The organism is Modestobacter italicus (assembly GCF_019799965.1).
In the GTDB taxonomy this organism is placed as follows: domain Bacteria; phylum Actinomycetota; class Actinomycetes; order Mycobacteriales; family Geodermatophilaceae; genus Modestobacter; species Modestobacter italicus_A.
On sequence record NZ_JABGCJ010000006.1, the window covers coordinates 1 to 114508 of the forward strand.

The 114508-nt window shown below is 75.1% G+C and carries 102 protein-coding genes (1 of these 102 cut by a window edge); 53 read left to right on the plus strand and 49 right to left on the minus strand.

Annotation, left to right across the window (positions count from 1 at the left end; genetic code table 11):
• The 4 genes from HLA93_RS15120 to HLA93_RS15135 form a co-directional block, all read left to right on the plus strand.
• Nucleotides 1-390: sigma factor-like helix-turn-helix DNA-binding protein (locus HLA93_RS15120; RefSeq protein WP_281425387.1), on the plus strand; the 390-nt coding region annotated here is incomplete at its 5' end.
• Between the two features lie 475 nt (nucleotides 391-865).
• Complete coding sequence (locus HLA93_RS15125; protein ID WP_222195253.1) at nucleotides 866-1081, plus strand: DUF7455 domain-containing protein; 216 nt, start codon at nucleotides 866-868, stop codon at nucleotides 1079-1081.
• Nucleotides 1082-1227: 146 nt separating this feature from the next.
• Nucleotides 1228-3621 (plus strand): VanW family protein, encoded by a 2394-nt coding sequence (locus tag HLA93_RS15130; RefSeq protein WP_222195254.1) that lies wholly within the window; start codon nucleotides 1228-1230, stop codon nucleotides 3619-3621.
• A 77-nt stretch (nucleotides 3622-3698) separates the two neighbouring features.
• Nucleotides 3699-4790: a YihY/virulence factor BrkB family protein gene (locus HLA93_RS15135; RefSeq protein ID WP_222195255.1), complete on the plus strand. Its 1092-nt coding sequence runs from the start codon at nucleotides 3699-3701 to the stop codon at nucleotides 4788-4790.
• 28 nt (nucleotides 4791-4818) lie between these two features.
• Here HLA93_RS15135 and HLA93_RS15140 read toward each other — a convergent pair whose 3' ends face one another.
• The 4 genes from HLA93_RS15140 to HLA93_RS15155 form a co-directional block, all read right to left on the minus strand.
• Nucleotides 4819-5046, minus strand: a complete 228-nt coding sequence (locus tag HLA93_RS15140) for a DUF3039 domain-containing protein (RefSeq protein ID WP_222195256.1) — start codon at nucleotides 5044-5046, stop codon at nucleotides 4819-4821.
• 159 nt (nucleotides 5047-5205) lie between these two features.
• Nucleotides 5206-5550, minus strand: coding sequence for a DUF3099 domain-containing protein (locus HLA93_RS15145; RefSeq protein WP_222195257.1), 345 nt, complete (start codon nucleotides 5548-5550; stop codon nucleotides 5206-5208).
• A gap of 146 nt (nucleotides 5551-5696) precedes the next feature.
• Nucleotides 5697-6296 carry an HhH-GPD-type base excision DNA repair protein gene (locus tag HLA93_RS15150; protein WP_222195258.1) on the minus strand — a complete coding sequence of 200 codons (600 nt, stop codon included), beginning with the start codon at nucleotides 6294-6296 and terminating at the stop codon, nucleotides 5697-5699.
• A gap of 39 nt (nucleotides 6297-6335) precedes the next feature.
• Nucleotides 6336-7292: a DUF808 domain-containing protein gene (locus HLA93_RS15155; protein ID WP_222195259.1), complete on the minus strand. Its 957-nt coding sequence runs from the start codon at nucleotides 7290-7292 to the stop codon at nucleotides 6336-6338.
• Between the two features lie 166 nt (nucleotides 7293-7458).
• On the opposite strand from HLA93_RS15155, the gene dtd reads away from it, so the two are divergent.
• Both dtd and sigB read left to right on the plus strand, forming a co-directional pair.
• Entirely contained in the window at nucleotides 7459-7890 is a 432-nt protein-coding gene (dtd, locus tag HLA93_RS15160; protein WP_222195260.1) for a D-aminoacyl-tRNA deacylase, read from the plus strand.
• Between the two features lie 258 nt (nucleotides 7891-8148).
• Nucleotides 8149-9132: an RNA polymerase sigma factor SigB gene (sigB, locus tag HLA93_RS15165; RefSeq protein ID WP_222195261.1), complete on the plus strand. Its 984-nt coding sequence runs from the start codon at nucleotides 8149-8151 to the stop codon at nucleotides 9130-9132.
• Between the two features lie 252 nt (nucleotides 9133-9384).
• Here sigB and HLA93_RS15170 read toward each other — a convergent pair whose 3' ends face one another.
• A complete protein-coding gene (locus HLA93_RS15170; protein ID WP_308128159.1) occupies nucleotides 9385-12057 on the minus strand; it encodes a bifunctional acetate--CoA ligase family protein/GNAT family N-acetyltransferase in 2673 nt (890 codons plus the stop codon).
• Between the two features lie 84 nt (nucleotides 12058-12141).
• Entirely contained in the window at nucleotides 12142-13326 is a 1185-nt protein-coding gene (locus tag HLA93_RS15175; RefSeq protein WP_222195263.1) for an acetoin utilization protein AcuC, read from the minus strand.
• 202 nt (nucleotides 13327-13528) lie between these two features.
• Here HLA93_RS15175 and HLA93_RS15180 point away from each other — a divergent pair, with 202 nt between their 5' ends.
• Both HLA93_RS15180 and HLA93_RS21825 read left to right on the plus strand, forming a co-directional pair.
• Nucleotides 13529-14248 carry a metal-dependent transcriptional regulator gene (locus HLA93_RS15180; protein ID WP_222195264.1) on the plus strand — a complete coding sequence of 240 codons (720 nt, stop codon included), beginning with the start codon at nucleotides 13529-13531 and terminating at the stop codon, nucleotides 14246-14248.
• A gap of 159 nt (nucleotides 14249-14407) precedes the next feature.
• Nucleotides 14408-16498, plus strand: a complete 2091-nt coding sequence (locus HLA93_RS21825; RefSeq protein WP_222195265.1) for a S9 family peptidase — start codon at nucleotides 14408-14410, stop codon at nucleotides 16496-16498.
• A gap of 67 nt (nucleotides 16499-16565) precedes the next feature.
• Here the strand turns inward: HLA93_RS21825 and HLA93_RS15190 are convergent, their stop codons facing one another.
• A complete protein-coding gene (locus HLA93_RS15190) occupies nucleotides 16566-17639 on the minus strand; it encodes a DUF4192 domain-containing protein (RefSeq protein WP_222195266.1) in 1074 nt (357 codons plus the stop codon).
• A gap of 144 nt (nucleotides 17640-17783) precedes the next feature.
• Complete coding sequence (locus tag HLA93_RS15195; RefSeq protein WP_222195267.1) at nucleotides 17784-18077, minus strand: Dabb family protein; 294 nt, start codon at nucleotides 18075-18077, stop codon at nucleotides 17784-17786.
• Nucleotides 18078-18141: 64 nt separating this feature from the next.
• Between HLA93_RS15195 and HLA93_RS15200 the strand changes: the two genes are divergently transcribed.
• The 5 genes from HLA93_RS15200 to HLA93_RS15220 all read left to right on the plus strand — a co-directional run bounded on the left by HLA93_RS15200 (nucleotide 18142) and on the right by HLA93_RS15220 (nucleotide 23147).
• Nucleotides 18142-19416 (plus strand): glycosyltransferase family 4 protein, encoded by a 1275-nt coding sequence (locus HLA93_RS15200; protein ID WP_222195268.1) that lies wholly within the window; start codon nucleotides 18142-18144, stop codon nucleotides 19414-19416.
• A complete protein-coding gene (locus HLA93_RS15205; RefSeq protein WP_222195269.1) occupies nucleotides 19410-20174 on the plus strand; it encodes a class I SAM-dependent methyltransferase in 765 nt (254 codons plus the stop codon). The genes HLA93_RS15200 and HLA93_RS15205 overlap by 7 nt, the downstream gene beginning before the upstream one ends.
• Nucleotides 20167-21231 (plus strand): prenyltransferase, encoded by a 1065-nt coding sequence (locus HLA93_RS15210; RefSeq protein ID WP_308128160.1) that lies wholly within the window; start codon nucleotides 20167-20169, stop codon nucleotides 21229-21231. The genes HLA93_RS15205 and HLA93_RS15210 overlap by 8 nt, the downstream gene beginning before the upstream one ends.
• 102 nt (nucleotides 21232-21333) lie before the next feature.
• Entirely contained in the window at nucleotides 21334-22191 is an 858-nt protein-coding gene (locus tag HLA93_RS15215) for a glycosyltransferase family 2 protein (protein WP_308128161.1), read from the plus strand.
• Nucleotides 22188-23147, plus strand: a complete 960-nt coding sequence (locus tag HLA93_RS15220) for a glycosyltransferase family 2 protein (protein ID WP_308128162.1) — start codon at nucleotides 22188-22190, stop codon at nucleotides 23145-23147. The genes HLA93_RS15215 and HLA93_RS15220 overlap by 4 nt, the downstream gene beginning before the upstream one ends.
• 84 nt (nucleotides 23148-23231) lie before the next feature.
• On the opposite strand, the gene pip is transcribed toward HLA93_RS15220, so the two are convergent.
• From pip to HLA93_RS15245, 5 genes are all read right to left on the minus strand, one after another.
• Entirely contained in the window at nucleotides 23232-24176 is a 945-nt protein-coding gene (gene pip / locus HLA93_RS15225) for a prolyl aminopeptidase (RefSeq protein WP_222195271.1), read from the minus strand.
• Entirely contained in the window at nucleotides 24176-24508 is a 333-nt protein-coding gene (locus HLA93_RS15230; protein ID WP_222195272.1) for a TraR/DksA family transcriptional regulator, read from the minus strand. Before HLA93_RS15230 ends, pip begins: the two co-directional genes overlap by 1 nt.
• A 31-nt stretch (nucleotides 24509-24539) precedes the next feature.
• Nucleotides 24540-25160, minus strand: a complete 621-nt coding sequence (locus tag HLA93_RS15235; RefSeq protein ID WP_222195273.1) for a class I SAM-dependent methyltransferase — start codon at nucleotides 25158-25160, stop codon at nucleotides 24540-24542.
• On the minus strand, nucleotides 25157-26545 hold the full coding sequence (locus HLA93_RS15240; RefSeq protein ID WP_222195274.1) for a YibE/F family protein: 1389 nt from the start codon (nucleotides 26543-26545) through the stop codon (nucleotides 25157-25159). Before HLA93_RS15240 ends, HLA93_RS15235 begins: the two co-directional genes overlap by 4 nt.
• Nucleotides 26546-26617: 72 nt before the next feature.
• Nucleotides 26618-27742 (minus strand): amidohydrolase family protein, encoded by a 1125-nt coding sequence (locus tag HLA93_RS15245; protein ID WP_222195275.1) that lies wholly within the window; start codon nucleotides 27740-27742, stop codon nucleotides 26618-26620.
• Nucleotides 27743-27842: 100 nt separating this feature from the next.
• Between HLA93_RS15245 and HLA93_RS15250 the strand changes: the two genes are divergently transcribed.
• On the plus strand, nucleotides 27843-28730 hold the full coding sequence (locus HLA93_RS15250) for an oxidoreductase (RefSeq protein ID WP_222195276.1): 888 nt from the start codon (nucleotides 27843-27845) through the stop codon (nucleotides 28728-28730).
• On the opposite strand, the gene HLA93_RS15255 is transcribed toward HLA93_RS15250, so the two are convergent.
• Complete coding sequence (locus tag HLA93_RS15255) at nucleotides 28715-29911, minus strand: MFS transporter (RefSeq protein WP_246626800.1); 1197 nt, start codon at nucleotides 29909-29911, stop codon at nucleotides 28715-28717. The genes HLA93_RS15250 and HLA93_RS15255 overlap by 16 nt on opposite strands.
• A 24-nt stretch (nucleotides 29912-29935) precedes the next feature.
• Between HLA93_RS15255 and HLA93_RS15260 the strand changes: the two genes are divergently transcribed.
• The 8 genes from HLA93_RS15260 to HLA93_RS15295 all read left to right on the plus strand — a co-directional run bounded on the left by HLA93_RS15260 (nucleotide 29936) and on the right by HLA93_RS15295 (nucleotide 36035).
• Nucleotides 29936-30541: a TetR/AcrR family transcriptional regulator gene (locus tag HLA93_RS15260; RefSeq protein WP_222195278.1), complete on the plus strand. Its 606-nt coding sequence runs from the start codon at nucleotides 29936-29938 to the stop codon at nucleotides 30539-30541.
• Between the two features lie 202 nt (nucleotides 30542-30743).
• Complete coding sequence (locus HLA93_RS15265; protein WP_222195279.1) at nucleotides 30744-31301, plus strand: dihydrofolate reductase family protein; 558 nt, start codon at nucleotides 30744-30746, stop codon at nucleotides 31299-31301.
• A gap of 83 nt (nucleotides 31302-31384) precedes the next feature.
• Nucleotides 31385-32362: a YihY/virulence factor BrkB family protein gene (locus HLA93_RS15270; protein WP_308128163.1), complete on the plus strand. Its 978-nt coding sequence runs from the start codon at nucleotides 31385-31387 to the stop codon at nucleotides 32360-32362.
• Between the two features lie 29 nt (nucleotides 32363-32391).
• Entirely contained in the window at nucleotides 32392-33765 is a 1374-nt protein-coding gene (locus HLA93_RS15275; RefSeq protein ID WP_222195281.1) for a glutamine synthetase family protein, read from the plus strand.
• 179 nt (nucleotides 33766-33944) lie between these two features.
• Entirely contained in the window at nucleotides 33945-34430 is a 486-nt protein-coding gene (locus HLA93_RS15280) for an Hsp20/alpha crystallin family protein (RefSeq protein ID WP_246626801.1), read from the plus strand.
• Nucleotides 34431-34578: 148 nt separating this feature from the next.
• On the plus strand, nucleotides 34579-34923 hold the full coding sequence (locus tag HLA93_RS15285; protein WP_222195282.1) for a helix-turn-helix domain-containing protein: 345 nt from the start codon (nucleotides 34579-34581) through the stop codon (nucleotides 34921-34923).
• Between the two features lie 20 nt (nucleotides 34924-34943).
• Nucleotides 34944-35447, plus strand: a complete 504-nt coding sequence (locus HLA93_RS21085; RefSeq protein WP_222195283.1) for a GNAT family N-acetyltransferase — start codon at nucleotides 34944-34946, stop codon at nucleotides 35445-35447.
• 75 nt (nucleotides 35448-35522) lie between these two features.
• Nucleotides 35523-36035: a hypothetical protein gene (locus tag HLA93_RS15295; RefSeq protein ID WP_222195284.1), complete on the plus strand. Its 513-nt coding sequence runs from the start codon at nucleotides 35523-35525 to the stop codon at nucleotides 36033-36035.
• Between the two features lie 88 nt (nucleotides 36036-36123).
• Here the strand turns inward: HLA93_RS15295 and HLA93_RS15300 are convergent, their stop codons facing one another.
• Genes HLA93_RS15300 through HLA93_RS15310 form a run of 3 tightly spaced genes read right to left on the minus strand, consistent with a single transcriptional unit; the run spans nucleotide 36124 to nucleotide 38419 of the window.
• Entirely contained in the window at nucleotides 36124-37062 is a 939-nt protein-coding gene (locus HLA93_RS15300) for a quinone oxidoreductase family protein (protein ID WP_222195285.1), read from the minus strand.
• Between the two features lie 47 nt (nucleotides 37063-37109).
• Entirely contained in the window at nucleotides 37110-38051 is a 942-nt protein-coding gene (locus tag HLA93_RS15305; protein WP_222195286.1) for a M56 family metallopeptidase, read from the minus strand.
• Nucleotides 38052-38053: 2 nt separating this feature from the next.
• A complete protein-coding gene (locus HLA93_RS15310) occupies nucleotides 38054-38419 on the minus strand; it encodes a BlaI/MecI/CopY family transcriptional regulator (protein ID WP_222195287.1) in 366 nt (121 codons plus the stop codon).
• 115 nt (nucleotides 38420-38534) lie between these two features.
• Between HLA93_RS15310 and HLA93_RS15315 the strand changes: the two genes are divergently transcribed.
• The 7 genes from HLA93_RS15315 to HLA93_RS15345 all read left to right on the plus strand — a co-directional run bounded on the left by HLA93_RS15315 (nucleotide 38535) and on the right by HLA93_RS15345 (nucleotide 49159).
• The gene (locus tag HLA93_RS15315; RefSeq protein ID WP_222195288.1) at nucleotides 38535-40118 is read left to right on the plus strand and encodes a cytochrome ubiquinol oxidase subunit I; all 1584 of its coding nucleotides are present in this window, start codon (nucleotides 38535-38537) and stop codon (nucleotides 40116-40118) included.
• Between the two features lie 25 nt (nucleotides 40119-40143).
• On the plus strand, nucleotides 40144-41163 hold the full coding sequence (gene cydB / locus HLA93_RS15320; protein WP_222195289.1) for a cytochrome d ubiquinol oxidase subunit II: 1020 nt from the start codon (nucleotides 40144-40146) through the stop codon (nucleotides 41161-41163).
• The gene (gene cydC / locus HLA93_RS15325; protein WP_222195290.1) at nucleotides 41160-44633 is read left to right on the plus strand and encodes a thiol reductant ABC exporter subunit CydC; all 3474 of its coding nucleotides are present in this window, start codon (nucleotides 41160-41162) and stop codon (nucleotides 44631-44633) included. Before cydB ends, cydC begins: the two co-directional genes overlap by 4 nt.
• Before the next feature lie 128 nt (nucleotides 44634-44761).
• Nucleotides 44762-45934, plus strand: coding sequence for an HD domain-containing phosphohydrolase (locus tag HLA93_RS15330; protein ID WP_222195291.1), 1173 nt, complete (start codon nucleotides 44762-44764; stop codon nucleotides 45932-45934).
• The gene (locus HLA93_RS15335) at nucleotides 45931-47913 is read left to right on the plus strand and encodes a PAS domain-containing sensor histidine kinase (RefSeq protein WP_222195292.1); all 1983 of its coding nucleotides are present in this window, start codon (nucleotides 45931-45933) and stop codon (nucleotides 47911-47913) included. The genes HLA93_RS15330 and HLA93_RS15335 overlap by 4 nt, the downstream gene beginning before the upstream one ends.
• 103 nt (nucleotides 47914-48016) lie before the next feature.
• On the plus strand, nucleotides 48017-48754 hold the full coding sequence (locus HLA93_RS15340; protein ID WP_222195293.1) for an ANTAR domain-containing protein: 738 nt from the start codon (nucleotides 48017-48019) through the stop codon (nucleotides 48752-48754).
• Nucleotides 48755-48784: 30 nt separating this feature from the next.
• The gene (locus HLA93_RS15345; RefSeq protein WP_222195294.1) at nucleotides 48785-49159 is read left to right on the plus strand and encodes a DUF1801 domain-containing protein; all 375 of its coding nucleotides are present in this window, start codon (nucleotides 48785-48787) and stop codon (nucleotides 49157-49159) included.
• 18 nt (nucleotides 49160-49177) lie between these two features.
• On the opposite strand, the gene HLA93_RS15350 is transcribed toward HLA93_RS15345, so the two are convergent.
• Complete coding sequence (locus tag HLA93_RS15350; protein WP_222195295.1) at nucleotides 49178-49777, minus strand: TetR/AcrR family transcriptional regulator; 600 nt, start codon at nucleotides 49775-49777, stop codon at nucleotides 49178-49180.
• 109 nt (nucleotides 49778-49886) lie between these two features.
• On the opposite strand from HLA93_RS15350, the gene HLA93_RS15355 reads away from it, so the two are divergent.
• Nucleotides 49887-51413, plus strand: coding sequence for an MFS transporter (locus HLA93_RS15355; protein WP_222195296.1), 1527 nt, complete (start codon nucleotides 49887-49889; stop codon nucleotides 51411-51413).
• A 4-nt stretch (nucleotides 51414-51417) separates the two neighbouring features.
• On the opposite strand, the gene HLA93_RS15360 is transcribed toward HLA93_RS15355, so the two are convergent.
• Nucleotides 51418-52071 (minus strand): hypothetical protein, encoded by a 654-nt coding sequence (locus HLA93_RS15360; protein ID WP_308128164.1) that lies wholly within the window; start codon nucleotides 52069-52071, stop codon nucleotides 51418-51420.
• 37 nt (nucleotides 52072-52108) lie between these two features.
• On the opposite strand from HLA93_RS15360, the gene HLA93_RS15365 reads away from it, so the two are divergent.
• A complete protein-coding gene (locus tag HLA93_RS15365; protein WP_222195297.1) occupies nucleotides 52109-52378 on the plus strand; it encodes a hypothetical protein in 270 nt (89 codons plus the stop codon).
• Nucleotides 52379-52405: 27 nt separating this feature from the next.
• Here HLA93_RS15365 and eutC read toward each other — a convergent pair whose 3' ends face one another.
• The 4 genes from eutC to HLA93_RS15385 all read right to left on the minus strand — a co-directional run bounded on the left by eutC (nucleotide 52406) and on the right by HLA93_RS15385 (nucleotide 57599).
• A complete protein-coding gene (gene eutC / locus HLA93_RS15370) occupies nucleotides 52406-53233 on the minus strand; it encodes an ethanolamine ammonia-lyase subunit EutC (RefSeq protein ID WP_222195298.1) in 828 nt (275 codons plus the stop codon).
• Nucleotides 53230-54639, minus strand: a complete 1410-nt coding sequence (locus tag HLA93_RS15375) for an ethanolamine ammonia-lyase subunit EutB (RefSeq protein WP_222195299.1) — start codon at nucleotides 54637-54639, stop codon at nucleotides 53230-53232. Before HLA93_RS15375 ends, eutC begins: the two co-directional genes overlap by 4 nt.
• On the minus strand, nucleotides 54636-56099 hold the full coding sequence (eat, locus tag HLA93_RS15380) for an ethanolamine permease (RefSeq protein ID WP_222195300.1): 1464 nt from the start codon (nucleotides 56097-56099) through the stop codon (nucleotides 54636-54638). Before eat ends, HLA93_RS15375 begins: the two co-directional genes overlap by 4 nt.
• Before the next feature lie 138 nt (nucleotides 56100-56237).
• Complete coding sequence (locus tag HLA93_RS15385; RefSeq protein ID WP_246626802.1) at nucleotides 56238-57599, minus strand: MFS transporter; 1362 nt, start codon at nucleotides 57597-57599, stop codon at nucleotides 56238-56240.
• Nucleotides 57600-57826: 227 nt separating this feature from the next.
• Here HLA93_RS15385 and HLA93_RS15390 point away from each other — a divergent pair, with 227 nt between their 5' ends.
• Nucleotides 57827-58786, plus strand: coding sequence for a hypothetical protein (locus HLA93_RS15390; protein WP_222195301.1), 960 nt, complete (start codon nucleotides 57827-57829; stop codon nucleotides 58784-58786).
• A gap of 66 nt (nucleotides 58787-58852) precedes the next feature.
• On the opposite strand, the gene HLA93_RS15395 is transcribed toward HLA93_RS15390, so the two are convergent.
• From HLA93_RS15395 to HLA93_RS15420, 6 genes are all read right to left on the minus strand, one after another.
• Complete coding sequence (locus HLA93_RS15395) at nucleotides 58853-59455, minus strand: TIGR03086 family metal-binding protein (RefSeq protein ID WP_308128165.1); 603 nt, start codon at nucleotides 59453-59455, stop codon at nucleotides 58853-58855.
• Nucleotides 59456-59498: 43 nt separating this feature from the next.
• Nucleotides 59499-59900 carry a hypothetical protein gene (locus tag HLA93_RS15400; protein WP_222195302.1) on the minus strand — a complete coding sequence of 134 codons (402 nt, stop codon included), beginning with the start codon at nucleotides 59898-59900 and terminating at the stop codon, nucleotides 59499-59501.
• 4 nt (nucleotides 59901-59904) lie between these two features.
• Nucleotides 59905-60060 (minus strand): hypothetical protein, encoded by a 156-nt coding sequence (locus tag HLA93_RS15405; RefSeq protein ID WP_222195526.1) that lies wholly within the window; start codon nucleotides 60058-60060, stop codon nucleotides 59905-59907.
• Nucleotides 60061-60080: 20 nt separating this feature from the next.
• Complete coding sequence (locus tag HLA93_RS15410; protein ID WP_222195303.1) at nucleotides 60081-61076, minus strand: siderophore-interacting protein; 996 nt, start codon at nucleotides 61074-61076, stop codon at nucleotides 60081-60083.
• A gap of 112 nt (nucleotides 61077-61188) precedes the next feature.
• Nucleotides 61189-61722 (minus strand): very short patch repair endonuclease, encoded by a 534-nt coding sequence (locus HLA93_RS15415; protein WP_222195304.1) that lies wholly within the window; start codon nucleotides 61720-61722, stop codon nucleotides 61189-61191.
• Nucleotides 61719-65162: a TM0106 family RecB-like putative nuclease gene (locus tag HLA93_RS15420; protein WP_222195305.1), complete on the minus strand. Its 3444-nt coding sequence runs from the start codon at nucleotides 65160-65162 to the stop codon at nucleotides 61719-61721. Before HLA93_RS15420 ends, HLA93_RS15415 begins: the two co-directional genes overlap by 4 nt.
• Nucleotides 65163-65308: 146 nt before the next feature.
• Here HLA93_RS15420 and HLA93_RS15425 point away from each other — a divergent pair, with 146 nt between their 5' ends.
• Complete coding sequence (locus HLA93_RS15425) at nucleotides 65309-66319, plus strand: LacI family DNA-binding transcriptional regulator (protein WP_222195306.1); 1011 nt, start codon at nucleotides 65309-65311, stop codon at nucleotides 66317-66319.
• Nucleotides 66320-66362: 43 nt separating this feature from the next.
• Here HLA93_RS15425 and HLA93_RS15430 read toward each other — a convergent pair whose 3' ends face one another.
• From HLA93_RS15430 to HLA93_RS15440, 3 genes are all read right to left on the minus strand, one after another.
• Nucleotides 66363-67388, minus strand: a complete 1026-nt coding sequence (locus HLA93_RS15430; RefSeq protein WP_222195307.1) for an iron-siderophore ABC transporter substrate-binding protein — start codon at nucleotides 67386-67388, stop codon at nucleotides 66363-66365.
• 90 nt (nucleotides 67389-67478) lie between these two features.
• On the minus strand, nucleotides 67479-68696 hold the full coding sequence (locus HLA93_RS15435; RefSeq protein WP_222195308.1) for an acetyl-CoA C-acetyltransferase: 1218 nt from the start codon (nucleotides 68694-68696) through the stop codon (nucleotides 67479-67481).
• A gap of 110 nt (nucleotides 68697-68806) precedes the next feature.
• A complete protein-coding gene (locus HLA93_RS15440; protein WP_222195309.1) occupies nucleotides 68807-69592 on the minus strand; it encodes an SDR family NAD(P)-dependent oxidoreductase in 786 nt (261 codons plus the stop codon).
• A gap of 138 nt (nucleotides 69593-69730) precedes the next feature.
• Between HLA93_RS15440 and HLA93_RS15445 the strand changes: the two genes are divergently transcribed.
• From HLA93_RS15445 to HLA93_RS15465, 5 genes are all read left to right on the plus strand, one after another.
• Nucleotides 69731-69934: a hypothetical protein gene (locus tag HLA93_RS15445; RefSeq protein WP_246626803.1), complete on the plus strand. Its 204-nt coding sequence runs from the start codon at nucleotides 69731-69733 to the stop codon at nucleotides 69932-69934.
• Between the two features lie 45 nt (nucleotides 69935-69979).
• The gene (locus tag HLA93_RS15450) at nucleotides 69980-71224 is read left to right on the plus strand and encodes an MFS transporter (protein WP_222195310.1); all 1245 of its coding nucleotides are present in this window, start codon (nucleotides 69980-69982) and stop codon (nucleotides 71222-71224) included.
• Between the two features lie 103 nt (nucleotides 71225-71327).
• The gene (locus HLA93_RS15455; protein ID WP_222195311.1) at nucleotides 71328-72989 is read left to right on the plus strand and encodes an FAD-dependent oxidoreductase; all 1662 of its coding nucleotides are present in this window, start codon (nucleotides 71328-71330) and stop codon (nucleotides 72987-72989) included.
• Nucleotide 72990: 1 nt separating this feature from the next.
• Nucleotides 72991-74403, plus strand: a complete 1413-nt coding sequence (locus HLA93_RS15460) for an ATP-binding protein (protein ID WP_222195312.1) — start codon at nucleotides 72991-72993, stop codon at nucleotides 74401-74403.
• 12 nt (nucleotides 74404-74415) lie between these two features.
• Entirely contained in the window at nucleotides 74416-74709 is a 294-nt protein-coding gene (locus HLA93_RS15465) for a UBP-type zinc finger domain-containing protein (RefSeq protein ID WP_222195313.1), read from the plus strand.
• Here the strand turns inward: HLA93_RS15465 and larA are convergent.
• Complete coding sequence (gene larA, locus HLA93_RS15470) at nucleotides 74699-75988, minus strand: nickel-dependent lactate racemase (RefSeq protein ID WP_246626804.1); 1290 nt, start codon at nucleotides 75986-75988, stop codon at nucleotides 74699-74701. The two genes, HLA93_RS15465 and larA, sit on opposite strands and share 11 nt — an antisense overlap.
• An 83-nt stretch (nucleotides 75989-76071) precedes the next feature.
• Between larA and HLA93_RS15475 the strand changes: the two genes are divergently transcribed.
• The 3 genes from HLA93_RS15475 (at nucleotide 76072) to HLA93_RS15485 (ending at nucleotide 77807) form a co-directional block, all read left to right on the plus strand.
• Nucleotides 76072-76560 (plus strand): GNAT family N-acetyltransferase, encoded by a 489-nt coding sequence (locus HLA93_RS15475; RefSeq protein ID WP_222195314.1) that lies wholly within the window; start codon nucleotides 76072-76074, stop codon nucleotides 76558-76560.
• A 121-nt stretch (nucleotides 76561-76681) separates the two neighbouring features.
• Nucleotides 76682-77377 carry a hypothetical protein gene (locus tag HLA93_RS15480; RefSeq protein ID WP_222195315.1) on the plus strand — a complete coding sequence of 232 codons (696 nt, stop codon included), beginning with the start codon at nucleotides 76682-76684 and terminating at the stop codon, nucleotides 77375-77377.
• A gap of 55 nt (nucleotides 77378-77432) precedes the next feature.
• On the plus strand, nucleotides 77433-77807 hold the full coding sequence (locus tag HLA93_RS15485) for a PaaI family thioesterase (protein ID WP_222195316.1): 375 nt from the start codon (nucleotides 77433-77435) through the stop codon (nucleotides 77805-77807).
• A gap of 73 nt (nucleotides 77808-77880) precedes the next feature.
• Here HLA93_RS15485 and HLA93_RS15490 read toward each other — a convergent pair whose 3' ends face one another.
• Together HLA93_RS15490 and HLA93_RS15495 are read right to left on the minus strand one after the other, a co-directional pair.
• Nucleotides 77881-78339, minus strand: a complete 459-nt coding sequence (locus HLA93_RS15490; RefSeq protein ID WP_222195317.1) for a hypothetical protein — start codon at nucleotides 78337-78339, stop codon at nucleotides 77881-77883.
• Nucleotides 78340-78478: 139 nt separating this feature from the next.
• Entirely contained in the window at nucleotides 78479-79462 is a 984-nt protein-coding gene (locus HLA93_RS15495) for a ferritin-like domain-containing protein (RefSeq protein ID WP_222195318.1), read from the minus strand.
• A 206-nt stretch (nucleotides 79463-79668) separates the two neighbouring features.
• Here HLA93_RS15495 and HLA93_RS15500 point away from each other — a divergent pair, with 206 nt between their 5' ends.
• From HLA93_RS15500 to HLA93_RS15520, 5 genes are all read left to right on the plus strand, one after another.
• Nucleotides 79669-80466, plus strand: coding sequence for a TetR/AcrR family transcriptional regulator C-terminal domain-containing protein (locus HLA93_RS15500; RefSeq protein ID WP_222195319.1), 798 nt, complete (start codon nucleotides 79669-79671; stop codon nucleotides 80464-80466).
• 216 nt (nucleotides 80467-80682) lie between these two features.
• Nucleotides 80683-81483 carry a DUF2382 domain-containing protein gene (locus HLA93_RS15505; protein WP_222195320.1) on the plus strand — a complete coding sequence of 267 codons (801 nt, stop codon included), beginning with the start codon at nucleotides 80683-80685 and terminating at the stop codon, nucleotides 81481-81483.
• A 199-nt stretch (nucleotides 81484-81682) separates the two neighbouring features.
• Nucleotides 81683-82354, plus strand: coding sequence for a hypothetical protein (locus tag HLA93_RS15510; protein WP_222195321.1), 672 nt, complete (start codon nucleotides 81683-81685; stop codon nucleotides 82352-82354).
• 170 nt (nucleotides 82355-82524) lie between these two features.
• Nucleotides 82525-82764, plus strand: a complete 240-nt coding sequence (locus HLA93_RS15515) for a hypothetical protein (RefSeq protein ID WP_222195322.1) — start codon at nucleotides 82525-82527, stop codon at nucleotides 82762-82764.
• Between the two features lie 125 nt (nucleotides 82765-82889).
• Entirely contained in the window at nucleotides 82890-89201 is a 6312-nt protein-coding gene (locus tag HLA93_RS15520; protein ID WP_281425388.1) for a DUF3320 domain-containing protein, read from the plus strand.
• 13 nt (nucleotides 89202-89214) lie between these two features.
• On the opposite strand, the gene HLA93_RS15525 is transcribed toward HLA93_RS15520, so the two are convergent.
• Complete coding sequence (locus tag HLA93_RS15525) at nucleotides 89215-89826, minus strand: HD domain-containing protein (protein WP_222195323.1); 612 nt, start codon at nucleotides 89824-89826, stop codon at nucleotides 89215-89217.
• A gap of 88 nt (nucleotides 89827-89914) precedes the next feature.
• Entirely contained in the window at nucleotides 89915-90799 is an 885-nt protein-coding gene (locus tag HLA93_RS15530) for an NmrA/HSCARG family protein (RefSeq protein WP_222195324.1), read from the minus strand.
• Nucleotides 90800-90891: 92 nt separating this feature from the next.
• Here HLA93_RS15530 and HLA93_RS15535 point away from each other — a divergent pair, with 92 nt between their 5' ends.
• Nucleotides 90892-91350 (plus strand): MarR family winged helix-turn-helix transcriptional regulator, encoded by a 459-nt coding sequence (locus HLA93_RS15535; protein WP_222195325.1) that lies wholly within the window; start codon nucleotides 90892-90894, stop codon nucleotides 91348-91350.
• 33 nt (nucleotides 91351-91383) lie between these two features.
• On the opposite strand, the gene HLA93_RS15540 is transcribed toward HLA93_RS15535, so the two are convergent.
• From HLA93_RS15540 to HLA93_RS15550, 3 genes are all read right to left on the minus strand, one after another.
• Nucleotides 91384-91542 (minus strand): hypothetical protein, encoded by a 159-nt coding sequence (locus HLA93_RS15540; protein WP_222195326.1) that lies wholly within the window; start codon nucleotides 91540-91542, stop codon nucleotides 91384-91386.
• A gap of 94 nt (nucleotides 91543-91636) precedes the next feature.
• Nucleotides 91637-92257 (minus strand): hypothetical protein, encoded by a 621-nt coding sequence (locus HLA93_RS15545; protein ID WP_222195327.1) that lies wholly within the window; start codon nucleotides 92255-92257, stop codon nucleotides 91637-91639.
• Nucleotides 92258-92292: 35 nt separating this feature from the next.
• Nucleotides 92293-93261 (minus strand): TIGR03557 family F420-dependent LLM class oxidoreductase, encoded by a 969-nt coding sequence (locus HLA93_RS15550; protein WP_222195328.1) that lies wholly within the window; start codon nucleotides 93259-93261, stop codon nucleotides 92293-92295.
• A gap of 108 nt (nucleotides 93262-93369) precedes the next feature.
• Here HLA93_RS15550 and HLA93_RS15555 point away from each other — a divergent pair, with 108 nt between their 5' ends.
• Nucleotides 93370-94269, plus strand: coding sequence for an SMP-30/gluconolactonase/LRE family protein (locus HLA93_RS15555; RefSeq protein ID WP_222195329.1), 900 nt, complete (start codon nucleotides 93370-93372; stop codon nucleotides 94267-94269).
• A gap of 37 nt (nucleotides 94270-94306) precedes the next feature.
• Here the strand turns inward: HLA93_RS15555 and HLA93_RS15560 are convergent, their stop codons facing one another.
• Entirely contained in the window at nucleotides 94307-94780 is a 474-nt protein-coding gene (locus tag HLA93_RS15560; protein ID WP_308128166.1) for an NUDIX domain-containing protein, read from the minus strand.
• A 157-nt stretch (nucleotides 94781-94937) separates the two neighbouring features.
• Between HLA93_RS15560 and HLA93_RS15565 the strand changes: the two genes are divergently transcribed.
• Nucleotides 94938-96101 (plus strand): RtcB family protein, encoded by a 1164-nt coding sequence (locus tag HLA93_RS15565; protein ID WP_222195331.1) that lies wholly within the window; start codon nucleotides 94938-94940, stop codon nucleotides 96099-96101.
• On the opposite strand, the gene HLA93_RS15570 is transcribed toward HLA93_RS15565, so the two are convergent.
• Nucleotides 96098-96853 (minus strand): biosynthetic peptidoglycan transglycosylase, encoded by a 756-nt coding sequence (locus HLA93_RS15570; protein ID WP_222195332.1) that lies wholly within the window; start codon nucleotides 96851-96853, stop codon nucleotides 96098-96100. The two genes, HLA93_RS15565 and HLA93_RS15570, sit on opposite strands and share 4 nt — an antisense overlap.
• 150 nt (nucleotides 96854-97003) lie before the next feature.
• Nucleotides 97004-98983, minus strand: a complete 1980-nt coding sequence (locus tag HLA93_RS15575; RefSeq protein WP_222195333.1) for a metallophosphoesterase family protein — start codon at nucleotides 98981-98983, stop codon at nucleotides 97004-97006.
• 197 nt (nucleotides 98984-99180) lie between these two features.
• On the opposite strand from HLA93_RS15575, the gene HLA93_RS15580 reads away from it, so the two are divergent.
• Nucleotides 99181-100017, plus strand: a complete 837-nt coding sequence (locus HLA93_RS15580; protein WP_222195334.1) for a hypothetical protein — start codon at nucleotides 99181-99183, stop codon at nucleotides 100015-100017.
• 59 nt (nucleotides 100018-100076) lie between these two features.
• Here HLA93_RS15580 and HLA93_RS15585 read toward each other — a convergent pair whose 3' ends face one another.
• Together HLA93_RS15585 and HLA93_RS15590 are read right to left on the minus strand one after the other, a co-directional pair.
• Complete coding sequence (locus HLA93_RS15585) at nucleotides 100077-101189, minus strand: DUF3048 domain-containing protein (RefSeq protein ID WP_308128167.1); 1113 nt, start codon at nucleotides 101187-101189, stop codon at nucleotides 100077-100079.
• Nucleotides 101190-101340: 151 nt separating this feature from the next.
• A complete protein-coding gene (locus tag HLA93_RS15590; RefSeq protein WP_222195335.1) occupies nucleotides 101341-101823 on the minus strand; it encodes a hypothetical protein in 483 nt (160 codons plus the stop codon).
• 409 nt (nucleotides 101824-102232) lie between these two features.
• Between HLA93_RS15590 and HLA93_RS15595 the strand changes: the two genes are divergently transcribed.
• On the plus strand, nucleotides 102233-103825 hold the full coding sequence (locus HLA93_RS15595; protein ID WP_222195336.1) for a M28 family metallopeptidase: 1593 nt from the start codon (nucleotides 102233-102235) through the stop codon (nucleotides 103823-103825).
• Between the two features lie 69 nt (nucleotides 103826-103894).
• Here HLA93_RS15595 and HLA93_RS15600 read toward each other — a convergent pair whose 3' ends face one another.
• Nucleotides 103895-104665 carry an SDR family oxidoreductase gene (locus tag HLA93_RS15600; protein WP_222195337.1) on the minus strand — a complete coding sequence of 257 codons (771 nt, stop codon included), beginning with the start codon at nucleotides 104663-104665 and terminating at the stop codon, nucleotides 103895-103897.
• Between the two features lie 58 nt (nucleotides 104666-104723).
• Between HLA93_RS15600 and sigJ the strand changes: the two genes are divergently transcribed.
• On the plus strand, nucleotides 104724-105575 hold the full coding sequence (sigJ, locus tag HLA93_RS15605; RefSeq protein ID WP_222195338.1) for an RNA polymerase sigma factor SigJ: 852 nt from the start codon (nucleotides 104724-104726) through the stop codon (nucleotides 105573-105575).
• Nucleotides 105576-105648: 73 nt separating this feature from the next.
• Complete coding sequence (locus tag HLA93_RS15610; RefSeq protein WP_222195339.1) at nucleotides 105649-111423, plus strand: AAA domain-containing protein; 5775 nt, start codon at nucleotides 105649-105651, stop codon at nucleotides 111421-111423.
• A gap of 64 nt (nucleotides 111424-111487) precedes the next feature.
• Here the strand turns inward: HLA93_RS15610 and HLA93_RS15615 are convergent, their stop codons facing one another.
• The 3 genes from HLA93_RS15615 to HLA93_RS15625 all read right to left on the minus strand — a co-directional run.
• Nucleotides 111488-112693 carry an HNH endonuclease signature motif containing protein gene (locus HLA93_RS15615; RefSeq protein ID WP_222195340.1) on the minus strand — a complete coding sequence of 402 codons (1206 nt, stop codon included), beginning with the start codon at nucleotides 112691-112693 and terminating at the stop codon, nucleotides 111488-111490.
• A gap of 239 nt (nucleotides 112694-112932) precedes the next feature.
• Nucleotides 112933-113721 (minus strand): MBL fold metallo-hydrolase, encoded by a 789-nt coding sequence (locus HLA93_RS15620; RefSeq protein ID WP_222195341.1) that lies wholly within the window; start codon nucleotides 113719-113721, stop codon nucleotides 112933-112935.
• Nucleotides 113718-114508 carry the 3' portion of an alpha/beta hydrolase gene (locus HLA93_RS15625; RefSeq protein ID WP_222195342.1) on the minus strand. Its footprint extends 46 nt past the window's final position, so the window shows 791 of its 837 coding nt (coding positions 47-837); its start codon lies off the right edge, out of view — the gene reads right to left on this strand; it ends in the stop codon at nucleotides 113718-113720. The genes HLA93_RS15620 and HLA93_RS15625 overlap by 4 nt, the downstream gene beginning before the upstream one ends.

Consider the following 114508-nt stretch of genomic DNA (forward strand, 5'->3'; position numbering starts at 1 on the left):
GCCAAGGAGATGGACATCACCCCGGAGAAGGTGCTGGAGATCCAGCAGTACGCCCGGGAGCCGATCAGCCTCGACCAGACCATCGGCGACGAGGGCGACAGCCAGCTCGGTGACTTCATCGAGGACTCCGAGGCGGTCGTGGCCGTCGACGCGGTCAGCTTCACCCTCATGCAGGACCAGCTGACCAGCGTCCTGCAGACCCTCTCCGAGCGGGAGGCCGGCGTCGTCCGACTGCGCTTCGGCCTCACCGACGGCCAGCCCCGCACCCTCGACGAGATCGGCCAGGTCTACGGGGTCACCCGCGAGCGGATCCGGCAGATCGAGTCCAAGACCATGTCCAAGCTCCGCCACCCCAGCCGCTCCCAGGTGCTGCGCGACTACCTCGACTGAGGAACACCCCCCTCGCACGCTCAGGGCGGGCCCCTGGAGGGGGCCGGGCGAAGCCCTCTGGTCTGCAGGGGGGGCCGGACACACCGGCGGCCGGCGACCTGTGGGTCGCCGGCCGCCGGTGTGTCCGGCTCCTGGGGGACGGGGACGCTCCCAACGGGTGACCGGTCGGTGTACGACGGCACGTGGCGGGTAGACGGCGTAGCGTGGGCGTCGTCAGAACAGCAGCGGACCCACAGCTGGCCTGAGCCAGTGACCGAGATCCACCAGTACGTGCACCATCCGGACCCAGTTCCGAACCAGCGACGTCCCCTGCTGACCCGTTCCACCAGCACCGCCCGTGTCACGGACTCATCTCGATCGGTGAGTCGGTGCACAGTAGGTGCCGGAGCGGGAACACGAGGGGCCATCCTGGCGCTGTGCAGGAGGCCGATCCGCAGCCGCGGGTCCGTGCGGTAGAGAGCGAGTGATGAGCCAGATGACCCAGACGCTGACGACGACCCCGCCCACCGAAGACCTCGTCGTTCCCTTCCACTGCGACCGCTGCGGTGCTCTGGCCAAGGTGCGCGTGGTCCTCCCGAGTGGGAGCGACCTCGTCTTCTGTGGACACCACGCACGTGAGTACGAGGACAAGCTCCGCGACATCGCGGCCGACTTCATTGAGACCGACGGCGAGGCGCGCGTCTCCCACTGAAGAGGGCAACTATCGTCGCGCCAGCGATGAAGCCCTCACCCGACGAAGCCGCCGGCACCCCGGACCCGCACCACGGGCACGGGGGGCCGGCGGCTTCGTCGTCCTCGGGACCAGACCTCGGTCCCCGCCGACCCGGAGAGCGACCGATGCCGCAGGAACCCCGCGACGACACCGTCCGCCTCGAGCCGGACGGCACCGTCGGCGCGGCCCGCACCGGCCGCCCGCCGGCAGTCCCCCCGGCCGCCCGGCCGTCCACCGAACAGCCCACCGGCGCGGCTCTCCCCGCGGCTCCGGAGGCCGCTCAGGGGGACGAGGGCCAGGTCGCCGGCCCGACGGCGACCACGTCGTCTCCCGCCGAGCCGTCCGACACCCAGGTCATCCCGCCGGTGTCCGACGGGGCCACCGCCGTCGGCGGTCCGGTGCCGGCCGCGCCCGTCGTGGCGGCGCGCGACACGGACGAGACCGCGACGATCAGCGGTCCGCCTCCCGCGGCCCCGCGCGATGCCGACGAGACCGCGACCATCTCCGGACCGCCTCCCGCGGCCCCGCGCGATGCCGACGAGACCGCGACCATCTCCGGACCGCCTCCCGCTGCGGGTCGCGACGCTGACCAGACCGCGCTGATCGCCGACCGGGTCCCGGCCGACGAGCCCACAAGCCGGCCCGGCGACGACACCGGCACTCCCCCACCTCCGTCCGGTCCCCCCGGCGACGAGCGCCCCTGGTGGCGCCGCCGGGCGGTGGCCGTCCCGGCAGCCGCCGTGCTCACCCTGGGCGTCCTCTACGGCGTCGACCTGCTGATCGCCGGTGACGACGTACCGCGCGGCACCGTGGTGGCCGGCGTGGACGTCGGCGGACTGTCCCCCGCGGCCGCCAGCGAGCGGCTGGAGAGCGACCTCGCGCCCCGCATCGCCGCCGACCACCCGCTGGTCGCCGCCGACGTGCAGGGCGTGCTGCACCCGGCCAGCGCCGGGATCTCCCTCGACGTCCCGGCCACCGTGGACGTCGCCGACGACCAGCCGCTCAACCCCTGGACCCGGCTGACCACGCTCGTCGGTGACCGCGAGGTCGAGCCGGTGCTGGCGGCCGACGACACCGCCCTGGCGGCGCAGGTCGAACAGTTCGCCACCACGGTCGACCGGGCGCCGGTCGACGCCTCGATCACCCTCGACGGGACGACGCCACAGCTGGTCGAGCCGGCCGAGGGACGCGAGCTCGACCGGGACGCGGCGGCCGAGACCATCACTGCCGCCCTCGCCGCCGGTGGCGACCCCGAGACGCCCATCGAGCTCCCCGTCGAGGTGACCGAGCCCCGGGTCGAGACCGCCGAGGCCGAACGGGTGCTGGAGGAGACGGTCACCCCGGCGCTCGCCGCACCGGTCACCGTCGTCGGCGCGGACGGCGCGGACTCCGTCGAGCTGCCCGTCACCGCCATCGCGGCGTCCCTGACCTTCACCCCGCAGGACGACGGCAGCCTCGCCGTCGCCGTGGACCCGGCCGCACTGCAGGCCTCGACGGGCGAGGAGTTCGCCGCGTTCGGGTCCCCCGCCCAGGACGCGAGCTTCGAGGTGTCCGGGGAGACGATCACCGTCGTGCCCTCGGTCGACGGCCAGGGGATCGACCCGGCCGACCTCGCCGCCGAGCTGCTGCCGGTGCTCGACGACCCGGCACCCCGCTCGGTCACCGCCGCCCTCGGCCCGGTGCCGGCCGAGTTCACCACCGAACAGGCCGAGGCGCTGGGCATCCGTGAGCAGGTCAGCTCCTTCAGCACCAACTTCACCAACGCCGCGAGTGGCACGAACATCCGGGTGGTCGCCGCCGAGGTCGACGGCGCGCTGGTCCGGCCAGGTGAGACGTTCAGCCTGAACGGCTACACCGGCCCGCGTGGCACGGCGCAGGGCTACGTGCCGGCCGCGGTGATCAGCGGGGGCGAGCTGTCCCAGGCCGTCGGTGGTGGCATCAGCCAGTTCGCGACCACGATGTTCAACGCGGTCTTCTTCGCCGGCCTCGAGGACGTCTACCACAAGCCGCACAGCTTCTACATCAGCCGCTACCCCGCCGGTCGTGAGGCGACGGTCTACGAGGGCCAGATCGACCTGCAGTGGCGCAACGACACCGAGACCGGCATCTACGTGCAGACCGAGTGGGTGCCGGGCACGCTCACCGTCACCTTCTGGGGCACCCGCTACTACGACATCGAGTCGATCAGCAGCGAGCGCCGCAACATCCGGCAGCCGGCGGTCCAGGAGAAGGTCGACGACGGCAACTGCACCCCGCAGTCGGGCTCGCTGGGCTTCGACATCACCGTCACCCGGGTCTTCCAGGACCTGACCAGTGGCGCGGAGATCCGTCGCGAGTCCTTCGACACCCGTTACGCGGCCGAGGCGATCATCCGCTGTGTCCCGCCGGCGGCGCCGACCGACCCTGCGGCGGTCCCCCCGGCGACCGGGGCGCCGGCACCGTCCACCCCGGCTGGCCGCCGCCCCGGCGCGCGCGCCGGGAACGCCGTCCGGGGCCGGACCGGCCGGCGACGCAGCTGACCCCTGCTCACTCCGGTGGGTGGGGCCCCGGCGCCCGGGCGGGCACCACGGACGGCGGGGCCGTGCAGACTGGTGCCGTGGCCTCCGTCGTCCCCAACAGCTCCGCGGCGCGCGCCGCCGAGCTGACGGCCGCGACCGGCCGACCTGCGGCGGAGGCCTCGACCACCGGTTCAGCGGCGCCCACCGGGTCGACGGCACTCGGCCGGCACGGGCGGGGGCGGTTGGACAGGCTGCCCACGCCGGTGCGGGTGCCGCTCCAGGTGCTCGGGCGGACGCTGGCGAAGGCGTGGCAGGACCGGATCCTCGGGCTGTCCGCCGAAGCCGCGTTCTGGCAGGTCCTCTCGGTCCCCCCGCTGCTCATCGGGCTCCTGGGCTCGCTGGGCTACCTCGGCTCATGGATCGGCCGGGACGCCGTGGCCCAGATCGAGGAGCAACTGGTCAACGCCTCGGCGGAGGCGCTCACCCCGACCGTCGTGCAGTCACTGGTGCAGCCCACCCTGAACGAGATCCTCGCCCCGGGCCGACTCGACATCGTCAGCCTGGGCTTCCTGGTCTCGCTGTGGGCCGGCTCCTCGGCCACCGCGACGTTCCTCAACACCACCGTGATCGCCTACGACCAGCGGGACGTCCGAGGCCCGATCCGGACCCGGCTGATGGCGCTGTGGCTGTTCGTCGTCGGGCTGGTGATGGCCGTGCTCACCCTGCCGCTGCTGGTGCTGGGCCGGGGCACCCTGGTCGAGCTGCTGCCCGAACGCTGGCAGGACACCGCGACCCTGCTGGTCAACGCGGTGTACTGGCCGGTGGTCGTCCTCGCCCTGGTCCTCGCCCTCACGAGCTTCTACCACGTGATCCTGCCGCGCCGGCTGCCCTGGCACCGGCACCTGCTGGGCGGGGTCTTCGCGATCTGCTTCTTCATCGTCGCCGCCGTCGTGCTGCGCGGCTACGTCGCGGGCGTGCTCACCACCGCACTGCCCTACGGCGCGCTGGCGGCGCCGATCGCCGCCCTGCTGTACTGCTTCCTGCTGGGCATGTCGATCCTGCTGGGCGCCGAGCTGAACGCCACGGTGGAGGCCCGCTGGCCGGCCCAGCAGCGCCGGCACGACCGCCGCCGGCAACGCCGCCGGGCGGCCAAGATCGAGCTCGAGGCGGAGAAGCTCGGGTTGCGGTGACGCGGCGGCCGGCCGGGCGCGCCTCCCGCTACTTCTTGAGCTGGTTGTAGACCTCCTTGCAGGCCGGGCACACCGGGCTGCCGGGCTTGGGGCTCTTGGTCACCGGGAAGACCTCGCCGCAGAGCGCCTCGACCATGGTGCCCATGACGGCGCTCTCGGCGATCTGGTTCTTCTTCACGTAGTGGAAGACCTCGTTGGCGTTGCCGGTGTCGGCGTCGCGGACGTCCGGGCGCTCGAGGATGTCGGCGCTGCTCATGGGCTGCTCCCTCAGGTCTCGGGTTCGGGCCGGGATCCGGTCCGTGACGGGCTGCCGTCCATGATGGCAGGGCGCCGAAGCCCTCCTCCGGAACTCGGTCCGTCTTCTCCCCCGAGGTGACCGACGCGCTCGCCGTGGGCCGGCCCGGAACCGGCTGACTCACATGTCGATGACGCGGGCCCTGCTGCTGCCGGACTCGAGGATCCGGTCCGGTGCCGGCGGCCGGTAGCGGTTCGGGTCGATCTTCTTCTTCGGCGGCCGGTCGTTGGCCATCACCACCGCCACCCAGGGCAGCACGGTGCCCAGGACGGCGAAGACGGCCATCAACCAGATCGAGTACTGGTAGGTGAGCGCGGCGAGCACGAGGCTGACGCCACGGATCAGCATGGTGATCGCGTAGCGCTTCTTGCGGGCCGCGTGCTGGTCGACCCGGCTGGGCTCGGCCTCGGTGATGAGCAGCGGCTCGTTGCTGTCATGCCGGCTGACGGACTGGCTGGAGGCCACGGATGCCCTTCCCTGGACTGGCCGGGGGAAGGGCGGCGGTGGTCGGCTGGGTGGTTCGACCGGCCCCGGAGCCCCCGGCTCCTGGACCCCATGGTGCCACTCGATCGTGCGCCATGCAGCGGTCCGAGTGGTCGCTGCCGAGCTCCTCAGCCGGCCGGCGTCCTCGCGGCGCGGGCCTCCTTGGCGGCCTGCTTCGCCGCCTGCTTGGTGGCGCGCACCTCGGCCAGGGACACCGGGTCGGTGATGTCGGCGACGGACCGGCGGGCCCCCTCCTGCCCGTAGTCCCCGGCTGCTTCCCGCCAGCCCGGCGGGGTGACGCCGTACTGCTTGCCCAGCAGCGCCAGGAAGATCGTCGCCTTCTGCGCGCCGAAGCCGGGCAGCTCCCGCAGCCGGCGCAGCAGGGTGGCGCCGTCGGGGGCGTCGGCCCAGACCGCGTCGGCCCGGCCGTCGTACCGCTCCACGAGCGTCCGGGCCAGTTCCTGGGTGCGGGCGGCCATCGACCCGGGGTACCGGTGCACCGCCGGCGGCCCCTGGAAGTGCCGGGCCAGCTCCGCCGGGTCGCACTCGGCGAGCTGGACCGCGGACAGCGTCTCGACGCCCAGCCGGTCGGCCAGCAGCCGCGGCCCGGCGAACGCACGCTCCATCGGGAACTGCTGGTCCAGCAGCATGCCGATCAGCAGCGCCAGCGGGTCACGGCTGAGCAGCTCGTCGGCGGCGTCGTCCTGGGAGATGTGGAGGCTCGGCACGCGGCAGATCCTGCCGCACCCGCCCGCGGGCCCGTGCGGTCAGTGCGCCTCGGCGCCGCTCGCCTCGTCCGCCTTGCGCCGGTGCAGGGTCAGGCTCAGCACCGTGACGACGATCGCGCCGACGATCAGCCCGAGCAGCGCGCTGCCCAGCGTGTTGACCACCCAGCCCACGACCGAGCCCAGCGCACCGGTGGCGTCGGCCGCGGCCTCCTCCAGGTGGTGCACCGCCTCGTAGAGCACGTGCAGGCCCAGCTCGTCGGTGCCCACCAGCAGGATGTGGCCGCCGACCCAGAGCATCGCCGCGGTGCCGACCACGGTGAGCGCGCTGAGCAGCTTCGGCATCCCCTTGACCAGCCCGCGCCCGAACCGGGCCACGCCCGCGCTGGGCCGCTGGGCGAGGTGCAGCCCGACGTCGTCCATCTTCACGATCAGGCCGACGACGCCGTAGACCAGCACGGTGATCCCCAGCGCGACGATCGCCAGGATGATCGCCCGGGACCAGAAGCCCTGGTCGACCACCTCGTTGAGCGAGATGACCATGATCTCGGCGGACAGGATGAAGTCGGTCCGCACCGCCCCGGACACGATGGTCTTCTCGTCCGGCAGCGCGTCCTCCACCGACGCGTGGGCCTCGCCGTGGGGCTTCACCCGGTGCCAGATCTTCTCCGCGCCCTCGTAGCAGAGGTAGGCGCCACCGACCATGAGGATCGGGGTGAGGAGGAAGGGCAGGAACTGGCTGAGCAGCAGCACCGCCGGCAGGATGATCAGCAGCTTGTTGCGCAGCGAGCCGAGGGCGATCTTGCGGATGATCGGCAGCTCGCGGTCGGCGTTCAGCCCGTGCACGTACTGCGGGGTGACCGCGGTGTCGTCGACCACCACCCCGGCGGCCTTGATGCTGGCACGCCCGGCTGCGGCTCCGATGTCGTCGATCGAGGCAGCGGCGGCGCGCGCCAGCACCGCCACGTCGTCGAGGAGAGCTACCAGTCCACCCGCCACGGGAGGTTCCTTCCGATCGGTCCGCACTCGCGTGCTGTCGCAGCACATCGTGGTCGATCCGGCGGTGCCGCGCGCGGGCGCCGCACCCGTCGGGGTCACCGGCGTCCCCCGGGCGTGCCGGAGGGCCCCGTCCGGCCGGTGTGCCGGGTCGGCGAGGATCAGCGGCGTGCGTGCGGTGGTGACCCGGGTCAGCGAGGCGTCGGTGACCGTGGACGGCGAGGTGGTCGGTGCGATCGGCACTGGTCTGCTGGCCCTCGTCGGGGTCGGCCGGGACGACGACGAGGGCCGCGCCCGCGCGCTCGGGAAGAAGCTGCACGAGCTGCGCGTCTTCCCCACCGACGACGGCGCCCGCTCGGTCGGTGACCTCGGCCTGGCGGTGCTGGTGGTCAGCCAGTTCACCCTCTACGCCGACACCCGCAAGGGCCGCCGTCCGTCCTGGGCCGATGCCGCGCCCGGGGAGCTGGCCCAGCCGCTGGTCGACGAGGTGGTCGCCGAACTGCGCCGGCGGGGCACCGAGGTCGGCACCGGCCGGTTCGGCGCCCGGATGTCGGTGGCCTCGGTGAACGAGGGGCCGATGACCCTGCAGTTGGAGGTCTAGCCGCGGGAGGTGTGGGTACCACACCGTTGTCACTCGCTTCCGGAGCGCACGCAGTGTTGGCGACCTGGACGTTGCCTGTGAGTTGTCGCGCCCCGGAACACGCACCCCGGCAGGTCCGTTGCACACGATGTACCACACGGACAGAACGACCGGAGAGCCACCCGGCTGATCCCGGACGCCGCTCTGACCTCCACCGGGGTGCACCGCCAGCCATGACGGCGACGCATCCGGACCCCGAAGCAAGGACGAAGACTCATCGTGACCGTGCTGCAGTCCTCCCCCACCGACACCCTCGAGGTGCGCTCCCCGCGCCGCGCCCCGGACACCAGTGGCCTGGTGTCGACGGACCTGGTGCGCGTCTACCTCAACACCATCGGCAAGACCGCGCTGCTGACCGCCGAGCAGGAGGTCGAGCTGGCCAAGCGGATCGAGGCTGGCCTCTACGCCGACCGGCTGCTGTCCGAGAAGAAGCTGACCCCGGCGGTCCAGCGCGACTACAAGCTGCTCGCCGCGGACGGCAAGGCGGCCAAGGCCCACCTCCTCGAAGCGAACCTGCGCCTGGTCGTCTCGGTGGCCAAGCGCTACACCGGCCACGGCATGACGTTCCTGGACCTCATCCAGGAGGGCAACGTCGGCCTGATCCGCGCCGTGGAGAAGTTCGACTACACCAAGGGCTTCAAGTTCTCGACCTACGCCACCTGGTGGATCCGGCAGGCGATCACCCGGGCGATGGCCGACTCCGGCCGGACGATCCGGCTGCCCGTCCACCTGGCCGAGCAGGTCAACAAGGTGGTGCGCACCCGCCGGCGGATCCACCAGGAGCTTGAGCGCGAGCCCACCGCCGAGGAGCTGGGCCTCGAGCTCGACATGACGCCCGAGCGGATCACCGAGCTGCTCGAGTACTCACGCGACCTGGTCTCCCTCGACCAGACCGTCGGTGCCGACGAGGAGTCCCGCCTCGGTGACTTCATCGAGGACGCCGACGCCGCGGTCGCCGAGGACGCCGTCGCCTTCCAGATGATGAAGGGCGACGTGCGCAACGTCCTGGAGACCCTGGAGGAGCGGGAGCGCGACGTCGTGATCATGCGGTTCGGTCTCGACGGCGGCCAGCCCCGCACGCTGGAGCAGATCGGCAAGCGCTTCGGCCTCTCCCGCGAGCGGGTGCGGCAGATCGAGCGCGAGACGATGACGAAGCTGCGCGCCCCGCAGCGCGCCGACGCCCTCCGGGACTACTTGGGATGAGGTCCTGACGGACCTCACCGCGGCCAAGTGGCGTGCCCCGGTTGCGGTGAGCCGTTCCCCGCGTTCCCGGCGGGAGCCTGCGGCCCCGCGCCGGGTCCACGGACCGGCCTGACGGCCGGGGGTCCGTACCCGTCCCCGGCACGGTTCGCCCCCGGCTCGGTTCGCCCCCGGCTCGGTTCGTCCCCGGTCCGGTTCGTTGCCGGCCTGGTCTGCGACGGAGCCCCTGCCCTGGTGGGCGGGGGCTCTGTCGTGTCAGGTGCCGGGGCGGAACATGCGCCGGGGGCCGGAGTCGATGCGGGCGGTGGGCGGGCCGACCCGGATGACCGCGCCGGCCACGACCAGGCTGCGGCCGCCGTGCCAGGCGTCGGCCGGGCCGACGATCACCGGCTCCAGGGTCAGCCCGAGCACCTCGGGGACGTCGTCGCCGAGCCGGGCGACCCGGAGCAGCAGGTCCTCCAGGGCAGCGGTGTCGACCGGCGCGCTGCCGCGGTAGCCGTTGAGCAGCGGCCAGGCGCGGGGCTCCCGGACCAGCTCGTGCGCGTCCAGGTCGGTCAGCGGCAGGGTGCGGTAGGCGCGGTCACCGAGCAGGTCGGTGGCCACCCCGCCGACGCCGAAGCTGACCAGCGCACCGAAGGACGGGTCGTCGACGATCTCGACCACCGTGGCCACCCCGGGCGCCGCCTGTTCCTGCACGATCACCGGGTCACCGGCCGGGATCGCCGCGAACGCCGTCCGGACGTCCTCGGCGTCGGTCAGGTCGAAGCGCATCCCCCCGAGGTCCCGCCGGTCACGCAGCCACGGCGCGGTGGACTTCAGCACCACCGGGTAGCCGATCTCCTCGGCGGCGGCGACCGCGGCCTCGGCGTCCTCGACCCGGCGGGTGCCGAGCATCGGCACGCCGTAGGCGCCCAGCAGCGCCATCGTCTCCTCGTCGGTGAGCTCCCGGCCCGCCGGGGACGCCGCCAGCGCACCCGCGACCACCTGCTGCGCGGCGGGCTCGTCGATCCCCTCCAGCTCGGGCACCACGCCCAGCGGACGACGGCGCCAGCGGGCGTACTCGCTGACCTTCGCCAGCGCGATCACCGCGCGCTCGGGGGTGGAGAACGAGGGCACCGACCCGCGGGCGGGCATGCCGTGCTCGTCGCCGATCGCCAGCTCGTCCGGGATGCCCTCGGTGGACAGGAAGTTGGCCACCAGGGGCTTGTGCGACCCGGCCGAGACGTCCCGCAGCACCTCGCCGAAGGGCTGCTCCCCGCGGAGCAACGGCGGCAGGAACACCGCGACCACGCTGTCCACCCCCTCGTCGTCCAGGGCGGCCTGCAGCGCCGCCCGGAAGTCCTCCGGGGTGCCCTCGGTGCCGATGTCGACCGGGCGGTCGTGGGCCAGCGCCAGCCCCTGTTCCAGGACGGCGTCGGCGACCAGCACGCCCATGGCGGTCGAGTTGCCGACCACGGCGACCCGGTCGCCGGCGGGCAGCGGCTGGTGGGCCAGCAGGGTGCCCACGTCGAAGAGCTGGGCCAGGGTCTCCACCCGGATGACCCCGGCGGAGGCGAACAGTGCCGCGACCGACTGCTCGGGGACGGCGACGCTGGTGCCGGCCAGGCCGGCGGTCATGCCGACGTGCCGGCCGCTCTTCACCGCGACCACCGGCTTGGTGCGGCCGATCCCGCGGGCCAGCCGGGCGAACTTGCGCGGGTTGCCGAAGCTCTCCAGGTGCAGCAGCACCACCTCGGTGCCCGGGTCGCTGGCCCAGTACTGCAGCAGGTCGTTGCCGCTGACGTCGGCCCGGTTGCCTGCGGAGACGAAGCTGGACAGCCCGATGCCCCGCGCGCGGGCGCGTTCCAGCAGCGCGACGCCGAGCGCACCGGACTGGGCGAAGAAACCGACCCGGCCGCGGCCGGGGACGTCCGGGGCGAGGCTGGCGTTCAGCCGCACCGCGGGGTCGGTGTTGACGATGCCCAGGCAGTTGGGGCCGACCACCCGCATCCCCGACGCCCGCGCGGAGGCGACCAGCGCCCGCTCGGCGGCCCGCCCCTCCGGCCCGGTCTCCCCGAACCCACCGGAGATCACCACCAGGCCGCGGACGTTCTTGCGCCGGCAGGCCTCCACGACCGCCGGCACCTCGTCGGCGGGCACCGCCAGCACGGCGAGGTCGACGTCGTCGGGGATCGCCTCGATGTCGGCGTAGGCCGGCACCCCGCGGACGTGCCGCACCGCGGGGTTGACCGGGTAGAGCGGGCCGTCGAAGCCGTACTCGAGCAGGTCGTGCAGCACCGCGTGGCCGACCTTCGCCGGGTCGTTGCTGGCTCCCACGATCGCCACCGACCCGGGGTTGAGCAGCCGGCCGATCGACCGGGACTCGCTGCGCTGCTCCCGCTCGTGCGCCACCGCCAGCGACTGCTCGGTGGGCGCGATGGGGAACGTCAGGTGCACCACGCCGTCCTCGTAGGACCGCTTGGCCGAGTACCCGGCGTCGATGAAGACCCGCACCATGGCGCTGTTCTGGCTGAGCACCTCCGCCACGAACCGGCTGATCCCCCGCTCGCGGGCCGCGGCGGCCAGGTGCTCCAGCAGCACCGAGCCCAGGCCCCGCCGCTGGTGGGCGTCCTCGATGAGGAAGGCCACCTCGGCGTCGTCGGTGCCGGGGTACCGGTCGTAGCGGCCGACCCCGATGAGCCGGTCGCCGAGCAGCACGACGAAGGCCACCCGGGCGTCGTGGTCGACGTGGGTGAACCGGTGCAGGTCCTTGTCCGACAGGCGGCGCATCGGCCCGAAGAACCGGTAGTAGCGGGTCTGGTCGGAGCTGCGTTCCATCAGCCCGACGATCCCGTCGGCGTCCTCGGGGGTGATCGGGCGCAGGTGCACGGTGCCGCCGTCGGCGGCGACCACGTCGGCCTCCCAGTGCGGCGGCGCAATCGGGCTCACGGGTGCGTCCTCGGTCATGGGTTCTCCCGGCCACCTCGTAGGGGCCCGCCACGAGCTCGCGAGTGGTGGGGGGCGAGGTGGTCCTTAATCACGGGGGTCGTCCGGGTCGAGTCCGAAGTAGGGGAACGAGGCGGTGCGGGTGCGCAGGATCGCCCGGTCGACCCGGTTCTCGGTGAAGGGGTCCCAGCGCTGGAAGCCGACGTAGCCGCCCTCGGTCATGCTCACCGGCGGTGGGGTGCGCAGCCCGCGGCCGCGGACGTCGTCCTGCCAGCTCTGCGGGATGTCGGTGGTCCCGGGCAGCCGGTCACCGCTGGCCTCGGCGATCAGGTGGGTCCAGGCGCGCGGCACGCACCGCACCACCCCGTAGCCGCCACCGCCCAGGGCCACCCAGCGGCCCTCGCAGACCTCGTGCGCCAGGTCGTGCACCGCCCGGTAGGAGGCGCGCTGGCCGTCGACGGTGAGCCCGAGGTCGGCCATCGGGTCCTCGTGGTGGGCGTCGCAACCGCACTGGGTGACGAGGATCTGTGGGGCGAAGGCTCGCACCACACTGGGCACGACCGCGTGGAAGGCGCGCAGCCAGCCGGAGTCGTCGGTGCCGTTGGGCAGCGCCAGGTTGACCGCGCTGCCCAGCGCCTTCTGCGGGTCACCGGTCTCCTCGGGGAAGCCGGTTCCCGGGAAGAGGGTGAGCGGGGTCTGGTGGACGCTGACGGTGAGCACCCGCGGGTCGTCGTAGAAGGCGGCCTGGACGCCGTCCCCGTGGTGCACGTCGAGGTCGACGTAGGCGATCCGCTCCCAGCCCTGGGCCAGCAGCCAGGCGATGGCGACCGCGGCGTCGTTGAACACGCAGAAGCCCGAGGCCGCGTCGCGCATGGCGTGGTGCAGGCCGCCCGAGATGTTCACCGCGTGCTGCGCCCGCCCGCTGGAGACCCGTTCGGCGGCGAGCACGCTGCCTCCGGTGATCAGGGCCGCGGCGTCGTACATGCCGGGGAAGACCGGGTTGTCGGGCGTGCCGAGACCGTGTCCCACCCCGTAGGGGTCCTCCGGTGCGCGGCGCACGGCCTCGAGGTACCCGGGGTCGTGGACCAGGGTCAGCAGGTCCTCGCCGGCCTGGGTGGGGCTGACCACCTCGAGCCGGGGCCGGTCCAGCACGCCCAGGGACCCGGCCAGCCGCATGGTCAGGTCCAGCCGCACCGGGTGCATGGGGTGGTCACCGCCCATGGTGTAGCCCAGCAGCGCGTCGTCCCAGACGACGGTCACGGCGTCGCTCACGACCCCGCTCCCCGGTGGTCCGGGTGCGGGCACGGTGCTGCGGTGCTCCTCGTCGAGCAGGCGAGCTCCCTCACCGCGCCGACGCTACCGGTGCCGGCGGCCGCGTGCGTCGGCGCGACGCGGCGGGCGGCTGCGCCGCTCGCGTGCCCCGTGGACTGGCCCCCGCCTCGTAGGATCGGGGCCACCTGACGGAGGAGTGGACGTGAACGACCTCATCGACACCACGGAGATGTACCTCCGGACGATCTTCGAGCTGGAGGAGGAGGGCATCGTCCCGCTCCGGGCCCGGATCGCCGAGCGACTGCACCAGAGCGGCCCGACCGTGAGCCAGACCGTGGCCCGGATGGAGCGGGACGGGCTGCTGACTGTGCAGGGCGACCGGCACCTGCAGCTCTCCGACGAGGGCCGCGAGCTGGCCACCGCGGTCATGCGCAAGCACCGGCTGGCCGAGTGCCTGCTGGTGGACGTCATCGGCCTGGACTACGCCGACGTCCACGAGGAGGCGTGCCGCTGGGAGCACGTGATGAGCGAGGCGGTGGAGCGCAAGCTGCTCAGCCTGCTGGGCAACCCGACGGTCTCGCCGTTCGGCAACCCGATCCCCGGCCTCGACGCACTCGGCGGCGACACCTCCGCGGTGCTCGATGCGCTCACCCTGCTCTCCACGACGGCGACGCCGGAGGGCACCCCGGTGGTGATCCGGCGGATCAGCGAGCAGCTGCAGGAGGACGCCGCGCTGCTGCGCACCCTGGCCGACCTGGGGGTCCGGCCGGGGTCGACGGTGACCGCCTCGCTGGCCAACGGCACCGTGCTCGTCGACGGGGAGGCGCTGCAGCCCGGCGTGGCCCAGCACGTGTTCGTGAGCGCCGTCGAGGAGGAGCTCACGCCGGTCGAGGCCGCCGAGGCGACCGCCGGCGTCAGCTAGACCGCACCTGCTCGACCCGGTACGCCGAGAGCCGCGACCCCGCCGGGGCGCGGCTCTCGGCGTACCGGGGGCCGGCCGGCTCACTCGTTCGCACGGCTCACGACCTCCGTCACTAGGCTCGCCGGGGACACCGCCGCGACGCGCAGAGAGAAGGCACCGGTGAGCGACTCCCCAGCTCCCTCCGAGCAGCCCGAGGACACCCCGCCGACCCCGTTCCACCGGCTCGCGGACTTCGTCGCGCTGCCCCGGCTGGGTGGACTGGCCCTCTCCCCCGACGGCACCCGGCTGGTCACCTCGGTGGCGACGCTGGACCCGGCGGGCACCCGGTGGCAGTCGGCGCTGTGGGAGGTCGACCCCGCCGGGCAGCGCCCGGCCCGGCGGCTGACCCGGGGCGCGGCGGGTGAGTCCGCCCCGCAGTTCTCCCCCACCGGTGACCTGCTGTTCACCTCGGCCCGCCCCGACCCCGACGCCGGCAAGGACGCCGGGGAGCCCAAGGCCGCGCTGTGGGCCCTCTCGCCGGCCGGCGGCGAGGCCCGTCTGGTGCTGCAGCGCCCCGGTGGCATCTCCGGCGTGAGCGTGGCCGCCGAGACCGGGGACGTCGTGGTGGTGGCCCCGACGATGCCGGGCGCCGAGGACGCCGACGCCGACACCGCCCGCCGCACGGCCCGCAAGGACGCCGGGGTCACGGCGCTGCTGCACGAGAGCTACCCGGTGCGCTACTGGGACCACGACCTCGGCCCGGCCGTGCCGCACGTGTTCTGGATCGGTCAGCTGCCCACCGAGCCGGTGCCCGGCACGGCTCCGACCGCGCCCGAGTGGCGCGACCTCACCCCGGACGCCGGTGCGCCGCTGGGGGCGGGCGAGGACGTGGCCCTCTCCCCCGACGGCCGGCTGGTGGTGCGCAGCGAGGACGTCCCGGACGGCCCGGCCGGACGACGCTCCCGCCTGGTGCTCACCGAGGTGTCCTCCGGGCGGACCCGCCCGCTGGTCGACGACCCGCTGGCGGACGTGTCCGGGGCGCGCTTCTCCCCCGACTCCCGTCAGGTGGTCTGCGTCCGCCAGACCGCCACGACCTACGACGACCCGCCGGAGTACACGCTGCTGCTGGTCGACCTGGACGACGACCAGCCGGCCGGCGTCCGTGAGCTGACCCCTGACTTCGACCGCTGGCCCAGCGCACCGCAGTTCGCCGCGGACGGCACGGCCGTCTACTTCCTGGCCGACGACGACGGCCGGCACGCCGTCTTCAGGGTCGCCGTGGACGGTGGCGCACCGGTACGGCTGACCGACCAGGGCGCCTACAGCGACCTGCAGGTGGCCCGGGACGGCAGCGCGCTCTACGCCCTGCGGTCGGGGTACGACACCCCGCCGGTGCCGGTGCGGCTCGACCCGACGGCCACCGGCCAGGACCCGGCCCCGCTGCCGAACCCGGGCACGATCACCTCGTTCCCCGGGACGTTGCGCGAGCTGGACGCCACCGCCGCCGACGGAACCCGGGTGCAGTCCTGGCTCGTGCTGCCCGAGGGGGCCAGCGCGGACACCCCGGCCCCGCTGGTGCTCTGGATCCACGGCGGGCCGCTGATGAGCTGGAGCTCCTGGTCGTGGCGGTGGACGCCGTGGGTGCTCGCCGCCCGCGGGTACGCCGTGCTGCTGCCCAACCCGGCGCTGTCCCAGGGGTTCGGCCAGGACTTCGTCCGCCGCGGCTGGGGCGAGTGGGGCGATGCCCCCTACACCGACCTGATGGCCGCTGTGGACGCCGCCGAGGCCCTGCCGGAGATCGACCAGACGCGCACCGCGGCGATGGGCGGATCGTTCGGTGGCTACATGGCCAACTGGGTGGCCACCCAGACCGATCGGTTCAAGGCGATCGTCACCCACGCCAGCCTGTGGCACCTCGACGGCTTCGTCGGGTCGACCGACTCCTCGTACTACTGGGAGAAGGAGTTCGGCGACCCACTCACCGAGCCCAAGCGGTACGAGCAGAACTCCCCGCACCGCTTCGCCGACGCGATCCGCACGCCGATGCTGGTCATCCACGGCGACAAGGACTACCGGGTGCCGATCGGTGAGGGCCTGCGACTCTGGTACGACCTGCAGAAGCGCGGCGTGCCGTCGAAGTTCCTGTACTTCCCCGACGAGAACCACTGGGTGCTCACGCCGGGCAACGCCGCGGTCTGGTACGAGACGGTGATCGCCTTCCTCGCCGAGTACGTGCTCGGGGAGGAGTGGCAGCGCCCCGAGCTGCTCTGACCCGAGCTGCCCTGACGCGAGCTGCTCGGACCCGGGCGGGGCGCCGGCACCACCGCCGGCGCCCCGGTCACCGGCGCACACCGCCCGGGTCGCCGGCCCGCCGCATCAGCCGGCGCACCTCCTTGGGCGGCATGCCGGCGTGCAGCGCCGTCCGCAGCAGCCCGGCGAGGGTGTAGCCGGGCTCGCTGTCCAGCGCTCGCTGCAGTGCCAGGGCGGCCAGGGCACCGTTCCCACCCACCCAGGCGGTGACCGCCAGCAGGGTGGCCGGCGCTGCGTCCAGCGGTGCCGGTGCTCGTCGGACCAGCTCCGTCCAGACCACCTCCGCAGCCGCTGCCTGTGGGCCGACCGTGAGCGACAGCGCCCGGTCGCGGACGTCGAGGTCGCGCAGCCCCCAGGCCAGCCGGGCGACCTGGCGGTCGGACAGGCACTCCACCGAGCCGGGCCGGCAGGCCGCGACCGCCGCCAGCACGGCGTCCCAGCCCTCGTCGGCGACGGCGTCCCAACCGAGCTGCGCCGTCCGGTGGGCCAGCTCGTCGCCCACCTGTTCGCAGGCCTGTGCCATCCCCGCCGCGGCCAGGAAGCCGACCGGGGCGATCCGCCGGGCGAACGCCTCGCGGTCGTCCTCCACGACCTGACCGGACAGCGCGGCGGCCGCCGCAAGCCGGCTGGTGCCGCTGGGCAGCGAGGTGCCCGCCTCCGGTGCGCAACAGGCCGCTGGGCAGTCGTAGTCCCACCACCGGCCCCGGCGGACCAACAGCGCGTTGCGCACCGGCAACTCCTGCTCGTGCAACGCCGACACGGCCTCGCGCACCAGCTCGCGGTGCGGCAGGACCGGCACCGCCGGGCCGGGTGGGATCGGCGCCGAGCAGCCGTCGGCGTCCTCGGACACCACGGCCAGCAGGGCCGCCACCGGCCGGTCGGTGCGCAGGGCCCGCACCACCTCCCGGACCACCGCGGCCCGGTGCTCCTCCGGTGGCAGGTCGACCCGGACGGTCAGCCCGAGGGTGACCGGGGTCGTGTCCCGCAGGCTGACCAGCACGAGCGACTCACGGGGGCGGAAACCGATGAGGTGCGGCAGTGCGGCAGCGACCTCACCGGGGTCGGAGAGGCGGACGGTGTGCTCGGGCAGGGAGTCGGACATGGCCACGACCCTGCGGGCCGCGCCGCCCGGCGGGCCGCCGCGCGACGGGGTTGTGGACAGCACCACCGGCTGTGGACGCCGGGCCGCAGGAGGTCAGCGGACCCGTCGAACCTCCCCGTCGTGCGACAGCAGCGGGCAGATCCCTCAGACCTCGTACTGGACGGCGGACCGGCTGGCCAGGTGCGGCTTGACGTGCTCGGCGATCACCGCGAGGTGCCGTGCGTCGCCGGCGTAGGCCCGGAACGCCTCGACGTCGGGGAAGTCGGCGACCAGGGCGGTGTCGGCGTTCCCGTCGACGAGGCCGGCGTCGGGGCCGACCGCGAACGCCGTCATCCCGCCCACCTCCTCGGGGAGCCGCCGCAGGGCGGCCAGCGTGGCCTCGCGGGTCTGCGGGGAGGTGTCCTCGGTCCAGGTGAACAGCACGACGTGGCGCAGCATGACCGCACCCTGCCAGGCCGGTCCGGCCACCGGCCAGCGGAGGCGCCCTCGTTACAGTCCGGGCATGGGACGGTCGTTGCGGGTCGCACTGCTGTCCTACCGCAGCAAGCCGCACAGCGGCGGGCAGGGCGTGTACGTCCGGGCGCTCTCCCGGGAGCTGCGCGAGCTCGGGCACCGCGTCGAGGTGCTCAGCGGTCAGCCCTACCCGGAGCTGGACGACGGCACGCCGCTGACCCGGGTGCCCAGCCTCGACCTGTACCGGGAGCCCGACCCCTTCCGGACGCCACGGCTGCGGGAGTTCTCCAGCCTGGTGGACGTCGCGGAGTTCGCCACGATGTGCACCGCCGGCTTCCCCGAGCCGCTGACCTTCAGCCTGCGGGCCGCCCGGCTGCTCGGCCGCCGGGCAGGCCAGTTCGACCTGGTGCACGACAACCAGTCCCTCGGCTACGGCCTCCTGCAGCTGCGGCGCGCGGGCCTGCCGACGGTCGCGACGGTGCACCACCCGGTGGCCATCGACCGGGACCTCGAGCTCGCCGCGGCACCCGGACTGCGGCGCCGGCTCACGCTGCGCCGCTGGTACGCGTTCACCGGGATGCAGGCCCGGGTCGCCCAGCGGCTGGACGGGATCACCACCGTCTCGGAGAGCTCCCGCCGCGACATCGGCCGGCACATGGGCGTGCCGGCCGGGCAGGTCCAGGTCATCCCGGTCGGGATCGACCCGTCGGTCTTCCGGCCGCCGGCCGACCCCGCGGCCCGGGAGAGCGCCCGCATCGTGGTCACCACCAGCGCGGACGTGCCGCTCAAGGGGCTGGTGCACCTGCTGGAGGCGGTCGCCAAGCTGCGCACCGAACGGGACGTGCAGCTGACCGTGATCGGCAGCGCGCGCCCCGGCGGGCCGGCGGCCACGGCGATGGACCGGCTCGGCCTGGGGGACGCCGTGCGGTTCACCGGACCGGTCGCGCAGGAGGAGCTGGTGCGGCTGCTGCAGACGGCCACCGTGGCCGCTGTCCCCTCGCTGTACGAGGGCTTCTCCCTCCCGGCGGTGGAGGCGATGGCCTGCGCCACCCCGCTGGTGACCACCGACGCGGGTGCGCTCCCGGAGGTGGTCGGCTCGCACGCCGGCGTGCAGGTGCCGGCCGGCGACGTCGGCCGCCTGGGCGAGGCCCTGCGGCTGGTGCTCGACCACCCCTCGCTGCAGGAGCAGCTGGGCCGCGCCGGGCGCACCCGGGTGCTGGGCAGCTACACCTGGCGCCGCACCGCCGAACGGACGGCGGACTGGTACGCCGACGTCCTGGACCGGCAGACGGCCGGCGCGACCGGAGGGCAGCGCGGGTGCTGACCGTCGACTACGACCTGCTGGACGTGCGACCCGGCATGCGGGTGCTCGACCTGGGCTGCGGCGAGGGCCGGCACGCCTTCGAGGCCTACCGTCGCGGCGCCTCGGTGCTCGCCGTCGACTGGGGGCAGCACGAGGTGGCCACCACCGCCGAGTGGCTGGGCGCGATCGCCGCGGCCGGTGAGGCCCCGGCCGGCGCCTCCGCCGCGGTGGCCCGCGGCGACCTGCGCGCGCTGCCGGTGCCCGACGCCAGCGTCGACCGGGTGATCGCCTCGGAGGTGCTGGAGCACATCGTCGACGACCGCACCGCGATCGCCGAGATCGCCCGGGTGCTGCGGCCGGGTGGCCGGGTCGCGGTCACGGTCCCCCGCTACGGCCCGGAGCGGATCTGCTGGGGCCTGTCGGACGCCTACCACGCCAATGAGGGCGGCCACATCCGCATCTACCGCGGCGACCAGCTGTGGGAGCGGCTGGCCGCGGCCGGGCTGCAGCCGACGGACACCCACCACGCGCACGCCCTGCACGCCCCGTACTGGTGGCTCAAGTGCGCCGTCGGTGTCGACCGGGACACCGCGCTGACCCGGGCCTACCACCGGCTGCTGGTCTGGGACCTCGTGCGGCGCCCGTGGCTGACCCGCACGGCCGAGCGGGTGCTCGACCCGCTCATCGGCAAGAGCTTCGTGGTCTACGCCGACAAACCCGCAACCCCTCTAGAGGGCGCCGTCTCCGACGACGCCGCCGCGGGCCTCGCCCGTGCCTGACCGGCACGACGGCGCCGAGCTGCCCGCGGTCCCCGGCGTGCTCACCGCCGACCAGCTGCGGGAGACCGTCGCCGCGATCGCCGCCGAGCAGGCGTCCGACGGCGCGCTGCCGTGGTTCCGCGGCGGGCAGCTGGACGCCTGGGACTCGGTGGAGGCCGCCATGGCCCTGGACGTCGGCGGCGAGCACGACCGGGCCGTTGCCGCCTACGACTGGCTGGCCAGCCGGCAGCGCGCCGACGGCTCCTGGGCCGCCGAGTACCGGGACGGCCACGTCGTCGCCCCCGCGGTGGAGAGCAACCACGCCGGGTACCTCGCCGTCGGCGTCTGGCACTCCTGGCTGCGCACCGGGGACGCGGCGCTGGTCGGCCGGCTGTGGCCCACCGTCCGCCGGGCGCTGGACCTGGTGACGGCGATGCAGCTGGCCACCGGGGCGATCAGCTGGGCGCTGCGGCCCGACGGCACCCCGGACGACACGGCGCTGCTCACCGGGAACGCCAGCCTCTCCCAGGCGCTGCGGGCCGGCGTGGCCCTCGCCGAGCTCGTCGGTGAGGTCCAGCCCGACTGGGAGCTCGCCGCCGCCGACCTGCGCCGGGCGCTGTGCGAGCGGCCCGAGGCCTTCGCCGACCGGTCGCGGTACTCGATGGACTGGTACTACCCGGTGCTCGCCGGCGCGGTCACCGGCGCGGCCGCCACCGACCGGCTGGCCGCCGGCTGGGACACCTTCGTCGTCCCCGGGCTCGGGGTGCGCTGCGTCGCCGACCGGCCGTGGGTCACCGGCGCGGAGACCTGTGAGCTGGCCCTCGCCCTGGCCGCCGCCGGGCGGCCGGACGACGCGACCGAGCAGCTCGCCGCGATGCAGCACCTGCGCGCCGAGGACGGCTCGTACTGGACCGGGCTGGTGTACGCCGACGACGCCCGGTGGCCGGTCGAGCGCACCACCTGGACGGCGGCCGCGGTGGTGCTCGCCGCCGACGCGATCGCCGGCACCGGTCCGGCCGCCGCGCTCTTCGCCGACCCGGCCGCACTGGACCGCCCCGCGGTGACCGGGCCACGGTGACCGGCGTACCGCTACCCACGGACCGGGACCGACGGACGGCCGACCGCGCGCTGTGACGGGGGCCCTGGGTTGACCCCGCCGACCGCCGGGCACGATCACCCGGTGATCACGGACCCGAGCCCCGGGCCTGCGGCGGTGACCTGTGTGGTGGCCAGCCGCAACCGGCGCACCGACCTGCTGGCCAGCCTGCCCCGGCACGAGGCGCCGGTCGTGCTGGTCGACAACGCCAGCACCGACGGCACGGTGGCGGCGGTGCGCGCAGCCCATCCGGAGGTGACCGTCGTCCCGCTGGACCGCAACGCCGGGGCGGTCGCCCGCACCATCGGCACCGCCCACGCCGGCACCCCCTTCGTCGCCTTCACCGACGACGACTCCTGGTGGGCTCCGGGCGACCTGGCCCGCGCGGTCGAGGTCATGCGCGCCCACCCCCGCCTGGGCCTGCTCGCCGCCCGCATCCTGGTCGGCCCCGAGGAGACCCTCGACCCGGTCTGCACCGAGATGGCCGACAGCCCGCTGGGCACCGAGCCCGACCTGCCCGGCCCGTCACTGCTGGGCTTCGTCGCCTGCGCCGCGCTGGTGCGGACCGAGGCGTTCACCGCCGCCGGCGGCTTCGACGAGGTGGTCCGCTTCCCGGGTGAGGAGGAGCGGCTCGCACTGGACCTGGCCGCCGCCGGCTGGGGCCTGGCCTACGTCGACAACGTGACCGTGCACCACCACCCGTCCACCTCCCGGGAGCCGTCGGCGACGCGTCAGGCCGGCATCTGGCGCAGCCGGGTGTTGACCGCGCTGATGCGCTACCCCCTCCGGGACGTCGCCGGCCAGCTGCTCCGCAGCGCGCGCGCCGGGCGGGCCGGCTGGCGCGGCCTGGCCGGCGCGGTCCCCCGGGTGCCGGCGGCGCTCCGCAGCCGCCGGGTGCTGCCGCGGCGCGTGATGGACGGCGTCCGGGAGCTGGCGTCGTGACCGGGACCGCCCAGGACGTCGACGGAGAGGACACCGTGACCAGCGCACCGACCGAGCCGGCTCCCGACCCGCGGGTCGCCGTCGTGGTCATCACCCACGACCGCCGGGACGAGCTGCTGCTGGCGCTGTCCCGGCTACGCGAGCTGCCCGAGCAGCCGCACGTCGTGGTGGTCGACAACGGCTCCTCCGACGGCACCGCCGACGCCGTCCGCGCGCAGCACCCGTGGGTGGAGCTCATCGCCAGCCCGGAGAACCTGGGCGCGGTGGGCCGCAACCTCGGCGTCGCCCGGCTGGACACCCCCTACGTGGCCTTCTGCGACGACGACACCTGGTGGGACCCGGGCTCGCTGCGCGCCGCCGCCGACGCGTTCGACGCCCACCCCCGGCTGGCCGTGGTCACCGCACGCATCCTGGTCGAGCCGGGCGGCACCGAGGACCCGATCGTCGCCGAGCTGCGCGACTCCCCCGTCGTCGGCGCCGACTGGCTGCCCGGGCCGGCGCTGGGCAGCTTCCTGGCCGGGGCGAGCGTGCTGCGCCGCGAGGCCTTCGACGAGGTCGGCGGCTTCAACAAGCGGCTCTGGCTGGGGGGCGAGGAGGAGCTGATGGCCGGCGACCTCGCGGCCGCGGGCTGGGAGCTCTGCTACCTGGAGCAGCTGACCATCCACCACCAGGCCAGCACCGCCCGCGACCCGCACAAGCGCCGGGCCGACGGCATCCGCAACACCCTCTGGACGACGTGGCTGCGCCGCCCGCTGCGTCCCGCGCTGCGCCGCACCGTGCACCTGCTGCGCACCGTGCCCCGGGACCGGGTCACCGCCCGGGGCCTGCTCGCCGCGGTACGCGGTCTGCCCTGGCTGGTGCGCGAACGGCGGGTGCTCCCCGCCCACGCCGAGGCCCGCTTCGCCGCGCTGGAGGACGCCCAGCGGAGGTCCACCGCCCGCCGCTACGTGAGCTGAGCTGCGCCGCAGCGCGGTGTCCCGGGCCGGGGACACCGCAGCCGGCCGCATCTCGACGAGGCGGCCGGCCGGTGGCGGACCCGGTCAGCGATCGACGAAACGGTCCAGGAACTCCACCAGGGTCGCCGACACCGTGGCCCCGGAGTGCCCCGCGTCGCCGAGCACCACCAGCTCGGACTCCGGCCAGGCGCGGTGCAGCTGCCAGGCAACGTCCAGCGGGCCGCTGACGTCGAGCCGCCCGTGCACCAGCACGCCCGGGATGCCGGCCAGCCGGTGCGCGTCCCGCAGCAGCTGCCCGTCGTCGAGGAAGCAGCCGTTGCCCCAGTAGTGGGTGACCACCCGCGCGAACGCCAGCTGGAACCCGGGGTCGGCGACCGACAGGTGCGGCTCGTGACCGGGGGCGAGGGAGACGTGGGTGTCTTCCCAGTCGCACCAGTCCTGCGCGGCCCTCGCCCGGACGGCGGGGTCCGGGTCGTGCAGCAGCCGGCTGTAGGCCGCGGCCAGGTCGCCGTCCCGCTCGGCCGCGGGGACGCCGTCCCGGAACCGCTCCCACTCCCGCGGGAAGACCCGGCCCATGTCCCGGGTGATCCACTCGGTGAGCCAGCGGTCGGGGCTGGTGATCGCGGCCAGCGCCAGCTCGGTGACCCGCTGCGGGTGCGCCTGCGCGTAGGCCAGGCCGAGGGTCACGCCCCAGGAGCCGCCCACCACCAGCCAGCGGTCGAGGCCGAGGTGCTCCCGCAGCCGCTCGAGGTCGCCGAGCAGGTGCGGCGTGGTGTTGGCCGACAGGTCGACCGCCGGCTCACCCGCCCACGGGGTGCTGCGCCCGCTGTTGCGCTGGTCGAACAGCACGACGCGGTAGCGCGCGGGGTCGAACCACCGGCGCATGCCGGGGGTGCAGCCCGAGCCCGGGCCGCCGTGCAGCACCACCGCCGGCTTGCCCGCGGGGTGACCGCAGACCTCCCAGTACAGCGAGTGGCCGTCCCCGACGTCGAGCGTGCCGGTCTCGTACGGCTCGATCGGCGGGTACATCAACGGGCGCAGGCGATGCAGGTGCGCGCCTGCGGGCGGGCGGCCAGCCGCTCGGGGGCGATCGGCCGCCCGCACTCGACGCACCGGCCGTAGTCCCCCGACTCGGCCCGGGCCAGCGCGGCGTCGACGTCGCCCAGCCGGCGTTGCGCCTGGTCCAGCAGCGCGGCCACCTGCTGCCGCTCGAAGGCGATCGTCGCGCCCTCCGGGTCGTGCTCGTCGTCGGCGTTGGACGACCGGGAGGCAGCCACCACCTCGTCGAACTCCCGGGTGAGCGCGTCGATCTGGGCGAGTGTCTCGGTGCGGGTCCGGGCCAGGTCCTCAGCTGCGCTCACCACCCCATCGTCCTCCCCCCGTCCGGCCGGATCAGGCCGAACGGCGCAGCAATCGCAGCGAGCCGGTGCCGGGGAGCTCGGTGAACTCCCCGGAGGCAACCACCCGCGAGTAGACGCCGAACGGGGCCTGACCGCCGTCGGCCGGGTCGGGGAAGACGTCGTGGATGGCCAGCGTGCCGCCCGGTGCCAGCTTCGCCACCCAGGCGTCCTGGTCGCGGCGCGCGGACTCCTCGGTGTGGCTGCCGTCGAGGAACAGCAGCGCCAGCGGCGTCGTCCACAGCGGGGCGAGCACCTCCGAGCGGGTGACGACGGCGATGACCACGTCCTCGGCGCCGGCGGCGGCGACCGTGCGGCGGAAGGCGGGCAGCGTGTCGATCCGCCCGACCAGCGGGTCGACCAGCGAGGGGTCGTGGTACTCCCAGCCGGGCTGGTGCTCCTCCGAGCCACGGTGGTGGTCCACGGTGACCACCTGGCGCCCGGTCTCCCGGGCGGCGGCGGCCAGGTACAGCGCCGACTTGCCCATCCAGCTGCCGACCTCCAACAGCGGCCCCGACACCTCGACCGCCCGGGCGGCCCCGTACAGCGCCAGCCCCTCGTCCGGGGGCATGAACCCGGGCGCGGCCGCGGCGGCGGCCAGCAGGTCCGCGGTCATCGCGGGTCCCGCGGGCGCGGGGCCCCACCACCGGCCGGACCGTCGCCGCGCACCCGGGGCGCCGGGTCGTCGGTCGGGCGGCGGCCGGCCGGCCGGTCGCCGATCCGGGCCCCCGCGGGGGCCGGCTCCTCGGCCGGCGGCTGCGCGGGGGTCGCGCTGGACGCGGCCGCGGCCACCAGGGCGCCGATCAGGGTGGTCACCGGCACGGCCAGCACCAGCGCCACGCCGGCCACCAGGGTGCCGATCACCTGTTCGCCCACCTCCGAGCCGGTCAGCGTCGTCCAGAACGGCCGCTGGTAGAGCTCGAAGAGCAGCAGCAGCGGCAGCGACGCCCCGGCGTAGGCGAACACGATCGTGTAGACCGTCGAGGCGATGTGGTCGCGGCCGATCGCCATGCCGCGGCGGAACAGCTCCAGCCAGCCGGCCTCCGGCGAGGCCTCGTGCAGCTGCCAGACCGCCGAGGCCTGGGTGATCGTCACGTCGTTGAGGATGCCCAGCCCGGCGACGACCAGGGCGGCCAGCACCAGGCCGGAGAAGTCCAGCGTCGGGTCGAACTGCTGCAGGGTGACGGCCTCCTCGCTGGAGAACCCGGTCAGCCGGGCCACCGCGACCGACAGCGCGCCGAGCACCGCGCTCAGCGCCAGCCCGAACAGGGTGCCCAGCAGCGCCGTCGTCGTCCGGGCCGAGAAGCCGTGCGCCAGGTACAGGACGACGAACATGATGGCCGAGGAGCCGACCAGGCTGACCCAGATCGGCGGCCCGCCGTCCAGCAGGGCCGGGAGCATGAACTGCATGAGGACGGCGAAGGCGAACCCCAGCCCGAGCAGCGCCAGGAGGCCGCGCAGCCGGGCGACCACCCCCACCACCAGCACGAAGGCCAGCGACAGCACGACGATCGGGGTGCCGCGCGGGAAGTCCTGGAACGCGTAGCCCGGCTCGCCGGTCTCGACGCCGGGGTCGCGGCTGAGCACCAGCTCGTCGCCCTCGGCCACGCCCTCGGCGATCACCTCGGGCGGCAGCTCGACCTGCACGTAGTCACCGGCACTGGGGCCCTCGGCGACGACCATGACGGCGCGGGCGCAGATCTGGGCCGGCGCCTCACCGGTCGCCGCGGCGCACTCGTAGGGCTCCAGCGAGGCGACGGTGGCCTCGGGGAAGGTGGTGCCCGGCGGCAGGAAGGACTCCGCCGCCTGCTGGGCCGCGGTCTGCCCGCCGCTGGGCCAGAGCAGGAACAGCCCGACCAGGGTGGCCAGGCCGACCGGCACCAGCAGCACGAGCATCATCCGCACGGCCGTGCGCCGCCGGGCGACGGCGGCCGGGTCGGGCGGGATCGGCTCGCCGTCGGGTCCGGTCTCGGGTCCGTGGCTGTGGATGTCGGCCGGCACCCGGTCAGGCTAGGCGGCGGCGGTACCGATCTCCGGGCGGACCGGCGGACCGGCGTCGATCCGCCCGACCGGTCAGCCCAGCCGGTAGGCCCGCTCGGCGTTGCCGGCGCCGATCATCGCCGCGACCCGCGCCGCGTCGGCCGCCGTCCAGGCGTCCTCGGCGACCCCCTCGGCCAGGTGGCTGCCCAGCGCGCGGCGGAACAGCACCGTGCCCAGCAGGTACAGCTCGGCCAGGCCGAACGCGTCGGAGGAGAAGAGCACCTTGCCGAACGGGGCCAGCTCGAGCAGTTCGCGCAGCACCGCCCCCGACCGGTGCCCGATGGCGTGGGTGGCCAGCCCCACGTCGACGAAGACGTGGCCGAACACCTGGGCGAGGTACCCGGCGTGGCGGTGGAACGGGTAGTTGTGCAGCAGCATCACCGGCACACCGGCCGGCTCGGTGGCCCGCAGCAGGTCGGTGAGCAGCAGCGGGTCGCAGCGGTGCAGGTCGACGTCGGCGTCGCCGTAGCCGACGTGGAACTGCACCGGCAGCCCCAGGTCGATGCCGCACCAGACCAGGAACCGGTGCAGCACCGGGTCGGCCACCCGGACGGGGCCATCGCCGCGCAGCAGCCGGTCGGCGGCCCGCGCCACCTCGGCGTCGTCCGGCCGGGCGCCGTCCAGGGCCAGCCCGACGCGGTAGGCGGCGATCGACTTCACCCCGGCGGCCCCGGCGGTGCGCTCGGCCAGCCGGGTGCGGAACCGCTCGGCGAAGCCGGCGGCGCCCACCTCCTCGGCGAGCACCTCCTCGGCGACCGACTCCAGGCGCACGACCTCCCGTGCCCGCCCGCCGGCGAAGGCGGCCAGCTCGTCCGGGGAGGTGATCGGCTCGGGCAGGAAGCCGGTGTCGACCAGGAACGTGCCGGTGCCGGTCGCCGCCAGCATCCGGCGGCCGACCTCGTCGGCACCCAGCTCGGCCCGGCGGGCGAGGTACTCCTCGACCGGGGCGTGCGCCGGCAGGTCGAGCAGCGGCGGGCACCACCGGCGGACGGCGAGACCGACCTGCGAGTCGAACAGCGAGCCGGCCAGCGCGCTGGGCCCGGCCGCCTCGGTGAGCATCGACTCGAACTCCGACCGGTCGAGGTCCCGGCGCACGAGGCCGTGGCAGTGGTGGTCGACCAGCGGCAGGTCGGCGAGGTCGCGGTCCAGGGCGCTCACCGGACCAGTCTGGCCCGCCGGCCGACCGGGTGCCGCCCGCTGACGACCGGGCCTCGGGCGTGCCGCTGCTCGCAGCCGTGCTGCTGCCTACAGTCGGGGGATGGCCTCCTGGAGCACCGCCGACATCCCCACGCAGGCCGGCCGCACCGTCGTCGTGACCGGCGCGAACAGCGGCCTGGGGCTGGAGACCGCCCGTGCGCTGGCCGCGGCCGGAGCCCGGGTGGTGCTCGCCGTCCGCGACGTCGACCGGGGAGCCCGAGCCGCGGCCGACCTGCCGGGCGAGGTCGAGGTGCAGCGGCTCGACCTGGCCGACCTGGCCTCGGTGCGCGAGTTCGCCGCCGCGTGGTCCGGCGACCTCGACCTCCTGGTCAACAACGCCGGGATCATGCACGTGCCGGCCGGGCGCACCGCCGACGGCTTCGAGCTGCAGTTCGGCACCAACCACCTCGGCCACTTCGCGCTGACCAACCTGCTGCTGCCGCACGTCACCGACCGGGTGGTGACCGTCTCCTCGATGCTGCACCGGTCCGGGCAGATCGTGCTCGACGACCTCAACTGGGAGCGCCGGACGTACTCGGCGACCGGCGCCTACGGGCAGTCCAAGCTGGCCAACCTGCTGTTCACCCTGGAACTGCAGCGCCGGCTCACCGCGGCCGGGTCGACGGTGCGGGCGCTGGCGGCGCACCCGGGCTGGGCAGCGACCAACCTCCAGGGCCGCACGGGCAACCGGGCCAAGGACGCCGTGATGGCGGTGGCCAACCGGGCGCTGGCCACCAGTGCTGCGCAGGGCGCCCTGCCCACGCTCTTCGCCACGGTCGCCGACCTGCCCGGCGCCGGCTTCGCCGGGCCCGACGGCACCACCATGCGCGGCGCCCCGACGCTGGCCGGCCGCAGCCCGGCGGCGTCGGACGCGGCGCTGGCCGGCCGGCTGTGGGCGGCCTCGGCCGAGCTCACCGGCGTCGACCTCCCGGCTCAGCTGCCGGCCTGAGCCCGGCCGGCCCGGGCGCTGCCGGCCTGCACGGTCCCCGACGGCGGCGTTCCCCGCTCCGCTGCGGGCACCGCGGCGAGCACCAGGGCCGCCGCCACTCCGAACGCCATCCGGGTGCTCGTCGCGTCCGCGACCGCGCCCAGCACCAGGGCGCCGGCCGCCTGACCCACGGTGAGGCCGATGAACAGCACCGCGGCGGCCTGGGGCGCCGCGGCGGGGAGCCGGTGCCCACCCCAGACGATCAGCACCCCGCTGAGCGCCACGAAGGCGGCGCCGAAGCCGGCCAGCGCGAGCGCCACGGCAGCGGGCCGACCGGGCAGGGCGGCGAGCAGCAGGGTCGCGGCGGCCGCGAGCCCGGCCGTGCTCGACCAGGCACGGCGCAGCCCGACCCGCAGCACCAGGTCACCGCTGAGCCCACCGATCAGGCCGGCTCCGCCCAGCACGCACCAGAGCAGTCCGGTCGTGCCGTCGGGCAGTCCACCGGCGACGGTCATCAGGTCACGCCCGAAGGTCCACACGGCGGCGCAGCCCGCACCCGCCAGGACGGCGGCCACCAGCGGCCGGACGAGGTCCCGCAGCGGCGCCTCGGGGTGGGTCTCCGCGGCGGTGGCCCAGCGGCTGTGCCGGTCGGCCCACGCGGTGGTCAGCACGGCCACCACGGCGAACCCGGCCCATGCCGCCCGCCATGCGTCCGGCACGGCGAGCACGAGCAGCCCGCCGACGACGACGCCGACACCGGTCCCGCTGTTCACCAGGGCCTGGGCGCGCGGCTGCGCCTCCGGCCGCACGGTGGAGGCGACCGCGGCGACCAGCGCCGGGCTGGCCGCCCCGGCTCCGCTGCCTGCCAGGAGCGCCCCGGCCGCGAGGACGGGGACCGACCAGGCGGCAGCCACGAGCAGCGAGCCCAGCGCAGCGGTCCCGCCGGCCAGCCACAGCGCCGTGCGACCCCGGGCCCGCCCGGCCAGCCGCTGGGCGATGTAGGCGGCGAGGCAGTAGGCGAGGTAGCTCGCCGCCGCGATGGCCCCCGCGGTGCCCGGGGACAACCCGAAGGCGCCGCGGAACTGCGGCAGGTACAGGCCGAAGCCGTACCGGGCGAGCCCGTAGGTGACCGCGATGACGGCCAGCCCGGGCACGACCAGCGCGGCCGGGCGCGTCTCCGTCTGCTGTAACGATCGTTTCATCATAACGACCGTTACAGTAAGCCCATGACCACGCGCCCGGCGACCCGACCCGCCCGCGAGCGACTGCTCACCGCCGCCGGCGAGCTGTTCTACGAGTCGGGCATCGCGGCGACCGGCGTGGACGCCGTGCTCCAGCGGGCCGGCGTCTCCCCGGCGACGATGTACGCGCACTTCGCCGGCAAGGACGGGTTGGTGGCCGCCTACCTGGAGGAGCGCCACCAGCTGTGGCGGGCGACCTGGGACGACGTGCTCGCCGAGCTCGACGACCAGGTCGACCGACTGCTGTCGCTGTTCGACGCGGTGAACCGGTACCGGCAGCGGGAGGGCAACCGTCGCGGCTGCGCGTTCCTGGCCGCGGCCACCGAGCTGCCGGCCGACCACCCGGCCCAGCCCTGGCTGCAGGCGGACTCCCTGCTGCTGACCGCCCGGCTGCGCGAGCTCGCCGTCGCCGCCGGTGTCGACGACCCGGACGAGGCGGCGGCCACGCTGCTCCTCTGCTACGACGGCGCACTGGCCCGGTCGGCCCGGGAGTGGACCACCCCGGACCTGGCCGCCGGCGACCCGGTCCGCCGCGCCCGCGACCTCGCCGCCGCCTGGCTGGCCGCCCGAGGACACGTCCCCGGCACCTGAGCCCGGGACCTGAGCCCGGGCGACCACCCGACCGACACGGCGACATGTCGACATGTCGACACGGCGCCGGTGCCGCCGGGCGGAGCTGCCGTGCGTCCGACGGCCCGCGGCAACGCCCGGCCGATCGATGAGTTCCGGGCCCGGCGCAGGTCACAGCCTCCAGGACCAGGAGACCGACGCACCCGCGCCCGGAGGGAACACCATGGCCAGGCTCCTCTACGGGATGATCACCTCGCTCGACGGCTACGCCGCGGCCGCCGAGGGCGACCTCGGCTCCGGCGCCGAGGGCGAGGAGGTGCACACCTTCATCGGCGACACCTTCCGCCACGTCGGCACGTACCTCTACGGCCGGCGGATGTACGAGACGATGGTGTTCTGGGAGACCGCGCACGACCTGCCCGACGCGCCGCCGCACGTCGTGCAGTACGCCCGGGACTGGCAGGCCGCCGAGAAGGTCGTCTACTCCACGACCCTGGCGTCGGTGTCCAGCGAGCGGACCAGGATCGAGCGGACGTTCGACCCGGACGAGGTGCGCCGGCTCAAGGCCGAGGCCGAGGCCGACCTCACCGTCGACGGCCCGACCCTCGCCGCCCAGGCGATCGCCGCGGGCCTGGTGGACGAGTACCACCTCTTCACCACCACCAGCGCGGTGGGCGGCGGCACGCGGTTCTTCCCCGACGGCGTGCGCCTCGACCTGGCGCTGGTCGAGCAGCGCACCTTCGCCAGCGGACTGCGCTACGCGCGCTACCGGACCCGCTGAGCTCCACCGGTACCGGCGGCCGTGTCGTCGGAACGCCGACGCCTCGCATGGTGCACGGCCCGGGGTCGTGGTGCACTGCGCCCGTGTCCGTCGCCGAGAAGCTCGACCGGGTGCAGCGCCGACACCGGGCGGCCGGGTTCCCGATCGCCGTCGTCTACAAGTACGTCGACGACTCCGGCCCGTACCTGGCCGCGCTGATCACCTACTACGCCTTCGTCTCGCTGTTCCCGCTGCTGCTGCTCTTCTCCACGATCCTCGGCCAGGTGCTGGTCGGGGACCCGGAGCTGCAGCAGCGGTTGCTCGACTCGGCGCTGAGCCAGTTCCCCGTCGTCGGCGAGCAGCTCGGCGAACCGCGCGGGCTCAGCGGCGGCGTCCTGGGGGTGGTCGTCGGCATCCTGGGGTCGCTGTACGGCGCGCTCGGCGTCGCCCAGGCCGTGCAGTACGCGATGAACACCGCGTGGTCGGTGCCGCGCAACAGCCGGCCCAACCCCTTCCTGGCCCGCGGCCGCAGCCTGCTGCTGCTGGCCACCGCCGGGCTCGCCGTGATCGGGACGACGGCGCTGTCCACCTTCACCTCGGGGCACCTCGGCTCACTGGGCGCGGCCTCCCGCGCCCTGACCCTGCTCGGGTCGGTGGCGATCAACGCCGCCGTCTTCGTGTTCGCCTTCCGGCTGGCCACCGCCCGGCACCTGACCGCCCGTCAGGTGCTCCCCGGGGCGTTGACCGCCGCGGTCCTGTGGCAGCTGCTGCAGACCTTCGGGGTCAGCTACGTCGGCCGGGTGATGGGCAGCGCGAGCGCCGTCAACGGCGTCTTCGCGCTGGTGATCGGGCTGCTCGCCTTCCTCTACCTGGCCGCGGTGATCGGCGTGCTGTGCGTGGAGGTCAACGTGGTGCGGGTCGACCGGCTGTGGCCGCGTGCGCTGCTCACCCCGTTCACCGACGACGTCGACCTGACCCCCGGCGACCGGCGCAGCTACACCGGCATGGCGAAGGCCCAGCGGACCAAGGGCTTCGAGACCGTGCACGTCACCTTCGACCCACCCGACCGCAGCACGGACTGACCACGCACGCAACGCCACCGGGAGGGCGCATGCAGCTGCACGAGCGGGACGAGCGACGGGTCGCGGCCGAGGCGGTGCTCGGCGACCTGGCGGCCGCCGGCGTGGTCGGCGTCGTGCTCCCCTGGGTCGACACCAGCGGGATCGCCCGGATGAAGGCGGTGCCACTTGCACAGCTGCCCAGCGCCGCGCAGTGGGGCGTGGGGATGAGCCCGGTGTTCGACGGCTTCCTGGTCGACGACTCGATCATCGCCGGCACCCATGCCGGCAGTGTCATCGGCGACCTGCGGCTGCACCCGGACCTCTCCCGGCTCACCGTGCTCGCCGCCCAGGAGGGGTGGGCCTGGGCGCCGGTCGACCGGTACACCCAGGACGGCGTCCCGCACGTGCAGTGCTCCCGCTCCCTGCTGCGCCGGCTGGTCGACGAACTGGCCGCCGACGGGCTGAGCGTGCAGGCCGCGTTCGAGGTCGAGTGGGCGCTCGGGCAGACCGCGGACGCCTTCGTGCCGGCGCTGTCCGGGCCGGCGTACGGGCTGACCCGGCAGATCGAGGTCTCCGACTACGCCCGCGACCTGCTGGCGGCGCTGGACGCTCAGGGCGTGGCCGTCCACCAGCTCCACCCCGAGTACGCCGCCGGCCAGCTGGAGGTCTCGGTCGCTGCCGAGGACCCGGTCGCCGCCGCGGACACCGCGTTGCTGGTGCGCGCCACGATCACCGCGGTGAGCATCGCGCACGGGCTGCGCGCGTCCTTCTCCCCGAAGGTCACCGCCGACGATGTGGGCAACGGCGGGCACGTGCACCTGTCCCTGTGGCGGGGGTCGGAGAACCTGATGAGCGGCGGATCGGGGACCTTTGGGCTGACCGCGGACGGCGGGGCGTTCGTCGCCGGGTTGCTGCACCATCTGCCCGGACTGCTGGCCGTCGGCGCGCCGAGCGTCGCCTCCTACCTGCGGCTGGTGCCCTCGCACTGGGCCGGCGCGTACGCCGTCTGGGGCCTGGAGAACCGGGAGGCCGCCGTCCGGTTCGTCACCGGGCCGAGCGGCTCACGGCAGGCGGCGGCCAACGTCGAGGTCAAGTGCGTGGACGCCGCCGCCAACCCCTACCTGCTGCTGGCCGGCCTGCTCGCCGCCGGCTCGGCCGGGGTGCGGGCCGGCACCGCGCTGCCCGACCCGGTGGGCATCGACCCGGCGACGCTGAGCGAGGCAGCCCGGCGGGATGCCGGCATCGCCGCCCTGCCGACGTCGCTGGGCGAGGCGGTGGCCGCGTTCGAGCGGGACGACGTGCTCACCGCCGCATTCGGACCGGAGCTGGCCACCACCATCGCCGAGGTGCGCCGAGGGGAGATCGCACTGTTCGACGGGAAGTCGGCGGAGGACGTCACGGCCGCCGTCCGCTGGCGGTACTGACCGCCGGCTGCGCCCCCGCAGGGAACGATCCTCCGGTCGCCGCTGGAACATTTCTGCGCCATGCACGTTTACCTGGGTGCGCGGTCGAGGTAATCTCCAGTTGCCGCTGGAGGTTCGCCAGAGGCAGCGCCACCCGACACCAGAACAGAGCACTCGCACGACACCGGAGGTACGCAGCCATGATGCTGACTTCCTACGACCCCTTCGCGTCCACGTCCTCGGTCTTCCGGGCGCTGGACCAGCTGACCGGTCGCACCGGCACGACCACCGCCCGCCCGCTGGCCGGCATGCCGATGGACGCCTACCGGGTGGGTGACAACTTCGTGGCCCACTTCGACCTGCCCGGCGTCGACCCCGGCTCGATCGACCTGTCGGTCGAGGGCACCACGCTGACCATCAGCGCCGAGCGCTCCGTGCCGGAGATCGAGGGCGCGCAGTGGCAGGTCGCCGAGCGGCCGTTCGGCAGCTACACCCGGCAGCTGGTGCTGGGCCGCAGCCTGGACACCGACCGACTGGAGGCCAGCTACCACGACGGTGTGCTCACGGTGAGCATCCCGGTCGCCGAGAAGGCCAAGGCCCGCAAGATCACCGTGACCCGGGCGGACACCCCGGCCGCGGTGGAGGCGCACACCATCGAGGGCGAGAAGCCGGCCGTCGAGAGCTGACCGACGCTCCACCCACGTCGACAGCTGCTCGACGTCCTGCCCACGTCGACAGCTGTCGACATCCTGCCCACGTCGACAGCTGCTCGACAGCAACCCGGGAGGGGCGGGACCACCCGGTCCCGCCCCTCCCGTCGTCTCCGGAGGACCCATGAGCACCGACCCGCTGCAGGCCCTGGACGACCCCGACCACCCGGTGCTCACGATGAGCCAGGCGGCCGACCTGCTCGGCGTGCAGGCCGCCTTCCTGCGCAGCCTGGACTCCTCCGGAGTGCTGCACCCGCACCGCTCCCCCGGTGGCCACCGCCGCTACTCCCGGCACCAGCTGCAGCTGGCCGCCCGGGTCCGGGTGCTGCTGGACGACGGCCACCTGCTCAGCTCCGCGCAGGTGATCGTGCAGCTGCAGGACGACCTGGCCGACGCCCGCGCCGAACGGGAGACGGCGGAGCAGGAACGGGACGCCGCCCGCCGGGAACTGCGCGAGGCCGCCGACTGACCTGCACCTAGGGTCGCGGGGTGCCCGAGCTTCTCGTCCCGCGCCTGTCCGTGGCCCCGTCGGCGCGAGAGGCCGCCCGCGGCACCGACTGGGACGAACACCCCACCTATGCCGGACTCGCCGGCCTGACCGACGCCGAGCTGCCGGGCTGGGTCGAGTCGCTGGTGACCGACAGCCGCCCGCACGCCTCACGGCCACCCGGCGCGACCCCGGCCACCAACCTGTGGTGGGTCGACGGCGACACCTACCTGGGCCGGGTGCAGGTGCGTCACCACCTGACCCACGACCTGCGCGAGGCGGGTGGGCACGTGGGCTACCACGTCGTGGCCGCCCACCGCCGGCGCGGTCACGCCACCGCGATGCTGGCGGCCACCCTGCCGGTCGCCGCCCAGCTGGGCCTGGACTGCGTGCTGGTCACCTGCGACGCGGACAACGCCGGCTCGCGCCGGACGATCGAGGCCAATGGTGGGCTCTTCCACGACCAGCGGGGCGTCAAGCTCCGTTACTGGGTCCCGACCGCATGACCGCCGGCGACACAGCCCACTATCAGGTGCATCACGTTACGTGTCGATCAAGGCGGGTCGGGGTAACGGAGTGTCATGGCAACAAATGACGCGAACAACCCGACCCATGGCCGCACGCTCGAGCACACCCGTCGGGCGAACACCACGGGCGCTCACGTGGCCACCGCCGGCGTCGTGGTCTTCCTGATCGCGACCTTCCTGGACTGGGTGTCCACCGAGGGCGCCGACAGCACCTCCGGCTCCGGCTACGAGACCGACACCACCATCCCGCTCGTCGCGTTCCTGGGCATCGGCCTGGTCGTCGGCCTGCAGTACGCCGCCACCCGCGCGCGGGGTCGCCAGCACCGCGGCCTGTCGCTGACCGCCATGGCCGTCGGCATCGCCGCCGTCCTGCTGTCGCTGAGCTACGTCTTCGACGCGCCGGGCGCCTTCGAGCGCGGCGCCGACCTGTCCACCGAGATCGGCGCCTGGATCGGGCTGCTCGGCGGCATCGTCTGGTCCGTCGGCGCCGGCCTGCTGGCCAAGGAGCCCGAGGGCGACGACGACTGGAACGACACCACGACCACCGAGGCGCGCCGCACTCGCTGATCACCGGCGTGGCCCGACCGGCCGCGCGCACCGCCGAACGGGCACCCGACCGCAGCCACGCCTGCGGACGGGTGCCCGTTCGGCGTCCTCAGGGCTCGAGCACCAGCTTGCGGTGGGCGGAGGCGACCTGCCGCTGCCAGACCGCGGCCACCTCGGCCAGTGGCGCCCGCTCGACCTCCACGGTGATCCGCCCGTCGGCGGCGTGCCCGGTGAGCTCGGCCCAGCCCCTGGCCACGATGTCGCCCGGTACGTGCCGGGTGGTGTAGCCGAGCAGGTCGACCATCGCCTCCCGGAAGCCGCCGGCCACCAGCTCCGCCGCCGGGCCCGCCGAGTGCCCGATCTGCACGTGCCGCATGCCCCGCCGGGCCGCCCCCATCGCCGCGAGCGCCGGAACGCCCCAGACCGGGTCGATGGTCACGTCGATGCCGCCGCCGGCCGCGTCGCGGATCCGCCCGGTCAGGTCGGCGACCGGCTCCTCCCCGGACAGCTGCACGGTCGCGTCGGCACCGAGGTCGGTCAGTCGCCGCAGCGCGTCGGCGTCCCGGGCCGCGGCGACCACCCGGCCGGCGCCGAGCACCTTCGCCGCCTGGACGGCGATCGTGCCGAGCACCCCGCTGGCCCCCAGCACGAGCACCGTCTCCCCTGGCTGCAGCCGGGCCCGCCACTGCAGCGGCAGCCAGGCCGCCAGGCCGGCGATCCCGCAGGCCACCGCCAGCCCGTCGTCGAGCCCCTCGGGCACGTCGAACAGCGAGCCGGCCGGCACCAGCGTGCGCTGCGCCATCGAGCCGAAGGGGGCGACGCAGCCGTTGAAGTACACCCGCCGGCCCTCGACGGTGCCGACGCCCTCGCGCCCGGCGACCGACGGGAACGGCGGCTTGGTCACGAACGCCCCAGCCGCGGTGGCGACGTCCACCGGGTTGACCCCGGCCACCCGCACGTCGACCAGCACCTGCCCGTCCGCCGGGACCGGCTCGTCGAAGGAGGCGAAGGCGGGGGTGCCGGGCTCGGTGAGCACTGCTGCGTCCATGGCCCGACGCTAGAGGTCGCCGACGACCACGGCTCCCTGGGTGACCCCTAGACCAGGGCGGGGAGCAGCAGCAGCACCGTCGGCACCAGCAGGAGGGCGACCGCGCAGGCCAGCGCCGTCCACCTCGCCCGGGCCGGCAGCGGGTCGGCCGGGGCGAGCAGCCGCCGCACCCGGACGGCGACCGGCCCGCCGCTGACCGCCAGGGCACCCTCGGGCACCTGACCGCCCGACCCGCCGGCTGCGGCGACGATCGCCGCGGCCAGGGTGCGCCGCGGGTCCGGGCCGGCGAGCGAGGTCAGCGCGACGTCGTCGGCCCGCATCTCCACCAGGTCACGGACGGCGTCGTGCGCGCGGTCGGCCGCCGGCAGCACCGGCAGCGCCGCCCGCCAGGCCACGAACGGCAGCAGCAGCAGGTGGTGGTGCTCGCGCAGATGGGCCCGCTCGTGCGCGACGACGGCGTCCAGCTGGGCCTCGTCGAGCTCGGCGACCATCCCGGAGGAGAGCACCAGCAGCGGGCGGGCGCCGGGGATGCAGAAGGCGACCGGAGCGGGGTGGTCCAGCAGCAGCGTCTCGTCCTCGACCGGCGCCGCCGCGCCGGGCCGGACGACGAGCTCGAGCAGCTCCCGGTGCCGCCTGCGGGTGCGGGCGGTGCGGACGCCGGAGAGCAGCAGGACGCCCAGCAGTTCCAGGGCCAGCACCGCGGCGAGGGTCTGGGCGACCCAGTGGTCGCCGCGGACCACTTCCTGGGCCGGCTGCCGGGTGACCCAGTGCCACCACGCCTCGGGCAGCGAGTGCCCCCAGGAGCTGAGCCCGTGCACCAGCAGCGCGCCGATGATCGACAGACCACCGGCCAGCCCTATCGCCTGCCAGCAGACCAGCGCGGCCAGCGGGTCACGTCGCGGCCAGCGGGCGCGGGCGAGCGCCGCCGGCACCGGCCAGGCCAGCAGCGCGGCCAGCACGCCCAGGGCGAGCGCGGTCGCGGGGAGCACGGTCAGGCCGGTGCCGCGTCGTTCCCGGCGCCGGCGAGCAGCTCGCGCAGCATCCGCATCTCGTCGTCCCCGACGCTGCCGACGAAGCGGGCCAGCGCCGCCTGCCGGTCACCGGCCTGGCCGAGCACCTCGTGCATCAGGTCGGCGACGTGGTCCTCCCGGGTGCCCAGCGCCCGGAACTGCCGCGGCCGGGAGTCGTCGTGGTCGACGAAGCCCTTCTGCTCCAGCCGGGTGAGCACGGTGTGCACGGTGGTCAGCGCGAGCCCCCGGTCGGTGAGGTCGTCGCGCAGCCGCGTCGCGGTCAGCGGTGCGCCGACGGCCCACAGGTGCTCGAGCACGGTGCGCTCCAGCTCTCCCAGGGTGTTCATGGGTCCTCCTGTCGGGCAGCTCACACGGCGCGTCTTCTACACCGCGTAGAAATAAGTGTTCTACCTGGCGTAGAAAGAACTCGTCGATCGTACGTCAGCAACTGGAGGAACCCCGGTGGACGTGTTGGACATCGCCCGGTGGCAGTTCGGGATCACCACCGTCTACCACTTCCTGATGGTCCCGCTGACCATCGGGCTGGGGATCCTGGTGGCGGTCATGCACACCATGTGGGTGCGCACCGACAAGCCCGAGTGGCTGCGGATGACCCGCTTCTGGGGCCGGGTCTACCTGATCAACTTCGTCCTGGGCGTGGCCACCGGCCTCGTGCAGGAGTTCCAGTTCGGGCTGGCCTGGAGCGAGTACAGCCGCTTCGTCGGCGACGTCTTCGGCTCGCTGCTGGCGCTGGAGGCGCTGCTCGCCTTCTTCCTGGAGTCGACCTTCCTCGGCCTGTGGATCTTCGGCTGGGGCCGGATCCCGAAGAAGGTGCACCTGGCCACGCTGTGGGCCGCGGTGATCGGCTCGATCGTCAGCGCGTACTTCATCATCGCGGCCAACTCCTGGATGCAGCACCCGGTCGGCGTGGTCACCGACGACGCCACGGGCCGCCCGGTGCAGGTCGACTTCTTCGCCGTGCTGACCAACAACACCGCACTGGCCGCCTTCAGCCACACCATCGTCGCCGCGCTCATGGTCGCCGGCGCCGCCCTGGTCGGCATCGGCCTGTGGCACCTGCGGAAGGGGGCGCTGGCCGGCGCCCCGACCACCGACCCGGACCACCACGTGTGGCGGCGTTCGGTGCGCCTCGGTGGCTGGGTCTCCGTCGCGGCCTTCCTGCTGACCGCGGTCACCGGCGACTACCAGGCCAAGCTGATGTACGAGCAGCAGCCGCTCAAGATGTCCTCGGCCGAGGCGCTGTGCACCACCGAGGCGCCCGCGCCCTTCTCGGTCTTCGCCTTCGGCAAGCTCGGCTCCAACGAGTGCGACGACGTCCACTCCTGGACCGTCCCCTACCTGCTCTCCTACCTGGCGCACGGTGACTTCTCCACCGCCGTCCCGGGGGTGAACGAGCTGCAGGAGGAGTACTCGGCCGCCTACGGCGCCACCTACCCCGACGACCCGTCCTTCGGCGACAAGGCCGGCGAGCCGATCGACTACACCCCGCTGCTGGCGGTCACGTACTGGAACTTCCGGCTGATGATCGGCATGGGCATGCTCTCGGCGGCCGTGGGCGGCTACGCGCTCTGGTCGACCCGCAGGGGACGGGTGCCGACCAACCCGATCGCGGTGTACGGCTCGGTGCTGGCCATCGGCGCCCCGTTCGTGGCCAACGCCGCGGGCTGGATCTTCACCGAGATGGGCCGGCAGCCCTTCGTCGTCTACCCGAACCCCGACGTCCCGCGCGAGGACCAGGTCTACTTCTTCACCGCCCAGGCCGTCTCCCCCGGCGTGACCGCCACCGAGGTGTGGACGTCGCTGATCGGCCTGACCCTCGTCTACGGCGCGCTGGCCGTGGTGGAGCTGTGGCTGCTCACCCGCTTCGTCCGCCGCGGGGTGACCACGAGCGACGGCGCCCCCACGCCGGGGCACACCCCCGAGGGCTCGCCGGACGACGACGTCAGCGGCGGCGCCGACGTCACCCCGGGCAGCGCCAGCACCCGGCGCGAGTCCGACGACGACGTCCTGTCCTTCGCGTACTGACCCCGACTGATCGAGAAGAGCTGACATGGACCTGCAGACGCTCTGGTTCGCCGCGGTCGCGGTGCTCTGGACCGGCTTCCTGCTGCTGGAGGGCTTCGACTTCGGGGTCGCCGCGCTGATCCCGGTGATCGGCCGCAAGCCCGCCGACCGGCACCTGATGCTGCGCAGCATCGGCCCGCTCTGGGACGGCAACGAGGTCTGGCTGATCACCGCGGCCGGCGCGGTCTTCGCCGCCTTCCCCGGCTGGTACGCCACCTGGCTGCCGGTGCTCTACCTGCCCTTCGTGCTGGTGCTGTTCGGGCTGATCATCCGGGCGGTGGCCTTCGAGTGGCGGCACTCGCACCACACCGCGCAGTGGGACAGCACCTGGACCCACGTGATCACCGCCGGCTCGCTGATCGCCGCCCTCGGCGTCGGTGCCGCCCTCGGTGGCACCACGCTGGGCCTGCCGATCGACGGCGACGGCATCCGGGTGGGCGGCGCCTTCGCCGGGGTCACCTGGTCGGCGCTGCTCGGCGGGGTCGCCCTGCTGGCCTGGTCGACGGTGCACGGCGCGGTGTTCCTGGCACTGAAGACCGACGGCCCGGTGCGGCTGGCCGCCCGCCGGTTCGCCGTCCGCTGGTCGCCGGTGGCCGCGCTGCCGCTGCTGGCCTGGGCCGGACTGGTGCACCTGCGGTCGGGCACGTTCGTCACCGGCGCGCTGTGGCTGGTCGCCGCGCTGGCGGTGCTGGTCGCCTGGACCCGGATCAGGGTCGACCGCGAGGGCCAGGCCTTCAGCGCCTGGGCGGTGGTCATGCTGGCCTCGGCCGCGACGATCTTCGGCGCCGTGTACCCGGTGGTCGTCGTCTCCTCGATCGACCCGGCGTTCTCCGTCACCATCGCCGAGGCCTCGGTCAGCGACTACACGCTGACGATCATGACCTGGGCGGCCGGGTTCGGGCTGCCGGTGGTGCTGGGCTACCAGGCCTGGACCTACTGGGTGTTCCGCAAGCGGCTCACCGCCGACCCGGGGACCCCGCACGCCCAGGAGCCGGTGCACGCATGACCTCCCCCCACCCCACGGGCCATGTTGGCCAACATGGCCGCTCGGACGGGACGGTCACGTCCCCCGCGCCCGGCCGTGTTGGCCAACATGGCCGGGCCGGGCGGGGGCCGCTGGGGGCGCTGGCGGGGGTGCCCGGGCTGACCGGGGCGCTGGTGCGGGCGGCGGTCGTCGCCCTGGTGCAGACCGCCGGGGTGGTCCTGCTGGCCGCGGGCCTGGCCCGCGCGGTCGCCGACGTCGCGGCCGGGACGACGCCCGGGACGGCGCTGCTGGTGGCCCTGGCCGGGGCCGCCGTCCGGGCGCTGGGCTCCTGGGCGGGCGGCGTGCTGGCCACCCGGGACGCCCGCCGGGCCGAGGACACCCTGCGCCGCCGACTGCTGGACCGGCTGCTGGCCGGCGAGGGCGAGGCGGTGACCGCCGCCGGTGGCAGCGGTCCGGCCGCGGTGCTGGCCACCACCCGGCTGCACGACCTCGGCCCGGCGCTGGCCACCTACCTGCCGGCGCTGGCCCAGACGATCGTCGTCCCGCCGGTGGTGCTGGTGGTCATCGGCGTCACCGACTGGCTCTCCGCGCTGCTCGTCGCGGTCACCCTGCCGCTGGTCCCGCTGTTCATGGCCCTGGTCGGGCTGCACACCCGGGACGAGACGGTCGAGGCCGCCCGGGCGCTGGACCGGATCGCCGGGCACGTCGCCGAGCTGGTCCGCGGGCTGCCGGTGCTGGTCGGCCTGGGCCGGGCCGCCGACCAGCTGGCCGCGCTCGCCGAGCTCGGTGAGTCCCACCGCCGGCGCACGCTGGCCACGCTGCGGATCGCCTTCCTGTCCTCGCTCGTGCTCGAGGTGCTCGCCACGCTGTCGGTCGCCCTGGTCGCGGTGACCGTCGGCATCCGGCTCGCCGACGGGACGATGAGCCTGGACGTCGGCCTGCTCGCCCTGCTGCTCGCTCCGGAGGCGTTCGCGCCACTGCGGGCGCTGGGGGCCGCACACCACGCCTCCGAGGACGCCGCCGAGGCCGCGGCGGCCGCCCGCGCGGTGCTCGCCACCCCGGCTACCCGCCCGGTGATCGCCGCCCCGCCGGCCGGTGAGCTGCGCGGGCTGACCGTCACCGGCCTGACCGTCGCCTTCCCCGGCCGCGGCGCGCCGGCGGTCGAGGGCCTCTCCTTCGCCGTCGAGCCCGGCGAGCTGGTCGCCCTGCGCGGGCCCAGCGGCTCGGGCAAGTCCAGCGTGCTCGCCGTCCTCGCCGGGCAGCTGCTGGACGGCGGCGCCGCGCGGGTGGACGGCGCGGTGCTGGCCCCGCCGGACGTCGCCGTCGTGCCGCAGTTCCCGCGGACCGTCGCCGACACCGTGCTCGACGAGCTCCGCCGGCATGCCGGGGAGGTGGCGGACGAGCGAGCCACCGACCTCGCCGACACCGCGCTGGACTGGGTGGACGCCGCACACCTGCGCGACCGGGAGTGCCGCACCCTCTCCCCCGGCGAGCTGCAGCGGGTCGCCCTGGCCCGGGCACTCGTCCGGGTCCAGCGGGGCGCCCGGGTGCTGCTGCTGGACGAGCCGACCGCCTCCCTCGACCCCGCCGCCACCGCCCGGGTCACCGAGCTGCTGGTGCGGCTGCGCGGCTCGCTGTGCACGGTGCTGGTCACCCACGAGCCGGCGCTGGCCGCCCTGGCCGACCGTGCCGTCGACCTGCCCGGCCGCACCGCCGTCCCGGCGCTGACCACCGTCCCCGGGCCCCCGCCCGCCCCGGCCGCTGCTGCCGCCGACCCCCTCCCCTCACCCGCCCAGCACGCCGAGGTCCCTCACCCGGCGCCGGTCGGGCTGTCGTGGCCGCGGCGGGCGGTGACCCGAGCCGTCGGCTACGGCGCCGCCTCCAGCGCCTTCGGTGTCGCGCTCACCGCGGTGTCGGGCTGGCTGATCGTCCGGGCCGCCGAGCAGCCGCCGATCCTCACTCTGATGGTCGCCATCGTGGCCGTGCGCGCCTCCGGGCTCGGCCGCGCGCTGCTGCGCTGGCTGGAGCGGCTGGCCAGCCACGACGCCGCGTTCCGGCTGGCGTCGGACACCCGGCTGCGGCTGTGGCGGGCGCTGATCGCCCAGGGACCGGCCGCCGACCGCACCCCCGGCCGGACGCTGGCCCGGCTGGTCGGGGACGTCGGGCTGCTGCAGGACCTCTCGGTCCGGGTGGTCACCCCGCCGCTGGTCTCCGGCGTGGTGCTCGCCGGGACCACCGGGGTGCTGGCCGTGCTCGACCCGCGGGCCGGTGCGCTCGTCGCAGCGGTGCTCGCCGTGGCGGTGCTCGCCGTCCTCGGGGTGCACCGGTGGGCCGACCGCGGGGTGGCCCGGACCGCCGCCGAGCTGCAGACGGTGACCCTGCGCGAGACCGCCGGGACGCTGGAGGCCGCCGGCGACCTGCGGGCGCACGGGCTGGCCACGGCGGCGGTCGACCGGCTCGACGCCCTGGGCCGCCGGCAGGGGCGGGCCGCCCGGGCCGGTGCCGCGGCGGCCGCGGCCGGCGACGCGATCGCGGTGCTGGCCTCCGGGTCGGCCGCCGTGCTGGGCCTGTGGGCCGGCGCCACCGCGGTGCGCGCCGGTGAGCTGAGCGCGCCGGTCGCCGCCGTCCTCGCGCTGGCCCCGCTGGCGCTGCTCGAGCCGCTCACCGCGCTGGGCGCCGCCCGGCGTCATCGGCTGGCCTGGGCCGACGCCCGGGCCCGGGTGTCAGCGGTGCTGGCCGAGCCGGTGGCCGCCGACCCCGCTCCGGCAGACCGGGTGGCCCCGCCGCGGCCGGTGCGGGAGCTGGCGACCGAGCACCTGACCGCCGGCTGGCCCGGCCGGCCCGGCGTGCTGCGGGACCTGGACCTGGTCGCCACCGCCGGCCGCGGCTGGCTGGTGGTCACCGGGCCGTCGGGGTCGGGCAAGTCGACGTTGCTGTCGGTGCTGATGGCCGCGCTGCGGCCGGCGTCGGGCGACCACGTGCTCGGCGACGGTGGCCGGCCGGTGCCGGTCGCCCGGCTCACCCGGGACGACGTGCAGGCGGCGATCGCCTGGTGCCCGCAGGACGCCCACGTCTTCGACGCCCCGCTGCGGGCCAACCTGGCGCTGGCCCGTCCTCGGGGCGAGCTGGCCGGCCCGGACGGGGAGCGGGCCATGCGGGTGGCGCTCACCGACGCCGGGCTCGGCCCGCTGCTGGCGGCGCTGCCGGCCGGCCTGGACACCCCGGTGGGCGCCGGCGGCACGTCGCTGTCCGGTGGCGAGCGGCGGCGGCTGGCCGTCGCCCGGGCGCTGCTCGCCGACCGCGAGGTGGTGCTGCTCGACGAGCCGACCGCGCACCTGGACCCGCCGACGGCGGCCGCGGTGGTGGCCGACCTGCGCCGGGGGCTGGCCGGGCGGCTGGTCGTCTGCGTCACCCACGACCGCGACCTCGCCGGCGCCGACGACACCGTGGTGGAGCTCGGCCGACCGACGGTGGCCGCCACGCGCTCGTGATCTCGTGACCCAGGTCACTCATCGGAGTGGCGTGGGTCACACGGTCGCTCACCTCGCCCGGTCGTGCTGCCGACGTCGTCAGGGACCGCCGCCTCGACGGCGGGCCGTCCCCGTCCGCAGGAGCGCCCATGTCCAGCCCCACGATCGGCAGCACCACCCCTCCCGCCTCGATCCTGCTGGTCGACGACGAGGTGGCGATCCTCGACGGCCTGCGGCGGCAGCTGCGCCGGGAGTACACCGTGCACACGGCGACCGGCGGTGCCGCCGCCCTCGAGGTGCTGGCCGCCGAACAGGTGACGGTCGTCGTCTCCGACATGCGGATGCCGGAGATGGACGGCGCCACCTTCCTGTCCAAGGTGCGCACCCGCCACCCCGACGTCGGCCGGATCCTGCTCACCGGGCAGGCCGACACCCAGGCCGCCATCGCGGCGGTCAACGAGGGCCACGTCTTCCGGTTCCTGACCAAGCCCTGCCCGCCGGAGACGCTGTTCGACGCCATCGGGTCCGCCGTGGAGATCAACCGGCTGGCCACCGCGGAGAAGGAGCTGATGGCCTCGACGCTGCGGCGCACGGTCGAGGCGTTCATCGCCACGCTCAGCCTGGCGCAGCCGGTGGCGTTCGCGAGGTCCCAGCGGATCACCCGCACCGCCACCGAGATCGCGGTGCAGCTGGAGCTGGAGGACGTCTGGGAGGTCGAGGTGGCCGCCATGCTCGGCGCCCTGGGCAGCGTGAGCCTGCCGGCGAGCGTCCAGGACAAGCTCGACGCGGGGCGGCCGCTGGACCCCGACGAGGCGGAGATGCAGGCCCGCGTCCCGCACCTGAGCCGGGACCTGGTCTCCGCCATCCCCCGGCTCGAGTCCGTCGGTCAGGCCATCGGCTGGCAGCGGGCCCGCTGGGACGGGGTCGGCAACGGCCCCGGCGTCCCCAGCGGCGAGGACCTGCCCGTCCTCACCCGCGTCCTCAAGGTCGCCGTCGACTTCGAGCAGGGGCGGGCCGCACGTCCCAACGTCCAGGACACCATCGCCGTCCTCCAGGCCGACACCGGTTCCTACGATCCGACGGTCCTGGCGGCCCTCGCGCGCTGCCACGGCGAGGACGGGCACGTCGAGGCGCCACGGACCGTGCAGATCGGCGACCTGCTCCCGGGCATGGTCGTCTTCGACGACATCCGGACGGCGGCGGGCGTGCTGCTGGTCGGCCGCGGCAACGTGGTCACCGCACAGCTGGTGCAGCGGCTGGAGAACTTCGCCGCCCGCGAGCCGCTGAGCGGCCCCATCCTGGTGACCGGCGGTGCGGCGTGACCACCTCGGGCGCCGCCGTGGCCAACGTCCTCGAGCTGGTGCCCCAGGGCCCGGTCCGGGCCCTGTTCGACGCCTCCGCCGACCCGATCTGGTCGGTCGACGCCGCGGGCATCTGCCACTACGCCAACCCGGCCACCGCGGAGCTGCTCGGCCACCCGGTGACCGAGCTGGTCGGGAGCCGGCTGCACGCGCTGGCGCACGAGCCGGGCGGGACGGCCTCGCCGGTGCCGATCGACGAGTGCAGCGCGTGCACGTCGGCGGGACGCGCGGAGGCCGAGGTGGTGCTGTGGCGCGCCGACGGCAGCCCGTTGACCGTGCGCCTCCGCACCCAGCCGGTGCTGGTCGACGGTCAGGTCGCCGGCGCCGTCAGCAAGCTCGTCGACTCGCCGCGCACGCAGGGCCGCGGCGACGAACCGGACAGCGTGCTCGCCACCACCGCGGACGCCTTCGTCGGCATGGACCCCGCCGGGACGATCAGCGCGTGGAACGCTGCCGCGGAGACACTGCTCGGATGGTCCGCGTCGGAGGCCATCGGGCAGCCGCTGCTGCAGACGATCGTGCCGCCGGACCTGTGGGACACCTACCGGATCGGGATCCAGACCCTGCGCACCGCCGATGACGCCGACCTGCCGACCGTCCCGGTCGCCATGCAGGCGAGGCACAAGGACGGTCGTCGCCTGGAGGTCGAGCTGACCGTGGGACGCGTCCAGCGGGCCGGGCAGTGGCACTTCCACTCCTTCCTCCGGGACGTCACCGAACGGCGGGCCGCGGAGGAGTCGCTGGCCCGCTCGGAGGCGCTGCACCGCCTGCTGGCCGAGAACAGTGGCGACCTGATCAGCCAGCACGGGCCCGACGGGGTGATCAGGTACGTCTCCCCCGCCGTGCTCGCCGTCCTGGGCCACCTCCCTGAGGCGCTGGTCGGCTGCGACGCGCTGGACCTGGTGCACCCCGACGACGTCGGCGCACTGATCGACCGGGAAGGCCGGTTCCGGGCGGATGCCGGACGCGGCGAGCTCACCTTCCGGCTGCGCCACCAGGAAGGCCACTGGGTCTGGGTGGAGGCGGTCTCCTCGGTGCTCCGGGACGCGGAGGGCGTCATCACGGAGATCCACATGTGCACCCGGGACATCACCGACCGCAAGGCGCGGGACGCCGAGGTGTACCGCGAGTCGAAGCTGGAGTCGCTGGGCCGGCTCTCCGCCGGGCTGGCGCACGAGATCAACACGCCCATCCAGTACGTGGGGGACAACGCCCGCTTCCTGGCCGGGGCCTTCGCCGACCTGATGAGCATGGTCGCCCTCTACCGGGAGCTGCTGGACGCCAACCAGGCCATGAGCTGGTGCGAACGGCAGGAGGCGATGCGGGCGGCCGAGGCCCGCCTCGAGGTCGACTACCTGCAGAGCGAGGTGCCCAGTGCCATCGAGCAGACGCTGCAGGGCATCGACCGGGTGGCCAACATAGTCCGGGCGATGAAGACGTTCAGCCACCCGGGGCACGCCGAGCACGTGCCCGCGGACCTCAACGAGGCACTGCGGGCCACGGTCACGGTGACCCGCCACCAGGTGAACCGGGTGGCGGAGCTGGACCTCGACCTCGGCGACCTGCCGCCGGTGCGCTGCAACATCGCCGACCTCAACCAGGTCTTCCTGAACCTGATCGTCAACGCCGCCGACGCGGTGGAGGAGACGGGCCGGCGCGGCCGCGTCGGGGTGACCAGCGCGATCGACGGCGACCAGGTGGTGATCCGGATCAGCGACACCGGCACGGGCATCCCCGACCACGTCCGGGCGAGGATCTTCGACCCCTTCTTCACCACCAAGGACGTCGGCCGGGGCACCGGGCAGGGACTGCCGCTGGCGCGCGCGGTGGTGCGGGAGGCACACGGCGGGACACTGACGGTGCGCTCGGAGCCCGGCGCAGGCAGCACCTTCACCGTCCGGCTCCCGATCAGCGGGCCGGCCAGCGCGGCGGCTGCCTGACGCCGCGCCCCTCCGCGGGCAGTCGGTGCACGGAGGGCGTCCGGCGCGCCGCCGCGCGTTCCGAGACCCTGTGGTCCGCTGCCTGTCGCCCGACCATGAGGGCGTGAGCCTGGCCGATCGCTTCGCCGCCGCCCTCGCCGCCGAGACGACGGGCGGGGACGACGACGGCCACCTGCTGCCCGAGCGGCTGGCCCGGGCCGTCACCCGGGTGCTGCCGGTGGACGGCGCCGGCCTCAGCGTGCAGCTGTCCCGGCTGGGCCGGTGCCCGCTCGGCGCGAGCCCCGCCGCGGCCGGGCGGGCGGAGCGGCTGCAGTTCACCGTCGGCAACGGGCCGTGCCTGCTGGCCGTCACCACCGGGCACCCGGTCTTCCTGGTCGCCGAGGACCTGCAGCGACGGTGGCCGGTCTTCGCCGAGCTGTTGCTGGAGCAGACGCCCTACCGGGGCGTGGTGTCGCTGCCGGTGCGGCACGCGCTAGCCGGCACCGGCGCGCTGGACCTGTTCCTGACCGACCCGCTGGGCGTCGCCCAGCTGGACGTCTTCGACGCCGTCGCCGTCGGGGACCTGGTCTCCGCGGCGCTCACCGACGCCGCGGTCTGGACGACGTGGTCGGAGGCCACGGGGCCGGACTGGCTGCACAGCCCGGCGGCGGAGCGGCGGGCCAGGGTCTGGCAGGCGGTCGGGCTGACCTCCGCCGCCCTGGACGTGGACGCCGCCGAGGCGCTGGCCGTGCTCCGGGCCCACGCCCACGGGGCCGGGCGCACCGTGGACTCGGTCGCCGCGGACCTGGTCAGCGGCCGGCTGGTGCCCGCCGACGTGATCGGTCGGCCCGGCGCAGGCTGAACAGCCGCGGTGATGGGGCACCCTGGCCTCATGGCGCAGCCCACGGTCGAGGAGTTCCTGGCCACCCTGGACCACCCGCGGGTGGCCGACGTCCGGCGGCTCCGCGCGGCGATCATGGCCTCGGACGCCGACCTGACCGAGCACGTGAAGTGGCGGGCCCCCAGCTTCTGCTCCAAGGGCGTGGACCGGGTGACCTTCCGGTTGTTCCCCGCCGACCACCTGCAGCTGGTCTTCCATCGCGGCGCGAAGCCGGAGGAGACCGCCGGCTTCGAGTTCGGTGACGACACCGGGCTGCTGCGCTGGGCCGACTCCGACCGGGCCGTGCTCACCCTCGGCGACTCCGCCGACGTGGCCGCCAAGGAGGCCGCGATCGTCGCGCTGGTGGAGCGCTGGGTGCGGGTCTGACCTGCGCGCGGACAATGCTCAGACCTGGTGGGGCGCTCCACTCGCGAGGCCGGGCACCAGTGGGCCCTCGCCGCGGCTGAGGGCGAGCAGGAGCTCTCGCACGTGCTCCAGGCGCGCGGGGTCGACCGAGCCCTCGTAGACACCGGAGACCGCGGCACCATCGGCCGCCGAGGTGATGAGCAGGACCCGCTGGGGGTCGAGACCGTCGGCCACGAAGGCCTCTCGCCAGCGGAGGGCATCGGCCCGCAGCAGATCGGGGACACCCGGCACGGCGGCCAGGGCGGTGGACAGGACGATGTGCTCGGGGACCACCTGCTCGGGGCGCAGGTCGTCGAACACCGCGCGGACGTAGGCGCGGACCAGCCGGCCCGGCCCGTGGTCGGCGAGGTCGACGGCGGCGTCCACCGCGGCGGCGAACTGCGCCAGCAGGTCCTCGGCGAGCGCGACCAGCAACTGCTCACGGGACCGAAAGTGGTGCAGGAGCCCGCTCTTGGACACTCCGGCGTGCCGGGCGATGACGTCGAGGCTGACGCCCACCCCCTGCGCCGCGACGAGCTCGGCCGCGGCGTCCAGCACCAGCCGACGGGTCCTGGCGGTGTCACGCACGGGAGCCGACATCGGTCCTCCTCAGTCGCGGGCGCCGCCTCGTCGGCAGCGGTGGAGGTCACATGATGCTAGCCGACCATATGGTCTGTCCTGCCGACCATATGGTCGGTAACCTGATCGCATGAGCCCACTGCCGTCGGAAGACCACGTCACCTCGCCCGTCGCAGTGCCACGCGCCGGCCTCCGGGCGTGGGCGGCGGTGGCTGCGCTCACGCTGGCGGTGACCCTGCTGGCGGTCGACGGCACCGTGCTCGCCCTCGCCGCACCGGCGCTCACCGCCGACCTCGCGCCCACCGCTGCGCAGCTGCTCTGGATCGGCGACGCCTACTCCTTCGCCCTCGCCGGGCTGCTGATCACCATGGGCACGCTCGCCGACCGGATCGGGCGCCGCCGTCTGCTGCTGATCGGCGTCACCGGCTTCGGGCTGGCATCCCTCCTCGCCGCGTTCGCGCCCAGCGCCGGCTGGCTGATCGCCGCACGGGTGCTGCTGGGCGTCGCCGGCGCGACCTTGATGCCCTCGACGCTGTCGATCGTCCGCAACCTCTTCCCCGACGCCCGCCAGCGCACCCGGGCCATCGCCGTGTGGGCGGCAGGCAGCTCCGGCGGGGCCGCCCTCGGCCCGCTGGTCGGTGGCGCGCTGCTCGAGCACTTCTGGTGGGGGTCGGTCTTCCTGATCAACCTGCCGGTCATGGTGGTGGTGCTCGTCGCGGTCGCACTGGTCGTCCCGGAGTCCCGCAACCCCCGACCCGGCCGGTTCGACCTGCTGAGCGCTGGACTGTCGGTGCTCGCGATCGTGTCGGTGGTGTGGGCGGTCAAGCACACCGCACAGGCCGGCGCCGACCTCGCCGGCGCCGCCACCGCCGCCCTCGGCCTGGCCGGTGGGGTGGCGTTCGTCCGGCGGCAGCGGCGGCTGCCGAGCCCCCTGGTGGACGTCGGCCTGTTCGCCCGGCCGGCGTTCAGTGGCACCCTGCTCTCCAGCCTCATCGCCGTCTTCGCCTTCAGCGGCCTGCTCTTCTTCTTCTCGCAGTACCTCCAGCTGGTGCAGGGCTGGTCGCCGTTCCAGGCGGGTCTGCGCGAGCTGCCGCTGACCATCGCCGCCGTCCTGGTGGTCGCGGTCGTCTCCCCGCTGCTGACCCGGCTGGGCATGGGGCGCACGCTGGGGCTGTCGCTCCTGGTGGCCGCGGTCGGCCTGGGCGTGCTGGCGGTCGCCGAGGGCAGCTCGGGATACGGCGGCCTGGCCCTGGGGCTGGTGATCGTCGGCCTGGGCATCGGCGTCACCTTCACCGCCGCCACCGACGCAGTGCTGGGGGTCGTGCCGCCAGAGCGCGCCGGTGCGGCGTCGGCGCTGTCGGAGATGTCCTACGAGCTCGGCATCGCGCTGGGCATCGCCCTGCTGGGCACCACGCACACGCTGCTGTACCGCGCGGCGCTGCCCGAGCTGCCCGGCACCACGGACGCCGTCCGGGAGTCACTGGCGACCGCGGCCGCCACCGTGCCCGACGTCGAGGTGCTGGCCGCTGCCCGCGAGGCGTTCAGCTCGGCCATGCAGGTGACCTCGGCGATCGCCGCCGTCCTGCTGGTCGTGGCCGGCGTCATCGCGTGGCGGCTCGTCCCCTCCACGCGCCTCCGGCCGGCCCCGCCGTCCTGAGGGCTCAGTCGCAGGCCGGCCCGACCGGCACGTCGACCTGTATCTCCGCGCCCAGCTGGGCGTCGACCAGCGGCAGGTCGTCGCCGGACCAGAAGCTGCCCGGGTCGTAGGCGTTGAGCGGCCGGTCCTTGGGCAGCAGGCCCATCGCGGTGTAGGTGGTGGCGACCAGCTCGGCGCAGAAGATCGTGTCGTTCGTCTGGTGCCGGCGCAGCTTGCCGTTGACCCAGCCGTGCGCCAGGTGCCGGGTGGTCGGGAACGGCTTGCCGTCCAGCCGGGCGATGGTGCGCAGCACGGCGTCCTCCATCTCCCGGGTCACCCCGCCGTCGTCGGCCGGGCCGACCAGCTGCCGCAGCCAGGCCTGCTGCCCGTACCGCTTCTTCCACACGCAGACGGCGTCGGACAGGTCGTGCAGCTGGACGCCGCGCTGGTGCCGGCCGGACCACACGTCGGCCAGCGAGTGCCCCAGCTCGGCGTGCCAGAGCAACGGCGGCAGGTCGTCGAGGACGACGGCCATCCCGACGTGGTTCACCGGGGCGTTGGTGAACGTCTGGATCGCCCGGTCGGCCAGCGAGGCGCCGCGGAACACCCAGACGTCACCGGTCCGGGTCAGCTCGACGGCCTCGTGCAGCGACAACACACGACCGGAGGTGCGGGACACCGCACGAGAGTGAGCCACACCACTACCGTAACGGCTCATGCGCCCCTCGAAGCTGCTCGGAGTCGCCGGGATCGTCGGCGTGGCCGCGACCGGCGCCGTCCTGGTCCGCCACGAACGCCACCGCCGGGCCTACTCCGCCGAGGAGGTGCGGGCCCGGCTGCAGGGCCGGGTGGCCGAGGTCGCCGTCGCCGACGCCGACCCGGACATGGTCCCGGACTGGCCGGCGGAGGTGCAGCGCCCCAAGCGCCACCCGCTGGAGGCGCTGCTCAGCTCGGTGATGAGGATCGGCCCCCTCCGCCGCTTCTGAGCCTGGCCCCCGCCCGTTGCGGGACCCTCACCCCGCGCCGGGTGGCAGGGCCGCACCCTCGTCCTTGAGGACGACCCCGGAGGCGCCGAGCTGGCGGGAGGCCTGGAGCAGCGCCACCAGGGTGTCGGCCGCCTGCGCGTAGCCGAGCCCGTGCGGGGGGCGGACGTTGGAGATGCAGTTGCGCTCGGAGTCCGCCCGCCCCGGCCGCGGGCCGTGGGTCAGGTACAGGCCGAGGCTGTCGGCGGAGCTGAGCCCCGGCCGCTCCCCCACTGCGACGACGACGATCCCGGCGTCCAGCGCCTCACCGACCGGGTCACCCAGGGCCACCCGGGCCTGGTGGGCGAGCACCAGCGGTGCGACCGACCAGCCGGGGAGCCGGTCCAGCACCGCGGCCACCGTGCCGGCGGCGTGCTCGTGGACCGCGCGCGGGGACAGCCCGTCGGCGACCACCAGCGCCAGGTCGTGTGGTCCACCGGGCAGCCGCGTGCCCTGGGCCAGCTGCCGGCCGAGGTCCGGGCGCTGCAGGTAGGTCGTGCGGTCCGGCGCCCGGCTGTGCACCTCGAGCACCTCGAGTCCGACACCTGCCACGGCGAGCGCCGTGCGCACCCGGTCGGCGTCCAGTGCGGTGTGCACCGCGTCCCGGGCGGCCGCGTGCGCCGCCCGGAACTCCAGCTCACGCGACGTCGGCAGCCCGTCGCCGGCCCGGCCCAGCGCCACCCGCGCCCGGGTCGCGTCCCGCAGCACCGCCCACGGGTCGGCGTTCCGGCCATGTTCGCCAACATGGCCGTAGTGGGCCGACGGCCGGTCCGCCGTGTTCTGGCCATGTTGGCCAACATGGCCGTTGGGGGTGGTCATCGGGCGGCGGCGAGGAGGGCGCGGGCAGCCGGGGCGTCGGGGGTCAGCTCGCGCACCCGGCCGGCGTTGTCGAGCAGGTCCATCCGGGCCAGCCACGCCTCGAACTCCGGCGCGGGGCGCAGGTCCAGCACCGAGCGGGCGGTGAGCACGTCGGTGAACGACAGCGACTGGTAGTGCAGCATCACGTCGTCCGAGCCCGGGACGGCGATGACGAACGCGCAGCCCGCCGCCCCCAGCAGCAGGGTGAGGACGTCGGTGTCGTCGCCGTCGACGTCGGTGTGGTTGGTGTAGCAGACGTCCACGCCCATCGGCAGGCCGAGCAGCTTGCCGCAGAAGTGGTCCTCCAGCCCGGCCCGGATCACCTGCTTGCCGTCGTAGAGGTACTCCGGGCCGATGAACCCGACGACGGTGTTGACCAGCAGCGGGTCGAAGTGCCGGGCGACCCCGTAGGCGCGGCACTCCAGCGTCTGCTGGTCGACCGGCCCGTCGACGCCGTGGTGCGCGTCGGCCGACAGCGCCGAGCCCTGCCCGGTCTCGAAGTAGGTGACGTTGCTGCCGACCGTGCCCCGGCCCAGCTCCAGCGCGCCGGCGCGGGCCTCGGTGAGCAGGTCGAGGGTGACGCCGAAGCCCCGGTTGCCCGCCTGGGTGCCGGCCACCGACTGGAAGACCAGGTCGACCGGCGCCCCGGCCTCCAGCGCTCGCAGCGTGGTGGTCACGTGCGCCAGCACGCAGGACTGGGTCGGGATCTCGTAGCGGCTGATCACCGCGTCGACCAGCTCCAGCAGCGCGATCGTCTGCGCCGGGTTGTCGGTGGCCGGGTTGATCCCGATGACGGCGTCCCCGCTGCCGTGCAGCAGGCCGTCCAGGATCGAGGCGGTCACCCCGACGGCGTCGTCCGTGGGGTGGTTGGGCTGCAGCCGGGACGCCAGCCGGCCGGGCAGCCCCAGGGTGCCGCGCAGGCCGGTGACCACGCGGGTCCGGCGGGCGACGGCGACCAGGTCGGCGTTGCGCATCAGCTTGGAGACCGCGGCGACCATCTCCGGGGTGAGGCCGCGGGCCAGCGCGGAGATCGCCGCCTCGTCGCGCTCGGCGGCGCGGGCCAGCAGCCAGTCGCGGAACTCCCCCACCGTCAGCGAGGCGACCGGGGCGAAGGCGGCCGGGTCGTGGGTGTCCAGGATCAGCCGCGTGACGTCGTCCTCGTCGTAGCCGACCACCTGCTCGGTGAGGAAGGTGGCCAGCGGGACGTCGGCGAGCACGTGCTGCGCGGCCACCCGCTGGGCCTGCGACTCCGCGGCGACCCCGGCGAGCACGTCCCCGGAGCGGGCCGGGGTGGCCTTGGCCAGCAGGTCGGTCAGCGAACCGAACTCGTGGGTGTGACCGCCCAGCGTCGCGCGGCGGACGGTCACCGGACGTCCTCCTCGGCGGCGGCCAGCAGCGCGAACTCCTCCTCGGGAGCGGAGGCGACCAGGTGGTGCCGGCTGTACAGGGCGAACCAGGCGATGAACACGCCGTAGGCGGCGAGCGTCCAGCCGGCGGCGACCGGGTCGACCAGGAAGGTCGCCAGCACCGCCGCGGCGGCGAGCACCAGGGCGACGCCGGTGGTGACCGTGCCACCGGGCGTGCGGTACGGCCGGGGCAGGGCGGGCTCGCGACGGCGCAGCACGATGTGGCTGACCATCATCAGCACGTAGGAGACGGTGGCCCCGAAGACGGCCATGTTGAGCAACATGGCCCCCTGGCCGGTCAGCGAGAGGGCGAAGCCGATCGCGCCGGGCACCAGCAGCGCCAGCACCGGCGCCTTGCGGGAGTTGGTCACCGACAGGGCGCGGGGCAGGTAGCCGGCGCGGGAGAGCGCGAACGTCTGCCGGGAGTAGGCGTAGATGATCGAGAAGAAGCTGGCGACCAGGCCGACCAGCCCGGCGTAGTTGATCACCGTGGTGAGCCCGCCGGAGGCCCCGGCGACCTCGAGCGCCTCCACCGGCGGGTTGCCGCTGGCCGACATCGCCTCCGAGCCGCCGGCCCCGGCGGTGAACACCAGCATCAGCACCGCGAGCACCAGCAGCAGGCCCATCGCGGCGACGATCCCGCGCGGCATCGACCGGGCGGGGTCGCGGGCCTCCTCCGAGGCCAGCGGCACGCACTCCACCGCCAGGAAGAACCAGATGGCGAACGGGAAGGCCGCCCAGATGCCCATGAGCCCGAACGGCAGGAACTCCGAGGCACCGGCGGCCTCGGTCGGCGCGATGTCGGTGAGGTTGGCCCCGTCGAACGCCGGCACCGCCCCGACCAGGTAGAGCACCAGCCCGGCCACCGCGACGGCGGCGATCACCAGCATCACCTTGAGCGCCTCACCGACGCCCAGCAGGTGGATGCCGATGAACAGGGCGTAGGCGGCGAGGTACACCCACCAGCCGTCGGTGATGCCGAACAGACCGAGCGACTCGACGTAGGCGCCGATGAAGGTGGCGATCGCGGCCGGGGCGATGGCGTACTCGATGAGCACCGCCACCCCGGTCGCGTAGCCGCCCCACGGGCCCAGCGCCCGGCGGGCGAAGGTGTAGCCGCCCCCGGCGGTCGGCAGCGCCGAGCCGAGCTCGGCCAGGCCGAAGACCATCGCCGAGTACATGACCGCCATGAGGACGACGGCGATGAGCAGCCCGCCGAAGCCGCCCTCGGCCAGACCGAAGTTCCAGCCGGCGTAGTCCCCGGAGATCACCGCGGCGACGCCGAGGCCGGCCAGCAGCACCCAGCCGGCGGTGCCCCCGCGCAGCTGCCGCCTCTCCAGGTAGCCGGCGTCGACCGCCTCCGCCTCCACCCCCCGGCCCGGTCCGTGCGCTGTTCGGGCGGTTGCGGGCTCGACGGTCATCTGGCGGTCCTCCGGCTCGGCACCCCACGGATCAGGTGCGGGCCAGCGTGTTCCCCTCGCTGCCGCCGGTCAACGGGGTGGGACGTCTCGGAACACGGTGTTCACACCCGGCCCGCAGCTCCCCGGCCGGCTGCCCGGTCAGACCTCCAGCAGCTGCAGGTCGCGCACGTAGGTGCCCGCCCCGCTGCGCACCCGGGTCACCGCCGGGCGCACCGCCGCACCCATCGGGCGCAGCACGACCGCGACCGGCCGGCGGCCGAAGAGCACCGGCTGCGCCCAGCCGGCGGGCAGCGCCGGACGACGGATCGACTCGCCGTCGATCCCGCACACCAGCACCGCGGCCAGCACCGCCGCCAGCGCGACCGTGCCCAGCGCGGCGGGCAGCCCGGCGTGCTCGGCCAGGAAGCCGATCACGGGCGGGCCACCGAGCAGGCCGGTGTAGCCCACCGTGGTCGACAGCGCGACCCCCGAGGGCCCACCGAGCGCACCGGCCCGGGCGATGGCCAGCGGGAAGACGTTGGCCAGCCCCAGCCCGACCAGCACGAAACCGCCCAGCGCGACCGGCAGGGAGGACGTGGTCACCGCCGCCAGCGCGCCGGCCGCGGCGACCAGCGCGCCACCGACCAGCAGCCGGCGCTCGCCCACGGCCAGCACCAGCCGTCCGCCGGCCAGCCGGCCGACGGCCATCGCCGAGGAGAAGCCGGCGTAGCCGGCCGCCGCCAGCGCCGGAGCCGCGGACAGCTGCTCGCGCAGGTGCAGGGCGCCCCAGTCGCTGAGCGCACCCTCGCCGTAGGCCGTGGCGCCGGCCACGGCACCCAGCAGCACCAGGACGGCGGTCGGTCGCGCGGCGCGATCGGCCGGGGTGACCAGGGGCAGCGGCTCGGTCGCGTCCGGGGCGGCGTCGGCACCGACCAGGACCGGCCCGGCCCAGGCCATGACGGCCAGCCCGAGGACGGCGACCAGGGCCAGGTGCAGGCCCACCCCGACCGCGGCCGAGGCCAGCCCGCCGACCAGCGCGCCGAGCAGGCCCCCGGCGCTGAACGCGGCGTGCAGCCCGGACAACAGCGGCCGGCCGGCGCGGCCCTCCACCTGCACGCCGACGCTGTTGGCCGCCACGTTGACCGCGCCGGTGGCGGCGCCGAACACCAGCAGGGCTGCGCACAGCCCGGCCACGGAGGTGGTCAGGCCGGGGAGCACCGCGCAGCCGCTGGCCGCGACACCGGCGAGCGCGGCCACCCGGCCGGTGCCGATCCGCCGGCAGAGCACGCCGGTGGCCTGCATGCAGACCAGCGCGCCCAGGGAGAGGCAGAGCAGGGCGACGCCCAGCGCGGTGTGACCGGCGCCGGTCGCGACGCTGACGTCGGGGACGCGGGCCGCCCAGCTGCCGAAGACGAAGCCGTCCAGGCCGAAGAGCACGGCGACGGCCAGGCGCAGCCGGTCCAGCGACGGCGGCGTCCGGACGGCCGCGGTGCGGGCACGGGGGAAGACAGAGATGACCATGGGGACCTTCACGGGAGGAGACGCGCGGCACCGCAGTGCGGCGCGGCGGGGGTCGGAGAGCACACGACCTCGGGCGCTGCACTCCACGGTGCCAGCCGAACGTGGGTCGGTGCCGTCCAACGGGTGTCCGGAGAGCGTGAGTGTGCGCACGTCGGGGCCTCCCCAGGCGTCCGCCGTCACCTGCGCCCCGGCGGTTGCCGCGACGGCGCGGTGGGCACGGTCACGTCATGACCGGGACCTTCACCCGCGGGTTGCTCGCCGGCGCCGCCGGCACCACCGCGCTCAACGCCGTCACCCACCTCGACCGGGCCCTGCGTGGCCGGCCGGCCAGCAGCGTGCCGGAGCAGACCGTGGACGCACTCGCCGAGGTCACCGGTCGGCAGGTCCCCGGCAAGGGCACGGTCCGGGACGCCCGGCGCAGCGGTCTGGGCGCGCTGTCCGGCATCGCCAACGGGGTGGGCCTGGGCGTGCTGTCGAGCCTGGCCCGCTCGGCCGGCGTCCAGATGCCCTTCCCCGTGGGCGCGGTGGTCAAGGGGGCCCTGTCGATGGCCGCCACCGACGTGCCGGTCGCCGCACTGGGGGTGAGCGACCCGCGCCGCTGGTCCCGCGAGGACTGGCTCACCGACGCCGTCCCGCACCTGGCCTACGGCGCCACCGTGCAGGCGGTCGTGTCCGGCCTGCCCACGGCAGAGGAGCGGGTGCTGCCCCGTCAGAAGGCGCGCTCCGGCCTGGTCGCCCGCTCGCTGCTGCTGGGCGTCGCGGCCGGCGGCCGGAGCTCGCTGGGCCTGGCCGGTCCCACCCTCACCGCCACGGACACCGGCGTGGCCAAGAAGCTCGCGTCGCTGGCCTCCCTCGGCGGCGAGCTCTACGGCGACAAGCAGCCCGGTGTCCCCGACCGCACCAGCCCGGCCGCGCTGCCGGCCCGGCTGGCCAGCGGCGCCGGCGGCGCGGTGCTGCTCGCCCGCCGGCAGGGGGCCAACGCCGCGTGGCCGGTGGTGGCCGGCATCGCCGGCTCCGCCGCCGGCTCGTTCGGCGGACGGAACTGGCGCCGCTGGGCCGACGGCCGGCTGCCCGACTGGCAGGCCGGCGTCATCGAGGACGCCGCCGCCGTCGTCCTGGCCCTCGCCGCGTGCCTGCCCGGCCGGCGACGGTCCACCCGGTTGGGCACCGTCCGGCTCTTCGACTGACCGCTCAGGCCATCCAGCAGGTACCGCGGCGCCGGCCGGCCACGGTCGGGTGGCCCGCGCCGCGGCTCACGCCGCCCAGCCGGGGTCGCGGCCGGTGAGGCCGAGCGCTCGGTCGAAGGCTGTCGAGCCGGCCGGCACCGACACCTCGGGGCCGTACCAGCCGCCGTCCCGGCCCAGCTGCGCCAGCGGCACCACCGCGTCGAGCGTCGCCTCGCCGAGCGGGGCCGGGACGTCGTAGGCCGCGCCGATCGCCCGCGCCAGGTCCCAGCCGTGCAGCACGAACTCCGCCAGCATCAGCGGACCGACCACCTCCGCGGGCATCGGCGTGGTGCCCATCAGGGTCTCGCCCTGCCACGCCGCGGGGTCGGCCCAGGCATCGGCCGCGGTGTCCAGCTCGACAGGGACGGCGGCCGCCCACCGCTCCACCGGCAGGCCGTCCAGGAACGGCGCCGGGGTGAGGCTGTTCGGGTCGTGCTCCAGCGGCATGCCGGTCGCCGACCGCTGGGAGAGGACGGCCGCCCACGCCAGGTGGTCGAGCAGCGCACGGACGTCGAGGTCGCGGCACGGTGTCGGCGCGGTCAGCTGCTCGGGGCGGACGGCGGTCAGCACGGTGGACGCCAGCCCGGCGGCGGCGCGCACGGCCGCGGGCGGGTGGAGGGGCTCGGTCACCCGTCCAGCCTGCCCTGCCCAGGACCGGACGCCGACCGGAGGTTCAGCGCGGCGGGGCGTCGAGCGCCTGCAGCAGCCACCCGGGGCCGGTCACGGCGGCGCCGGCCGGGAGGCGGTCCCGCAGCCCCCGGTCGGCGGTGACGACCAGCAGGTCGTCGTCCCCGTCGATGAGGTCGGCGGCGGTCGCCGCGAGCGCGTCGTCCCCGCTGCCCGGGGCCCGGACGACCCGCAGGCCGGCTGGCGCGTCGACGTCCTGGGCCTGCCCCTCGACCACGGCGACCAGCGCGGTGACCGGTACCGGGGCACCGTCGGGGCCGGGCAGCTCGCGCCCGGGCAGGGCGGTGAGCTGGTGGAGCAGCCGGGCGGTGGCGCCGGCCCGGTCACGCCACCAGCCGTCGGGCCGGGAGCCGACGACGTTGGCGACGTCCACCAGGACGACGGTCATCGGGTCAGCGGCGGCGTGCGGCGGCCAGCGCGGCCGTGCCGGCGGCGAAGACGAGGCCGACCACGGCCAGCCAGAACAGGCCCTTGACGACGAACCCGATCACGCTGACCGCGATCCAGAGGACGAACAGGACGAGCAACAGGAGCAGGAAGGGACGCACCGCCCAACCGTAGGCCGTGATCAGCTGCCCTCGGAGGCGCCCAGCCGCCAGTAGCCCATGAAGGCCACCGACGTGCGCGGGACGCCGAGGTCGCGGACCAGCCGCCGGCGGAGCAGCTTGACCATCCCCGCCTCCCCGGCCAGCCAGGCGTAGCAGCCGTCGGCGCCGGCCTCGGGGACCTCCCAGAGGAGGCCGCCGTCGAGGTCGACGTCCTCGGGCTCCTGGCCGGGGGTGCGGGCGGCGATGCCGAGCTCGCACAGCGCGGCGTGCACGGCGGGGCCCAGCGCCTCCCCGCGGGCGCGACCACCACGGACCAGCCAGCGGACCTCGACCCCGGGGGCGACGTCGAGGCTGAGCACGTCACCGGCCTCGGGGACCTCGAGCACGGCCATCGTGCGGCGGCCGGCCGGCAGCGCCTCGAGGATCGCGCTGATCGCCGGGACGGCGGTCTCGTCACCGGCGAGGAACAGGGTGCCATCGGCGGGCGGGGCCCACTCCACGCCCCAGGCGCGGCCACTGGCCGCGTGCGGGGGCATCGACCGGTCGGGGCCGAGGAGCACCATCGGGTCGCCGGGGACGGCGGTGGCCGCCCAGGTGGCGGCGGGCCCGGAGTGGCCGTCTGCCACGCCGTGCAGCACGACGTCGACGTCGATCTCGCCGAGCTGCGGGCGGGCGGCACGCACGGTGTAGGTGCGCAGGTGCGGGCGGCGGTCGTCGGGCAGGGCGCAGTACTCCTGGTACCAGCCGGGCCCGTCGGTGAGCAGGTCGGCAACGGGCGCCCCGTCGCGGGAGAGCACCAGCTTGATCCGCTGGTCGGCGCCGCCGACGCCGAAGCCGGTCAGCTCGGGGCCGCTGAGGGTCAGCCGCAGGAAGCTCGGGCTGATCCGCTGCACGCGGGCTACGGTGGTGCGGAAGAACCGGTAGTCGGGAGCGGCGACCGGCTGCTGGACCACCGGTTGCGGCTGGGCCTCTTCGAGGACTGCCGTACCGGCCCGTGCGGTCACCGCCGTGGTCATCGCTGCTCCTGCGCTCGTCGAGACCGGCTCATGCGCAACCGGACGTTGGTGAGGCTAGCCTAACCAAGCCGCCCAGGGGAACACCCAGGCCCGAACTCGCAGCCGACCACGCTCACCGCGCCGACAGCTCCCGGCCCAGCGCCGCGCAGATCGCGTCGGCCACGGCGTCCGGCTCCTCGTGCTCCCAGAACCGGAGAACCCGCCACCCCTGCGCGGTGAGGACTGCGTCGGTGCGCCGGTCGCGGCGGACGTTCGCGGCCAGCTTCTCGGCCCACCACGCCGCGTTCGCGTGCGGCTGGTGCCCGCAGCTCGGGCAGCTGTGCCAGAAGCAGCCGTCGATGAAGACGATCAGCCGCCGCCCCTTCCAGACCAGATCGCCCCGTGCGCGGGTCTCCTGGCAGGGCCGCACGTCGACGCGGTAGCGCACCCCGCGGGCGTGCAGCCGGCGCCGGACGGCGAGCTCGGGCGCGGTGTCCCGGCGGCCCTGCCGGCGGAAGCGGGACCGCACCGCCACCGAGGAGGCAGCCGGAGAGCGCCGCAGGTCGACGTCTCCGACGCCCCTCGACTGTTCGTCCGCGACGACCGGGCTGTGCCCATCGAGCGGCTCAGGTGGACGGCTGAGCGACGCCGGGGAGCCCACCGTCATGCGCCGGCGGGGACGCGGGCGTGCTCGGTGGCGATCTCGACCAGCCGGCACAGACCGTTCACCAGCCGGAGCTGCTCGGGCGTCTGCACCGGGGAGGTCAGCAGCGCCGGGCTGCCGACCAGGTAGGCGACGGTCTTGGCCCGGGAGAGGGCGACGTTGAGCCGGTGCCGGTCGAGCAGGAAGTCCAGCCGCCGGGGCACGTGCGCGCCGCTGGAGGCGGCCAGGCTGAAGACGGCCACCGCGGCCTCCCGGCCCTGGAACTTGTCGACCGTGCCGACCTCCACCTCCCCCAGGCCCACGGCGGCCAGTGCACTGCGCACCTGGTTGACCTGGGCGTTGTACGGGGTCACCACCAGCACGTCGGCCGGGGTCATCACCCGCTCCCCCGCGCCGGTGCGCCAGCTGCGCCCGACCAGGTCTGCCACCAGCGCGGCGACGACCGCGGCCTCCTCCGGCGAGGCCGACCCGTTGCCCTCGTGCGGCACCGGGACCCAGCCGACCCCGGCCGGCGCCGCCCAGCGGACGGGCACGTCGAGGGCGTTGCCGGCGGTGACCGGAGCCGGCTGCAGCTCCCCGCGGTAGGACAGTTCTGACACGACCCGGCACAGCGCCGGCGCCATCCGCCAGCTGCGGTCGAGGAACACGCCCCGGTCGGCGGTGAGCACCTCGGCATCGCCGAGCACGTGCTGCAACGCCGAGACGTCGGCGCCGTCGGGGTGGATGCCCCGGCCCGGCTGGCGCAGCTGCTGCGGGTCGCCGAGCAGGACCAGGCTGGTCGCGGCCCGGCTCACCGCCAGGGTGTTGGCCAGGGACAGCTGGCCGGCCTCGTCGACCACCAGCACGTCCAGCCGGCCGGCCAGCTCCGGGCGGGCGAACAGCCACGAGGTGCCGGCGACCAGGTCGACGTCCCCGCCGTCGAGCGCGTCGACGACGTGGGCGTTGGCGGTCACGCAGCGCACGTCGGCGTCCCGGCAGCGCTGCAGCTCGTCGGCCTTCTGCAGCGCCCGGACCGGCACCCCCGCCTCCCGCGCGGCGGCCATCACCGCATCCAGCAGGTTGCCGATCACCTTGTGGCTGGAGGCGGTGACGCCGACCCGCTTCCCGGCGCGCACCAGGTCGACCACGGCGCGCGCCCCGGTGTAGGTCTTGCCCGCGCCGGGCGGGCCCTGCACCGCGAGCACCCCTCCGTCGAGCAACCCGGCCAGCCGGCGCGCGGCGGCCGCGGACTCCTCGCCGGCCTCCCGCTGCGGCGCCCCGTCGAGCAGCCGCGGTGGCCGGCGCAGCAGCAGGTCGCGCGCGGCGCGGAACGGCCCCGGCGCGTCGATCCCGCTGCCGGCCACCTGCTCGCCGAGGTCGGCCAGCGCGGCCCGGAACAGCGCGTCGCTGGGTGGTGAGCTGGGCAGCAGGCCGGTCGGGTGCTCCAGCGAGGCGGCCGTGCCGCGGGCCAGCACCACCCAGCCGGCGGTGGCGTCGACGTCCACGACCGTGCTGGACAGCCGCTTGCCGTCGGCGCCGGGCAGCAGGTGCTCGTAACGGCTGCCGGCGGACACCTTGGTCTCCTGCGGCGGGAACGTGTAGCGCCAGTGCACCGACCGCCCCTGCGCCCCGACCAGCTGGGCGCCCTCCAGCGGCCCGAGCGCGGCGGTCTCCCGCTCCAGCTCCTCGGCGGACAGGTCGCGGAGCCGGAAGTACTCCCACCAGGCCGCCCGGGCCTCGCGGGCATGCCAGCCCAGCTGCTGGGCCAGCAACCAGGTCGCCTGCTGCTCGGGGGTGCGGTCGACGTCGGGCAGCCCAGCGGTGAGCCGCTGCTCCAGCTCCTCGCGGAGCACCTGGGCCGCGGCGTTCTCCGCGGAGCCGTCGGGGTCGCCGTCCTCCGGCCGCCCCAGGCGCGCACCCGAGGCGAGCAGCTCGGTGCGCCGGGCCTCCAGCCAGTCGCGCAGCTCCCGGGTGGAGACGCAGTCGTCGCGGTTGTAGGCCTCGATCTGGTCCAGCAGCGCCTGGTCGCGGGTGGTCAGCCAGCGCTCGAAGGCGACGATGCTCTCCCCGGCGTCGGAGACGTCGGCCCCGTGCGCCCGGGTGTGGCCGCGGTAGTAGTCCTCCACCTGCTTGATGGAGTACGACTCCTTGCTCAGCCGCAGCCCCTGACGCACCACCGCGTAGAGGTCGACGAGCACGTCGGCGCGCAGCAGCCGGTCGACCTCGGCCTCCCGGGTCTGCAGCCGGGCGGAGAGCGTCTTCAGCCTGGTCGGCTCGTAGGGCGCGTAGTGGAAGACGTGCATCGCCGGGTCGGCAGCGTGGGCGGCGGTCAGGTGGTCGACCAGCTGCTCGAACGCCGTGCGCTCGGCGGCCGACTGGTCGACAGCGGCCGGGTCGCAGCCCCAAAAGGCGGTGAACTCCCCGGCGGTGTCCAGGACACCCCAGAGGTACTCCAGCCCCGCGTCGCCGGCGAACGGGTCGCCCTCGATGTCGAAGAACAGGTCACCGGCGCTCGGTGGGGGCAGCAGTTCGAAGCCCCGCCCGGCCTCGCGCTGCAGGAACTCGTAGGAGGGCGTACCGGTGGCCCGCTCCGTCACCTGCAGCCGCGCCTGCTGGGTCAGCCGCTCGCGCGAGGACCGGCCGATCGGCTCGGGCAGCTCGTCGGGCAGCCGGGCGGCCAGCGCGGTGACGGTCGGGATGCCGGCTCCGACGAGGGCGGTGGCGTGGTCGCGGCGCATGAAGGCGACCAGCGAGAGCGAGTCCTCCGCGCGCCAGCGCTCGGTGCAGGTCTCCCGCCACGGGCAGACGCCGCAGTGCGCGTTCGGATAGGGCGGGGCCAGCTCACCGTCAGCCAGCCGGTCGAGGAACCGGCTGCGCGCCGCGCGGGTGTAGGCCTCGGCGTCGGCGTACCGGAACACCAGCTCCTGCTGGTCGCCGGTGACCACGGTCAGCAGCTCGGGCGGCACGCCCTGCAACCCGGCCAGCAGGTCGCCGTAGAGGGCCATCTGCAGCAGCGCCGGCACCTTGATCCGCCGGGCGAGCTTGGTGTCGGCGACGTCGTAGGCCCAGTCGCCGAGGTCGCTGACCCGGTCGGTGCGCTTGAGCAGGAAGTCGGCGTGCCCCCGCCACCGGCCGTCGAAGAAGGTGGCCTGGTAGACCACGTCGGCGCCGGCCCGCATCGCGGCGAGCGTCTCGGCCTGGGCGCGGACCAGCCCGGCGGCGTCCTTGCCCGCCGGCCCGGCGATCTCCACGACCGTGAGCCCGCGGTCGCGCAGCCGCTGGACGTGCCGCTCCTCGTGCGCCATGCCGTGCGCGGCGACCAGCTCGGTCATCGGGTCGACCGCCGGTGGCCGGCTCCGCTCGCCGCGGGCCACCTCCACCGACAGCCGGGTGAGGTGCTCGCACTCCAGGAAGCCGGTCAGGTCGCTGGCGCTGACCACCAGCGCGCCGTCGGACTGGTACACCGGTTCCTCCGTCCCGTCCTCCGGCGGAGGACCGGGGCCGACCGTACGGTCGGGGTACGACGGTCTGCGACGGCAGCACACCCGTTGACGACAGCCCTACGGGGGGCGACCGTTTGGGGCAACAGCCGTACCGGTAGGAATCGAGCGTGTCCGCGACGTTGCACTCGGTGGCTGCCGCCGCCGGGGTGAGCACCAGCACGGCAAGCCGTGCCCTGTCCGGACATCCCGCGGTGCTGCCCTCGACCCGGGCCCGGGTGGAGGCGGCCGCGGCGGCGCTGCAGTACCAGCCCAACCGGATGGCCAGCGCGCTGCGCACCCGCCGCACCGGTCTGCTCGGCCTGGTGGTCAACAACCTGCGGACGGCGACCTTCCACACCATCGCCGAGAGCCTGCAGGGCTGGGCCGCCGAGCAGGAGTACCAGGTGCTCGTCTGTACCACCGGCGGCGAGCCGGGCCGGGAGGCGGCGTTCCTGCAGACGGTGCGCCAGCACTCCTTCGACGGGGTGGTCGTGGCCGGCTCCGGCGCCAACACCGACCTGATCAACACCCTGGTCCGGGAGGGCCGGGCGGTGGTGACGATGAACCGCGAGGTCCCCGGGTCGCTGGCCCCGTCGGTGATGTCGGCCTACGAGACGGCTGCCCGGCTGGCGGCCGAGCACCTGCTCGGGCTCGGGCACACCCGGATCGCCGCCATCGAGGGCCCGCCGGAGATCACCTCCGGGCGGCTGCACCACGCCGGCTTCGCCGCCGCGATGGCCACCGCCGGCGTACCGCTGGTCGACGAGCTGGTGCACCGCGGCCCGTTCACGCCCGACTTCGGCCGAGACGCCACCGCTCAGCTGCTCGCACTGCCCGAGCCACCGACGGCGCTGCTGGTGAGCAACCACGAGGCGTCCTTCGGTGCCGTCCCCGCCCTCGGGGACAGCGGGCTGCGGGTGCCGGACCAGATGTCGGTCATCTGCACCGAGGACGAACCGTTCTACGAGTGGTGGTCGCCGGGGCTGACCACCGTGGACAACCGGGCCGAGCTGCTCGCCCGGCGCGCGGCCGCCCTCCTGCTGGCCCAGCTGACCGGCGACGCCGCTGCGCCGCTGCGCCGGGCCGAGCTGGTCGAGCCGGTGCTGGTGGCGCGCGGGTCGACCGCGCCACCACGGTGACCGGGCCCGGCCCCGGTGCGACCGGGGCCGGGCCTCGTTCGGCTCAGCCCAGGACCTCGGCGAGCTGCGGCGTGAAGCTGTCCAGCAGGTAGGGCAGGCTCAGGGCGCTGGCGAACTGCAGCGCGGCGTAGTCGTCGTCGGCGATGAAGAGCGACCGGCCCTCGCTGACGGTGGGGAGGCCGGCGAGCACCGGGTCGCTCTCGATGCCGGCCCGCTCGGCCTCGGAGCCCACCTGGAAGACCAGCACGTCCGCGTCGAGCATCTGGGCCTGCTCGCGGCTGACCGTGCCGTAGAAGTCGCTCTGCGCGGCGGCGTCCAGCGCCGGGTCGACGGTGAGGCCGAGGTCCAGGAAGAACCGCGTGCGGGTGTCGTCCGAGGTGTGGAAGGGGTACTCGCCCTCGTAGGCCGGGCCGGAGAGGGTGACCGTCTTGCCGGCGAACTCCGGGTGCGCGGCGGCGGCCTCCTCGACCTGGGCCTCGACGTCGGCGATCAGCTCCTCGGCGCGCTCGGGCTGCCCCAGCGCCTGCCCGGTGACCCGGGTCTGCTCCTGCCACGGCGTGCCGAACGCGATGTACTCCGCGGGCTGCACGACCGTCGGTGCGATCTCCGACAGCGTCGCGTACTCGTCCTCGGTGAGGCCTGCGGTGACGGCCATGATCAGGTCCGGCTGCAGCGCGGCGATCTGCTCGGGGTCGACCTCGGCGCGGGGCAGGATCTCCGGGTCGGCGTCCCCGGCCGCCTCGTCGGCCCACGGGAAGAAGACGTCGTCCTCGGGCCCGAAGGCGTAGCGCACGGCGACGGGCACGACCCCGAACGCCAGGATCGCGTCCTGCTCGGTGTAGCCGAGGGAGACCACCCGCTCGGGCTCCTGGGGGATCTCGGTGGCCCCGTAGGCGTGCTCGATGGTGACCGGGAAGGCGCTCTCGGCAGCGCCGGCAGACGACGTCGCGTCGTCCGAGGCATCGTCGGAGCCGGACGAGCAGCCGGCCAGGGCGGCCATCGCCAGCGTGCTGAGGGTCAGGCTGCTGATCAGGGTGCGTCGCGCGATGGGCGACCGGGTGCGGAACATGGGCACTTTGTACCTTAGGCCAGCCTTACCTAAGAAGACGGCCCCACACGATGATCGCCATCAGGCTCCGACCGGACACGCCCGGTGCGCTCAGACCACCCGCTCGAACACCGCGGCCAGGCCCTGACCGCCGCCGATGCACATCGTCTCCAGGCCGTACCGGGCCTCGCGCCGACGCATCTCGTGGGCCAGGGTGGCCAGGATCCGCGCTCCGGTGGCGCCGACCGGGTGGCCCAGGGAGATGCCCGAGCCGTTGACGTTGACCCGGTCGCGGTCGCCGCCGTCCAGGCCCCACTCCTGCAGGCAGGCCAGCACCTGGCTGGCGAAGGCCTCGTTGAGCTCGATGAGGTCCATGTCCGACAGCTTCAGCCCGGTCCTCTCCAGCACCGCGGCGGTGGCCGGCACCGGCCCGATGCCCATCGTCTCCGGCGGCACGCCGGCCACCGCCCAGCCGGCCAGCCGGACGAACGGCTCCCAGCCCCGACGGTCGGCCTCCGCCCGGGTCGTCACGACGCAGAGCGCGGCGCCGTCGTTCTGCCCGGAGGCGTTGCCCGCGGTGACGGTCGCCTCCGGATCGACCCGGCCCATCACCGGGCGGAGCTTCGCCAGGTCCTCCATCGTCGTGTCCGGACGCGGGTGCTCGTCCTCGGTGACGAGTCGGGCCGGCGTCTTCCGGGTGGTCGGCACCTCGACCCCGATGACCTCGTCGGCGAACCGGCCCTCCCGGATCGCCGCCCCGGCGGCCTGCTGCGAGCGCAGTGCCCAGGCGTCCTGCTCGAGCCGGTCGATGCCGTACTCCCGGCGCACGTTCTCCGCCGTCTCCAGCATGCCGCCGGGCACCGGGTGGTGGATGCCGCCGGCGGTCTCGCGGGCGCGGGCCAGCCGGTCGTGCAGCATCACGCCGTCGCCCTTGGCGCCGGTGCGCAACCCCAGGGCGTAGTGCTCGACGTTGCTCATCGACTCCACGCCACCGGCGACCACGACCGTGCCCGAACCGGCCGCGACCTGCATGGCGGCGTAGATGACGGCCTGCAGCCCGGAGCCGCAGCGCCGGTCGATCTGCAGCCCGGGCACCCGCACGCCCAGCCCGGCGTCCAGTGCGGCTATCCGGCCGATCGCCGGGTTCTCCCCGCTCGGGCTGCAGTTGCCGAGGATGACGTCGTCAACCTCGCCCTCCCCCAGCCCGGTGCGCTCGGCCAGGCTGCGCAGGGCGGAGGCAGCCAGCTCGTTGGCGGAGAGCCCGGCGAAGACCCCGCCGAAGCGGCCGACCGGGGTGCGGACCGGGGAACAGATGACGACGTCGTCCATGCACCCACTCTGCCAGCCCTCCCCCGGCCCGGCACGCCGTTCGCGGTCGCTCCGTACGGACGCCGACGCTCCTCCCCGGTCGTACCGGGGAGGGGCGTCGGCGCAGGCGGTCAGTCGCGCGGCTTGGCCATCGACTCGTGCGCGGAGGACTTCAGGGCGTCGGGCAGCACCTTGTTCGCGACGCCCTGTGCCTTGGTCATCAGCGAACCGGCGGTGAGCTTCTTCTCCCCCGACATCATCGCCTCGAAGCCCTGGGCGGCGACCTGGGCCGGGTCGTCCTTCGGGCCCTTGCCCATGGCGGTGTCGTCCAGGTCGGCGCGGGAGAAGAAGTCGGTGTCGGTGGGGCCGGGCATCAGCGCGGTGATCGTGACGGCGGAGTCCTTGAGCTCCTGCTGCACCGCCTCGGTCAGCGACTGCACGAAGGACTTCGAGGCGTTGTAGACGGGCTGGTAGGCGCCGGGCATGGTCGAGGCGATGGACGAGGTCACCAGCACCCGGCCCTCGTTGCGCCCGGTCATCTCGACCAGGCAGAGCTTCAGCAGCGCGGCGGTCGAGACCACGTTGAGCTGCATGACCTCGAGGTCGTCGGCCCAGTCGGTGTCGACGAAGGCGCCACCGCGACCCACGCCGGCGTTTAGGGCCGCGGCGTTCAGCGGGCGACCGAGGCCCTGGACCCGAGTCCACAGCTGCTCGATGCCCTCGGGGGTGCGGAGGTCGGCCTGGACGGCGATCACCTCGGTGCCCTCGGCGCGCAGCTTCGCGGCCGCGGTGTCGATGGTGGGGTCCTCGGCGTCGATCACCAGGTCGAAGCCGTGCTGGGCGAACTGCTTGGCGAGCTCGAACCCGATCCCGCTGGAGGCGCCGGTGACGAGTGCGAGGGGCTTGGTGTCGGTCATGACCTGGCCGTACCCAGCGACCCCGGGGCGTCACCCGGATCCGCGGACTTCCGGGCCGCGCCTCCGCGACCGGCCCGCCCGGCGCCGCGGGAGGTGCCATCGGCCGGTCGCCGACCGCGCTCGGGGATCATCACGACCGTGACGGACGACGTGGTGATCTGCTCGGCGAAGGGCTGCCGAGAGCCGGCCACCTCCCGGCTGGTGTGGAACAACCCCAAGGTCCACACCCCTGACCGGGAGAAGGTCTGGACCGCCTGCGACGGACACCGCGAGCAGCTCTCCCACCACCTGGCGATCCGGTCGTTCCTGCGCCGGGTGGAGCCTGTGGAGCCGCCCGGCTGAGGTCCGGCGCGGGGACCGGCACCGGGCGTGTGAGGATCGACCCTCGTGCGACGACACGGCAAGGACGCCCCACTCCCCCGCGAGGTCGGCGTCCTCGCCATCGTCGCCTTCGTGGTCGCCCTCGGCTTCGGTGTCGTCGCCCCGGCCATCCCGCTGTTCGTCCGCGACTACGGGGTGGGCACCACCGCCGTCGGCTTCGCGGTCAGCGCCTTCGCCTTCTTCCGGTTCGTGTCCGCCTTCGGCGGCGGCTCGCTGGTGGAGCGGATCGGCGAGCGGGCGGTGCTCGCCGCCGGCCTGGCGATCGTCGCGGTGACCACCGGGCTGGCCGGGCTGGCCGGGAACTTCCCGCTGTTCGTCACCCTGCGCGCCGCCGGCGGCATCGGCAGCGCGATGTTCACCGTCGCCGCGCTGTCGCTGCTGCTGCGCACCGCGCCGGCGCACCAGCGGGGCCGGGCGGCCGCCACCTACCAGGGCGGCTTCATCCTCGGCGGCATCGCCGGGCCGGCCGCCGGTGGCTTCCTGGCCGAGATCTCCCCGCGGGTCCCGTTCTTCGTCTACGCCGGGTTCCTGCTGGTCGCCGGGGCGGTGGCGCTGGTCCTGCTGCGACCGGCGGCGCTGCCGCCCACCGACGCGGCGGTGGCCCCGGGGGTCGACCAGGGCGGCGGGCCGGAGCCCTCCACCGCCGCCGTCCCCCCGCCCGGCACCGACGCCGGCGGGCTGCGCCAGGCGCTGCGATCCCGGGCCTACCTGGCGGCCCTGGTCGCCAACCTCGGTGTCGGGTGGGTGCTGTTCGGCGTCCGCAACTCGCTCGTGCCGCTCTACGTCACCGAGGAGCTGGGCAAGACGGTGGCCTGGGCCGGCGCCGGGCTGCTGGCCGGGTCGGTGGCCCAGGCGCTGGGCCTGCTGCGGGCCGGGCGGCTGTCGGACACCTGGGGACGGCGCCCGTCGCTGGTGCTCGGCACCGGGCTGGCCACCGCCTCGATCGCCGTGCTGGTGCTGCCGCCGTCCACCGCGGCCTTCCTGCTGGCGATGGCCACCTTCGGCCTGGGCGCCTCGCTGCTGGCCAGCGTGCCGGCCGCGGTGGTCGGCGACGTGAGCCCGCGCCGTGGCGGTCGGATGGTCGCGGTGTTCCAGATGGTCGCCGACCTGGGCGCGGTGGTCGGCCCGCTGGTCGCCGGCTGGCTGACCGACGCCTTCTCCTTCCAGGTGGCGTTCGCGGTCAGCGCCGCCGTCCTGGGGCTGGGGCTGCTGGCCGCACTGGCGATGCCGCGCACCGTCCGCCCGGCCTGAGGCAGGCACTACCGCTGTTCACCTCCGCCGGGTTGGATGGGAGGGCCACCGGGGGCCCGCCCACTCGGGCGGTCCACCCGCGGCGGCGCCGACCGGAGGTGCTGTGCCTGCCCGACCCGTCCTGCTCACCGTCGACGACGACCGCGCCGTCAGCCGTGCCGTCGCCCGCGACCTGCGCCGCCGCTACGGCGACCGCTACCGCATCGTGCGTGCGGAGAGCGGCGCCGACGCCCTCGCGGCGCTGCGCGAGCTCACCGCCCGCGGCGAGTCGACCGCGCTGCTGCTGGCCGACCACCGGATGCCCGGGATGACCGGCGTGGAGTTCCTGGAGCAGGCGATGGACCTGGTCCCGGCCGCCAAGCGGGTGCTGCTCACCGCGTACGCCGACACCGACGCCGCCATCCGGGCGATCAACGACGTCGATCTCGACCACTACCTGCTCAAGCCCTGGGACCCGCCGGAGGAGCTGCTCTACCCGGTGCTCGACGAGCTGCTCGAGCAGTGGACCCGGGCCGCCCGCGCACCCTTCGACGGGCTGACCCTCCTCGGCCACCAGTGGTCGGCCGACACCCAGGCGCTCAAGGAGTTCCTGGCCCGCAACCAGGTGCCCTACCGGCACGTGCAGGGCGAGGACGGCGCCGGCATCCGCAAGGCCGCTGACCTGGAGGACGACGCCACGCTGCCGGCTGCGGTGTTCCCGGACGGCACCGTGCTCAGCCGGCCCTCGCTGCGCCAGCTCGCCGAGAAGTGCGGGCTGTCGACCACCGCGGGGAGCCCGTTCTACGACGTGGTCGTCGTCGGCGCCGGCCCGGCCGGGCTCGGCTCGGCGGTGTACGCCGGCAGCGAGGGGCTGCGCACCCTGCTGGTCGAGCGCACCGCCACCGGCGGGCAGGCCGGCACCAGCAGCCGGATCGAGAACTACCTGGGCTTCCCGCGCGGGGTCTCCGGGGCCGAGCTGGCCCAGCGGGCCCGCGACCAGGCGGTGAAGTTCGGCGTCGAGGTGCTCACCACCGCCGAGGTCACCGAGATCGCGCCGCAGGGCGACGGCCGGGTGCTGCGCTTCGCCGACGGCTCCGAGGTGACCGCGCACGCCGTGGTGCTGGCCACCGGCGTCCAGTGGACCCGACTGCCGGCGCAGGGCGCCGAGGAGTTCGCCGGGCGCGGGGTCTACTACGGGGCCGACCCGCACGAGGCGCTCAACTGCCGGGACGAGATCGTCTACGTCGTCGGGGCCGCGAACTCCGCGGGCCAGGCGGCGCTGCACTTCGCCAAGTTCGCCAGCCGGGTGGTCATGCTCTGCCGCGGCCCGGACATCCGCCGCAGCATGTCCGAGTACCTGGTCGCACGGATCGAGGCCTCCGAGGTCATCGAGGTGCGCAACTGCACCCAGGTCGAGGCCGTGCAGGGCGGTGACCACCTCGAGGAGCTGGTGCTGTCGGACACCCAGACCGGTGGGACGACGACGGTGCCGGCGACCCGGCTGTTCGTCTTCATCGGCGCCAAGCCGCTCACCGACTGGCTGGGCGAGGGGTTCCACCGCGACGACCGCGGCTTCCTGCGCACCGGCCCGGCGCTGCTGGACGCCGACGGCCGGCCGCCGGCGGGCTGGCCACTGACCCGTGCTCCCTACCACCTGGAGTGCTCGGTGCCCGGCGTCTTCGCCGCCGGCGACGTCCGCGCCGAGTCGGTCAAGCGCGTGGCCGGCGCCGTCGGCGAGGGCGCGATGGCCGTGACCCTGGTGCACCGCTACCTGGAGGCGATCTGAGATGCCCGTGGACGTGGACGAGGTCCGCAGCCTGTTCCTGTTCGAGTCGCTCGACGACGAGGCGCTGACCTGGCTGTCGGCCCGGGCCGACGTGCGTGTGCACGACGCCGACACCGTGGTCTTCGCCGAGGGCGAGCCGGCCGACGCGCTGTTCATGCTGCTGGAGGGCGAGCTGCTGCTCACCAAGCACGGCGGTGGCGAGGACGTCGTCATCAACCGGACGGCGCACCGTGGCGCCTACTCCGGCGCGGTCCGGGCCTTCGCCAGCGGGCCGCCGGAGGTGTACCAGACCACGCTGCGCACCACCCGGCCCAGCCGGTTCCTCCGGCTGCCCGCCGGTGACTTCGCCACGCTGGTGGTGCAGCAGTGCCCGATGGCGGTGCACCTGCTCGACGGCATCTACGAGGGCGTGCGGGCCACCGAGTCGGCGCTGCGCCAGCGCGAGCACCTGGCCCAGCTCGGCGTCCTGTCGGCGAACCTGGCGCACGAGCTGAACAACCCGGCCGCCGCGGCCGTGCGGGCCACCGAGCAGCTGCGCAGCCGGGTCGCCGGGATGCGCACGAAGCTGCGCCTGCTGGCCGGCAAGGGGCTGTCCCCCGAGCTGGTCGCCCGGCTGATCGAGACCCAGGAGGTCGCGGTCGAGCGGGCGATGAAGCCCCGGCCGGAGCTGAGCGCGCTGGAGGAGAGCGACCTGGAGGACTCCATCGCCGACCGGCTGCAGGAGATCGGCGTCGGTCACGCCTACGACCTGGCCCCGGTGTTCGCCGCCTCCGGCATGGACGCCCAGTGGGTCGACGACGTGGTCGAGCGGGTCGACTCCGGCCTGGAGTGGGAAGCGGCCTTCGGCTGGCTGCGCTACACGCTGGAGACCGAGGCGCTGATGAGCGAGATCGAGGAGGCGAGCACCCGGATCTCCTCCCTGGTCGGCGCGGTCAAGCAGTACTCGCACCTGGACCAGGCCCAGCACCAGGACGTCGACATCAAGCCCGGCATCGAGAGCACGCTGGTGATGCTGGCCCGCAAGCTGGCCGGCATCGAGGTGCGCCGGGAGTACGCCGCGGCGCTGCCCACGGTGCCCGGCTACCCGGCGGAGCTGAACCAGGTGTGGACCAACCTGATCGACAACGCCGCCGACGCGCTCGCCGGGCACGGCGTGCTGACGCTGCGCACCCGGGCCGACGACGCGGCGGTGTTCGTGGAGGTCGCCGACGACGGGCCCGGGGTGCCGGAGTCGGTGCGCGAGCACCTGTTCGAGCCCTTCGTCACCACCAAGGCGGCCGGTGAGGGCAGCGGACTGGGCCTGGAGAACGCCAAGCGGATCGTCGAGCGCCGGCACGGCGGGTCGCTGACCTACACGACCGGCCCGGAGGGGACGACGTTCTGCGTGCGGCTGCCGCGCGCCGCGGGCGCCTGACCGGGGACGTCGATGAGCTGGCAGGCCGAGCGCGGCACCGTCTGCGGGCACGCCGACGGGCTGCCTCCCGGGGCTGGCCCGGCAGCGGCGTGCGCGGACTGCCTGCGGGTGGGTGGGCAGTGGGTGCACCTGCGACGCTGCCTGGCCTGCGACCACGTCGCCTGCTGCGACTCCTCACCGCACCGGCACGCCACCGCCCACGCGGCGACCACCGGGCACCCGGTGTTCGCCTCGGCCGAGCCCCGCGAGCACTGGGCCTGGTGCCATCCCGACCAGGCTCTCCTCCTCCCCGCCCCTAGCTCCTGACGTACGGGATGGTCTGCGGGCCCTCGGGCAGCACGCAGACGCGGGCGCCCGGGCCGGCCTCGGCCACGGTCGCGGCGATGTCGGCGGTCTGCGCCAGGTGCGCCTCGGCCAGCTGGGCGTCGGTCAGGTGGTCGGTGTGCACGACCACCCGGTGCGCCGACTGGATGCGCGCCTGGATCTGCACCTGCCACTGGTCGGGCACCGTCTGCTCGCGGGCGCCGATCAGCTCCAGCAGGGCCTCGGGCGAGGCGGCCGAGGTGAGCACCTCCCGGTAGGAGCCGTGGTCGGGGAAGCCGTCCTCGCACGCGGCGGCGCAGACGATGAGCCCGCCGGGCTTCGTCACCTGCGCGGCCGCGGACATGCCCTTGACCGACTGGTACAGGTTCTGGTCCAGCGGAAAGCCCGAGCCGGTGGTGACGACGACGTCGAACGGCGCGTCCACCGGGGCCATCGCCACCTCGCGGGCCCGTTCGATCGCCGCGGCGTGCATCTCCAGAGTGTCCCCGCCGAACGCGGCGATGACCTCCTGCCGGGTGTTGAGGACGACGTCGAAGGAGTACGTCACGTCGGTGCCGGCGGTGATCGCCCGGACGTCGTCGTGCACCGGGTTGCCCTGGGTGACGCCCCAGGTCGCCCGCGGGTTCCCGATGCGCTTCGCATCGTGCAGCACCAGCACGGTGTCGAGCGCGGCCAGCCCGGGGGCGACCATCTTCGGCCCACCGGAGAAGCCGGCGAAGAAGTGCGGCTCGACGAAGCCGGTGGTGATCCGGACGTCGGCGTCCACCCACTGCTCGTTGAGCCAGACCGGCACCCCGTCGCCGAACGTGCCCATCCAGCGGTGGGTGTCCCTCGCCCGGGAGTCGTGGTTGACGATCCGCACCGTGTCGACGACCTCGTCGCCGAACATGGCCCGCAGCTCGGCGTCGGTGTTGGCCCGGTGGGTGCCGGTGGCGACCAGGACGACGACGTCCTCGGTCCGCACGATGCCGTCGAGCTCCGCGAGCACCGCCGGGATCATCAGGTGCCGGGGTTGGGCGCGGGTGCCGTCGCACGCCGAGATCGCCACCGTCTGCCCGGGCCGCACCCGCTCCCGCAGCGGCGCACCGCCCACCGGCTCCCGCAGTGCCCGGCGGAGCTCAGCGGCGACGTGGGGGGCGGCCGCGTGCTCGACCGGGGTGATCACCGCCGCGTCGTCCGGCAGCTCGACGGTCAGTCCTGTGCGCCCGTAGGCGAGCCTCACCTGCTGCACGTCGGCCTCCTCGCCGTCGGATCGGCCCATTCGACCACTCCCCCGCCGATCCCACCGGGTCGCCGGGCGCAAAGGCGTGGACCCGCCGAACGGCCCGCTCCAGCGTCCGGCGAATGGAATCGCGGCCCTACCTCGTCCTGGACCTCGGTCGGCCGCTGCCCGAGATGGACCGCTCCGGCGTCCGGGTGGCGAGGGACGCCGATCTGCCGGCGATGGCCGAGGTGATGACCGAGGCCTACCGCGGCACGGTGGACGACGAGGGCGAGGACCGAGCCGCCGCACTGGCGGAGCTGCGGTCGACGGCCGCCGGCACCCACGGCCCGCCGCTGCCCGATACGTGGCTGCTGGCCGAGGAGGTCGGCGAGGTGGCCGCCGCGGTCGTCTGCACCCGCTGGCAGGGGCTGCCGTTCGTCGCCCAGGCCATCACGCACCCGAGGTGGCAGGGCCGCGGGCACGGCACCCGCCTGCTGCTGACAGCGGCGACGGTGCTGCGGGCCGGTGGAGAGACCCGCTTGTCGCTCATCGTGACCCGCCGGAACCCCGCGCACGGTCTCTACCGGCGAATCGGCTTTACGGAGGTCCCCTGGCCCGAGGGCACCTGAGCACGCCGACCCGGGCACCCGCCCACCTCGGGGCGAGCAGGCGTGCCCGGCCGCGCCCCGGGATGACCGTGGGAGCCGATCGGTCGGCGACACTGTCGTCCCCCGACCGTCAGGAGCCATCGTGCCGCGCAACCAGGACCACCCCTTCCTGGGCCAGGCCGCCCGCGCTGCCGGTGCTGCCGGGCGACACGGACTGGGTCTGGGCCGGGGGCACGCCCGCGGGCCGGCCGATGCCACGTTCGCCGACGCGGGCGACCCCGCGGGCACGAGCAGGTGGGCGCGGGAGCACGGCTGGACGGCGGGCGACGACCACGCTGCGGAGGTGGCCGGCCGGCTGCTGGCCACCGCTCCCCTGCGCCGGCTCGGCCCGGACCACCGACCGGTGCGGGTGCGCACCGGTCGGCCGGGCGACGTCCCGGCGCTCGCCTTCGACGTCGAGCTGACCACGGCCGCCGGCGGCGTGCCCGAGGCAGCGGTGACCGCCCTCGCCGTCGACGCCCCGACGGTGCGGCTGAGCCCGGCGCGGCTGTGGGTCCAGGGCGCCGGCCGGTGGGTGGCCGTGCCCAGCGGCGACCCGGACCTCGACGCCCGCTGGCGGCTGCTGTGCGGCCCGGACGACGTCGCGCGGCTGCAGCCGCTGGCCGCAGACCCGGTGCTGCGCGCGTCCCTGCTGGGCACCGACGACGGCGACGACCTCTGGACGGCGGCGGGCTTCCTCGCCGCGCTCCGCCCGGACTGGCACCGCCCCCAGCTGCTCGACCACCACCTCGGGCTGCTCACCGTCGTCCGGCAGGCGCTGGCCCGGCTCGCCGGCTGACCGGCGCGCCGTCCGGTCGAGGAGTCGGCCCGGCTCCCCCGGGTAGCGGCGGTGGATGAGTGAGCAGACGAGCTTCGTGGAGACCCTGGGCGTGCACGGCGGGACGGCGGACGACGGCACCGCGCACCTGCAGCTGGACGCCACCGACCAGCACCTCAACGAGGCGGGCACGGTGCACGGCGGCGTCCTGGCCACCCTGGTCGACACCGCCATGGGCCGGGCCGTGCGCAGCCGCACCGGCGAGAGCGACGTCCCGGCCACCAGCCAGCTGACCCTCACCTACCTGCGCCCGGGCAGCCCCGGCCTGCTCGAGGTGACCGGCCGGATCAGCAAGCAGGGCGAGCACCTGACGGTGTGCGAGGCCGAGGTGGAGCAGGAGGGGCGCACGCTGGTGCACGCGGTGGCCACCTTCGCCGTCCTGCACCGCTGACCCCGAGACGAGAGAGAGGGCGCCCGGACCAGGTGCTGGTCCGGGCGCCCTCTCGAGGTGCGCAGGCGGTCGGTCAGGCGGGCCGGCGGCCGGCGAGCTCCCGAGCCGCGGCGACCGCGTCGGCGTCCAGCGCATCGGTGTCGCCCGCGCGCCGGGCCGCCTCCTGGCCGTCCAGCCAGCTGATGTGCCGCTCCCAGGCGGCGCGGGGCGAGACGCCCAGGGCACGGCCGATCTGGGCCCAGTCGGCGCCACCACGGAGCGCGGCGCGGATGCCAAGCTGGCGGTGCTCGTGCGCCTTGCGGGCGACGACCTCACCCAGGGCGAGCAGCTCCAGGGCCTCCTCGGTGTCCAGGGAGGTACCGACGGCCTTGAAGCTGGCCCAGTCGTCGTCGTCGTCGGAGCGGTCGTTCGGGCCGTCGATGGCGACGTTGTCGCGCCGGCTCAGGAAGTCCAGCCGGATCACGGCGGTCATGAGGGAGAACTCGCTCTCCAGCACCTCAGGGGTGGTGGCGACCTCAGGCACAGTGGTCATGAGACACAGCATTTCCCGAACCCACCCGGCTGTAACGCGAAGGTGACGACCGTCTCACGCACGGCCGGGTGGCCTCGCACACGGCGGTCGGCCGGGCACGCGACGTGCCCGACCGACCGCCCGCGGACCGGCCGGACGTTCACTCCGGGATGCCCACGGCCTCCTTCGCCAGGGCGGCGAGCCGGGTCTGGGTCGCGCTCACCACGCTGGAGCGGGCCTTGTGCGCCTCCTCGTAGCGGATGATCGTGTTGACCTGCTGGGGGTCGTCCAGCTCGCGGACCGCCTTGGCGATCTGTGCGGTGGACATCGAGTCGTAGCCCTTGATCGGCAGCTCGTCGGCGGTGAGGTCGCCGAGTTCGCGGCGGGTGGCGGCGACCGCCTCGGCGGTGCCGCTGTTGCCCTCCCGCTGGGCGATGCGCTCGGCCCGGCGCAGTGAGGCGACCCGGCCGACGGTGAGGGTCTCCCGGACGGCGCCGGTGAGGGCGGTGGCCCGCCCCACCACGTCTCCGACGACGCCGTTGACCGCGCCACCGGCCTGCCCACCGGCGTGCTGGGCCGTGTCCACGGCCCGGTTGACGGTGTCGGCAGCGAACCGGACCGGGAGGTTGGCCAGCTTGCTCGCCCCGCCGGCGACCCGCTGGAAGGGGGTGGCCCGCAGCGCGGCCGGCCCACCCAGGGCCTGCTCGGCGAGGACGACGGTGAGCCACTCGACGGTGGCCGAGTGCGCGGCGACCAGCCGCTCGGCCAGGTCGTGGACGGCCGGCTGCTCCGCGGCCTGGGCCAGCACCTTGAGGTAGGTGGCCCGGTCGAGCAGCTGGTGCTCCAGCTGCAGGTCCTGCAGGAGCGCCTCGTCGATGGGCTCGGCCTGCTCGAGCGTGGCCTTGACCAGTGCGCCGAGCCGGCCCAGGGCCGGGGTGACGACGTCGGTCATGCCACCGAGCCGGCGCACCTGCTCGGCGATCGCGGTGGTGCGCTCCGCCGCGTGGTCGGCGTTCTGCTGAAGTTCGCGGCGGACGGCGTCGGTGCGGGCCTGCGCCACCCGGATCCGCGCGATCTGCTCCTCGGTCTGGGTGAGCACGAGCAGGGCGCGCAGCTGGGCGATGAGCGTGGCGGTGTCGGTCATGGGGACTCCAGGGTCGGGATGTGACCTGACGTCCCTCTCCTGCCCAGCCGGCCGGTGCCGCTAACAAGAGCAAGCGGTCTGGCTAGCAGTGATCGTCGTCACAGCCCGTTCGGGCACGTCTGCCCCACAGGGGGTAGGTCTCCCGGGCGGCCACCCCACGACGGGACGACGGCGAGGACAGTGGCCGTGACACGAGGAGGTGAACGGTGGACACGACGAGTGACGACACACGCGATCCGGACCTGGTGGCCGTGCAAGAGGGCCCGGGGGCGGCCAGCGAGCTGACCCGGCCCGCCGGGCTCGACCGCGAGCGGATCCTGCAGGCGGCGATCGACTTCATCGACGAGAGCGGTCTGGCCGCGCTCACCATGCGCCGGCTCGGCGCCTCCCTCGGTGTCGAGGCAATGGCGCTCTACCGCTACGTGCCCGGTCGCGAGGACCTGCTCGACGGGGTCGTCGACCGGGTGGTCGAGACGCTGTGGGACGACCAGGACGGCGACGACGTCTACATCGGCGACCACGCCGGCTGGCAGGACTACCTGGTGCGGCTGGCGCACGGGATGCGCCGGATCGCCCTGGCCCACCCTGCGGTCTTCCCGCTGATCGCGAGCCGGCCACCCGCGGCCCCCTGGGTGCGTCCACCGCTGCGCAGCCTGCGCCTGGTCGAGTCGTTTCTCGGCACGCTCTGCGACGCGGGCTTCTCCGACCAGGCCGCGGTCGCGGCCTACCGGGCGTACTCCAGCTTCCTGCTCGGCCACCTGCTGCTGGAGGTCACCCAGATCGGTGCACAGGTCAGCCTGCTCGACCAGCCCGAGGGTGACGCGCAGGCGCAGGAGGAGACCGACCTGGCCGACTACCCGAACCTGGCGCGTACCGAGCCGCTGCTGGGGCAGGACAAGTCGGCGGCGGAGTTCGAGGAGTCACTGGAGAACCTGCTCGACCGACTGGAGCGGGTGCTGCACCAGGCGAAGAACTCCGATGGCGAGGTCGACGACCTCGCCTGACTCGGAGTGACTGCGGCGCTCCGGTGGATCACCGCCAGCGGCGCCGACGACATCCGGTCTCCAGGCTTGCCGGCCTGCTCAGCCACCTGCTCGGTGAACCCGGCGTGAATGTCACTCCCTGTCCGTTTACGGCGTAAACGAGCGGGCACAGGAGGGTCCGGCGGACGACGGCACCACAGCCGTCCCCCAGTCCACCCAGACCCCCCTGGAGGCACCGTGATCACCCAGCAGGACATCACCACCATCATCGGCAGCAACGCGGTCGACGCCAGCGGCGACAAGCTCGGCAAGGTCGGGCAGGTCTACCTGGACGACCAGACCGGCACCCCGGAGTGGGCCACGGTCAGCACCGGCCTGTTCGGCACCTCGGAGACCTTCGTGCCGATCAGCGACGCCTCGGTCACCGACGGCACCCTCCGGGTCCCCTTCGAGAAGGCCAAGGTCAAGGACGCCCCCCGGATCGACGCCGACCAGGGCCACCTCTCCCCCGCGGAGGAGGAGGAGCTCTACCGCTACTACGGCGTGGGCACCGGTGTCCGCGACACCGACACCACGGTCACCACCGGCCAGGACACCGGCATCGCCACCGGCACCAACCGGCACGGCACCGTCGGCCACGACACCTCGGGCCCGACCACCGACGACGCGATGACCCGCTCCGAGGAGCAGCTCCGGGTCGGCACCCAGCAGGTCGAGGCCGGCCGCGCCCGGCTGCGCAAGTTCGTCGTCACCGAGAACGTCACGACCACCGTCCCGGTCTCCCACGAGGAGGTCCGGATCGAGCGTGAGCCGATCACCGACGCCAACATCGGCGACGCCCTCGACGGCCCGGCGATCTCCGAGGAGGAGCACGAGGTCGTGCTGCACGCCGAGCGCCCGGTCGTGCAGAAGGAGGCCGTGCCCGTCGAGCGCGTCCGCCTGGACACCGAGACGGTGACCGAGCAGGAGACCGTGACCGACACGGTGCGCAAGGAGCAGATCGACACCGACGGCATCACGGACACCAACCGCCGCTGAGCTGCCGGGTGCGCCCCTGTGCACCCACCCGCCGCCTGCCGGCCGCACGGTCCCTGACCGGCGGCCGGCAGACCGGCGTCCTGCACCGCCCCGCGACCGCCCGGGTCAGCCCCGCCCCCCGATCGCGCCCCTGAACTCGTCGCGGCCGGCGAGCGGCTGCTCGCCCGCCGGCCGCGACGACCTCACCCCTGGAGCACCCATGACCGGCAGCACCGCACCGAACGACCCGTCCGACCGCGGCACCTCCGTCGGCGACCGGGACACGAGCTTCCGCAACAACAGCGCCGACACCAGCGCCGGCGCCTTCGCCAGCAAGGGCGCCGCGCGTGACGCCGTCGACCGGCAGCACGACCGCTTCGGCGGGATCAAGTGGGGGGCCGCCTTCTTCGGCTGGCTGTCCGCCAACGGCCTGGCCGTCCTGCTCATCGCCGTCATCTCCGCCGCCGGGGTGGCCATCGGGCTGACCCAGGAGGTGCCCTCGGTCGACGAGGCCACCTCCAACGCCAGCGAGATCGGCATCGGCGGCGGGATCGCGCTGCTCGTCGTCCTCTTCCTGGCCTACCTGGCCGGTGGGTACGTCGCCGGGCGGATGGCCCGCTTCGACGGCATCCGGCAGGGCGTGGCCGTGTGGGTGATCGGGCTGCTCGTCGTCCTGGCGCTCGCCGTCGCCGGCGCCGTCTTCGGCTCGGAGTACAACGTGCTCTCCCAGCTGGACCTGCCGCGCATCCCGATCGACGAGGGCACCCTCACGACCGCCGGCATCATCGCCCTGGTCGCCGTCCTGGTCGTGACGCTGCTGGGCGCCGTGCTCGGCGGCAAGCTCGGCGAGCGGTTCCACCGCAAGGTCGACCGCGCCGGCTTCACCGCCTGACCGGTCCACGTACCCGTACCGCCACCGTCGACCAGGGGGAAGGTCGACGGTGGCGGTACGGCCACGTCCGGGCCCGGACGGCTGGGACGGGCGGGGCCACTGGGGCACCAGGGCTGGTGCGGTGAGCGTGTTGCCCGGAAGATGCCGCCCGCGCCTCCCATCGTGACGCCATGGGGTTCACGTACCGGACGGCTCGCGCCGTGATGATGGTCGGGTCGCTCAGCGACCCGGCCGGCCAGACGGCACGGCTGATCGGACCCGCGCACGCCACGCTCGGCCTCTCCGGCTCCCGGGGGCGCACCGCCCTGTGCGGGGCCTACGTCGCGCGCGACGAGGAGGTGCCGTGGCCCCCGCAGCCCGAGGTCTGCGAGGCGCTCTGCCCCGACTGCAGCACCCTGGCCCGCCTCTGAGGGCCCTGCGGCCCACCCGCTCCGCTCGGGGAGTTCCGTCACAGAACGACAACTGCTGTCACACCCGCCCCACCCGTCGGCCGGACCTGAGCGGAACGGTCCGTCCGACCGGGTAGACAGGGGCCATGGGGAACGCGGCCGACCTGCAGTGGAGCTCCGAGGGCCCGGCGCAGCCGTCGCCGTCGCCGGTCACCGTCGACCTCACGGTCGTCCCCGTGCTCAGCGAGGCGCTGGCGCACAGCGCCGTCCCGGTCGTCTCCCGGCTCACACTGACCAGCACCGACAGCTCCCTCCAGGGGGCCACCCTGCGGGTGTCCCTGCACGACGCCCAGGGTCCGATCGGTGCCGCGGTGGAGCGGCTGGTCGACCTCGACGCCGCGCGCCCGACCGTGCTCGGCGACGTCGGTCTCACCCTCGACCCCGCGACGGTGCCGCAGGGGCCGGACGAACGGCCCGGCTGGGTGCACGTCGGGCTGGAGTCCTCGGGCCAGGTGCTGCTCGAGCAGCGGGTGCCGGTACGGCTCCTCCCCGCCGCCCAGTGGCTGGCCGCTCCGCTGCCACTCGCGCTGGAGGTGCTCGCCGCCCACGTGCAGCCACACCACCCCGCTGTCACGGCCCTGGTCGCCGAGGCCGCGGCCCTCCTGCAGGAGGGCACCGAGAGCAGCAGCATGGCCGGTTACACCGACGGGGCCGAGCGCGTCGACGAGATCGTCGAGGCGCTGACCTGGGCGGTGCGCCGCCGGGAGATCCGCCACAGCGAGCCACCGGCCGGCTGGGCCGAGACCGGGCAGCGGGTCCGCACCCCCGGCGAGGTCCTCGACGGCCGGGCCGGCACCGCACTGGACACCGTGCTGACCCTGGCCGCGGCCTGCGAGCACGTCGGCATCCGGCCGCTGGTCTGGGTGGTCGAGGGGCACGCCTTCCTCGGCTACTGGCGGGCCGAGCGCAGCGCCGGGGCCGCCGCGACCACCGACGTGGCCGCGCTGGTCGACCTGGTCGACCGAGGCGAGCTCCGGCTGGTGGAGACCACCCTGCTCACCGACCGCGGCGACACCAGCGCCGACCTGCACGGCCCGGCCCACAGCCGGTGGCTCTCCGGTGACCTGGACCAGGTCGTCGGGGTCACCGACGTGCACCGCGCGCGCCAGCACGGGGTGCTCCCGCTGCCCGCGCCCGGCCAGGACGGCGACGCCCCGGTGACCGGGCAGCACCCCGGTGCGCCGGGCTCCCCCGCTCCGGTGCCGGCCGCCGCGGACGACACCGCCGCAGGGGTCCCCGCCCGGGTGCGGGAGTGGGGGGACGCACTCCTGGGCCCCGGCCTCCGCGACCGGTTGCTCGACCACCCCGAGCACGCCGGCATCCCGCTGGCCGTGCCGCACGACGCGCTGCCTCTGCTGGAGGACCTGCTCAGCAGCGGCAAGACGCTGACCCTGCTGCCCGGTGACCCGGCGGCCGGCGAACAGCGCGAGCGCGGCCGCACCGCGGCCCGCGAGCTGCCCGCCGCCGAGCTCACCGAGCTGCTGACCGGGCAGCGGTCGGTGCGGCTCGACCTGCCGCCGTCGGACCACCTGCCCCGGCTGCGCGCGCTGGCCCACCGGGCGCGCAGCGTCGTGGAGCAGACCAGCGCCAACGACCTGCACCTCGCACTCGGCTCGCTGGTCTGGGAGCTCGACGGCCGGACCGTGCGCTCACCGCTGGTGCTGGTGCCCGTCGTCCTCGTCCCCGACACCCGGGACGGCTCCTACCGGCTGGTCCTGGACGAGTCCGGCAGCAGCACGGTCAACGGCTGCCTGCTGGCCGAGCTGCGGCGGCACGACCTGACCGTGCCCGGCCTCACCACCTCCCCGGACGGCGCCGGCATGGACCTGCCGGCGGTGCTGCGGACCGTGCGGGACGCGCTCGCCGGCGCGGAGCTGCCCCACCGGGTCGAGGCCACCGCGGACCTGGCCGTCCTGCCCGTGGCCGGGTACCGGCTGCGTGCCGACCTCGACGAGCACTGGTCGGACTTCGCGGCCAACCCCCTGGTCGCCCACCTGGTCGACGGCCCGGACGAGCCGTTCACCGACCCGGTCGAGGACATCGCCGGCCCCGTCGACCTCGACGCGCTCGCCGCGCAGTGCCCGGTGCCGGCCGACGCCCACCAGCTGCGCGCCGTCGCCGACGCGCTCGCCGGACGGACCTTCGTGCTCCAGGGCCCGCCCGGCACCGGCAAGTCGCAGACCATCACCAACCTGCTGGCCCGCGCGGTCGCCGAGGGCAAGCGCGTGCTGTTCGTGGCGGGCAAGCGGACGGCGCTGGACGTCGTCGCCCGCCGGCTGGACGCGGTCGGGCTCGGGCCGTTCGTGCTCGACCTGCACGACAAGGGCAGCCGGCCGGCCGTGGTCCGCGCCCAGGTCCGCGCCGCGCTGGAGCACGCCGTCGAGGTCGACGCCACGGGGATGACCGCCGACGCCGAGCGCCTGCACTCGGCCACCCGCGACCTGGAGCAGTACGCCGAGCGGCTGCACGCCCCCAACGCGGCCGGCCTGTCCTCCTACTCCGCGCGCAACGCGGTGCTGGCCACCGACGGGGAGGTCCCAGCACTGCCGGTGACCACCACGTTCGCCGCCCGGGCCACCCCGGGGACGGTGCTGGAGGTGCACCGGGCGCTGGCCCTGCTCCCCGAGATCGCCGGCCTGGCGCGACCCTCGGCCGGGCACGCCTGGGCGTTCCTGGACACCATCGACATCGACATCACCGCGGTCCAGCAGGCTGCGGTCGCCGTCGACGCCGCCATCCGTGACCTGCCCGGCGAGGGCGGGCTGGCCTCCGTCGTCCGGGCCGCCCGCACCGCCGAGGACCTCGACGCGATCGTCCACCTGCTCACCGGCCCCGCCGTCGGCCTCGACGTGCTGGACGAGGTGCGCCGGCCCCGGTGGACCGCGGCGACCGACGACCTGACCGCAGCCGTCGCCGAGCTGGTCGCCACCGAGCAGCCCGGCCTGGACGTCGCCACCCCGGCGGTCCTCGCGCTGCCGCTGGGCGACCTGTTCGTCCAGGCCCAGGAGGCCGCGGCCGCCGGCTGGATGGGCCGCCGGGGCAAGCTGGCCGCCGTCCGCGACCAGCTGGCCCCGGCGCTGCAGCCCGGCGCCTCGGTCAGGACCTCCGACGTCCCCGAGCTGACCGCCGACCTCTACCGGCTGCAGACCGCCGTGCAGACCCTCGCCGGCCGCGCCGCCGCCGTCCCGGGCCTGCTGGTCCCCGCCGGCTGGAACCCCTTCACCGACGCCGGCCGCACGGTGCTGGACGCCGAGGTGCGCTGGCTGCGCCGGGCGGCCGCCTCGGTGGACGGCAGCAGCGGCTTCACCGGGGCGGTGCGCCGCTTCCTGGCCGGCGGCCCGGTCTCCGACCCGTCGTCCGCGCGCACCGTCGCCCGGCTGCGCGATGCGCTGAACGTGCTGCTGGCCGCCTGTTCCAGCGACACCGCGCTGCTGGCGGCGTGGAGCGGGGACGACGGCCTGGTGCTGCGCTGGACGATGACCCGCCCCGAGCGCGGCGTGGAGTACGTGCACCCGATGTCGCTGCGCCGGTGGGTGAGCCTGCTGGACACCCTGGAGCCGCTGCGGCTGGCCGGGCTCACCGAGGCGCGGGCCGCACTGCGCGACGGGCTGCTGCCGGCCGACGACGCGGTGCGTGCCTTCGACCGCGGGCTGGCCGAGGCCTCGCTCGAGGAGCGCCGGACCGCGACCGGTCTGGACGCCTTCGACGCCGGGCAGCACGAGCGCACCGTCGCCCGCTTCGGCGCCGCCTCGCGCGCCGTCCGCTCCCACCTGGTCGACGCGCTGCCGGCCGGCGCGCTCGCCGGCCGGCGGCTGGACGCCGATCAGGTCAGCACCCTGCGCGAGGAGCTGGCCGAGCAACGCCACGGCCTGGGCGTCCGCGGCCTGCTGTCCACCCACGGCGAGCTGATCACCGCGGTCATGCCGTGCGTGCTGGCCGGCCCCGACGCGGTGGCCCGTCTCCTCCCCGCCGCCCCCGGGCTGTTCGACCTGGTCGTGTTCGACGAGGCATCGCAGCTGCGGGTCGCCGACGCGGTCGGCGCGATCGGCCGGGCGTGGTCGGCGGTCGTCGTCGGGGACAGCCAGCAGCTGCCGCCGAGCACCTCCGGTACGCCGTACGCGGACGACGAGGCCGACCCCGGCACCGTCGCGGACGGGGAGAGCGTTCTCGCGGCGTGCGTGCGGGCGCGAGTGCCGCAGCAGCGGCTGTCCTGGCACTACCGCAGCCAGGACGAGTCGCTCATCGCGTTCAGCAACAGCCGGTACTACGACGGCCGGCTGTCCTCCTTCCCCGCGCCGGGGCCAGCCGCGCCGGGCGGCCGCGGGGTCTCCCTGGTGCGGGTGGAGGGCACGCTCGTCGGCTCCGGCCCGGGCCGGCACACCAACCCGGCGGAGGCCCGGGCGGTCGTGGCCGAGGTGCTGCGCCGGTTCACCGCAGCAGCCCCGGCCGCGCCGTCACTGGGCGTCGTCACCGTCACCGCCGCGCAGCGGACGCTGATCGAGGAGCTGCTCCGCGACAGCGGGAACGAGCGCGTCGCCGCGGCGCTGGACCGCACCGACGGCGAGGGCCTTCTCGTCAAGGACGTCGACGCCGCGCAGGGCGACGAGCGCGACACCGTGCTGCTCTCCCTCGGCGCCGGCCCGGACGCCGCCGGGCGGCTGCCGCTCGGCCTGGACCCGCTGAGCCGCGCCGGTGGCGAGCGTCGGCTCAACGTGGCGATCACCCGGGCGCGGCGGCAGGTCGTGGTGTTCTGCTCCTTCGACCCGGCGCAGCTGCGGGCCGAGGACACCACCTCGACCGGCGTGGCGCACCTGCGCGCCTACCTGGACCTGGCCGCCCTCGGCACGGATGCACTCCCCCGCCCCGCCCGGCCGGCCGCGACCACCCTGGACCGGCACCGCGACGAGGTCGCCGCCGAGCTGGCCGCCCGCGGGCTGGTCGTGCGCACCGACGTCGGGCTGTCGGAGTTCCGCATCGACCTGACCGTCGCCCACCCCGAGGCCCCGGACTCCCCGGTGCTGGCCGTGCTGCTCGACGGACCGGCCTGGGCACGGCGCACCACCGTCGGCGACCGGGACGGCCTGCCCGTCGAGGTGCTCGGCGAGCTCCTGCACTGGCCGGCCGTGGAGCGGGTCTGGCTGCCGACCTGGCTCGCCGACCGCGAGGCGGTGCTGTCCACGCTGGTCGCCGCCGTCGAGGCCGCGGCGCCGCCGGTGGTGGAGCCCGAACCCGAGCCCGACCCGGAGCCGGAGTACGACGGCCCCCTCGCCGAGGTCATCCCCCTCCGCCCGACCGTCGTCCTCCCCCCGGCTCCGACCCCCGAGCCGACCGACCCCGTCGAGCCCCCGGCCGCCGAAGCCGAGCCGAGCGAGGTCGTCGAGTCCCCGGTCGTCGAGTCCCCGGTCGCCGAGGTCGAGCCCGAGGCGACCGACCCCGTGGAGACGCCGGCCGCCGAGGCTCCCGCCACCGAGGCTCCCGCCACCGATGTCCCCGCCACCGGGGCCGAACTGGCCGAGGACGGTCCCGCGGGACCGTCGCCTGCCGACCTCCACCCGGCACGGCCGGAGGCCACCGACGCGGGGATCGAGCCCCCGGCTGCGGCGGGCGGTCCCACGGAACCGTCCCCCGCGGAGACCACGGTCGCCGACGTCCCGACCGCTGAGCCCGCACCGGTCGCCGCCCCGGCGGCCACGGCTGCCCGGCGCACGACCGCCGACACGGACGGGACGACCACCCCGACCAAGACCCCGACCAGGACCCCGAGCAAGACCCCGACCAGGAGCGCGACCAAGGCCCCCACCCGGGCAGCCGCCAAGCCGGCAGTCGCCTCCCGCAGCGCTGAGCCGCTGGACGAGGAACAGCCCTTCATCGCCTGGTCGCCCCGGGCTGCCGGGGACCGGAAGCAGCTCGACCAGCTCGCCGACCCCGCGGTCGCCAAGGTGGTGCGCCGCGTGCTCACCGCCGGTCTGAAGGCCGAGGGGCCGGTGCACCGCGACCGGCTGGCCCGGCTGACGGCCGCGGCGTTCGGGCTGTCCCGGGTGACCGGGGCCCGACGCGACGCCCTGCTGGCGCTGCTGCCGGCCACCGCCACCGTCGACGGTGAGTTCGTCTGGCCGGCGACGGTCGACCCGGCGTCCTGGACGTGGTTCCGCCGTCAGGCCAGCAGCGCGGAGCGCCCGCTGGACCAGGTCCCGCCGGCCGAGGTCGGCAACGCGATGGTGGCGCTGTCCCGGGCGAGCGCCGGGCTGGCCCGGGACGAGCTGTTCCTGCGGACCCTGGAGGTGTTCGGCCACCGCCGGCGCACCCCGGCGCTGCTGCCGCTGCTGGAGTCCGCGCTGGACCGGGTGGTGGCGGCCGGCCGGCTCACCGAGCAGCCCGACGGGCGCTTCACCGCCTGAGCGGAGGGCGGCCTCAGGCGTCGAGCGGGTTGGCGAGCACCCGCTCGGCGAAGCCACCGGCGACGAACCGGCCGGCCAGCGAGGCGGGCTTGCGCCGGGCCTGCTCGGTGAAGCAGCCGAGGAACTCCTCGGCCAGGCCCTGGCGCGGGTACCGGGTGAGCACCGCGGCGCGGAACCCGGCCGGCCAGTCCTCGGGGCGGCGACCGGACACGTCCAGCCCGGTCGCCAGCTCCAGCAGGTGACCCTCGGCGTCGTCGGCGACGTCCACCTCGTCGGCCATGTGCGCCACGATCACCGCGGCCGCCCGGTCGCGACGATCGGCGTCCCAGCCGGCCCCGGCCGCGAAGACCCAGGCCACCGCTCCCCCGGCCTGCTCGAACGGCACCGTCGCACTGTCGAAGACCGGCACCAGCCCGATGTCGTGCAGCATCGCCGACACGTACAGCAGCTCCGCGTCGAAGGTGATGCCGCGCGCCCGGCCGTACTCCGCCGCCCACAGGTAGGAGCGACAGCAGTGGGCCAGCAGCGCCGGGGAGCAGAACCGGCCGGCCACCTCCCGGGCGAGGGCCGCGGCGGCGGAGTCCGGCACGAGCTCGTCGAGGCGGGCGGCGGGATCGGAGGTCACGGACGGCAGTCTGTCCGCCGCCCGCGTCCCCCGGCCCCGGACGCCGTCGATCTGGCAGGAACCCGGCGGGAGTCGGCCGGATCGCCGGTCAGCCGGCCGGGGTCCAGCCCGTGTCGGCCAGCCAGCCGGCCAGGTCGTGGGTGCTGGGCACCAGCGCGCGGGTGCCGGCCAGGTCACCCTGGTAGGCGGGCCGCTGGGTGAACCAGGTGAACATCGCTGTCATGTCCTCGTCGCCGCCCAGCACGGCCAGCGGCAGCGCCTCGTAGCGCGCGGGCAGGCCGGCGGCGGCGCCGAACACCTGGGCGACCTGGTCGCCGGTCAGCTCGTCACCGGCCAGCTCGATCGCACCGCCGGGCACCCGACTCGGGTCCAGCAGGGCTGTTGCGGCGGCGGCACCGATGTCGGCCACGGCCACCATCTGCAGCGGCACGTCCCCGGGCAACGGCAGCCGGACGACGATCCCGCCGTCCTCGACCGAGGGCCCCTGCGCGGTGAGGTTCTCCATGAAGAACACCGGCCGCAGGAACGTCGCCGGCAGTCCCAGCGCCTCGATGTGCTCCTCGACCCGGCGCTTGCTCTCGAAGTGCGGGACGCCGGTGTGCCGCTCGGCACCGCCGACCGAGCTGTAGACCAGGTGACCGGCGCCCACGGCGGCCACCGCGTCGGCGAGGGCCCGCCCGTCCTGGACCTCGCCGTCCACGCCGCGGGCGTCGGCGAAGGTCGTCATGCCGAAGACCCGGTCGGCACCGCGCAACGCCGTCCGCACCGACTCCGGGTCGCGGAGGTCGGCGCGCGCCAGCTCGACGCCGCGGGCGGCCAGTGCCTGCGCGGCTGCCGCGTCGGGGTCGCGCACCAGGGCACGGACCCGGGCGCCGGCGTCGAGCAGGGCACGGGCGGTCGCCCCGCCCTGCTGACCGGTGGCGCCGACGACGGCGACCAGCGGGCTGTCGCTGCTGTGCGAGGTGGTGCTCATGCTGTACTCCCTCGGACCGGGGACCGCCTCGTGCGGTTCCTGTAGTCGACTAAACGTTAGCCGACTCAATACATTCCGAGGGGTGTGCACCGATGTCCGACCCGGTGGAGAGCGTCGGCCCGATCAGTGCCCTGATCCCCGCCGTGGCCCGGGCGCACCGCACGCTGGCCGGCTCGCTGCTGCGCGAGGTGGGGCTGTACCCCGGCCAGGAGCTGCTGCTCATGCTGCTCTGGGACCGGGAGCCGCGCTCCCCCGGCGAGCTGGCCCGCGAACTGCAGGTGGAGCCGCCGACCGCGGTCAAGGCGGTCGCCCGGCTGGAGGAGGCCGGGATCGTCCGGCGTGAGCGCTCGACCGAGGACCGCCGGGTGGTGCTGGTGTCGCTGACCCCGCAGGGGCGGGCACTGCGGGGGCGGGTGGAGCAGATCTGGGCCGAGCTCGAGCGGCGCACCGTTGGCGACCTCGCCGCGGGCGACCGCGAGCGGCTCGCCGAACTGCTCGCGGCCGTGCGCCGCAACGTCGGCGAGGTCGGTCCGGACCCGTTCGGGATCTGACCAGCCCGGCGGCGTAGGCCGCCGGGCGTCGGATCAGACCCGGCCGGTGCCGCGGCCGGTGGTGCCGCCGCTCTTGTTGCCGCGCAGCGACGAGATCGCGCTCTTGATCTTGCGCTGGTTCTCCGGCTTCTGCGCCGCAGAGATCGCCTTCTTGGCCGCAGCGCCCTTGGTGAGCTTGCTCATCAGTCCCATGTCGATCTCCTTCTCTCCGTGAGGACGTGCCGTACGTACCGGCCTCCTGGATGCCCGTCCGGGACCGCCCTCAACCGGAACCGGGGCATCTCGATCAGGTCGCCGTGTCCGCCGGCTCCTCGTCACCGAGCCCGCTGTCCCGGGCCAGCAGGTAGGTCGCACCACCGAGCAGCAGGCCGGCGAACACGGACAGGACGACGACCACCGGGGTGCTGATCGGGCCGATCGCCCAGGTCAGCAACGACCGGGACCGCGAGGTCGGGTCGGCCAGCACCACCCCGACGAAGACGGCGGCGAGCAGGCCGGCACCGACGGCGAACACGCTGGAGGCCCGCCCGGTCCACCCGAGCCGGGCCGCCAGCTCGCGGGCGGCGCGCACGATCCGCCCGGCCCGCAGCACCCGCAGCGCTCCCACCGCCCGGACCAGCCGCAGCACCTGCACCGGCCCGACGGCGAGTACGACGGCGACCACGACCCCGAGGGTCAGCAGCAGCAGGCCGACGTGCCCGCGGACCCAGGCCCGCTTGTGCTCGGCGACGGCGAACAGCAGCACCGCCTCACCGACCAGCACCGCGCCGCTGAGCAGGTCCACCCAGCGCCCGGCGGTGCCCAGCGGCCCGCCGAGGAAGGTCAGGAACATCGCCGGCACCGACGCCAGGGCCGCGACGAGCACCGGCAGCGCCAGTCGGCGCTGCCAGCGCTCCTCGCGGCTCACCCCGGCGGCGGGTCGGCGGTCCGGCGCGGCGGTGCTCAGGACGACGGCGTCAGCGAGCGCACCCGCTCGATGAGCTCGCTCTTGCAGACCTCCAGGAAGCCGTCCGGGTCGGGGCCGGCGTTCTGGAACACGATGTGGTCGAAGCCGGCGTCCACGTAGGGCTGCGCCTGCTGCACGTGCCGGTCGAGGTCCGGGCCGCAGGAGAACTGGCCCTTGATGTCCTCGGCGGTCACCGTGCTGCTGGCGGCGTCGAAGTTGACCGGGTTGGGCAGCTCGCTCATCACCGGCCAGCCGGACAGCGCCCAGCGGCTGGTCTTCAGCGCCTCCTGCGCGGCGGCGTCCTCGTCGGGAGCCCAGGCCATCGGCACCTCGGCGTACTTCGGCCCGCTGCCGCCGTGCTCGGCGTAGGCCTGCACCAGCTCGGGCTTCGGCTCGGTGGCGAACAGCCCGCTGCCGTGCTCGGCGGCGAGCTTGGAGGCGCCCGGCCCGCCGCTGGCCACGGCGATCACCGGCAGCTGGTCGGGCAGGTCGAACACCCGGGCGTCCTCCAGGGCGAGGTACTCCCCCTCGTAGGACTGGTAGCCGCCTTGCCAGAGCAGGTTGATGATCTCCAGCGCCTCGCGGAGCATGTGGTGCCGGATCCGGACGGCCGGCCAGCCGCCGCCCACGACGTGCTCGTTGAGCCGCTCGCCGGCGCCGATGCCGAGGGTGAACCGGTTGCCGGAGAGGATCTGGACGGTCGCCGCGGCCTGGGCGATGACGGCGGGGTGGTACCGGATCATCGGGCAGGTGACGCCGGTGGCCAGGCCGATCCGCTCGGTCTTCGCGGCCATCGTGCCGAGCATCGACCAGGTGAAGCCGCTGTGCCCCTGCTCCTCCAGCCACGGGTGGTAGTGGTCGCTGAGCTCGACGAAGTCGAAGCCCGCCTCTTCGGCCGCCACCGTCTGCTCGACGATCTGCGTGGGGCTGAAGGCCTCGGTGGCGAGCTTGTAACCGACCTGCATGGGGTGTCCCTCCGTCGTCCGCTGCGCTGTCGGACCAGCGGTGCCCGAGGTGCCGGGACAGGAAACCGGCGGCTGTGCGCGGCCGTCGGTGCTGGCTAGGGTCCGGACATGACGACGAGGTCACTGGCCACCCTGTTCACCGGCGGCGCCTTCTTCGAGGGCCCGCGCTGGCACGACGGCACCTGGTGGGTGTCGGACTTCTACCGGCACACGATCAGCCGGATCGGCACCGACGGCGCCGAGCAGGTGGTGGCCGAGGTGGCCGGGCAGCCCTCGGGGCTGGGCTGGCTGCCCGACGGGACGCTGGTCGCGGTCTCGATGAAGGACCACCGGGTGCTCCGGGTCGCCGACGGGCAGACCTCCGAGCTGGCCGACCTCACGGAGCACTGCGGCGGCCACCTCAACGACCTGGTGGTCGACGAGGCCGGCCGCGTCTTCACCGGCGACTTCGGCTTCGACCTGATGGGCGGCGGGGCGGCGGGCACCGCGTCGCTCAAGCGGGTCGACCCCGACGGCACGGTCACCGTGGTCGCCGAGGGGCTGCAGTTCCCCAACGGCATGGTGATCACCCCGGACGGTGGCACGCTGCTGGTCGACGAGACGCTGGGCAACCGGGTCACCGCCTTCGACCTGGCACCGGACGGCTCGCTCACCGGCCGCCGCGTGTTCGCCCAGCTCGGCCCGGAGGTCACCGGGGCCACCACCGAGGAGGTGCTCGGCCAGCTGGTGGTCGCCCCCGACGGCTGCACGCTGGACGCCGAGGGTCACCTCTGGATCGCCGACGCCGTCGGCGGCCGGGCGGCGCGGCTGTCCCCCGGCGGCGAGGTGGTCGACGAGGTGCGCGCCCCTGACGGGCTGGGCGTGTTCGCCTGCGCCCTCGGCGGGGACGACGGCCGGACCCTGCTGCTGTGCAGCGCGCCGGACTTCTACGAGCACAACCGCGCGCCGGCGCGCGAGGCGGTCCTGCTGACCACCACGGTCGACGTCCCGCACGCCGGTCGCCCCTGACCTCCGGGGAGCGCCCCTCGCCGGGTCGGGGCGCTCCTCAGGAGTGGACGAGCCGGGCCAGCAGCCGGTCCAGGAACGGCACCTGCCCGCGCACCAGCGCCGTCCGGGCCTGCTCGACGGGGAACCAGGCCGCCCGGTCGACCTCCGGGAACTGCTGGACGCGCCCCGAGCGCGGTGGCCACTCCAGGTCGAAGGTGTTGCTGGTGCACGCCGCGGCGTCCAGGTCGCCCTCGGCGGCGAAGACGGTCAGCAGCTTGCCGCTGGTCACCCGCAGCTCGCCGAGGTCGAGGAGGTCGTGCGCAGGCACCGGCGAGCCGAGCTCCTCGGCGAACTCCCGCCGGGCGACCTCCAGCGGCTCCTCCCCCGGCTCGTGCTCGCCCTTCGGCACCGACCACGCCCCGGCGTCCTTGCGCGCCCAGAACGGGCCGCCCATGTGCCCGAGCAGCACCTCGACGCCGCCGTCCGCGGCCCGGCGGTACAGCAGCACACCGGCACTCCTGCGGACGGCCACGGCGGGCAGCGTGCCACGCGGTGGAGCGGGTAACTCGGGTGCGGTCACCGCGGCGACCGCGTTGACTGCACCGGCCGCGCGGCACCACCCGCCCCACCCCGCCCGGCCATGTCGGCCGACATGGCCGGACGAGGGGACGACGAGACGAGAAAGGACCATGGAGACGATCAACGGACGCCTGCTGAGCTGGGCGTCCATCCTCGAGCCCAGCACCCGCGAGCAGGCCGAGCGCACCGCGGCGATGCCCTTCATCCACCCGCACCTGGCGCTGATGCCCGACGCCCATCTGGGCAAGGGCGCGACCGTCGGCTCGGTCATCCCGACCGAGGGCGCGATCATCCCGGCTGCGGTCGGGGTCGACATCGGCTGCGGGATGATGGCGGTGCGCACCCAGTTCGACGCCGCCGACCTCGCGGGCAAGGACCTGAGCGTGCTGCACGGGCAGATCTCCCGGGCGGTGCCGCTGTCGGCCGGCCGGTACAACAAGAAGCTGCGGCCCAGCGCCGAGGCCCGGGTCGCCGAGCTCCGCGCGCTGCCCGGCGTCGACCAGGCGGACGGCGCGGCGGGCAACTGGCCGCTGCAGCTGGGCTCCCTCGGCTCGGGCAACCACTTCATCGAGGTGTCGCTGGACGAGCAGGGTCGCGTCTGGCTCTTCCTGCACTCCGGCTCCCGCGGCGTGGGCAACAAGCTCGCCTCGGTGCACATCCGCCGGGCGCAGGAGTGGTGCCGCACCCAGGGCATCGAGCTGGCCGATCGGGACCTCGCCCACCTGCAGGAGGGGACGCCGGAGTTCGACGCCTACATCGAGGCGCTGCGCTGGGCACAGCGGTTCGCCTTCCTCAACCGCGAGGAGATGATGGACCGCGTCGCCGAGCAGGTGGGGCGGTTCCTGCGGGACGACGTCCAGCGGCTGGAGACGGTGAACTGTCACCACAACTACACCGAGCGCGAGCACCACTTCGGGCGCGACGTGTGGCTGTCCCGCAAGGGCGCGATCAGCGCCCGGAAGGGCCAGGCCGGGCTCATCCCCGGCTCGATGGGGACGGCGTCCTACGTGGTCACCGGGCTGGGCAACGAGGCGGCGCTGCTGTCCTCACCGCACGGCGCGGGGCGCAACCACTCGCGCAACGCGGCCCGGCGGCTGTTCACCCGGGCCGACCTCGAGCGGCGGATGAGCGGGATCGCGTGGGGCCACTCCGACGCGTTCCTGGACGAGCACCCCGACGCCTACAAGCCGATCGACCAGGTGATGGCCGACGCCGCCGACCTGGTGGAGGTGCGGCACACGCTGCGCCAGGTGGTCAACGTCAAGGGCGACTAGCCGGCGACGAGGCCCCAGTCCTCGGCGGCGACGGCGTCGGCCTCGGCGCGGGTGAGCACGTCCTCGTCGACCAGCCGGTCGAGCACGTGCGCCTGCCGGCGGGCGGCCCGGTCGGGGTGCACCAGCGGGTCGTAGGCGCTCGGCGCCTGGAACAGCCCGGCGAGCACGGTGGCCTGCGCCCAGGTCAGCTCGTCGGGCTGCACCCCGAAGTAGCCCTCGGTGGCGGCGGTCAGCCCGGCGAACCCGTGCCCGTACCAGCCGTTGTCCAGGTACATCCGGAGGATGTCCGCCTTGCTGTGGGCGGCGTCCAGCTTGACCGCCAGGACGACGGCCTGGGCCTTCTGCACCGGCCCGTTCTCACCGTCCAGGTAGAGGTTCTTGGCCAGCTGCTGGTCGAGGGTGGAGCCGCCCTGGTCGGTGCCGGTGAGCAGTCCCCGGAAGGCCCGCACCGCACCGGTCGGGCTGACGCCGAGGTGGGAGTGGAAGCCGCTGTCCTCGGTGGCCAGCAGCGCCTGGACCAGCTCGGGAGCCGGCTCCACCTGCAGCGCCGGGGCGCCGTTCGCGGCGAGGTAGGCCGCCACCCGGCCCTCCGCGTCGTCGACCGAGGGGGTCAGCTGCCAGGCGACGCCGAGGCCGACCGCAGCCGTGAGCAGCAGGGCGAGAACGGCCTTCGCCAGCCGTCGCGCCCAGCTCCGGCGGGGTCGGCCGGGCTCGGCCGCCGCCCGCTCGCGCTCCAGCGTCCCTGCCGCCACCGACCAGGTCTCCGTCCCGTTCCGACCGCGCCCGGACCGGAACGGCACGACCATGATCAGGAACCGGCGGCGGGAGGGGAAGGCCCACGGGCCCGCCGGCGCGCTCCGGGCCGGTGAACTCCACCCGTCCGGAGGACACCGCAGGCCCGGTCAGTCCTCCTCGGCCAGCTCGTCCCGGGGCCAGGGCTCCTGCTCGCTGATCCCCAGCTCGGTGCCGCAGGTGCGGTCGTCGGCGACGTCCTGCGGCCGGAAGTACACCGTGGAGGCGGTGACGTCGTCGCCGAACGCCTGTGGGCTGGTCGGGCTCGGGCCCTCGACCAGCGAGGTCACCCCGGGCTCGATGGAGAACCGGATGACCCGGGTGAACTGGCAGTCGCCGGCGACCGACAGGATGCTGAACTCGATCGGCGGCCGCTCCTCGCCCCGCACGATGTTGTCCAGCCCGCCGGCGCCGGTGGAGCCCTCGACCAGGTCGATCTCGGTGCCGTCGCCCTGGATGTCGGCGGTGGCGTTCTGGGCGTGCACGTGTCCGGAGACCGTCGCCCGGATGCGGTCGGGCAGCACCTCGTGGAGCTCCTCGGCGGCGACCGGCTCGTGGACGGCGAACACGTCGACGGTCTCGAGATCCTCGGTGGGGTCGACGTCCGCGGCGGCGCCGGTGCCGTTGGCCGGGGGCGTGGCCGCGCTGTCGGCCGGGGAGGTGGCGGCCGTCCCGTCCGCCGGCGGGGTGGCGGCCGTCCCGTCCGCCGGCGGGGTGGCCGAGCCGTCCACCGGCGGGGTGGCCGAGCCGTCCACCGGCGCTGCCGATGAGGTGCTGGCGTCGGCTGCCTGCACGGCGCCCCCCGCCTGGTCGGCGAGCTCGGCCACGTCGGCGCCCTCGACGCCGAGCGCCTGCCGCACGGCCTCGCGCTGCAGCGGTTCGACGACGTCCTTCGCGTCCGCGCCGTAGGCGCCCTCGGCGCCGTAGACCCGCGGGTCGGACAGCCCGGCGATGGTCAGCCCGTAGGCCTCCACGACCCCGGCGGTCACGTCGTAGCCGTCGTCGGTGCGGGTCTTGGTGCCCAGGACCGTGACGCCGGGGACGGTCGCCATGATCTCCGCGGTCGCCGGGGAGTCATGGTTGCCCGCGACCCACAGCATCGGCGTCGTGGTGGTGACCGCGGCGACCGCATCCAGGTAGGCCGGGGTCAGCTCCTGCCGGGTGCCGAAGGCGCTCTCGTCGCCGGCGTTGATGATCAGGTCGACGTCGTAGTTGGTGGCGTACTGCCCGACCAGCGGGTAGTTGGCCGCGAGGTGCATGTCGGAGATCGTCATGACCCGGAAGGCGGTCTCCGGGGTCTGGTCGTCCTCGATCTGGGCCTGCAGCGCGGCCTGGATGCCGAGCACCGAGCCGAGCACGTCGAAGGCCTTGGACTGCTGGGAGTAGTAGTCGCTGAGCTCACTGGGGAACAGCTGCGCGGCGGCCAGCGTGCCGGTCAGCCGTGACTCCAGCACCCAGTTCGGGTTGTAGGTCAGCACCCCGTAGCCGGCCACGGCCACCGTCACCAGCGCCGCCGTCGCGGCCTGCAGGGCACGCAGCCGCAGCTCGCGCGGCCGGCGCGGGAGGCCGCGCAGGTAACGGATCGACATGTTGATCGCCGCGGCCGCGAGCAGGCCGACCGCGACGCCGATGAGCAGCTCGGCGATCAGCCACCGGGCGATCTCCGGGATCATCGCGGTGATCTCGGCCTGCAGCTGCTGCACGAACGTGGGCACGTCCCCGCCGGCGAGCCGGGCCAGCTGCAGGACGTCGACGTCCTCGGGGCTGATGTGCACCCCGAACGGCACGTTGCTGACCTCCGGGAACTCCCAGCTGCCCAGGGTGGTGTCGGCGGACAGGCCGGGCCGGCTGAACAGCGACCCCTGCACCTCGAACGGCACGCCCTGCACGGTCGCGTGGTACGGGAAGGCCTGCAGCGCCGCGGCCCCGCTCAGCACCGGCAGGGCGATCCGCAGCACCCAGCGGACGAGGAACCGCAGCACCCGCGCGGCCGCGCCACCGACCTGCCGGGCGACGTGCTCGGCACGGTCACGTCGGCTCGGCGGGAAGGGCAGGGGCAGCTGCGTGGCGTCGTCGCGGTTCCAGGACATCGGGCACATCGTCCCCCGCCGGTGGGCTCGCAGGTGCGCTCGACGCGGCCGGGGGCCCGTGGCGTGCGACCCTTGGTCACGAGGACGGGGCGCTCAGCAGTCGAGGGGACGGCGGACGACGTCGTCGCCACCTCGTTCGGCGGGCCCGCGGACCAGCCGCGCGAACGCACCTCCCATCCACCGACGAACGGGGCCCCATGGCACTGATCACCTGCCCCACCTGCAGCTCCGAGGAGATCTCGGGCACCCCGCAGCCGGATGGCCGGCTGCTGATCCACTGCGACGACTGCGGCAACGAGTGGCTGCGCGGCGAGACCCGCCGTGACCCGGCCCGCCCGGCCGTCCAGTCCGTGGACTCCCTCCAGGCGTCCTTCCCGGTGCCGGCCGACGTCCGCCCTGACGTGCGGGAGCGGGTGATGCTGCTGACCTCGGAGTTCCTGCTCGAGCGGCCGGAGCCCGACCCCGACGTGGCCGGCTACCGGGAGCGCTACGCGGCGCTGTTCACCCCGGAGGGCCTGCGGACGGCGACCGTCGACCAGCTGCTGCACTTCGCGAACTCCACCACCGTCGCCGACCCGGGCAACGTGTCGGGCTTCAACCGGGCCTGGAAGACCGCCGGCCCGGACAAGGCCGCCACGCAGGTGCGGGCCAGCATCGACCACCTGCTGTTCGGGCCGGAGAGCCTGCGGCTGGAGGACCGGTTCACCCAGCTGGTCGACGGCACGAAGAAGGGGCTGGGCTTCCCCTCCTTCAAGGAGGCGCTGCTGACCAAGGTGCTGTGCGTCGTGGAGCCTGAGCGCTTCCTGCCGATCGTGCGGTACACCGCTGCCGCGGGCGGGAAGAAGGAACTGGTCAAGACCGTCTTCGAGCTGGACCTGCCGCCGGTGGACAAGTCCACCTGGACGATCGGCCGGCTCGCGGTGTGGAGCAACGACCTGCTCCGCTCGCTAGTGGGCAACGACATCCCCGACCTGCAGCAGGCGGCGCGGTTCCTGGTCTGGGCCTCGGCCCGGCCGGCGATGTCCCGCAGCTGACCACCTGCTGAGCCGCGCGACGCCCCGCCCCCGACCTCCGGGAGCGGGGCGTTCGCCGTTCAGCCGACCGCGACCGCGCCGCCCCGGACGGGCACCAGCTCCACCCAGGTGCGGCCGGGGGCCAGCCGCACCGGGTTGCCGTCCGGACCGAGCAGCACGACCCGGTCGGTGACGGTGTCCTTCACCCAGGTCGCCGGCAGTGTTTTCCCACCGCTGGCGACGAGCGCCTCGCCCCGGCCGACCAACACGGTCTCCGGGACGGGGTTGCCCGCCGGGTCCACTCCCCCGGTCGCGACGACCTGGACCCGGAGCACCACGACGTTGGCCGCCCCCAGCCGGGCACCGTCGGCCTCCACCGCGGGGGTGCTGCCCTCCGCCCGCAGCCACCGGGCCTCGGGCGGGCTCCAGGTCCACTGCGGGCGGCTGACCCCGGAGAGGGTCAGCGACAGGGTGGTCGCCGGGGTGCCGGCCAGGACGGCGCCGGCCTGGTCGGCGGTGGTCGCCAGCTCGAACTGCGGCGCCGGGTCGGTCAGGTGGGCGGCGTCGGCCTGGGCCAGCAGGGCAGCCGGGTCGGCGTAGACGTTGTGCGGCGCGCGGCGGGTGGCGATCCGGGCGAAGCCGTCGTCCCCGGCGTCGAAGGTGAGCACCTGCAGGCCCGCGTCGGCGACGTCGCCGACGTAGGCGGCCTGACCGCCCGAGGCGGCGAACAGGCCATGCAGCGGCGCGGTGATCGCCGGGTCCATCGGCCGGACGGAGCGGACCGGGCCGAGCTGGGGCGGCAGGGTGGAGTGGTAGACGGCCACGTACCGGGAGATGCCGCCCTCGACGACCTGCTCCCAGACGACGTCGGCGGCGCCCAGGCCGGTCTGCGGCCGGGCGTCGACGGAGTTCTCGATCTTCACGGTCAGCGCCGGCCGCGCGGGCACCGCACCGCTCTCCAGGCCGGTGAGCGGCCAGTACACCGGCGGCGGTGGCGGCGGGGTGGACGACGTCGCTGGCGTGGCCGTCGCGGCGACGGCGGCGTCGGAGCCACCTCCGCAGGAGACCGTCCCGCCCAGCGCCACACCGACGACCAGCGCCGCACCGATCCGCCGGCGCACCCGTCCCCGGCCAGTCGGCCAGCGACGGGTGCGGTCGGCGGTGCTGCGGGCAGCGGAGGGCGGACGGGCCACGGCGGGGCTCCTGCGGGGCGAGGGAGGTGACCACCCGGCGGACGGCCGGCGCCGACGCTAGGTCGGGGTGCCGCCCCGCCCCGGCCGCCGCACCGCGCGCGGCCGGGGCCGGTCCGCGGCGGTGTCCCAGCCGCCTCAGCTGCCCCGCGGGTCAGTCGCCGGTGTAGGCGGCGACGCCGAAGTGCTGCTCGCCGTCCTCGTCCTCCTGGACCAGCACGGTGTAGGCCTGGCCGCTGATCACGGCGGAGCAGGTGTCGCCGTCGCACTCGACGGTCTCCACGGCGGCACCCTGCCCGGCGACCATGGCGGTGAACGCGGCCTCGGTGTCGGCGTTGCGGTCCTCGACGCTGGAGCGGTAGTACGTCAGCCCGGCGATCGCCAGGGCGGCCACGATCACCGCGACCATCACCGTGATCAGCAGGGTGGTGTGCCGGGTGACCCAGCTCGGCTCCCCCTCGGTGGGGGTGCCGTCCGTGGTGGTGCCGTCGATGGTGGTACCGGTCGTGCTGCCGTCGGTGACGGTGCCGGTCGTGCCTGCCTCGGTGGCGCCGGGCCAGGTGCTGGTGCTGGTGCTGGTGCTGCCCTCGGGGGAACCTGTCGCCGGCGTCGGCTGGGTCGGGTCGGTGCTGCTCATCGCGTGCGTGCCTCGTTCGTGTCCGGGGTCGGGAGCGCGCGCCGACGACGTGGGCGGCGCGGGTGGGGGTGGCTGGACGTCGGGTGAAGCGGGGCCCCAGGGCATGCCTCAGCCGTCCAGCTGCTGGTCCGACACTGCCACAACGAGCGGCCGGTGCGGCCCAGGAGGCCGGGTTCACAGCTGACCGGCAGGCCCGCCCACCGGGGTGTCGCGCCCGGCGTGTCCTCGCCGCCGGCCCGCCGGTCGGTGACCCACGACACACGCGCCGACCAGGGCGTATGCGGATCGGGTTCGCCCGCAACGGTGGACCGGGCCTTCTCCCGGCCCTCGACGCCGGTGCGCGGCGCTGCCTAGGTTCGCCGCACGACCGCAGGGACGGAACCCGCGGCCGCCCGACGAGAGGACACCGATGTCACTCCGTACGCGCCGAACCGGCCTGACCGTCGCCACCGCGGCCGCCACGTTCGCCGGCTCCGTGCTGCTGGCCGTGCCCGCCAGCGCCGGCGGCGGCCCCGATCTGGAGGAGTTCGCCACCGAGGTGAAGACCCGGGAGGTCATGGAGCACCTCGAGGAGTTCCAGGAGATCGCCGACGAGAACGGCGGCAACCGGGCGAGCGGGACGCCGGGCTACGACGCGTCCGGCGACTACGTGCAGGAGGAGCTCAAGGACGCCGGCTACGACGTCCAGCGGCAGTACTTCGACTTCACCTCCTCGACCACGGTGACCGAGACGCTGACCGTCGGCGGTGCCCCGGTCGAGGTGCAGGCGCTGGAGTTCTCGCCGTCCGGCTCGGTGTCCGGGCCGCTCTCGACGATCGCCGCGGGCGACGCGACCCCGGGCTGCGAGGCCACCGACTTCACCGCGGCCAACTCCGGCACGGTGGTGCTCGTGCCCCGCGGCGCCTGCACCTTCGCGCAGAAGCAGCAGAACGCCGCCGCGGTCGGGGCGGTCGGCGTGCTGGTCGTCAACAACGTGCCCGACGAGCCGGTCAACGGCACCCTCGGCCAGGGGGCCACCGGCATCCCGGTCGGCGGCGTCACCCAGGCCGTCGGGACGACGCTGCTGGGCCAGCTGGGCCAGACCGCGGTGCTCGACATCGTCGTGGACGTCGTCGAGACCACCACGTTCAACGTCATCGCCCAGACGCCGTGGGGCGACCCGGACGACGTGATCATGCTGGGGGCGCACCTGGACTCGGTGCCCGAGGGCCCGGGGATCAACGACAACGGCAGCGGCTCGGCGGCGATCCTGGAGACCGCGGTCGAGCTGATGGACGAGGACCCGACCCGCAACGCCGTCCGGTTCGCCTGGTGGGGTGCCGAGGAGTCCGGACTGGTCGGCTCCACCGAGTACGTCGCGTCGCTGACCGAGGCCGAGGCCGCCCAGATCACCGGCTACCTCAACTTCGACATGGTCGGCTCGCCGAACTACGTCATCGGGGTCTACGACGCCGACCAGTCGACCTACGAGGCCCCGGTCGCCGTCCCGGAGGGCTCGGAGTCGCTGGAACAGGTGTTCACCGACCGCTTCGACAGCACCGGGCAGCCGTGGGTGGACACCGAGTTCTCCGGGCGGTCGGACTACCAGGCGTTCATCGAGGCCGGCATCCCGGCCAGCGGCCTGTTCACCGGGGCCGACGACATCAAGACCGAGGAGGAGGTCGCGCTCTTCGGCGGCACGGCGGGCATCCCGCACGACCCGAACTACCACTCCGCCGAGGACGACCTGAGCAACATCGACCGGGAGGCGCTGGAGATCAACAGCCAGGCGATCGCCTACGCCACCCTCGCGCTGGCCTCCGACCCGACCCCGCTGGACCTGACCGACAACGGGAAGGACAACGGGAAGGACAAGGGCAAGGGGCACGGCAACGAGCACGGGCACGGCTGGGGCGAGGGCTGGGGCGGCGGCCGCGGCCACGGCAACGGCCAGGGCCAGGGCACCGGCCAGGGCACCGGCCAGGGCGGCGGCGACGACGTCGGGCACCACGCGGCGGCCTGACCCGGAGCAGCACGTCAGCGGCGGGGCCGGACACCGGGTGGTGTCCGGCCCCGCTGTCGTGCCCGGCGGTCAGCGCCCGGACACCAGCTCACCCAGCCACTCGTCGAAGGCGACCCGGCCGTGGTCGGCGCCCGGGCCCGGCAGGAGGCTGCCGTCGCGCATCCGCCGGCCGGCGGCGCCGGGCAGCGGCACCCGCAGCACTCGGCGACGCTGCCCGGTCGCGGCGAGGTACCGGCGCACCAGGTCGGCCAGCTCGGCCTCCGCCGGCCCGCCCAGGTCGGCCGCCCGCCCGCACGGCGCGCCGGTGGCGAGCGCGACGAGCGCGCCGGCGACCTCGTCCGCGGCGACGGTCGCCGTCCGCATCGCCGGGACGACGACGAACGGCCCGACCGCGGTGCGCTGCACCATCTGCGCGGCGAACTCGTGGAACTGGGTGGCGCGCAGCAGGGTCCAGGGCACCGGCCCGGCGGCGACCAGCCGTTCCTGGGCGACCTTGCCGGCGTAGTAGCCGCTGGTCTCCCCGTCGATGCCGACGATCGACAGCACCACGTGGTGTCCGACGCCGGCGGCCTGCTCGGCGGCGAGCAGCTGCTCGGTCGCCCGGGTGAAGAACTCGACCGACGCTCGCGTCCGGGTGGTTTCCACGCTGGTGACGTCGACGACGGCGTCGGCGCCGTCCAGCGCCGCGCGGAGCCCGGCGCCGCTGACGACGTCCTGGCCGGTGCCGCGGGAGAGCGGGACGACGGTGTGCCCGGCCGCCCGGGCCCGGGCGACGACGTGCTGCCCGACCACGCCGGTGGCCCCGGCGACGGCGAGGGTGAGCTGCTGCGGAGGTGTCATGCCCTCCTGACGACGCAGCGGCCGGGAGTGTGAGGTCGCCGGCTGGCAGGCTGCCCGGGTGATCGTGACCGACCAGCAGCAGCACCTGACGGGCGTGGCCTACCGGATGCTCGGCACGATGGCCGACGCCGAGGACGCCGTCCAGGAGACCTTCGCCCGCTGGTACCGGCTGACCGAGGCCGAGCGGGCCGCGATCGACCGGCCGGCCGCCTGGCTGACCCGGGTGGTGAGCCGGGTGTGCCTGGACGTGCTCGGCTCGGCGCGGGCCCGCCGGGAGCGGTACGTCGGCGAGTGGCTGCCCGAGCCCGTGCCGGCCGACGCGGTCGACGACCCGGCCGAGCGCGCCGCCCTCGGCGACTCGGTGGGGCTGGCGCTGCTGGTCGTGCTGGAGACGCTGACGCCGGCCGAGCGGGTGGTGTTCGTGCTGCACGAGGTCTTCGCGGTGCCCTTCGGCGAGATCTCCCAGGCCGTCGGCCGCAGCCCCGCAGCCTGCCGCCAGCTGGCCACCTCCGCGCGCCGCCGGGTCGACGCGGCCCGCGCCGACGCCCCGGCACCGGCGCGACGCGACGCGGTGGTGCGCGCCTTCGCCGCCGCCTGCGCCGGCGGCGACCTCGGCGCGCTGGTCGCCCTGCTCGACCCGGACGTCGTGCTGCGCTCGGACGGCGGCGGTCTGGTCAGCGCCGCCCGCAACCCGGTGCGCGGGGCGGTGCACGTGGCCCGGTTCCTGCTCGGCCTGCTGGCCAAGAACCCCGGGGTGGTGCTCGAGGAGGTGACCACCGGCGACGGCGTCGGCTACGGGTGGCGCGACGAGGGCGGCATGCGTGGGGTGCTGACCCTCGGCGTCGCCGGCGACCGGCCCACCGACGTGTGGATCGTGCTCAACCCGGAGAAGCTCACCCGCTGGGGCTGACCCTCCCGCCTCAGTCGTCACACTCCCGCCGGGGCTCCCGCGCACCCCGGCCCCGCGGCGGTAGACAGGCCCCATGGGCGACTTGCCGTGCCCGCAGCACGCCGCGGACCGAGACCTCCGGGTCTCCGTGGCGCTCGACTGCGTGCCGGTGGTCGGCGAGGCGCTCGCCCGGGCGGGTGTGCCGGTGCTGGCCGGGCTCACGCTGGCCGGCGGACCGGTCCGCGGCGCACGGGTGACCGCGGCGATCACCTCCGCCGGCGGCGCGCTGGGCACCCCGGTGGAGCGGGTCGTCGACGTCGTCCCCGGGCGGACCACGGCGCTGCCTGACCTGGTGCTGCTGGACCCGGCCGTCCTGGCCGCGGTGCGCGAGAGCGGGGCCGGGACCGTCGACGTGCGGGTCGAGCACGACGGGGAACTGGTGGGGCACGGCTCCGCCGGCGTGCGGGTGCTCGCCGCCGGGCACTGGCTGGCCGCGCCGACCCCGCTGTCGCTGGAGCTGCTGGCCGCGCACGTGCAGCCGGACTCCCCGGCGGTGGCCGGGCTGGTCGGCGCGGCCGCGGACCTGCTCCGTCAGCGCACCGGCGATGCCGCCGTCGGCGAGCCGCCCGCCGCGGTCCGGCGGATCGACGAGACGGTCGCGGCGGTCGTGGAGATGGTCCGCCGCCGGGCGGTCCGGCCGCAGCCACCGACCACCAGCTGGGCCGACGTCCCGCAGCGGGTGCGCACGCCGGCGGAGGTGCTCGAGGAGCGCGTCGGGAGCAGCCTGGACACCACGCTCACCCTCGCCGCCGCGCTCGAGCACGCCGGCGTCCGGCCGCTGGTCTGGGTCGCCGCCGACGGCGGCAGCTGCCCCGGGCACGCCTTCCTGGGGTACTGGCGCACCGCGCGCTGCGCGGAGAGCACGGCGACCACCGAGGTGAGCGGGCTGGTCGAGCTGGTGCACGCCGGCGAGATCGCCCTGGTCGAGACCACCATGCTGGCGCACACCGCGGAGCCGGCGACCTTCGGCGACCTGCACCGCACCGCGTCCGCCGCCTGGCTGGCCGGCGACCTGCACCGCGTGCTCGGGGTGACCGACGTGCACCGGGCCCGGCTGGACGGCATCACCCCGCTGCCCTCACTGGAGCCACTCCCCGCCCGCCGCCCGGCCCGCGACACCGGGCCACGGACCGGCGGGACGACGACCGCCCTGCTGGACCTCGACCGGCACCCGGAGGCCCTGCCGCTGACCGTGCCGCCGGGGCGGCTGGCCGCGCTCGCCGAGACGCTGGAGCGCGGCTCCGCGCTGACCCTGCTGCCCACCGACCAGCTGGGCGCGGCCGCCCGGCGGCGCGGCATCCGCTCGGCGCGTGACCTGCCGCCACACCAGCTCGGCGAGCTGCTGCTGGAGCACGGTGGCGTGTACGCCGACGTCCACTCCGCCGAGTACGCCCGCCGGCTCGGCCTGCTCGCCGACCGGGTGCGGGAGCTGGTCGGCGGGTCCGGTGAGCTCCACCTGGCGCTGGGCTCGGTCAGCTGGGAGGTCGACGGGGAGGCGGTGCGCTCGCCGCTGCTGCTGGTGCCGGTCGTGCTCACCCGGGTGCCGAGCTCCGGCGCGTACCGGCTGAGCGCGGACCCGGCCGGGACGGTCGGTCCGAACGGCTGCCTGCTCACCGAGCTGCGCCGCCGCAGCGGCGTGGCCCTGCCCGGCCTGGACGAGGGGGGCGCCGCCGACCTGGCGAGCGCGCTGCCCGCGCTGCGGCAGGAACTGGCCCAGCGCGGGCTGCCGTACCGGGTGGAGCCGACCGCCGACCTCGCGGTGCTGCCCGCGGCGGCCCACCGGGTGCGGCAGGACGCCGAGCGGCTGGGCGCCGGCGCGCTGCGCAACCCGCTGGTGCCGGTGCTGCTGCGCCCCGGTCAGCCGTTCGCCGACCCGGGGGCGGCCGACGTCGACCTGGCCGAGCTGGGCGCGACCCTGCCGCTGCCCGCCGACACCGATCAGCTGCAGGCGATCGCCGACGCCCTCGCCGGCCGGACGTTCGTGCTGGAGGGCGCCCCCGGCACCGGCCGCACCCAGACCGTCGCCGACCTGCTGGTCGCCGCCGCCGGCCAGGGGCAGCGGGTGCTGGTGGTGGCAGCCCAGCAGGAGTCGCTGGACGCGGTGTCCCGGCGCCTGCGCGACGTCGCCCGCCTCGCCGCCGACGCCGCGCTCCCCGGCGGGGGGCCAGCCACCGCCGAGGCCTCCGCGGCGGTCGCCGAGCTGCGTGACGCGCGCCGCGCGGTGGCCGAGCACGCCACCCGCGTGCACGCCCCCAACTCCGCCGGGCTGTCCCTGGCCGCCGCGCACGCCGGGGTGCTGTCCGCCGCCCCGGACCTCCCGGTCCTGCCGCTGGCTCCCGCGTTCGTCGCCACCGCCTCGGCCCGCACCACCGCGGCGGTCCGCCAGCTGCTGAGCACGCTGCCCGAGGTGGCCGAGCGCGCCCGGCCCCGGCCGGGTCACCCGTGGGGCTTCGTCGACTCGGCGGACGCCGACCCGGTGGCGGTCCAGGCGGCCGCGGTCGCCGTCGACACCGCGCTGCGGGCGCTGCCACCCGCCGGACCGCTCGCCCGGGTGGTGGCCGCCGCCCGCACCCCGGCCGACCTCGACGCGGTCGCCACCGTGCTCGCCGGGCCGGCCGTGCCCCTCGCCGACCTCGACGCGGTGCGCACGCCCGAGTGGGCCGACCACGTCACCGACCTGCTCGCCGACGTGGCCGCGTTCACGGCCGCCGTCCACCCGGTGCTGGACGTCGCGCTGCCGCAGGCGCTGGACCTGCCGCTGGCCGGCATCTCCGACGACGCCCGGCAGGCCGCTGCGTCGGGCCGGTTCGGCCGGGGGAAGCGGCTGGCCGCCGTCCTCACCGAGCTGGCGCCGGGGCTGCGCCCGGACGCGCACGCGGAGCCGGCCGACGTCCCGGAGCTGGTCGCCGAGCTGGCGGAGCTGCAGGCCACCGTCCGCGAGCTGGCGCTGCGCTGCTCGACGATCGCCGGCCTGGCGGTGCCGTGGAACTGGAACCCGCTGGTCGACCCGGGGCTGGCGGAGCGGGAGGTCGCGGCGGTCCGCCGGGTCGCCGCGGTGCTGGACGGTGCGCCGGCGTTCAATCCCCCGCTGCGCCGGTTCCTGGACACCGCCCCGCCGGTCGACCCGGCCCGGGCGGTCGCCGTGCGCCGGCTCCGGGCGGCGCTGGCCACGCTGCCGCGCGCCTGCGAGGGATCGATCGAGCAGCTGGTGGCCTGGGCCGGCGACGGCGGTCTGGTGCGCCGGTGGGAGGAGACCCAGGAGGAGCGGGCCGTCGAGCAGTTCGGTCTGCCCTCGCTCGGGCACTGGCTGGACCTGCTGAGGCACGTGCACCTGCTGGACGCCGCCGGCCTGTCCGAGGCCCGTGCGGCCCTGCTGGCCGGCAGCGTCCCGGCGGCGGATGCGCTGGCGTCGTTCGACCGGGGCGTCGCCGAGGCCTCGTTCGCCGAGCGGTCAGCGGCCGGCGGGGTTGCTGCTCCCGCGCCGGAGGAGGCGGTGCGCCGGTCGCTGGACGCGGCGGCGCGTGCCCGGGCCGAGGCCGCGGTGCGGGCGGCGCTGCCCCCGAAGACGGCGGTGCCGACCGGCTGCGTGCTGGCCACCCCCGACGCGGTGGCCCGGCTGCTGCCACCGGCGGCGGGGTCGTTCGACCTGGTGGTGGTCGAGGACGCCCAGTCGCTGCGGGTGGCCGATGCGCTGGGCGCGCTGGGCCGGGGCCTCGCCGCGGTGGTCGTCGGTGACGGCGGTCAGCTGCCACCCCGCTGCGCACCCGACGAGCCGCCCGACGAGGGCCTGCTGGCGGCCTGCCTGCGCGCCGGGGTGCCGCGGCGGGAGCTGACCTGGCACCACGCCGGCCGGGACGAGGCGCTGATCGCGGCCACCGCCGCGGTGGCCTACGACGGCCGGCTGCGGACGGTCCCCGGCGTGCCAGCCGGGCCGGCGGTCTCGCTGGTGCGGGTGGAGGGGGTCTTCCTGCGCGCCGGGGAACAGCGACAGAGCAACCCGGTCGAGGCGCAGGCCGTGGTCGCCGAGCTGCGGCACCGGTTCGACGCGTCGCCGGACGCCGTCCCCTCGGTCGCCGTGGTCACGCTGCACCCGCCGCAGGCCCGGCTGATCGAGAGCCTGGTGCGGGCAGCGGACGACCCGCGGCTGACCGGGGCGCTGGCGAGCGGCGCGCTGCTGGTGCGGGACGTGGAGCAGGCGCAGGGCGTGACGGCCGACGTCGTCCTGCTGTCGCTGGGCTGCTCGGACGACGAGCACGGGCGGCTGCCGCTGGACCTGGGGCCGCTGAGCCGGTCCGGTGGCGAGCGCCGGCTGACCGTGGCGATGACCCGGGCCCGCCGGCAGCTGGTGCTGTTCGCGTCGTTCACCCCGGAGCTGCTGCGGCCGGAGGTCACCGCTCAGCCCGGCGTGCGCTGGCTGCGTGCCCACCTGGAGCTCGCCGAACACGGTTCGGAGGTCCTCCCCCGGGCCGGTGGGCGGGCGCCGGCGCCGGACCCGTACCGGGAGGACGTCGCCGCCGGGCTGCGCGACCGCGGGCTGGTGGCGCGGACGGACGTGGGCTCGTCGTCCGCCCTCGACCTGACCGTGGCGCGGGCCGAGGCGCCGGACCAGCCGCTGCTGGCGGTGCGGCTCGACGGGCAGGCGTGGGCGGCGCAGCACCCGGTCGATCGGGAGCTGACGTACCTGGAGCTGGAGACGGCGCGCGGGTGGCCGGCGGTGCAGCGGGTGTGGCTGCCGGAGTGGCTGGCCGAGCGCGAGGCGGTGCTCGACCGGCTGGTCGCGGCCGTGGCCGGTGCCCTGCCGCCGGTGCCGCTGCTGGCCCCGCTGGAGGTGCCGAGCACGCCGGTCGCCGAGCCGATCGTCGAGCCACTGGACCTGGACGACGAGGACGACGGTCCGGTGGGTGAGCCGGTGCGGGTCGCGGCGCTGCCGGTGGTGACGCCGGCGCGGCTGCCGGACGAGGAGCTGTTCCGGCCGTGGACGCCGAAGCCGGTGGGTGAGCCGTCGACGCTGCGACAGCTGGCGAACCCGGAGGCGGCGCGGCTGGTGCGGCGGCTGCTGACCGCGGGGGTCGCGGCCGAGGGTCCGATCCACCGGGAGCGGCTGGCCCGGCTGACCGCGGCGGCCTGCGGGGTGCCGCGGCTGAACGCTGCCCGGATCGAGTCGATCCTGGCGCTGCTGCCGGGTGCCGATGCGGAGTTCCTGTGGCCGGCGTCGGTGGACCCGGCGTCGTGGACCGCGTTCCGCCGGCAGGCCGCGAGCACCGAACGGGCCCTGGAGCACGTGCCGCCGGCGGAGATGGCCAACGCGATGGTGGCGCTGTGCCGGTCGGCTGCCGGGCTGACCCGGGACGAGCTGTTCTCGCAGACGCTGGCGGTGTTCGGGCACCGCCGCCGGCACCCGGTGCTCATGCCCTACCTGGAGACGGCGCTGGCCCAGGCGGTGCGGGCCGACCGGATCACCCGGGCGGACTCCGGCCAGCTGCTCACCGCGGTGACGGACGACGCGGCACCGGGTGACCTTGTGGTCCCGGTGGCGGCGCTCCCCCAGGTCCCCGTGGCTGCGGCGCCCCAGGCCCTCGTCGAGGCGCTCCCGCAGTTCCGTGAGGACCACAGCTCGCCCGATGCCCCGGCCGCCCGCGAAGCGGCCGCCATAGATGGGTTCGGCCTGTTCGGCGTCGGTGGCGTCAGCCCCGCCCCCGAGTCGGCCGGCCCGGAGGACGCGGGTGATCTTGCTGGTCTCGCCGCCCGCAGCGAGACCAGCAGCGTGCCCGAACCGCGCGCAGCCGTGGACGAGCCCGTCGTCGGGTGACCCACGGCTCGCGCCCCCCGAGCGCAGCAGGGCTCCGGGGGGGGGCGAGGACAGCCGCTCACCATCACACGAGCAGCGGTGGTCCGATCAGAATCTCGGTGCCATCGGGCCGCCAGGTGCGCCATCGTCCACCGGGATCCCGTTCGACCCGGAATCCGTGGTGGACCTTGGTGTGATGGCGTTCGCACAACAACGCTGAGTTCTCCAGCGACGTCTCCCCGCCGTGGAGCCAGTGGATCAGGTGGTGGACGTCGCACCACCACGATGGCGCCCCGCAGCCGGCGAACACGCAGCTCTTGTCCCGCAGCTCCACCGCCTTGCGCAGGCCCGGGGTGACCACCCGGTGGTCCCGGCCCAGGTCCAGCGGAGTCCCGTCGGGACCCATCACGATCCGCGAGACGCTGGCATCGCAGGCCACCCAGCGGGCCCGGGCCGCGGAGATCGTCGCCCCGAACCCCATCTCGGCCGCCCCGGCACCGGCGGCCGGGTCGACCAGGTCATCGAGCTCTACGCCCACGACCACGTGCGGCTTCACCGTCCGCAGCGTCGGCAGCAGACCGGAGGCCAGCTGGTTGTCACACAGCTGCACGAGCGCGTCGGCGTTCTGCTGGGCCCGGGTGCGCTCATCGCCCTTGGGGCGATCGGCCTGCACGATCGACTCGATCGCCGCCTGCACCTTCTCCCCACCCACCGCATCCAGATCGAACCGGCCGGTCACGCTGCCATCGGCGTGCTTGGCGATCGTCAGCCGTCGACCCTCCGTCGGGTCCGGCTCGACGCCATCGGGATCCAGCGCGACCTCGAACAGCTGGACCGCGGCCTTGAGCACCTCATGCGACGCTTCCGCCGCGATCTGAGCCCACGTCCGGTCGAACTCCGCAAGATCCACGTCCTGCTCGGCCGCCCGGGCACGCTCGGACTCCCCCACCGCAGCAGCCACCACGTCCATCTGCGCCGCCGTCACCGCACCCTGGGCGAACCCCTCGGCCAGGGCCGGGAAGTGCGCCAACGCCCGCCCCGACCGCACCACCCGAGACGCCTCAGCCGCCGACAGCCTGGCGTGCCCGATCAACCACGACCGCATCGACTTCAACCCGTCATGCTCGGCAGCCTGGGTCACCTCCCCGTGCCGCACCGTGCGGGTCAACTCCGCCGCCACCCGGTTCTGCACCGCCACCAGCAACGCCGTCCGGTCCAACACTTCACCATCACTCAGACCGTGCAGGTCATCGGTCGCCAAGGCGTCCAGAGCCGACATCAACTCGCTCACGACACCTCCCGACCGGTTCGAACACCTGTGCGAAGTCTACCGTCGCCGAGGCGGTCATACAATGCGAAACCGCAGGTCAGAGGCTTGTCCACAGATCCGGCCAGCAGCTTGACAAGAGCCGACCGGGACGCTGACGCGTCGTGAGCGCGTGCGCAACGATCCGCCGGCGTGGGCTGTGCCTGCGCTCATCGGCTCAGCAGGCGGGAGCACCGGTGTCCGGACCTGGCGCCACCGCCCCCTCAGCCCCCCGCTGCCAGGTCGACCGCTTCCCCCATCGGCAACCACCGGACCCGCTGCCGGACGTCGTCCGGCGCACCTGCCAGCGCGCGCTCGATCCCGGCGCGGCCCTGCACGAAGTGACTCCAGCCCTCGTAGTGCACCGGCACGACGGTGCGGGCGTCGAGCAGCCCGCACAGCTGCACCGCCTGCCGGCCGGTCATCGAGTACCGCAGCGGGCCGGTGACCGGGAAGCGCACGCCGCCGAGGTGCAGCACCGCGGTGTCCACCCGGAGCCGCTGGGCCACCTGACGCAGCCCGGGGAACAGCACGGTGTCCCCGGTGATCCACACCAGACCGTCGTGCTGACCGGCCCGGCGGACGACGAAGCCGACGACGTCCCCGGCGACTGGCCGGCTCAGCGGCGGGCCGTGCCGGGCCGGCGTCGCCACCACCTCCAACGACGGTCGGCCGGGCCCCGTCAGCACCGTCGTCTCGCCGGGCCGCAGGCCCCGCGCGCCGGCGCCCAGCCGCGCGGCACCGGGAGCGGTCGTCACCACGACCGGCACCGACGAGAGCAGCGCCCGACCGGCGTCGTCCAGGTTGTCGGCGTGGTGGTCGTGGGTGAGCAGGACGGCGTCCACGGCTCCCAGCTCGGCCGCCGGAACGGCCGGGCCGGTCACCTTCCGCGAGCTCGTGCCCCAGCCGAACCGGTAGCGGCGACCCGGCAGGTCGAAGGTCGGGTCGGTGACCAGCCGCCAGCCGGCGACCTCGACCAGCACGGTGGGCCCGCCGACGTGGGTCAGCCTCACTGCGCCCCGGTGGCCATCGGGCGGTCGCCGCTCACGTGCGCCAGTGCCCAGTCCAGCACCTCGTCGGCGATCCGCTCCCAGCCCGGCTGAGCCGGCAGCAGGTGGGCGTAGCCCGGGTACTCGCGGTGCTCGGTCACGGTGTCACCGCGGTAGTGCGCCGCGTTGGAGCGCTGCACGGACGGCGGCATGATGTGGTCCTCGCTGCCGGAGACGAACAGCAGCGGCGGACGCGCGGCGTTGTGGTAGTCGACGTGGGCGTCCTGCGGGCCGGGCATGAAGTTGGCCAGCACCGAGCTCCACAGGATCGAACCGGGCGCCGGGATGGCGTAGCGCTGGTGGAGCCGCCGCGACTCCTCGGCGTCGAAGGTGTTGGTGAATGCGTAGTGCCACTGCTCCTCGGTGAGCGGGACGGCGCGGTGCCGGTTGGCCGGGTTCTTGAACGCCGTCCACGTGGAGCGGAGCTGCGAGAGCGGCAGCACCCGCACCCCCTCGGTGGGCGCGGAGTTGAGCGCCACGCCGACGGCACCGAACCCGCGGTCCAGCAGGAGCTGGGTGATGGTGCCGCCGGCGGAGTGACCGATGAGCACCGGCGGACGGTCGAGGGCACCGATCACGCCGGCCAGGTGCTCGACGATCTGCGGGAGCGTGACCTGCGCGATCGGCGTCGGGTCGGCGTTCAGCGCCTCGACCTCCACCTCGAAGCCGGGGTAGGCCGGGGTGAGCACCCGGAGGCCGCGCGCCTCGTAGTGGGCCTTCCAGCCCTCCCAGCTGCGTGGGGTCACCCAGA

What these genes read in the sequence shown, in the direction of transcription:
- HLA93_RS15125 (WP_222195253.1), top strand. Translation starts at nt 866, where the DNA reads ATGACCCAGACGCTGACGACGACCCCGCCCACCGAAGACCTCGTCGTT.
- HLA93_RS15130 (WP_222195254.1), top strand. Translation starts at nt 1,228, where the DNA reads ATGCCGCAGGAACCCCGCGACGACACCGTCCGCCTCGAGCCGGACGGC.
- HLA93_RS15140 (WP_222195256.1), bottom strand. Translation starts at nt 5,046, where the DNA reads ATGAGCAGCGCCGACATCCTCGAGCGCCCGGACGTCCGCGACGCCGAC.
- HLA93_RS15190 (WP_222195266.1), bottom strand. Translation starts at nt 17,639, where the DNA reads ATGTCCGACTCCCTGCCCGAGCACACCGTCCGCCTCTCCGACCCCGGT.
- HLA93_RS15195 (WP_222195267.1), bottom strand. Translation starts at nt 18,077, where the DNA reads ATGCTGCGCCACGTCGTGCTGTTCACCTGGACCGAGGACACCTCCCCG.
- HLA93_RS15200 (WP_222195268.1), top strand. Translation starts at nt 18,142, where the DNA reads ATGGGACGGTCGTTGCGGGTCGCACTGCTGTCCTACCGCAGCAAGCCG.
- pip (WP_222195271.1), bottom strand. Translation starts at nt 24,176, where the DNA reads ATGTACCCGCCGATCGAGCCGTACGAGACCGGCACGCTCGACGTCGGG.
- HLA93_RS15235 (WP_222195273.1), bottom strand. Translation starts at nt 25,160, where the DNA reads ATGACCGCGGACCTGCTGGCCGCCGCCGCGGCCGCGCCCGGGTTCATG.
- HLA93_RS15250 (WP_222195276.1), top strand. Translation starts at nt 27,843, where the DNA reads ATGGCCTCCTGGAGCACCGCCGACATCCCCACGCAGGCCGGCCGCACC.
- HLA93_RS15255 (WP_246626800.1), bottom strand. Translation starts at nt 29,911, where the DNA reads ATGAAACGATCGTTACAGCAGACGGAGACGCGCCCGGCCGCGCTGGTC.
- HLA93_RS15260 (WP_222195278.1), top strand. Translation starts at nt 29,936, where the DNA reads ATGACCACGCGCCCGGCGACCCGACCCGCCCGCGAGCGACTGCTCACC.
- HLA93_RS15265 (WP_222195279.1), top strand. Translation starts at nt 30,744, where the DNA reads ATGGCCAGGCTCCTCTACGGGATGATCACCTCGCTCGACGGCTACGCC.
- HLA93_RS15275 (WP_222195281.1), top strand. Translation starts at nt 32,392, where the DNA reads ATGCAGCTGCACGAGCGGGACGAGCGACGGGTCGCGGCCGAGGCGGTG.
- HLA93_RS15280 (WP_246626801.1), top strand. Translation starts at nt 33,945, where the DNA reads ATGATGCTGACTTCCTACGACCCCTTCGCGTCCACGTCCTCGGTCTTC.
- HLA93_RS15285 (WP_222195282.1), top strand. Translation starts at nt 34,579, where the DNA reads ATGAGCACCGACCCGCTGCAGGCCCTGGACGACCCCGACCACCCGGTG.
- HLA93_RS15295 (WP_222195284.1), top strand. Translation starts at nt 35,523, where the DNA reads ATGGCAACAAATGACGCGAACAACCCGACCCATGGCCGCACGCTCGAG.
- HLA93_RS15300 (WP_222195285.1), bottom strand. Translation starts at nt 37,062, where the DNA reads ATGGACGCAGCAGTGCTCACCGAGCCCGGCACCCCCGCCTTCGCCTCC.
- HLA93_RS15310 (WP_222195287.1), bottom strand. Translation starts at nt 38,419, where the DNA reads ATGAACACCCTGGGAGAGCTGGAGCGCACCGTGCTCGAGCACCTGTGG.
- cydB (WP_222195289.1), top strand. Translation starts at nt 40,144, where the DNA reads ATGGACCTGCAGACGCTCTGGTTCGCCGCGGTCGCGGTGCTCTGGACC.
- cydC (WP_222195290.1), top strand. Translation starts at nt 41,160, where the DNA reads ATGACCTCCCCCCACCCCACGGGCCATGTTGGCCAACATGGCCGCTCG.
- HLA93_RS15330 (WP_222195291.1), top strand. Translation starts at nt 44,762, where the DNA reads ATGTCCAGCCCCACGATCGGCAGCACCACCCCTCCCGCCTCGATCCTG.
- HLA93_RS15345 (WP_222195294.1), top strand. Translation starts at nt 48,785, where the DNA reads ATGGCGCAGCCCACGGTCGAGGAGTTCCTGGCCACCCTGGACCACCCG.
- HLA93_RS15350 (WP_222195295.1), bottom strand. Translation starts at nt 49,777, where the DNA reads ATGTCGGCTCCCGTGCGTGACACCGCCAGGACCCGTCGGCTGGTGCTG.
- HLA93_RS15355 (WP_222195296.1), top strand. Translation starts at nt 49,887, where the DNA reads ATGAGCCCACTGCCGTCGGAAGACCACGTCACCTCGCCCGTCGCAGTG.
- HLA93_RS15365 (WP_222195297.1), top strand. Translation starts at nt 52,109, where the DNA reads ATGCGCCCCTCGAAGCTGCTCGGAGTCGCCGGGATCGTCGGCGTGGCC.
- eutC (WP_222195298.1), bottom strand. Translation starts at nt 53,233, where the DNA reads ATGACCACCCCCAACGGCCATGTTGGCCAACATGGCCAGAACACGGCG.
- eat (WP_222195300.1), bottom strand. Translation starts at nt 56,099, where the DNA reads ATGACCGTCGAGCCCGCAACCGCCCGAACAGCGCACGGACCGGGCCGG.
- HLA93_RS15385 (WP_246626802.1), bottom strand. Translation starts at nt 57,599, where the DNA reads ATGGTCATCTCTGTCTTCCCCCGTGCCCGCACCGCGGCCGTCCGGACG.
- HLA93_RS15390 (WP_222195301.1), top strand. Translation starts at nt 57,827, where the DNA reads ATGACCGGGACCTTCACCCGCGGGTTGCTCGCCGGCGCCGCCGGCACC.
- HLA93_RS15400 (WP_222195302.1), bottom strand. Translation starts at nt 59,900, where the DNA reads ATGACCGTCGTCCTGGTGGACGTCGCCAACGTCGTCGGCTCCCGGCCC.
- HLA93_RS15410 (WP_222195303.1), bottom strand. Translation starts at nt 61,076, where the DNA reads ATGACCACGGCGGTGACCGCACGGGCCGGTACGGCAGTCCTCGAAGAG.
- HLA93_RS15415 (WP_222195304.1), bottom strand. Translation starts at nt 61,722, where the DNA reads ATGACGGTGGGCTCCCCGGCGTCGCTCAGCCGTCCACCTGAGCCGCTC.
- HLA93_RS15430 (WP_222195307.1), bottom strand. Translation starts at nt 67,388, where the DNA reads ATGTTCCGCACCCGGTCGCCCATCGCGCGACGCACCCTGATCAGCAGC.
- HLA93_RS15435 (WP_222195308.1), bottom strand. Translation starts at nt 68,696, where the DNA reads ATGGACGACGTCGTCATCTGTTCCCCGGTCCGCACCCCGGTCGGCCGC.
- HLA93_RS15440 (WP_222195309.1), bottom strand. Translation starts at nt 69,592, where the DNA reads ATGACCGACACCAAGCCCCTCGCACTCGTCACCGGCGCCTCCAGCGGG.
- HLA93_RS15460 (WP_222195312.1), top strand. Translation starts at nt 72,991, where the DNA reads ATGCCCGTGGACGTGGACGAGGTCCGCAGCCTGTTCCTGTTCGAGTCG.
- HLA93_RS15465 (WP_222195313.1), top strand. Translation starts at nt 74,416, where the DNA reads ATGAGCTGGCAGGCCGAGCGCGGCACCGTCTGCGGGCACGCCGACGGG.
- larA (WP_246626804.1), bottom strand. Translation starts at nt 75,988, where the DNA reads ATGGGCCGATCCGACGGCGAGGAGGCCGACGTGCAGCAGGTGAGGCTC.
- HLA93_RS15475 (WP_222195314.1), top strand. Translation starts at nt 76,072, where the DNA reads ATGGAATCGCGGCCCTACCTCGTCCTGGACCTCGGTCGGCCGCTGCCC.
- HLA93_RS15485 (WP_222195316.1), top strand. Translation starts at nt 77,433, where the DNA reads ATGAGTGAGCAGACGAGCTTCGTGGAGACCCTGGGCGTGCACGGCGGG.
- HLA93_RS15490 (WP_222195317.1), bottom strand. Translation starts at nt 78,339, where the DNA reads ATGACCACTGTGCCTGAGGTCGCCACCACCCCTGAGGTGCTGGAGAGC.
- HLA93_RS15495 (WP_222195318.1), bottom strand. Translation starts at nt 79,462, where the DNA reads ATGACCGACACCGCCACGCTCATCGCCCAGCTGCGCGCCCTGCTCGTG.
- HLA93_RS15510 (WP_222195321.1), top strand. Translation starts at nt 81,683, where the DNA reads ATGACCGGCAGCACCGCACCGAACGACCCGTCCGACCGCGGCACCTCC.
- HLA93_RS15515 (WP_222195322.1), top strand. Translation starts at nt 82,525, where the DNA reads ATGGGGTTCACGTACCGGACGGCTCGCGCCGTGATGATGGTCGGGTCG.
- HLA93_RS15520 (WP_281425388.1), top strand. Translation starts at nt 82,890, where the DNA reads ATGGGGAACGCGGCCGACCTGCAGTGGAGCTCCGAGGGCCCGGCGCAG.
- HLA93_RS15530 (WP_222195324.1), bottom strand. Translation starts at nt 90,799, where the DNA reads ATGAGCACCACCTCGCACAGCAGCGACAGCCCGCTGGTCGCCGTCGTC.
- HLA93_RS15535 (WP_222195325.1), top strand. Translation starts at nt 90,892, where the DNA reads ATGTCCGACCCGGTGGAGAGCGTCGGCCCGATCAGTGCCCTGATCCCC.
- HLA93_RS15540 (WP_222195326.1), bottom strand. Translation starts at nt 91,542, where the DNA reads ATGGGACTGATGAGCAAGCTCACCAAGGGCGCTGCGGCCAAGAAGGCG.
- HLA93_RS15550 (WP_222195328.1), bottom strand. Translation starts at nt 93,261, where the DNA reads ATGCAGGTCGGTTACAAGCTCGCCACCGAGGCCTTCAGCCCCACGCAG.
- HLA93_RS15555 (WP_222195329.1), top strand. Translation starts at nt 93,370, where the DNA reads ATGACGACGAGGTCACTGGCCACCCTGTTCACCGGCGGCGCCTTCTTC.
- HLA93_RS15565 (WP_222195331.1), top strand. Translation starts at nt 94,938, where the DNA reads ATGGAGACGATCAACGGACGCCTGCTGAGCTGGGCGTCCATCCTCGAG.
- HLA93_RS15575 (WP_222195333.1), bottom strand. Translation starts at nt 98,983, where the DNA reads ATGTCCTGGAACCGCGACGACGCCACGCAGCTGCCCCTGCCCTTCCCG.
- HLA93_RS15580 (WP_222195334.1), top strand. Translation starts at nt 99,181, where the DNA reads ATGGCACTGATCACCTGCCCCACCTGCAGCTCCGAGGAGATCTCGGGC.
- HLA93_RS15590 (WP_222195335.1), bottom strand. Translation starts at nt 101,823, where the DNA reads ATGAGCAGCACCGACCCGACCCAGCCGACGCCGGCGACAGGTTCCCCC.
- HLA93_RS15595 (WP_222195336.1), top strand. Translation starts at nt 102,233, where the DNA reads ATGTCACTCCGTACGCGCCGAACCGGCCTGACCGTCGCCACCGCGGCC.
- HLA93_RS15600 (WP_222195337.1), bottom strand. Translation starts at nt 104,665, where the DNA reads ATGACACCTCCGCAGCAGCTCACCCTCGCCGTCGCCGGGGCCACCGGC.
- HLA93_RS15610 (WP_222195339.1), top strand. Translation starts at nt 105,649, where the DNA reads ATGGGCGACTTGCCGTGCCCGCAGCACGCCGCGGACCGAGACCTCCGG.